Origin of the sequence: Streptomyces sp. NPDC004266 (assembly GCF_042874095.1) — a bacterium.
Lineage (GTDB): Bacteria > Actinomycetota > Actinomycetes > Streptomycetales > Streptomycetaceae > Streptomyces.
Window position 1 is genome coordinate 1 of record NZ_JBIAMM010000004.1, and the last position, 113,097, is coordinate 113,097.

At 71.8% G+C, this 113,097-nt stretch carries 103 protein-coding genes, 1 tRNA gene and 2 pseudogenes (1 of these 106 only partly in view); 36 read left to right on the top strand and 70 right to left on the bottom strand.

Translation table 11 applies throughout. The annotated features are described in order from the left end of the window. Positions 1-167: 167 nt before the first annotated feature. Together ACFYUZ_RS11170 and ACFYUZ_RS11175 are read left to right on the top strand one after the other, a co-directional pair. Positions 168-395, top strand: a pseudogene (locus ACFYUZ_RS11170) (response regulator transcription factor); the annotation flags it as partial. A gap of 209 nt (positions 396-604) precedes the next feature. Continuing rightward, entirely contained in the window at positions 605-2,365 is a 1,761-nt protein-coding gene (locus ACFYUZ_RS11175) for a glycosyl hydrolase family 18 protein (RefSeq protein WP_389308539.1), read from the top strand. 53 nt (positions 2,366-2,418) lie between these two features. Here ACFYUZ_RS11175 and ACFYUZ_RS11180 read toward each other — a convergent pair whose 3' ends face one another. The 25 genes from ACFYUZ_RS11180 to ACFYUZ_RS11300 all read right to left on the bottom strand — a co-directional run bounded on the left by ACFYUZ_RS11180 (position 2,419) and on the right by ACFYUZ_RS11300 (position 28,409). Beyond that, complete coding sequence (locus tag ACFYUZ_RS11180; protein WP_030688906.1) at positions 2,419-2,865, bottom strand: DUF2550 domain-containing protein; 447 nt, start codon at positions 2,863-2,865, stop codon at positions 2,419-2,421. Between the two features lie 146 nt (positions 2,866-3,011). Beyond that, the gene (locus ACFYUZ_RS11185; protein ID WP_123455419.1) at positions 3,012-3,386 is read right to left on the bottom strand and encodes a F0F1 ATP synthase subunit epsilon; all 375 of its coding nucleotides are present in this window, start codon (positions 3,384-3,386) and stop codon (positions 3,012-3,014) included. Between the two features lie 112 nt (positions 3,387-3,498). Beyond that, the gene (gene atpD / locus ACFYUZ_RS11190) at positions 3,499-4,941 is read right to left on the bottom strand and encodes a F0F1 ATP synthase subunit beta (protein ID WP_389307778.1); all 1,443 of its coding nucleotides are present in this window, start codon (positions 4,939-4,941) and stop codon (positions 3,499-3,501) included. Further along, complete coding sequence (locus tag ACFYUZ_RS11195; protein ID WP_389307780.1) at positions 4,941-5,858, bottom strand: F0F1 ATP synthase subunit gamma; 918 nt, start codon at positions 5,856-5,858, stop codon at positions 4,941-4,943. Before ACFYUZ_RS11195 ends, atpD begins: the two co-directional genes overlap by 1 nt. A 20-nt stretch (positions 5,859-5,878) precedes the next feature. Then, positions 5,879-7,474: a F0F1 ATP synthase subunit alpha gene (gene atpA / locus ACFYUZ_RS11200; RefSeq protein WP_389307782.1), complete on the bottom strand. Its 1,596-nt coding sequence runs from the start codon at positions 7,472-7,474 to the stop codon at positions 5,879-5,881. Between the two features lie 152 nt (positions 7,475-7,626). After that, positions 7,627-8,442: a F0F1 ATP synthase subunit delta gene (locus ACFYUZ_RS11205; protein ID WP_389307783.1), complete on the bottom strand. Its 816-nt coding sequence runs from the start codon at positions 8,440-8,442 to the stop codon at positions 7,627-7,629. Next, entirely contained in the window at positions 8,439-8,984 is a 546-nt protein-coding gene (locus ACFYUZ_RS11210) for a F0F1 ATP synthase subunit B (protein WP_389307785.1), read from the bottom strand. The genes ACFYUZ_RS11205 and ACFYUZ_RS11210 overlap by 4 nt, the downstream gene beginning before the upstream one ends. 41 nt (positions 8,985-9,025) lie before the next feature. Then, positions 9,026-9,283, bottom strand: coding sequence for an ATP synthase F0 subunit C (atpE, locus tag ACFYUZ_RS11215; RefSeq protein WP_093874070.1), 258 nt, complete (start codon positions 9,281-9,283; stop codon positions 9,026-9,028). Positions 9,284-9,374: 91 nt separating this feature from the next. After that, the gene (gene atpB / locus ACFYUZ_RS11220) at positions 9,375-10,184 is read right to left on the bottom strand and encodes a F0F1 ATP synthase subunit A (RefSeq protein ID WP_123455413.1); all 810 of its coding nucleotides are present in this window, start codon (positions 10,182-10,184) and stop codon (positions 9,375-9,377) included. A 225-nt stretch (positions 10,185-10,409) separates the two neighbouring features. Then, positions 10,410-10,823 (bottom strand): hypothetical protein, encoded by a 414-nt coding sequence (locus tag ACFYUZ_RS11225; RefSeq protein WP_389307787.1) that lies wholly within the window; start codon positions 10,821-10,823, stop codon positions 10,410-10,412. Between the two features lie 264 nt (positions 10,824-11,087). Next, entirely contained in the window at positions 11,088-12,413 is a 1,326-nt protein-coding gene (locus tag ACFYUZ_RS11230; RefSeq protein ID WP_389307789.1) for an MraY family glycosyltransferase, read from the bottom strand. Between the two features lie 107 nt (positions 12,414-12,520). Then, the gene (gene glyA, locus ACFYUZ_RS11235) at positions 12,521-13,768 is read right to left on the bottom strand and encodes a serine hydroxymethyltransferase (protein WP_389307791.1); all 1,248 of its coding nucleotides are present in this window, start codon (positions 13,766-13,768) and stop codon (positions 12,521-12,523) included. Between the two features lie 325 nt (positions 13,769-14,093). Next, positions 14,094-14,741, bottom strand: coding sequence for a protein-tyrosine-phosphatase (locus ACFYUZ_RS11240; RefSeq protein WP_389307793.1), 648 nt, complete (start codon positions 14,739-14,741; stop codon positions 14,094-14,096). Continuing rightward, the gene (locus ACFYUZ_RS11245; RefSeq protein WP_389307794.1) at positions 14,738-15,385 is read right to left on the bottom strand and encodes an L-threonylcarbamoyladenylate synthase; all 648 of its coding nucleotides are present in this window, start codon (positions 15,383-15,385) and stop codon (positions 14,738-14,740) included. Before ACFYUZ_RS11245 ends, ACFYUZ_RS11240 begins: the two co-directional genes overlap by 4 nt. A gap of 34 nt (positions 15,386-15,419) precedes the next feature. Beyond that, positions 15,420-16,265 (bottom strand): peptide chain release factor N(5)-glutamine methyltransferase, encoded by an 846-nt coding sequence (gene prmC, locus ACFYUZ_RS11250; protein WP_389307796.1) that lies wholly within the window; start codon positions 16,263-16,265, stop codon positions 15,420-15,422. Positions 16,266-16,310: 45 nt separating this feature from the next. Beyond that, positions 16,311-17,387, bottom strand: coding sequence for a peptide chain release factor 1 (gene prfA / locus ACFYUZ_RS11255; RefSeq protein WP_225804677.1), 1,077 nt, complete (start codon positions 17,385-17,387; stop codon positions 16,311-16,313). A gap of 96 nt (positions 17,388-17,483) precedes the next feature. Beyond that, positions 17,484-17,702: a 50S ribosomal protein L31 gene (gene rpmE, locus ACFYUZ_RS11260; protein WP_030321069.1), complete on the bottom strand. Its 219-nt coding sequence runs from the start codon at positions 17,700-17,702 to the stop codon at positions 17,484-17,486. A gap of 156 nt (positions 17,703-17,858) precedes the next feature. Continuing rightward, positions 17,859-18,953 (bottom strand): LCP family protein, encoded by a 1,095-nt coding sequence (locus tag ACFYUZ_RS11265; protein WP_389307798.1) that lies wholly within the window; start codon positions 18,951-18,953, stop codon positions 17,859-17,861. A 205-nt stretch (positions 18,954-19,158) separates the two neighbouring features. Then, positions 19,159-21,180, bottom strand: coding sequence for a transcription termination factor Rho (rho, locus tag ACFYUZ_RS11270; RefSeq protein WP_389307800.1), 2,022 nt, complete (start codon positions 21,178-21,180; stop codon positions 19,159-19,161). 415 nt (positions 21,181-21,595) lie between these two features. Then, positions 21,596-22,513, bottom strand: a complete 918-nt coding sequence (thrB, locus tag ACFYUZ_RS11275; RefSeq protein ID WP_389307802.1) for a homoserine kinase — start codon at positions 22,511-22,513, stop codon at positions 21,596-21,598. Between the two features lie 282 nt (positions 22,514-22,795). Continuing rightward, entirely contained in the window at positions 22,796-23,866 is a 1,071-nt protein-coding gene (gene thrC / locus ACFYUZ_RS11280; RefSeq protein WP_389307803.1) for a threonine synthase, read from the bottom strand. Between the two features lie 6 nt (positions 23,867-23,872). Then, positions 23,873-25,165: a homoserine dehydrogenase gene (locus ACFYUZ_RS11285; RefSeq protein WP_389307805.1), complete on the bottom strand. Its 1,293-nt coding sequence runs from the start codon at positions 25,163-25,165 to the stop codon at positions 23,873-23,875. A gap of 126 nt (positions 25,166-25,291) precedes the next feature. Then, positions 25,292-26,683: a diaminopimelate decarboxylase gene (gene lysA / locus ACFYUZ_RS11290; protein ID WP_389307807.1), complete on the bottom strand. Its 1,392-nt coding sequence runs from the start codon at positions 26,681-26,683 to the stop codon at positions 25,292-25,294. A gap of 14 nt (positions 26,684-26,697) precedes the next feature. After that, positions 26,698-27,660, bottom strand: a complete 963-nt coding sequence (nrtL, locus tag ACFYUZ_RS11295; protein ID WP_389307809.1) for an ArgS-related anticodon-binding protein NrtL — start codon at positions 27,658-27,660, stop codon at positions 26,698-26,700. A gap of 263 nt (positions 27,661-27,923) precedes the next feature. Then, on the bottom strand, positions 27,924-28,409 hold the full coding sequence (locus tag ACFYUZ_RS11300) for a response regulator (protein WP_389307811.1): 486 nt from the start codon (positions 28,407-28,409) through the stop codon (positions 27,924-27,926). A 160-nt stretch (positions 28,410-28,569) separates the two neighbouring features. Between ACFYUZ_RS11300 and ACFYUZ_RS11305 the strand changes: the two genes are divergently transcribed. Beyond that, positions 28,570-28,641: transfer RNA gene (locus tag ACFYUZ_RS11305), tRNA-Arg, on the top strand. 217 nt (positions 28,642-28,858) lie between these two features. On the opposite strand, the gene ACFYUZ_RS11310 is transcribed toward ACFYUZ_RS11305, so the two are convergent. The 12 genes from ACFYUZ_RS11310 to ACFYUZ_RS11365 all read right to left on the bottom strand — a co-directional run bounded on the left by ACFYUZ_RS11310 (position 28,859) and on the right by ACFYUZ_RS11365 (position 36,312). After that, a complete protein-coding gene (locus ACFYUZ_RS11310; protein ID WP_389307812.1) occupies positions 28,859-29,233 on the bottom strand; it encodes a hypothetical protein in 375 nt (124 codons plus the stop codon). Between the two features lie 125 nt (positions 29,234-29,358). Further along, a complete protein-coding gene (locus ACFYUZ_RS11315) occupies positions 29,359-30,732 on the bottom strand; it encodes a tyrosine-type recombinase/integrase (protein WP_389307814.1) in 1,374 nt (457 codons plus the stop codon). Then, positions 30,729-30,902 (bottom strand): helix-turn-helix transcriptional regulator, encoded by a 174-nt coding sequence (locus tag ACFYUZ_RS11320; protein WP_389307815.1) that lies wholly within the window; start codon positions 30,900-30,902, stop codon positions 30,729-30,731. Before ACFYUZ_RS11320 ends, ACFYUZ_RS11315 begins: the two co-directional genes overlap by 4 nt. Positions 30,903-30,913: 11 nt before the next feature. Next, on the bottom strand, positions 30,914-32,317 hold the full coding sequence (repSA, locus tag ACFYUZ_RS11325; protein WP_389307817.1) for a replication initiator protein RepSA: 1,404 nt from the start codon (positions 32,315-32,317) through the stop codon (positions 30,914-30,916). A 4-nt stretch (positions 32,318-32,321) separates the two neighbouring features. Further along, positions 32,322-32,504, bottom strand: coding sequence for a hypothetical protein (locus ACFYUZ_RS11330; RefSeq protein ID WP_389307818.1), 183 nt, complete (start codon positions 32,502-32,504; stop codon positions 32,322-32,324). Positions 32,505-32,599: 95 nt separating this feature from the next. After that, positions 32,600-33,145, bottom strand: a complete 546-nt coding sequence (locus ACFYUZ_RS11335) for a GGDEF domain-containing protein (protein WP_389308541.1) — start codon at positions 33,143-33,145, stop codon at positions 32,600-32,602. 5 nt (positions 33,146-33,150) lie between these two features. Continuing rightward, positions 33,151-33,468, bottom strand: coding sequence for a SpdD-like protein (locus ACFYUZ_RS11340; protein WP_389307819.1), 318 nt, complete (start codon positions 33,466-33,468; stop codon positions 33,151-33,153). 12 nt (positions 33,469-33,480) lie between these two features. Beyond that, positions 33,481-33,636, bottom strand: coding sequence for a hypothetical protein (locus tag ACFYUZ_RS11345; RefSeq protein WP_389307820.1), 156 nt, complete (start codon positions 33,634-33,636; stop codon positions 33,481-33,483). Positions 33,637-33,655: 19 nt separating this feature from the next. Beyond that, on the bottom strand, positions 33,656-33,844 hold the full coding sequence (locus ACFYUZ_RS11350; protein ID WP_389307822.1) for a mobile element transfer protein: 189 nt from the start codon (positions 33,842-33,844) through the stop codon (positions 33,656-33,658). 20 nt (positions 33,845-33,864) lie between these two features. Then, positions 33,865-34,548, bottom strand: coding sequence for a DUF2637 domain-containing protein (locus ACFYUZ_RS11355; protein WP_389307824.1), 684 nt, complete (start codon positions 34,546-34,548; stop codon positions 33,865-33,867). 79 nt (positions 34,549-34,627) lie between these two features. Then, a complete protein-coding gene (locus tag ACFYUZ_RS11360; protein ID WP_389307826.1) occupies positions 34,628-35,977 on the bottom strand; it encodes an FtsK/SpoIIIE domain-containing protein in 1,350 nt (449 codons plus the stop codon). Between the two features lie 2 nt (positions 35,978-35,979). Further along, positions 35,980-36,312 (bottom strand): hypothetical protein, encoded by a 333-nt coding sequence (locus tag ACFYUZ_RS11365; protein WP_389307828.1) that lies wholly within the window; start codon positions 36,310-36,312, stop codon positions 35,980-35,982. A gap of 152 nt (positions 36,313-36,464) precedes the next feature. Here ACFYUZ_RS11365 and ACFYUZ_RS11370 point away from each other — a divergent pair, with 152 nt between their 5' ends. From ACFYUZ_RS11370 to ACFYUZ_RS11380, 3 genes are all read left to right on the top strand, one after another. Beyond that, positions 36,465-37,331, top strand: coding sequence for a winged helix-turn-helix domain-containing protein (locus tag ACFYUZ_RS11370; protein WP_359588250.1), 867 nt, complete (start codon positions 36,465-36,467; stop codon positions 37,329-37,331). Continuing rightward, a complete protein-coding gene (locus ACFYUZ_RS11375) occupies positions 37,318-38,010 on the top strand; it encodes an HAD family hydrolase (RefSeq protein WP_389307831.1) in 693 nt (230 codons plus the stop codon). The genes ACFYUZ_RS11370 and ACFYUZ_RS11375 overlap by 14 nt, the downstream gene beginning before the upstream one ends. 628 nt (positions 38,011-38,638) lie before the next feature. Beyond that, positions 38,639-39,868 carry an SLATT domain-containing protein gene (locus ACFYUZ_RS11380; protein ID WP_389307833.1) on the top strand — a complete coding sequence of 410 codons (1,230 nt, stop codon included), beginning with the start codon at positions 38,639-38,641 and terminating at the stop codon, positions 39,866-39,868. A 500-nt stretch (positions 39,869-40,368) separates the two neighbouring features. On the opposite strand, the gene ACFYUZ_RS11385 is transcribed toward ACFYUZ_RS11380, so the two are convergent. Then, complete coding sequence (locus ACFYUZ_RS11385) at positions 40,369-41,073, bottom strand: SAVMC3_10250 family protein (protein WP_389307835.1); 705 nt, start codon at positions 41,071-41,073, stop codon at positions 40,369-40,371. A gap of 541 nt (positions 41,074-41,614) precedes the next feature. Between ACFYUZ_RS11385 and ACFYUZ_RS11390 the strand changes: the two genes are divergently transcribed. Both ACFYUZ_RS11390 and ACFYUZ_RS11395 read left to right on the top strand, forming a co-directional pair. Next, positions 41,615-42,034: a hypothetical protein gene (locus ACFYUZ_RS11390; protein ID WP_389307837.1), complete on the top strand. Its 420-nt coding sequence runs from the start codon at positions 41,615-41,617 to the stop codon at positions 42,032-42,034. Positions 42,035-42,150: 116 nt separating this feature from the next. Next, positions 42,151-43,023, top strand: coding sequence for a 3'-5' exonuclease (locus tag ACFYUZ_RS11395; RefSeq protein WP_389307839.1), 873 nt, complete (start codon positions 42,151-42,153; stop codon positions 43,021-43,023). A gap of 53 nt (positions 43,024-43,076) precedes the next feature. Here the strand turns inward: ACFYUZ_RS11395 and ACFYUZ_RS11400 are convergent, their stop codons facing one another. Continuing rightward, positions 43,077-44,744, bottom strand: a complete 1,668-nt coding sequence (locus ACFYUZ_RS11400; RefSeq protein ID WP_389307841.1) for an SWIM zinc finger domain-containing protein — start codon at positions 44,742-44,744, stop codon at positions 43,077-43,079. Between the two features lie 220 nt (positions 44,745-44,964). Here ACFYUZ_RS11400 and ACFYUZ_RS11405 point away from each other — a divergent pair, with 220 nt between their 5' ends. Then, positions 44,965-45,636: a hypothetical protein gene (locus ACFYUZ_RS11405; RefSeq protein WP_389307843.1), complete on the top strand. Its 672-nt coding sequence runs from the start codon at positions 44,965-44,967 to the stop codon at positions 45,634-45,636. A gap of 124 nt (positions 45,637-45,760) precedes the next feature. Here the strand turns inward: ACFYUZ_RS11405 and ACFYUZ_RS11410 are convergent, their stop codons facing one another. Next, complete coding sequence (locus tag ACFYUZ_RS11410; RefSeq protein ID WP_389307844.1) at positions 45,761-47,371, bottom strand: M4 family metallopeptidase; 1,611 nt, start codon at positions 47,369-47,371, stop codon at positions 45,761-45,763. A gap of 1,249 nt (positions 47,372-48,620) precedes the next feature. Here ACFYUZ_RS11410 and ACFYUZ_RS11415 point away from each other — a divergent pair. From ACFYUZ_RS11415 to ACFYUZ_RS11435, 5 genes are all read left to right on the top strand, one after another. After that, positions 48,621-50,795, top strand: coding sequence for a PBS lyase (locus ACFYUZ_RS11415; RefSeq protein WP_389307846.1), 2,175 nt, complete (start codon positions 48,621-48,623; stop codon positions 50,793-50,795). Positions 50,796-51,071: 276 nt separating this feature from the next. Continuing rightward, entirely contained in the window at positions 51,072-51,818 is a 747-nt protein-coding gene (locus tag ACFYUZ_RS11420) for a hypothetical protein (protein WP_389308543.1), read from the top strand. Continuing rightward, positions 51,815-53,212, top strand: coding sequence for an ATP-binding protein (locus ACFYUZ_RS11425; protein ID WP_389307848.1), 1,398 nt, complete (start codon positions 51,815-51,817; stop codon positions 53,210-53,212). The genes ACFYUZ_RS11420 and ACFYUZ_RS11425 overlap by 4 nt, the downstream gene beginning before the upstream one ends. Before the next feature lie 180 nt (positions 53,213-53,392). Further along, a complete protein-coding gene (locus tag ACFYUZ_RS11430; protein ID WP_389307850.1) occupies positions 53,393-54,757 on the top strand; it encodes an FtsW/RodA/SpoVE family cell cycle protein in 1,365 nt (454 codons plus the stop codon). Positions 54,758-54,816: 59 nt separating this feature from the next. Beyond that, entirely contained in the window at positions 54,817-56,295 is a 1,479-nt protein-coding gene (locus ACFYUZ_RS11435) for a penicillin-binding transpeptidase domain-containing protein (RefSeq protein ID WP_389307852.1), read from the top strand. Between the two features lie 40 nt (positions 56,296-56,335). Here ACFYUZ_RS11435 and ACFYUZ_RS11440 read toward each other — a convergent pair whose 3' ends face one another. Both ACFYUZ_RS11440 and ACFYUZ_RS11445 read right to left on the bottom strand, forming a co-directional pair. Continuing rightward, positions 56,336-57,223 carry a hypothetical protein gene (locus ACFYUZ_RS11440; protein ID WP_389307854.1) on the bottom strand — a complete coding sequence of 296 codons (888 nt, stop codon included), beginning with the start codon at positions 57,221-57,223 and terminating at the stop codon, positions 56,336-56,338. Between the two features lie 21 nt (positions 57,224-57,244). Then, the gene (locus ACFYUZ_RS11445; RefSeq protein ID WP_389307855.1) at positions 57,245-58,357 is read right to left on the bottom strand and encodes a ferritin-like domain-containing protein; all 1,113 of its coding nucleotides are present in this window, start codon (positions 58,355-58,357) and stop codon (positions 57,245-57,247) included. 170 nt (positions 58,358-58,527) lie between these two features. On the opposite strand from ACFYUZ_RS11445, the gene ACFYUZ_RS11450 reads away from it, so the two are divergent. The 4 genes and pseudogenes from ACFYUZ_RS11450 to ACFYUZ_RS11465 form a co-directional block, all read left to right on the top strand. Then, positions 58,528-59,250 (top strand): TetR/AcrR family transcriptional regulator, encoded by a 723-nt coding sequence (locus ACFYUZ_RS11450; protein ID WP_389307857.1) that lies wholly within the window; start codon positions 58,528-58,530, stop codon positions 59,248-59,250. Between the two features lie 26 nt (positions 59,251-59,276). Continuing rightward, the gene (locus ACFYUZ_RS11455) at positions 59,277-59,570 is read left to right on the top strand and encodes a hypothetical protein (RefSeq protein ID WP_389307859.1); all 294 of its coding nucleotides are present in this window, start codon (positions 59,277-59,279) and stop codon (positions 59,568-59,570) included. Positions 59,571-59,645: 75 nt separating this feature from the next. Then, positions 59,646-61,070, top strand: coding sequence for a C40 family peptidase (locus tag ACFYUZ_RS11460; RefSeq protein ID WP_389307861.1), 1,425 nt, complete (start codon positions 59,646-59,648; stop codon positions 61,068-61,070). 103 nt (positions 61,071-61,173) lie between these two features. After that, positions 61,174-62,082 (top strand): annotated as a pseudogene (locus tag ACFYUZ_RS11465) (MFS transporter); the annotation flags it as partial. Between the two features lie 275 nt (positions 62,083-62,357). Here ACFYUZ_RS11465 and ACFYUZ_RS11470 read toward each other — a convergent pair. The 7 genes from ACFYUZ_RS11470 to ACFYUZ_RS11500 all read right to left on the bottom strand — a co-directional run bounded on the left by ACFYUZ_RS11470 (position 62,358) and on the right by ACFYUZ_RS11500 (position 69,728). Next, positions 62,358-62,888, bottom strand: coding sequence for a DUF6584 family protein (locus ACFYUZ_RS11470; protein ID WP_389307863.1), 531 nt, complete (start codon positions 62,886-62,888; stop codon positions 62,358-62,360). 125 nt (positions 62,889-63,013) lie between these two features. Beyond that, entirely contained in the window at positions 63,014-63,601 is a 588-nt protein-coding gene (locus ACFYUZ_RS11475; RefSeq protein ID WP_389308545.1) for a GNAT family N-acetyltransferase, read from the bottom strand. 299 nt (positions 63,602-63,900) lie between these two features. Beyond that, positions 63,901-65,136 (bottom strand): styrene monooxygenase/indole monooxygenase family protein, encoded by a 1,236-nt coding sequence (locus ACFYUZ_RS11480; RefSeq protein ID WP_389307865.1) that lies wholly within the window; start codon positions 65,134-65,136, stop codon positions 63,901-63,903. 45 nt (positions 65,137-65,181) lie between these two features. Beyond that, a complete protein-coding gene (locus ACFYUZ_RS11485; RefSeq protein WP_389307867.1) occupies positions 65,182-65,883 on the bottom strand; it encodes an ATP/GTP-binding protein in 702 nt (233 codons plus the stop codon). Beyond that, on the bottom strand, positions 65,864-66,277 hold the full coding sequence (locus tag ACFYUZ_RS11490; protein ID WP_041134250.1) for a DUF742 domain-containing protein: 414 nt from the start codon (positions 66,275-66,277) through the stop codon (positions 65,864-65,866). Before ACFYUZ_RS11490 ends, ACFYUZ_RS11485 begins: the two co-directional genes overlap by 20 nt. 5 nt (positions 66,278-66,282) lie before the next feature. Then, complete coding sequence (locus tag ACFYUZ_RS11495; protein ID WP_389307869.1) at positions 66,283-66,774, bottom strand: roadblock/LC7 domain-containing protein; 492 nt, start codon at positions 66,772-66,774, stop codon at positions 66,283-66,285. Continuing rightward, positions 66,771-69,728: a nitrate- and nitrite sensing domain-containing protein gene (locus ACFYUZ_RS11500; protein WP_389307871.1), complete on the bottom strand. Its 2,958-nt coding sequence runs from the start codon at positions 69,726-69,728 to the stop codon at positions 66,771-66,773. The genes ACFYUZ_RS11495 and ACFYUZ_RS11500 overlap by 4 nt, the downstream gene beginning before the upstream one ends. A 371-nt stretch (positions 69,729-70,099) precedes the next feature. On the opposite strand from ACFYUZ_RS11500, the gene ACFYUZ_RS11505 reads away from it, so the two are divergent. Beyond that, positions 70,100-70,891, top strand: a complete 792-nt coding sequence (locus ACFYUZ_RS11505) for a hypothetical protein (RefSeq protein WP_389307872.1) — start codon at positions 70,100-70,102, stop codon at positions 70,889-70,891. A 16-nt stretch (positions 70,892-70,907) separates the two neighbouring features. Here the strand turns inward: ACFYUZ_RS11505 and ACFYUZ_RS11510 are convergent, their stop codons facing one another. Next, entirely contained in the window at positions 70,908-71,390 is a 483-nt protein-coding gene (locus ACFYUZ_RS11510; RefSeq protein WP_389307874.1) for a MarR family winged helix-turn-helix transcriptional regulator, read from the bottom strand. A 235-nt stretch (positions 71,391-71,625) separates the two neighbouring features. Here ACFYUZ_RS11510 and ACFYUZ_RS11515 point away from each other — a divergent pair, with 235 nt between their 5' ends. Both ACFYUZ_RS11515 and ACFYUZ_RS11520 read left to right on the top strand, forming a co-directional pair. Further along, a complete protein-coding gene (locus ACFYUZ_RS11515) occupies positions 71,626-72,465 on the top strand; it encodes a lysozyme (protein ID WP_389307876.1) in 840 nt (279 codons plus the stop codon). Positions 72,466-72,659: 194 nt separating this feature from the next. Next, a complete protein-coding gene (locus ACFYUZ_RS11520; RefSeq protein WP_389307877.1) occupies positions 72,660-73,532 on the top strand; it encodes a lytic polysaccharide monooxygenase in 873 nt (290 codons plus the stop codon). A gap of 22 nt (positions 73,533-73,554) precedes the next feature. Here the strand turns inward: ACFYUZ_RS11520 and ACFYUZ_RS11525 are convergent, their stop codons facing one another. Beyond that, positions 73,555-74,145 carry a DUF4240 domain-containing protein gene (locus tag ACFYUZ_RS11525; RefSeq protein ID WP_389307879.1) on the bottom strand — a complete coding sequence of 197 codons (591 nt, stop codon included), beginning with the start codon at positions 74,143-74,145 and terminating at the stop codon, positions 73,555-73,557. A 99-nt stretch (positions 74,146-74,244) separates the two neighbouring features. After that, positions 74,245-76,656, bottom strand: coding sequence for an endopeptidase La (lon, locus tag ACFYUZ_RS11530; RefSeq protein ID WP_389307881.1), 2,412 nt, complete (start codon positions 76,654-76,656; stop codon positions 74,245-74,247). A 131-nt stretch (positions 76,657-76,787) separates the two neighbouring features. On the opposite strand from lon, the gene ACFYUZ_RS11535 reads away from it, so the two are divergent. The 6 genes from ACFYUZ_RS11535 (at position 76,788) to ACFYUZ_RS11560 (ending at position 84,891) form a co-directional block, all read left to right on the top strand. Next, entirely contained in the window at positions 76,788-77,426 is a 639-nt protein-coding gene (locus ACFYUZ_RS11535) for a GNAT family N-acetyltransferase (RefSeq protein WP_389307883.1), read from the top strand. Positions 77,427-77,579: 153 nt separating this feature from the next. Then, the gene (locus ACFYUZ_RS11540) at positions 77,580-78,110 is read left to right on the top strand and encodes a hypothetical protein (RefSeq protein ID WP_389307885.1); all 531 of its coding nucleotides are present in this window, start codon (positions 77,580-77,582) and stop codon (positions 78,108-78,110) included. 112 nt (positions 78,111-78,222) lie between these two features. Further along, on the top strand, positions 78,223-78,894 hold the full coding sequence (locus ACFYUZ_RS11545; protein WP_389307887.1) for a spermidine synthase: 672 nt from the start codon (positions 78,223-78,225) through the stop codon (positions 78,892-78,894). Between the two features lie 71 nt (positions 78,895-78,965). Continuing rightward, positions 78,966-79,703: a response regulator transcription factor gene (locus tag ACFYUZ_RS11550; protein WP_389307889.1), complete on the top strand. Its 738-nt coding sequence runs from the start codon at positions 78,966-78,968 to the stop codon at positions 79,701-79,703. Further along, entirely contained in the window at positions 79,700-80,812 is a 1,113-nt protein-coding gene (locus ACFYUZ_RS11555; protein WP_389307891.1) for an ATP-binding protein, read from the top strand. Before ACFYUZ_RS11550 ends, ACFYUZ_RS11555 begins: the two co-directional genes overlap by 4 nt. A 290-nt stretch (positions 80,813-81,102) precedes the next feature. After that, positions 81,103-84,891: a multifunctional oxoglutarate decarboxylase/oxoglutarate dehydrogenase thiamine pyrophosphate-binding subunit/dihydrolipoyllysine-residue succinyltransferase subunit gene (locus tag ACFYUZ_RS11560; protein WP_389307893.1), complete on the top strand. Its 3,789-nt coding sequence runs from the start codon at positions 81,103-81,105 to the stop codon at positions 84,889-84,891. Positions 84,892-84,969: 78 nt separating this feature from the next. Here the strand turns inward: ACFYUZ_RS11560 and fxsT are convergent, their stop codons facing one another. From fxsT to ACFYUZ_RS11595, 7 genes are all read right to left on the bottom strand, one after another. Continuing rightward, positions 84,970-87,987 (bottom strand): FxSxx-COOH system tetratricopeptide repeat protein, encoded by a 3,018-nt coding sequence (fxsT, locus tag ACFYUZ_RS11565; protein ID WP_389307895.1) that lies wholly within the window; start codon positions 87,985-87,987, stop codon positions 84,970-84,972. Positions 87,988-88,046: 59 nt separating this feature from the next. After that, positions 88,047-89,324 (bottom strand): aKG-HExxH-type peptide beta-hydroxylase, encoded by a 1,278-nt coding sequence (locus ACFYUZ_RS11570; protein WP_389307897.1) that lies wholly within the window; start codon positions 89,322-89,324, stop codon positions 88,047-88,049. A gap of 177 nt (positions 89,325-89,501) precedes the next feature. Further along, positions 89,502-89,708, bottom strand: coding sequence for a hypothetical protein (locus tag ACFYUZ_RS11575; RefSeq protein ID WP_389307899.1), 207 nt, complete (start codon positions 89,706-89,708; stop codon positions 89,502-89,504). Between the two features lie 90 nt (positions 89,709-89,798). Next, positions 89,799-92,966, bottom strand: a complete 3,168-nt coding sequence (locus ACFYUZ_RS11580) for an SAV_2336 N-terminal domain-related protein (RefSeq protein ID WP_389307900.1) — start codon at positions 92,964-92,966, stop codon at positions 89,799-89,801. A gap of 7 nt (positions 92,967-92,973) precedes the next feature. After that, positions 92,974-93,990 (bottom strand): AAA family ATPase, encoded by a 1,017-nt coding sequence (locus ACFYUZ_RS11585; RefSeq protein ID WP_389307902.1) that lies wholly within the window; start codon positions 93,988-93,990, stop codon positions 92,974-92,976. 396 nt (positions 93,991-94,386) lie between these two features. Then, complete coding sequence (locus ACFYUZ_RS11590) at positions 94,387-96,420, bottom strand: trypsin-like peptidase domain-containing protein (protein WP_389307904.1); 2,034 nt, start codon at positions 96,418-96,420, stop codon at positions 94,387-94,389. Continuing rightward, positions 96,417-96,857, bottom strand: coding sequence for a CU044_2847 family protein (locus ACFYUZ_RS11595; RefSeq protein WP_389307906.1), 441 nt, complete (start codon positions 96,855-96,857; stop codon positions 96,417-96,419). Before ACFYUZ_RS11595 ends, ACFYUZ_RS11590 begins: the two co-directional genes overlap by 4 nt. A 99-nt stretch (positions 96,858-96,956) precedes the next feature. Here ACFYUZ_RS11595 and ACFYUZ_RS11600 point away from each other — a divergent pair, with 99 nt between their 5' ends. Continuing rightward, entirely contained in the window at positions 96,957-97,139 is a 183-nt protein-coding gene (locus tag ACFYUZ_RS11600) for a DUF6104 family protein (RefSeq protein ID WP_019075209.1), read from the top strand. A 33-nt stretch (positions 97,140-97,172) separates the two neighbouring features. On the opposite strand, the gene ACFYUZ_RS11605 is transcribed toward ACFYUZ_RS11600, so the two are convergent. Then, the gene (locus tag ACFYUZ_RS11605; RefSeq protein WP_389307908.1) at positions 97,173-97,988 is read right to left on the bottom strand and encodes a hypothetical protein; all 816 of its coding nucleotides are present in this window, start codon (positions 97,986-97,988) and stop codon (positions 97,173-97,175) included. A 160-nt stretch (positions 97,989-98,148) separates the two neighbouring features. On the opposite strand from ACFYUZ_RS11605, the gene ACFYUZ_RS11610 reads away from it, so the two are divergent. Together ACFYUZ_RS11610 and ACFYUZ_RS11615 are read left to right on the top strand one after the other, a co-directional pair. After that, positions 98,149-99,024, top strand: a complete 876-nt coding sequence (locus ACFYUZ_RS11610) for a DUF4097 domain-containing protein (RefSeq protein ID WP_389307910.1) — start codon at positions 98,149-98,151, stop codon at positions 99,022-99,024. 1 nt (position 99,025) lies between these two features. Further along, positions 99,026-99,925, top strand: coding sequence for a helix-turn-helix transcriptional regulator (locus ACFYUZ_RS11615; RefSeq protein WP_389307912.1), 900 nt, complete (start codon positions 99,026-99,028; stop codon positions 99,923-99,925). A 214-nt stretch (positions 99,926-100,139) separates the two neighbouring features. Here ACFYUZ_RS11615 and ACFYUZ_RS11620 read toward each other — a convergent pair whose 3' ends face one another. The 3 genes from ACFYUZ_RS11620 to ACFYUZ_RS11630 all read right to left on the bottom strand — a co-directional run bounded on the left by ACFYUZ_RS11620 (position 100,140) and on the right by ACFYUZ_RS11630 (position 104,014). Beyond that, complete coding sequence (locus ACFYUZ_RS11620; RefSeq protein WP_389308547.1) at positions 100,140-101,528, bottom strand: cellulase family glycosylhydrolase; 1,389 nt, start codon at positions 101,526-101,528, stop codon at positions 100,140-100,142. A 116-nt stretch (positions 101,529-101,644) separates the two neighbouring features. After that, the gene (locus ACFYUZ_RS11625) at positions 101,645-102,610 is read right to left on the bottom strand and encodes a zinc-binding dehydrogenase (RefSeq protein WP_030688786.1); all 966 of its coding nucleotides are present in this window, start codon (positions 102,608-102,610) and stop codon (positions 101,645-101,647) included. A 195-nt stretch (positions 102,611-102,805) separates the two neighbouring features. Further along, positions 102,806-104,014, bottom strand: coding sequence for an NADP-dependent malic enzyme (locus ACFYUZ_RS11630; RefSeq protein WP_389307914.1), 1,209 nt, complete (start codon positions 104,012-104,014; stop codon positions 102,806-102,808). Between the two features lie 536 nt (positions 104,015-104,550). Here ACFYUZ_RS11630 and ACFYUZ_RS11635 point away from each other — a divergent pair. Genes ACFYUZ_RS11635 through ACFYUZ_RS11645 form a run of 3 tightly spaced genes read left to right on the top strand, consistent with a single transcriptional unit; the run spans position 104,551 to position 107,262 of the window. Beyond that, positions 104,551-105,516 carry an ABC transporter substrate-binding protein gene (locus ACFYUZ_RS11635; protein ID WP_389307916.1) on the top strand — a complete coding sequence of 322 codons (966 nt, stop codon included), beginning with the start codon at positions 104,551-104,553 and terminating at the stop codon, positions 105,514-105,516. A gap of 31 nt (positions 105,517-105,547) precedes the next feature. Next, positions 105,548-106,498 (top strand): amino acid ABC transporter permease, encoded by a 951-nt coding sequence (locus ACFYUZ_RS11640; protein WP_389307918.1) that lies wholly within the window; start codon positions 105,548-105,550, stop codon positions 106,496-106,498. Next, entirely contained in the window at positions 106,495-107,262 is a 768-nt protein-coding gene (locus ACFYUZ_RS11645; RefSeq protein WP_389307920.1) for an amino acid ABC transporter ATP-binding protein, read from the top strand. The genes ACFYUZ_RS11640 and ACFYUZ_RS11645 overlap by 4 nt, the downstream gene beginning before the upstream one ends. 58 nt (positions 107,263-107,320) lie before the next feature. Here ACFYUZ_RS11645 and ACFYUZ_RS11650 read toward each other — a convergent pair whose 3' ends face one another. Continuing rightward, complete coding sequence (locus ACFYUZ_RS11650; RefSeq protein ID WP_389307922.1) at positions 107,321-108,070, bottom strand: class I SAM-dependent methyltransferase; 750 nt, start codon at positions 108,068-108,070, stop codon at positions 107,321-107,323. Positions 108,071-108,164: 94 nt separating this feature from the next. Between ACFYUZ_RS11650 and ACFYUZ_RS11655 the strand changes: the two genes are divergently transcribed. Further along, positions 108,165-108,785 carry a CGNR zinc finger domain-containing protein gene (locus ACFYUZ_RS11655; RefSeq protein ID WP_389307924.1) on the top strand — a complete coding sequence of 207 codons (621 nt, stop codon included), beginning with the start codon at positions 108,165-108,167 and terminating at the stop codon, positions 108,783-108,785. Here ACFYUZ_RS11655 and sodX read toward each other — a convergent pair. Beyond that, positions 108,698-109,123: a nickel-type superoxide dismutase maturation protease gene (gene sodX, locus ACFYUZ_RS11660; RefSeq protein WP_389307926.1), complete on the bottom strand. Its 426-nt coding sequence runs from the start codon at positions 109,121-109,123 to the stop codon at positions 108,698-108,700. The genes ACFYUZ_RS11655 and sodX overlap by 88 nt on opposite strands. Before the next feature lie 162 nt (positions 109,124-109,285). Here sodX and sodN point away from each other — a divergent pair, with 162 nt between their 5' ends. Further along, complete coding sequence (sodN, locus tag ACFYUZ_RS11665; protein ID WP_030688769.1) at positions 109,286-109,681, top strand: superoxide dismutase, Ni; 396 nt, start codon at positions 109,286-109,288, stop codon at positions 109,679-109,681. A 61-nt stretch (positions 109,682-109,742) separates the two neighbouring features. On the opposite strand, the gene ACFYUZ_RS11670 is transcribed toward sodN, so the two are convergent. After that, the gene (locus ACFYUZ_RS11670) at positions 109,743-110,228 is read right to left on the bottom strand and encodes a GNAT family N-acetyltransferase (RefSeq protein ID WP_389307928.1); all 486 of its coding nucleotides are present in this window, start codon (positions 110,226-110,228) and stop codon (positions 109,743-109,745) included. Next, complete coding sequence (locus ACFYUZ_RS11675) at positions 110,225-111,193, bottom strand: LysR substrate-binding domain-containing protein (protein ID WP_389307930.1); 969 nt, start codon at positions 111,191-111,193, stop codon at positions 110,225-110,227. The genes ACFYUZ_RS11670 and ACFYUZ_RS11675 overlap by 4 nt, the downstream gene beginning before the upstream one ends. 185 nt (positions 111,194-111,378) lie before the next feature. Between ACFYUZ_RS11675 and snpA the strand changes: the two genes are divergently transcribed. Next, positions 111,379-112,041, top strand: a complete 663-nt coding sequence (gene snpA, locus ACFYUZ_RS11680; protein ID WP_389307932.1) for a snapalysin — start codon at positions 111,379-111,381, stop codon at positions 112,039-112,041. Between the two features lie 58 nt (positions 112,042-112,099). Here snpA and ACFYUZ_RS11685 read toward each other — a convergent pair whose 3' ends face one another. The 3 genes in view from ACFYUZ_RS11685 to ACFYUZ_RS11695 are tightly spaced (at most 42 nt apart) and all read right to left on the bottom strand, a layout consistent with a single transcriptional unit that may run on beyond the window. Next, complete coding sequence (locus ACFYUZ_RS11685; protein WP_389307934.1) at positions 112,100-112,519, bottom strand: DUF6304 family protein; 420 nt, start codon at positions 112,517-112,519, stop codon at positions 112,100-112,102. A gap of 42 nt (positions 112,520-112,561) precedes the next feature. Beyond that, on the bottom strand, positions 112,562-112,801 hold the full coding sequence (locus tag ACFYUZ_RS11690; RefSeq protein WP_389307936.1) for a hypothetical protein: 240 nt from the start codon (positions 112,799-112,801) through the stop codon (positions 112,562-112,564). Between the two features lie 42 nt (positions 112,802-112,843). Further along, positions 112,844-113,097, bottom strand: partial view of a dihydrofolate reductase family protein gene (locus ACFYUZ_RS11695; protein WP_389307938.1) — the 3' end only. 328 nt of this gene lie beyond the right edge of the window; the window shows 254 of its 582 coding nt (coding positions 329-582); the start codon falls outside the window, past its right edge; the stop codon is at positions 112,844-112,846.

The following is a 113,097-nucleotide window of genomic DNA, read 5'->3' on the forward strand; positions in this document are numbered from 1 at the left end:
TTAAGGGCCGGGGGGGGGGTGTGGTCCTGGGGGGGGGGGGGGTTTTGTTGGGGGGGGGGGGGGGGGGGGGTTTTTGGGGGGGGGGGGGGGGGGGGGGGGGGGGGGGGTGCGCGGCGCGGGGGGGGGCCCGGGGGGGGGGGGGGGGGGGGCCCCCCCCCCCCCCCCCCCCGGCGCGGGGGACGGGCACGGCGGACCCGACGAAACTGGGTGCGCTGACCCCCCGGGAGCGGGAGGTGCTCTCCGCGCTGGGGCTCGGCCTGTCGAACGCGGAGATCGCGGTACGCCTCGACATGGCGGAGGCGACGGTGAAGACGCACGTCAGCAAGGTGCTGGGGAAGCTGGAGCTGCGGAGCAGGGTGCAAGCGGCGGTGCTGGCTCAGGAGTTGGGGGTTTAGCAGTTCTTTGCCGACGTTGGTCTGGACCTCTTGACGATTGGTCCAGACCTTCCTACGCTCGCGGGGCGCGCGCACCTTTCGGACCACCCCCACCTTGTCCGTCCGCAACTTGAGGAGCACCGTTGAGCACTCAAGCACCGACGCGCAGAGCAGGGTTCAGACACCGGACCGCCGCCGGACTGACCGCCCTGATCCTGCCCCTGGCCGCCATGGTCGGCCTCGCCTCCCCCGCCGAGGCCGCCACCTCGGCCACCGCGACCTACACCAAGACCCAGGACTGGGGCACCGGCTTCGGCGCCAACTGGACCATCAAGAACACCGGCACCACCACCATCAGCTCCTGGACCGTCGAGTGGGACTACCCCTCCGGCACCGCCGTCACCTCGGCCTGGGACGCCACCGTCACCAGCTCCGGCACCCACTGGACCGCCAAGAACGTCGGCTGGAACGGCACCCTCGCCCCCGGCGCCTCCGTCTCCTTCGGCTACAACGGCGCCGGCCCCGGCGCGCCCAGCGGCTGCAAGATCAACGGCGCTCCCTGCGACGGCACCACCCAGCCGGGCGACAACCCGCCCTCGGCCCCCGGCACCCCGGTCGCCTCCAACATCACCGACACCTCGGCGAAGCTCACCTGGACCGCGGCCACCGACGACAAGGGCGTCAAGAACTACGACGTCCTGCGCGACGGCACCAAGGTGACCACCACCACCGGCCTCACGTTCACCGACAGCGGCCTCACCGCCGGCACCGACTACTCGTACACCGTCGTCGCCCGCGACACGGCCGACCAGACCGGCCCCGCCGCCGGCCCGGTCGCCGTCCGCACCACCGGCGGAGGCGGCGGCCAGCCCCTCCCGAACGCCGTGAAGATGGGCTACTTCGCCAACTGGGGCGTCTACGGGCGCAACTACCACGTGAAGAACATCGTGACCTCCGGCTCCGCGTCGAAGATCACGCACATCAACTACGCCTTCGGCAACGTCCAGAACGGCAAGTGCACCATCGGCGACGCCTACGCCGACTACGACAAGGCCTACACCGCCGACCAGTCCGTCGACGGCGTCGCCGACACCTGGGACCAGCCGCTGCGCGGCAACTTCAACCAGCTCCGCAAGCTGAAGAAGGCCTACCCGAACATCAAGGTCCTGTGGTCCTTCGGCGGCTGGACCTGGTCCGGCGGCTTCGGCCAGGCCGTGCAGAACCCGACCGCCTTCGCCCAGTCCTGCTACGACCTGGTCGAGGACCCGCGCTGGGCCGACGTCTTCGACGGCATCGACCTGGACTGGGAGTACCCCAACGCCTGCGGCCTGTCCTGCGACACCAGCGGCGCGGCCGCCTTCAAGAACATGATGCAGGCCATGCGCGCCAAGTTCGGTGCCAACAACCTGGTCACCGCGGCCGTCACCGCCGACGCCTCCACGGGCGGCAAGATCGACGCCGCCGACTACGCGGGCGCCGCGCAGTACATGAACTGGTTCAACGTCATGACGTACGACTTCTTCGGCGCCTGGGAGGCGAAGGGTCCGACGGCCCCGCACTCCCCGCTCACCTCGTACGCCGGCATCCCGCAGGCGGGCTTCAACTCCGCCGAGGCGATCGCCAAGTTCAAGGCCAAGGGCGTCCCCGCCAACAAGCTCCTCCTCGGCATCGGCTTCTACGGCCGCGGCTGGACCGGCGTCACCCAGTCCGCCCCCGGCGGCACGGCGACCGGCCCGGCGCAGGGCACGTACGAGCAGGGCATCGAGGACTACAAGGTCCTCAAGAACTCCTGCCCGGCCAACGGCACCGTCGCGGGCACGGCGTACGCCCACTGCGGGACCAACTGGTGGAGCTACGACACCCCCGCCACCGTGAACTCGAAGATGAGCTGGGCCAAGAACCAGGGCCTCGGCGGAGCGTTCTTCTGGGAGTTCAGCGGCGACACCAGCAACGGCGAGCTGGTCGGCGCCATCAACAGCGGACTGAGCTAGCACGTACGAAGAAGCGGGGACGGCGCAGCACGCCGTCCCCGCTTCTGCACGTCCTACGCGACGTTCACCCGTTGCCCGGGGGGCGCCGCCTCCAGCCAGGCCATGAAGCCCGTCCGGGCGTCCTCGCTCATCGCGAGCTCCAGACGGACGCCCTCGTACATGCAGGGCTGGATCACGGCGTCGGAGAGCAGCGCGAGCTCCTCCTCGCCCTCCGGCATCCGGCGCTCCAGGGCCACGATGGAGGAGCGCTCCAGGACCCGGCGCGGACGGGGCGCGTACGAGAAGACACGGAACCAGGAGATCTCGTCACCGCTGTAGCGGGCGACGCCGTACACCCAGCCCTTGCCGGTCGGATCCGGCTCGTCGGGGACGTCCCAGCGCAGCGAACAGTCGAAGGTGCCGCCGGCGCGCTGGATGAGTCTGCGGCGCAAGCCGAAGACGAAGAGCCCGATCACCACCAGTGCGACGACCAGGCCGCACACGAGCAGAGCGAGGAACATCTTCACCGACCTCCTCGCTGCGTCCCGTAGCCGGCACCGCCGGCAGAACCGAATACGACCTGCATCTGCATCGCCTCAGCCGCGACACGCTCCGGAGTATTCCGGACCGTGCCGCGGCTGAGGGCACTCCTACTCGGCGCGGACCGTCAGCGGACCGCTACCGCGCGCAGCCGGACCTCGGCGCGCCGCTCGGCGGCGGCGTCGGAGTCCGTCTTCGCACGCTCCAGCGCGCGCTCGGCGCGCTGGGCGTCGATCTCGTCCGCCAGCTCGCAGATCTCCGCGAGCAGAGACAGCTTGTCGTCGGCGAACGAGATGAATCCGCCGTGGACGGCGGCGATGATCGTGCCGCCCTCGCTCGTACGGATGGTCACCGGGCCCGACTCCAGCACACCGAGCAGCGGCTGGTGGCCGGGCATGACGCCGATGTCGCCGGAGGTGGTACGCGCGATGACCAGGGTGGCCTCGCCGGACCAGACACTCCGGTCCGCGGCGACCAGCTCGACGTGCAGCTCAGCAGCCAAGGGTGGCTCCTCGGGTCACCACCCGGCGGTCGTGCCGGGTGTTGGGGTCAATTCTAGGGGGCGTGGAGAGGGGGACGGGACGGATCCCGCCCCCCTCGGGCGAGCACGGGGCTCAGGAGACGCCGAGCTCCTTGGCGTTGTTCTTGAGGTCCTCAAGGCCACCGCACATGAAGAACGCCTGCTCCGGGAAGTGGTCGAACTCACCGTCGCAGATCGCGTTGAACGCGGCGATCGACTCGTCGAGCGGAACGTCCGAACCGTCCACACCGGTGAACTGCTTCGCCGCGTGGGTGTTCTGGGACAGGAAGCGCTCGACACGGCGCGCGCGGTGGACGACGAGCTTGTCCTCCTCGCTCAGCTCGTCGATACCGAGGATCGCGATGATGTCCTGGAGGTCCTTGTACTTCTGCAGGATTCCCTTGACCCGCGAGGCGGTGTCGTAGTGGTCCTGCGCGATGTAACGCGGGTCCAGGATCCGGGACGTGGAGTCCAGCGGGTCCACGGCCGGGTAGATGCCCTTCTCGGAGATCGGACGGGAGAGAACCGTCGTCGCGTCGAGGTGGGCGAAGGTGGTCGCCGGCGCCGGGTCGGTGAGGTCGTCGGCGGGGACGTAGATCGCCTGCATCGAGGTGATCGAGTGACCACGGGTCGAGGTGATGCGCTCCTGGAGGAGACCCATCTCGTCGGCCAGGTTCGGCTGGTAACCCACCGCGGAGGGCATGCGGCCGAGCAGGGTCGACACCTCGGAACCGGCCTGGGTGAAGCGGAAGATGTTGTCGATGAAGAACAGCACGTCCTGCTTCTGCACATCGCGGAAGTACTCCGCCATGGTCAGACCGGCGAGGGCCACACGGAGACGGGTGCCCGGGGGCTCGTCCATCTGGCCGAAGACGAGGGCGGTCTTGTCGAGGACGCCCGAGTCCTCCATCTCCGCGATGAGGTCGTTGCCCTCACGCGTGCGCTCACCGACACCGGCGAACACGGAAACACCCTCGTGCAGCTTCGCCACACGCATGATCATTTCCTGGATCAGAACGGTCTTGCCGACACCGGCACCACCGAACAGACCGATCTTTCCACCCTTGACGTACGGGGTGAGAAGGTCGACGACCTTCAGGCCGGTCTCGAACATCTCGGTCTTCGACTCGAGCTGGTCGAACGCCGGGGCCTTGCGGTGGATGGACCAGCGCTCGCCGACCTCCGACTCCGCCTCGGGCTCGTTCAGGATCTGGCCCAGCGTGTTGAACACGCGACCCTTGGTGACGTCGCCGACGGGCACCGTGATGCCGTCGCCGGTGTCGACCACGGGGGCCTGGCGGACCAGACCGTCGGTGGGCTGCATCGAGATGGTGCGGACGATGCCGTCACCGAGGTGCTGCGCGACCTCGAGGGTCAGCGTCTTCTTGGCGCCGTCCTCGGCCGGGTCGGCGACCTCGACGTGCAGGGCGTTGTAGATCTCCGGCATCGCGTCGACGGGGAACTCCACGTCGACGACCGGGCCGATGACCCGGGCGACGCGGCCCGTGGCGGCGGCCGTCTCAACAGTGGTCGTCATTACTTGTCACTCCCCGCGGTCGCGTCGGCCAGGGCTGCGGTGCCACCGACGATCTCGCTGATTTCCTGGGTGATTTCGGCCTGGCGGGCCGCGTTGGCAAGTCGGGAGAGGTTGTTGATCAAGTCTCCCGCGTTGTCGGTGGCCGACTTCATCGCGCGGCGCGTGGCGGCGTGCTTGGAGGCAGCCGACTGGAGCAGCGCGTTGTAGATCCGGCTCTCGACGTAGCGCGGCAGAAGGGCGTCGAGGACGTCCTCCGCCGACGGCTCGAAGTCGTACAGCGGACGGAGGGTGTCCGGCTCGCCGGCCTCCTTCGCCACCTCGTCGAGGCTGAGGGGCAGCAGCCGGGCCTCGATCGCCGTCTGGGTCATCATCGAGACGAACTCGGTGTAGATGATGTGGAGCTCGTCCACACCGCCCTCGGCCGTGTCCTTCTCGATCGCCTCGATCAGCGGTGCCGCGATCTTCTTGGCGTCCGCGTACGTGGGCTCGTCCGTGAAGCCGGTCCACGTGTCGGTCAGCTTCCGCTCACGGAAGTTGAAGTGCGCGACACCACGGCGACCGACGACGTAGACGTCGACCGTCCGGCCCTCGCTCTCCAGCTTCGCGATGAGCTTCTCCGCCGCCTTGATGGCGTTGGAGTTGAAGGCACCGGCCAGACCGCGGTCGCTCGAGAGGAGCAGGACCGCGGCACGGCTCGGGTTCTCCGCCTCGGTGGTCAGCGGGTGCTTGTCGTTCGCACCCGTGGCCACCGCCGTGACCGCGCGCGTGAGCTCGGTCGCGTACGGAGTCGACGCCTGCACCTTGCGCTGCGCCTTGACGACACGCGAGGCGGCGATCATCTCCATCGCCTTGGTGATCTTCTTCGTCGCGGTGACGGATTTGATGCGACGCTTGTAGACCCGGAGCTGCGCTCCCATGAGTCAGGTCCCTTCCGTCGTCACTTCGAGACGTTGACGGCGGGAGCGTCCGCGCCGAGCAGCTTGCCGTCAGAGGTCTCGAACTGCTTCTTGAACTCCGCGATGGCGTCGGCGACGGACTGCAGCGTGTCGTCCGACATCTTGCCGCCCTCACGGATGGAGGTCATGAGGCCCGAGTGGTTCTGGCGCAGGTACGCCAGCATCTCGGCCTCGAAGCGACGGATGTCGGCGACCGGGACGTCGTCCATCTTGCCGGTGGTGCCGGCCCAGACGGAGACGACCTGGTTCTCGGTCGGCATCGGCTGGTACTGAGCCTGCTTGAGCAGCTCGACCATGCGCTGACCGCGCTCCAGCGACGCCTTCGACGCGGCGTCCAGGTCGGAACCGAAGGCGGCGAACGCCTCGAGCTCACGGAACTGGGCCAGGTCGACACGGAGGCGACCGGAGATCTGCTTCATCGCCTTGTGCTGGGCGGAGCCACCGACTCGGGAGACCGAGATACCGACGTTCAGGGCCGGGCGCTGGCCGGCGTTGAACAGGTCGGACTCCAGGAAGCACTGGCCGTCGGTGATGGAGATGACGTTGGTCGGGATGAACGCGGAGACGTCGTTGGCCTTCGTCTCGACGATCGGCAGACCGGTCATCGAACCGGCACCCAGCTCGTCCGAGAGCTTCGCGCAGCGCTCGAGGAGACGGGAGTGCAGGTAGAAGACGTCACCCGGGTAGGCCTCACGGCCCGGCGGGCGGCGCAGCAGCAGCGACACGGCGCGGTAGGCGTCGGCCTGCTTCGACAGGTCGTCGAAGACGATCAGGACGTGCTTGCCCTGGTACATCCAGTGCTGACCGATGGCGGAGCCGGTGTACGGCGCCAGGTACTTGAAGCCGGCCGGGTCGGACGCCGGGGCGGCGACGATCGTCGTGTACTCGAGCGCGCCGGCCTCTTCCAGGGCGCCGCGAACGGACGCGATGGTCGAGCCCTTCTGGCCGACGGCGACGTAGATGCAGCGGACCTGCTTGTTCACGTCGCCCGAGCGCCAGTTGTCGCGCTGGTTGATGATGGTGTCGACACAGAGCGCGGTCTTGCCGGTCTGACGGTCACCGATGATCAGCTGACGCTGACCACGGCCGACCGGCGTCATGGCGTCGACGGCCTTGTAGCCGGTCTCCATCGGCTCGTGCACCGACTTACGGGCCATAACGCCCGGGGCCTGCAGCTCGAGGGCGCGGCGGCCCTCGGTCGCGATCTCGCCGAGACCGTCGATCGGGTTACCGAGCGGGTCGACGACGCGACCCAGGTAGCCCTCACCGACACCTACGGAGAGGACCTCGCCGGTGCGCTGCACCGACTGACCCTCCTCGATGCCGCTGAACTCGCCGAGGACGATGGCACCGATCTCGCGCTCCTCGAGGTTGAGGGCGAGGCCGAGGGTGCCGTCCTCGAACTTCAGCAGCTCGTTCGCCATGGCCGAGGGAAGACCCTCGACCTTCGCGATACCGTCACCGGCCAGGCTGACCGTGCCGACCTCCTCGCGCGAGGCCGCGTCCGGCTGGTACGACTGGACGAAGTTCTCCAGTGCGTCCCGGATCTCCTCCGGCCGGATCGTGAGCTCCGCCATCTGGGTTCCCTGCTCTCCTTGTTGGGCCCGAAGTTTCTTAAGGGGTCTGGGGGCCGACCCCCAGGAATCTTCTGCAATCTCTGCACGGCCCAACCGGGCCGCTGGTGATGCTGTGTTGCTGTACTGCCTGTGTGCTGCTGTGGTCGCTGTCGTCAGCCGGCCAGTCGACGGGTCGCCTCGCCGAGGCGCTCCGCGATGGAACCGTCGATGACCTCGTCGCCGACGCGCACGGTGATCCCGCCGAGGACCGCCGGGTCCACGTCCAGGTTCAGGTGCATCTCGCGGCCGTACAGCTTCGCCAGTACGGCACCGAGGCGCTGCTTCTGCCGGTCCGACAGCGGCACCGCCGAGGTGACGACGGCGACCATCCGGTCCCGGCGCGCCGCGGCGAGCTTGGACAGGGACTCGAGTCCCGCTTCCAGGCTACGTCCCCGGGGCTGGGTCACCAGACGGACGACCAGACGCTCGGTGGTCGCGTGGGCCTTGCCGCCGAGCAGGCTGCGCAGCAGCGTGCCCTTCGCGGTGGCCGTGGCGGCCTTGTCCGTCAGCGCCGAGCGGAGCTCGTTGCTGGAGGACACGATCCGGCCGAACCGGAACAGCTCGTCCTCGACGTCGTCCAGGGCGCCCGCCTTCTGCGCCGCGGTGAGGTCTGCGGTGTTCGCCAGCTCCTCGGTCGCGTCGACCAGGTCACGCGAGCGCGACCAGCGGGAACGGACCATGCCCGAGACCAGGTCGACGGTCTCGCCGCCCACCTGTCCGCGCAGGAGTCGCTGCGCGAGCTCGGCCTTGGCCTCGCCCGACTGGGCGGGGTCGGTCAGGACCCGGCGCAGCGACACCTCGCGGTCGAGCAGCACGGTGACGGCGGCCAGCTCGTCCGCGAGCTTCTTCGCGTCGACCGGGGTGTTGTCGGTCAGCGCGTCGAGGGACTCACGGGCGGCGGACAGTGCCTCGCGGCTCGCTCCGTTCATCGGACAGCCTCGGCCTTCTCCTCGAGCTCGTCGAGGAAGCGGTCGATGGTGCGGCTCTGGCGGGCGGTGTCCTCGAGGGACTCGCCGACCAGCTTGCCGGCCAGGTCGGTGGCGAGCTTGCCCACGTCCTGGCGCAGCGACGCGGACGCGGCCTTGCGGTCGGCCTCGATCTGGGCGTGGCCGGCCGCGATGATCTCCTCGCGCTGGCGCTGGCCTTCCGCCTTCATCTCCTGGATGATCGCGGTGCCCTGCTCCGTCGCCTCCTGGCGAAGACGCGCGGCCTCGTGGCGGGCCTCGGCGAGCTGGGCCTTGTACTGCTCCAGCACACTCTGAGCCTCGATCTGGGCCGACTCGGCCTTCTCGATGCCACCCTCGATGGCCTCGCGGCGCTCTTCCAGAACCTTGTTGATGTTCGGGAGGAGCTTCTTGGCGAGGAAGCCGAAGACGATGACGAAGGCGATCAGGCCGATGACGAGCTCGTCGAGATGCGGGATCAGAGGAGGCTGAGGCTCCTCCGCTGCCGCAAGAAGCAGAGCGTTCACATCAGTGCCTTCCGTAAAAAGAATCGGGCAGTCGGTCCGGCTTACTGGTAGACGAAGCCCATGACGATGCCGATGAGGGCGAGCGCCTCACAGAAGGCGAAGCCCATGATCTGGTTGGTACGGATGAGACCGGCGGCCTCGGGCTGGCGGGCGAGCGCCTGCGTACCGTTACCGAAGATGATGCCGACGCCGACGCCGGGGCCGATCGCGGCGAGGCCGTAACCGATCGACGCGACGTTGCCGACGACGTTCTCCTTGGCGCCGGCGGCGAGGTTGACCATGTCGAGAGCAGCGGACATGCCGTTACTTCCTTCTCTTTCAATGACCCGGTGGGGGTTGGCCACCGGACGACTGATGGTTTCGGGGGTGGGGCTACGGAACGGGTGCGGCTCAGTGGTGCTCGGAGAGCGCGCCCTGGACGTAGCTGCAGGCCAGGAGGACGAAGACGTACGCCTGGACGGCCTGGATGAAGAGCTCGAAGGCGGTCATCACGAGGACCATCACGAACGAGGCGCCGGCGTAGACGAAGCCCAGGCCGTTCATGAGGTACCAGGTGGCCAGCGAGAACATCACGATCAGCAGGTGACCGGCGAACATGTTCGCGAACAGTCGCACCGCGTGCGTGAAGGGCCGGATCAGCAGGTTCGAGAAGAACTCGAGGACGACGACCATCGGGAGGATGGCACCGAGGGACTTGTCGTAACCGACGATGTTCTTCCAGCCACCCACGAAGCCGTGCTTCTTGAAGGTGAGCGAGATCCACATGAAGTACACGATCAGCGCGAGACCGGCCGGGAAGGCGATCAGCGAGGTGACCGGGAACTGGGCGAGCGGAATGATCGACCAGAGGTTCATGATCCAGACGAAGAAGAACAGCGACACCATGAAGGGGACGTACTTCTCGCCGTCCTTCTTGCCGATGATCTCGTAGACGATGCCGCGGCGCACGAAGTCGTAACCGGCCTCGCCGACCATCTGCATCTTGCCGGGGATCAGCTTGGGCTTGTTGAAGGCGGCCCAGAAGAACCCGACGACCACGATGGAGCCCAGCAGAGCGAGCAGCATCGGCTTGGTGATCTCGATGCCGGCCACCGTGGCGATGGGCTCGTACATGAACGTGTGCAGGCCCGGCGCCGGGAAGCCACATCCACTGAAGATGTGGCAATCCGGGTCGAAGGCAAGCGTCTGGTCAGCACTCACCGCGGGCTCCTTCAGCGTGGCGCATAGGTACGGCAACCTCGTTGTGTCGGCGCGGCACGCAGCCGCGGGTCGGCACTGGACTGGTCTTACGGATAAGGGGGCGGCGGTTCGGCGTCGAGCCTCTCGCTGGGGCAGGCGCCGTTTCGGATGCCCGCGACCGCAGTGCCGCAGTTGGCACCGGACGATAGCAGGAAGCCGAACTCGGCTTTATCCCGGCCCTACCCTTCACGACTTGGACCCCTTGTTTCCGGGGTCGATGTACGTGATCTTGGCCTTCATGTAGGCCCGGGCCTGTGCGGCGACCCACACCACGGTCGTCGCGAGCAGCGTGAAGGCGAAGGCCTTGAAGTCGAACAGGGTCGTGTTCTTCAGCAAGGCCAGGAAGATGAAGAGCACCAGCAGCTGGGCCGTGTAGAGCATGAGCCCCATGGCCTGGAAGAGGTGCGGAAGCGACTTCGCCGTCCGCTGGAGAACCAGCTGCCCGATCCCCATGAAGAGGATGACCACCAGGGTGCCGACGACGGCACCGATCGCACCCTTGCCACCGGCGACCACCCCGCTGACGACCGTGGCGACGGCGCCGACGGCTGCGGAGGGTACGGCGGTGTGCAGAAGGATGCGTGCGTCGTTCGACGGCATGGCGGTGTCTCCGCTTGCTCTGGAGGGGGCGATGGTGTCGTCATGGACGAGCGTAAGCCCGGTCCGAGGTGGGTCTCGGGGCCAACAGACCGTCGCACTACGGTCTTTCGGCACTGTCGCCGGGTCTCGTGAACCGTATCACAAACTATTTGAATAGGTCTTTACCCATAAGGTGTGCCAACGGTCACACATGAGAGTTACCCCGCGCGTGTGTGCGCGACAGCGGGGCACCTTGTCTGCTATTGACCCCGGATGGGGCTTTCGTCAACCGCGCGCCCCGGCCTTACTCCTGTCGGTGAAGCGCGAACGGTGACCGATGGCGGTCGCTCCGTTGACCCCGGCGGGCACGGGCTCCCGTTCCTCCTCGGCGGACTCGGCGGACCCTGCGGAGTCGAGGGGCGCCGTCGACACGGCGGCCGGCTTGCGGCGGCGGTAGCGGGGCGGCACCACGGACTGGGCCCAGCGCGGGGCGCGCGGCGTGAAGCGCGGCAGCAGGAGCAGCACCAGACCGATCGCGCTGAGCGCGACGACCCCCAGGACGATCCACATCGAGGTCGAGTGGACCGAGTAGGCCAGCGTGCCGAAGGCGATGAGCGCCGACCAGAAGTACATGATCAGCACCGCGCGGCTGTGCGAGTGCCCGATCTCCAGGAGCCGGTGGTGCAGGTGGCCGCGGTCGGCCGCGAACGGCGACTGCCCCTTCCAGGTGCGGCGGACGATCGCGAGGACCAGGTCCGCCATCGGGATCGCGATGATGGTCAGCGGCAGCACGAGCGGGATGAAGACCGGCAGGGCGGCGTGGGTGGCCTCACGGGTCGAGCCCTCGAAGAGCCGCAGCACGTCGGGGTCGACCTGACCCGTGATCGAGATCGCGGAGGCCGCCAGGATCAGGCCGATCAGCATCGAGCCCGAGTCGCCCATGAAGATGCGCGCCGAGTGCATGTTGTGCGGCAGGAAGCCCAGGCACATGCCCATGAGGATGGCGGCGAAGAGGGTCGCGGGGGCGGCCGCCTCGATCGTGTAGCCGTACCAGAGGCGGTAGGCGTACAGGAAGAAGGCCGCGGCGGCGATGCAGACCATGCCGGCGGCGAGACCGTCGAGGCCGTCGACGAAGTTCACGGCGTTGATGGTGAGGACCACCAGGGCGACCGTGAGGAGCGTCCCCTGCCAGGGGGTGAGGGCGACCGTGCCGACGCCGGGGATCGGCAGCCACAGGATCGTCAGACCCTGCGCCACCATCACGCCCGCCGAGATCATCTGCGCGCCCAGCTTGATGAGCGCGTCCAGCTCGAACTTGTCGTCGAGGACGCCGATCAGCCAGATCAGGGCGGCGCCGGAGAGCAGCGCGCGGGGCTCGTTGGACTGCTCGAAGACGCTGTTCAGGTTCTGCAGGTGGTCGGCGACGAGCAGTCCCGCGCACAGCCCGAAGAACATGGCGATGCCACCGAGCCGCGGAGTCGGTTCTCGGTGCACGTCGCGGGCGCGGATCTCCGGCATCGCCCCGGTCGCGATGGCGAACTTCCGCACCGGACCGGTGAGCAGATAGGTCACCGCGGCCGTGACACAGAGCGTCAGCAGGTAATCACGCACGGGCTGCCCCACAGGAATCGCTGGCCATCTCAGCCCCACACCCTAGCCGTGCCGTCCATGTGGTTTGAGACACCGGGGGCATCCGAACGGTTGCGCTCGGGCTCCCGTCAGCGCCCATACGGGGGAAATCGGGAGGTCAGCTCCCGTACCTCCGCGCGTACCCGGGCCGTTTCCCCGGCGTCATCCCGCAGCGCCACGGTGAACAGTGCGGCAATTCTTGCCATCTCCGGGGCGCCCATCCCCTGCGTGGTGACGGCCGCGGTGCCGAGCCGGATCCCCCGGCCCTCCCCGTACGGCAGGGCGCAGGTGTCCAGCACCATGCCGGCGGCGGCGAGCCGGGCGCGGGCGGTGCGGCCCTCGACGCCGAGGGGCGCCGGGTCGGCGGTGATGAGGTGGGTGTCGGTGCCGCCCGTGGTCACCGCGAAGCCCTCGGCGGCGAGCGCGGCCGCGAGGACCCGGGCATGTTCGACCACCTGATGGGCGTACGCCGTGAACGCCGGCGTGGACGCCTCGCCGAAGGCCACCGCCTTGGCCGCGATCGTGTGCATCTGGGCGCCGCCCTGCGTGAACGGGAACACCGCCCGGTCGACCCGGCCCGCGAGCTCCTCGCCGCACAGGATCATTCCGCCGCGCGGCCCGCGCAGCACCTTGTGGGTGGTCGCGCAGACCACGTCGGCGTACGGGACGGGGTTGGGGGCCGCTCCCCCGGCGACCAGGCCGATGGGATGGGCGGCGTCGGCGATCAGGTACGCCCCGACCTCGTCGGCGATCTCGCGGAAGAGCGCGTAGTCGAGGTGGCGGGGGTACGAGATGGAGCCGCAGACGATCGCCTTCGGACGGTGGTGGCGGGCGAGCGCGGCGACCTGCTCGTAGTCGACGAGCCCGGTCTCGGCGTCGACGCCGTACGGCACGAAGTCGAACCAGCGGCCGGAGAAGTTCGCGGGCGAACCGTGCGTGAGGTGCCCGCCGTGGCCGAGCCCCATGGCCAGGACCGTGTCACCGGGCCTGAGAAGGGCCGCGTACGCCGCCAGGACGGCCGAGGAGCCGGAGTGGGACTGCACGTTCGCGTGGTCCGCTCCGAAGAGCGCGGTGGCCCGCTCGACGGCGATCCGCTCGATCGCGTCGGCGTACTCGCAGCCGCCGTGGTGCCGGGCGCCCGGATAGCCCTCGGCGTACTTGTTGGCGAGCGGCGAGCCGAGGGCGGCGAGGACGGCGGCCGAGGTGAAGTTCTCGGCCGCGATCAGCTGCAGGCTGTCGGCCTGCCGCCGCACCTCGCCGAGCAGCACGTCGGCGACCTCGGGGTCCTGCCGGCGCAGGACGTCGAGCTCCTCATCGGGCGGCGCGGTGACGGACATGGCTGACTCCGGACGTGGAGGGATGTCAGCACCAATGTAGGCAGCCCCGCCCCGCCCCGCCTGTCGGCTCCTCCCGACGCGCCCCTCGCACCGCTCGGCCCCGAGGGGCCTCCCGGGCATCGGCACGCTGCGGCGGCCTCCGACCGCCGGGCGGGGCCGCGCCCCTCAGCGCTTGGCCGAGACGCCCGTCAGGGCCGTGACCACCGGGTCCAGCGCCTGGTCGAGCCCCTTCTCCGACGCGCCCCTCGCACCGCTCGGCCCCGAGGGGCCTCCCGGGCATCGGCACGCTGCGGCGGCCTCCGACCGCCGGGCGGGGCCGCGCCCCTCAGCGCTTGGCCGAGACGCCCGTCAGGGCCGTGACCACCGGGTCCAGCGCCTGGTTGATCTCGTCGCCGATCGAGCGGAAGAAGGTGATCGGGGCGCCGTACGGGTCGTTGACCTCGTCGGCGTCCACCGACGGGGCCAGGAGCCACCCGCGTAGAGCCGCGGCCGCTCGGACCAGGGCCCGTGCGCGTTCCACCATGCCCTCGTCGCGCGGGTCCGGGAGCGTGGCCGGGTCGATCGCGCGGACCAGCCGGGTGAACTCCTTCAGGGTGAAGGTGCGCAGACCCGCCGAATGGCCCATCGAGATGACCTGCGCCCGGTGGTCGCGGGTCGCGGTCAGGACCAGGTCGGCCCGGATGACGTGCTCGTCGAGGAGCTCACGGCCCACGAAGCCGCTGTAGTCCGCGCCGAAGTCGGCGAGGACCAGTTCCGCGTTGGCCTCCATGGGGGCGCCCTCGTGGCCCCAGGTGCCCGCGCTCTCCACGATCAGACCGCCGCCGAGGGGGTCGCCGAGGCGGTCGCTCAGGGCATGGCGGGTCAGCCGCTCGGTGATCGGCGAGCGGCAGACGTTGCCGGTGCTGACGTGGAGGATGCGGAAGGTTTCGCTGTCTTCGTACCCCGCTATGCCACGCCCCTCAGGGGCGGTCAACTGGCCACCTCGAGGTCGGGTACGACCTTCCGGAGCTCCTCCGGGGAGAGCGCGCCCTCGCGCAGCAGCACCGGCACCTTGCCCGTGACGTCGACGATGGAAGAAGGAACGATTCCGGGCGTGGGACCGCCGTCGAGGTAGACGGAGACGGAGTCGCCGAGCATCTGCTGGGCCGCGTCGCAGTCCTCCGGCGCCGGGTGGCCGGTGCGGTTGGCCGAGGTGACGGCCATCGGGCCGACCTCGGTGAGCAGTTCGATCGCGACGGGGTGCAACGGCATCCGGATGGCGACGGTCCCCCGGCTGTCGCCCAGGTCCCACTGGAGGGACGGCTGGTGCTTGGCGACGAGGGTGAGCGCGCCGGGCCAGAAGGCGTCGACGAGCTCCCAGGCCTGCTCCGAGAAGTCGGTGACCAGGCCGTGGAGGGTGTTCGGGGAGCCGATGAGCACGGGCGTGGGGATGTTGCGGCTGCTGCCCTTGGCGGACAGCAGGTCCCCGACGGCCTCGCTGCTGAAGGCGTCCGCCCCGATCCCGTACACGGTGTCGGTGGGCAGCACGACGAGTTCGCCCCGGCGGACGGCGGACGCGGCCTCGCGCAGGCCGGTCACGCGGTCGGTCGCCTCGTTGCAGTCGTATCGCCGTGCCATCAGTTCCCGTCCTCCTCGTACACGTCGTGCTTGCTCATGGCATCGCCTTGCGGGCGGTCGCGAACCGCGGCCGGTTGTTGAGGTCCGGGTGGTCGGCGGCGTCGGCCCAGCCCGCCTCCTCGTTGAAGATCCACGGCACCTGCCCGCCCTGGGTGTCCGCGTGCTCGATGACGACGAGGCCGCCGGGGCGCAGGAGCCGGTGGGCGGTGCGCTCGATGCCGCGGATGGTGTCGAGGCCGTCCTCGCCGGAGAAGAGGGCCATCTCCGGGTCGTGGTCGCGGGCCTCGGGCGCCACGTACTCCCATTCGGTGAGCGGGATGTACGGCGGGTTGGAGATGACCAGGTCGACCTGGCCGTCCAGCTCGGGGAGCGCGCTGAGCGCGTCGCCCTGGTGGACGGTGACGCGGGAGCCCTGGGCGTTCTTGCGGGTCCACACGAGGGCGTCGTCGGAGAGCTCGACGGCGTGCACGCGCGAGCGCGGCACCTCCTGGGCCATGGCGAGGGCGATGGCCCCGGAGCCGGTGCACAGGTCGACGATGAGCGGCTCGACGACGTCCATGGCGCGCACGGCGTCTATGGCCCAGCCGACGACCGACTCGGTCTCCGGGCGGGGCACGAAGACGCCGGGCCCCACCTGGAGCTCCAGGTAGCGGAAGAACGCCCGCCCGGTGATGTGCTGGAGCGGCTCGCGCGCCTCGCGGCGGGCGACGGCCTCCCAGTAGCGGGCGTCGAAGTCCGCGTCCTTGACGTTGTGCAGCTCCCCCCGCTTGACGCCGTGCACGAACGCGGCGAGCTCCTCGGCGTCGAAACGCGGTGAGGGAACGCCGGCGTCGGCCAGCCGCTGGGTGGCCTGGGCCACCTCGGCAAGCAGCAGGTTCACGCTGGTCCTCCGTGGTGCGGGGGTGGGGCTGGCTTGAGGGGGGCCTTACGCTGCGGCGAGCTTCGCCGCCGAGTCGGCGTCGACGCAGGCCTGGATCATGGCGTCCAGGTCGCCGTCGAGCACCTGGTCCAGGTTGTACGCCTTGAAGCCGACGCGGTGGTCGGAGATCCGGTTCTCCGGGAAGTTGTACGTGCGGATCTTCTCGGAGCGGTCGACGGTGCGGACCTGGCTGCGGCGGGCGTCGGCGGCCTCGGCCTCGGCCTTCTCCTGGGCGGCGGCGAGGAGCCGGGAGCGCAGGATGCGCATGGCCTGCTCCTTGTTCTGGAGCTGGCTCTTCTCGTTCTGGCAGGAGGCGACGATGCCGGTCGGCAGGTGGGTGATGCGGACCGCGGAGTCGGTGGTGTTGACCGACTGGCCGCCGGGGCCGGACGAGCGGTAGACGTCGATGCGCAGGTCGTTGGCGTGGATCTCGACGTCGACCTCCTCGGCCTCGGGCGTGACGAGCACGCCGGCGGCGGAGGTGTGGATGCGGCCGGCGGACTCGGTGGCGGGCACGCGCTGGACGCGGTGCACCCCGCCCTCGTACTTGAGCCGCGCCCAGACGCCCTGGCCGGGCTCGGTGGCGCCGTTGCCGCCCTTGGTCTTCACGGCGACCTGGACGTCCTTGTAGCCGCCGAGCTCGGACTCGGTGGCGTCGATGATCTCGGTCTTCCAGCCGACGCGCTCGGCGTACCGCAGGTACATCCGGAGGAGGTCGCCGGCGAAGAGCGCGGACTCGTCGCCGCCCGCACCCGCCTTGATCTCCAGGATGACGTCCTTGTCGTCGCTCGGGTCGCGCGGGACGAGGAGCAGGCGGAGCTTGTCGGTGAGCTCCTCCCGGTCCTTCTCCAGCTGCTTGACCTCGGCCGCGAAGTCCGGGTCGTCGTGTGCCAGCTCGCGGGCGGTCTCGATGTCGTCACCGGTCTGCTTCCAGGAGCGGTAGGTGGCGACGATCGGGGTCAGCTCGGCGTAGCGCTTGTTGAGCTTGCGCGCGTTCGCCTGGTCGGCATGGACCGACGGGTCCGCGAGCTTCGTCTCGAGGTCGGCGTGCTCGCCGACCAGTTCCTCGACCGCCTCGAACATCGGGGGCTCCTGGGGTTTTCGTCAGTTGCTACGGGACGGCAAAGCGCCGGTCCCGGCCACCCGCACGGGGCGGCCGAGGACCGGCGCAGGGGCTCGCTACTTGGCGGAGCCGGCCTTGCCGAAGCGGGCCTCGAAGCGGGCCACGCGGCCGCCGGTGTCGAGGATCTTCTGCTTGCCCGTGTAGAACGGGTGGCACTCGGAGCAGACCTCGGCACGGATGGTGCCCTCGGTGAGGGTGCTGCGGGTGGTGAACGACGCGCCGCAGGTGCAGCTGACCTGGGTCTCGACGTACTCGGGGTGGATCTCGCGCTTCAAGGTGTCTCCTAGTTTCGGGAGGGCGCCGGGTCGCCGCCGCGGGTTGCGGACAGCGTGAACCGGGGCCGACGTACCAGTCTGCCAGGACCGGCCGCATCTCCCAAAACGGGGGTCGGTCCACAGGTATTCCCGGGCTCTTCCCGGGCTCGTCCCGGGCTACTTCACGAGGCCGTCGGCCTTGCCGGTGGCGGTGTCCTTCGTGGCCGACGCGGGGATCGGCAGGTCCTTCTCCAGCGCCTTCCAGACCTGCCGGGACTGCGCTTCGAGGGGGACGACGCGGTTGGGGTCCCGGGGGTCGTACTCGACGGGCAGGGTGACCATGTGGACGTTTCCCGCGCCGATGCCGGAGAGTCCCTTGGCGAAGCCCATCAGCTTCTGGACCGAGTCGAGTTCGGAGTCGGGCGTGATGGCCTTGGTGGCGGCGTCGGCGAGGCCGTACAGCTTGGCCGGGTTGGTGAGGACGCCGACGCTCCTGACCCGGCCGATGAAGGCCTTCATGAAGGCCTGCTGGAGCTGGATGCGGCCGAGGTCGCTGCCGTCGCCGACGCTCTTGCGGGTGCGGACGAGGCCGAGGGACTGCTCGCCGTCGAGGGTGTGCGTGCCCGGGGCGAGGTCGAGGTGGCTCTTGGAGTCCTTGATGGCCTGCGTGGTGGTGATCTCGACGCCGCCGAGCTCGTCGATGAGCTTCTTGAAGCCGGTGAAGTCGACCTCGATGTAGTGGTCCATGCGGATGCCGGACATCGACTCGACGGTCTTGACGGCGCAGGCGGGGCCGCCGACCTCGTACGCGGTGTTGAACATGGCCCGCCGCTCGCCGGGGACGGTGGTCCCCTGTCCGTCGGCGCAGGAGGGCCGGGTGACGAGGGTGTCGCGGGGTATGGAGACGACGCTCGCCTTCTTGTGACCCTCGTAGACGTGCACGACCATCGCGGTGTCGGAGCGGGCGCCGCCCTCGTCCTTGCCGTACTCGCCGTTGTCGCCGGAGCGGGAGTCGGAGCCGAGGACGAGGACGTCGAGGGAGCCGTTGTCGACGTCGTGGGGGCGCTCGGTGCCGAGCTGGGCGTTGATGTCGACGCCCTGGAGGTTGCCGTCGAGCTTGAGGTACACGTAGCCGAGTCCGGCGCCGCCGAGGACGAGGACCGCCGCGGCCCCCGATATCAGGATCGGTGCCTTGCGCCGTCGGGCGGGCTGTTTGCGACGCCGGCCGCTGCCCGCGCCCCGCGCGCGCCCGCTCTTGCTCTGCTCGGTCATCGTCTTCCCTCAGCCCTAGGATTCACCTTCTGTGACGGCGAAGCACCCGAAAGGGTTGCACGCGGGCCTGTGAGGTTTGAGCGGGCTCCGGCCGGAAACGGCACTGCGCCCACCGTGCGGACACGGTGGGCGCAGTGGTTCACGCAGGTCACGACGGGGTTACGGGATCGGGGCCCGGCTCTCGTCGTGTGACGCAGCTCTCGCGTCAGTCGTTGTTGCCGCCCGGCGTCGTCTTCTGGATCTGGAGCAGGAACTCGCCGTTCGACTTCGTCTGCTTGAGCTTGTCGAGCAGCAGCTCGATCGCCTGCTGCTGGTCGAGCGCGTGGAGCACGCGACGCAGCTTCCAGGTGATGGCGAGCTCGTCGCTGCCGAGCAGGATCTCCTCCTTGCGCGTGCCCGAGGCGTCGACGTCGACGGCCGGGAAGATGCGCTTGTCGGCGAGCTTCCGGTCGAGCTTGAGCTCCATGTTGCCGGTGCCCTTGAACTCCTCGAAGATCACCTCGTCCATGCGCGAGCCGGTGTCGACCAGCGCGGTGGCCAGGATGGTCAGCGAGCCGCCGTCCTCGATGTTGCGCGCGGCACCGAAGAAGCGCTTCGGCGGGTAGAGCGCGGTCGAGTCGACACCACCGGACAGGATGCGGCCGGAGGCGGGCGCCGCGAGGTTGTACGCGCGGCCCAGGCGGGTGATGGAGTCGAGCAGGACGACCACGTCGTGACCCAGCTCCACGAGGCGCTTGGCGCGCTCGATGGCCAGCTCGGCGACGGTGGTGTGGTCCTCGGCCGGACGGTCGAAGGTCGAGGAGATGACCTCGCCCTTGACCGACCGCTGCATGTCGGTGACCTCTTCCGGACGCTCGTCGACCAGGACGACCATCAGGTGGCACTCGGGGTTGTTGTGCGTGATCGCGTTGGCGATCGCCTGCATGATCATGGTCTTGCCGGTCTTCGGCGGGGCCACGATCAGACCGCGCTGGCCCTTGCCGATCGGCGACACGAGGTCGATGATCCGCGTGGTCAGCACGCCCGGGTCGGTCTCCAGACGGAGCCGGTCCTGCGGGTAGAGCGGGGTCAGCTTGTTGAACTCCGGGCGGCCACGGCCGGAGTCGGCGGCCATGCCGTTCGCGGAGTCCAGGCGGACCAGCGCGTTGAACTTCTCGCGGCGCTCGCCCTCCTTCGGCTGACGCACGGCGCCGGTGACGTGGTCACCCTTGCGCAGGCCGTTCTTGCGGACCTGGGCGAGGGAGACGTACACGTCGTTCGGGCCGGGCAGGTAGCCGGAGGTCCGGATGAACGCGTAGTTGTCGAGGATGTCCAGGATGCCCGCGACGGGGATCAGGACGTCGTCGTCGGCGACCTGCGGCTCGCCGGCCTGGAAGTCGTCACGGCCACGACGGCCACGGCGGTCGCGGTAGCGACCGCGACGCCCGCGACGGCCGCCCGCCTCGTCGTCGTAGTCGTCCTGCGGGCCGGCCTGCTGGCCACCCTGCTGGCCCTGGCCGCCCTGGCCCTGACCACCCTGGCGCTGGCGCTGGCCGCCCTGGCCACCGCCCTGCTGCTCGTCGCCCTTGCGGTCCCGCTGACGGTCACGGCGGTCACGGCGGTCGCCGCGCTCCCCGCGCTCGCCGCGGTCACGACGGCCACGGCCCTCGACGCCGTCGACGACGGCCTCGGCCTTGGCGTCGGCCTGCGGCTCGGCCTTGACCTCGCGGGTCTCGGTGCGGGCCTCGGTCTTGACGACCTGGACGGCCTCGGCCTTGGTCTCGCCCTCCGGGGAACCGGCGGGGGCGGTGGCGCGGCGACGACGGCGCTCACCGGCCGGGGCGTCGTCGGCGGCCGGCTGGCCCGGGATGTCGATCTGCTGCTGGGCGACGGCCTTCTCGGCCTTCTCCGCCTTGGGAGCGGCGGCCTCGGCGGCCTCGCCCGTGCGGGCCTTGGAGGTGGCGCGGCGCTTCGGCTTGGCCTCGGCGGCGTCGGCGGCCTTGGCCGGGGCGGCGGAGCCTCCCGCCTGCGCCTCCTTGATGACCTCGATCAGCTGGCTCTTGCGCATCCGCGCGGTGCCCCTGATGCCGAGGCCGGACGCGACCTGCTGCAGCTCGGCCAGGACCATGCCCTCGAGGCCGGTGCCGGAGCGGCGGCGCCGTGCGGTGCCGGTGGCACCTGCGGCGGGCGCGGCGGTGTCGACACTGTTGTCGGCAGTCACGCCCATCAGATCGGTGGTGTCGCTCACGAAGGGTCCTTCCCTGGAGCGGACGTCGGCCATCTGGCTCGGCGACCGGTTGTGCTGTCCGGCAGGGTCCTGGTTCGTGGACCGTGTCCGGGGCGGTGGTCCCGCCGGGTACGGCGGAGAGAGGAAACGTGCTGTGGGTCCGGCCCGAGCGCCCCCTGCTCGGCCCTCATGCAGAAGAGCGAGGGGTGTCGTGCCGGTTCCGGAGCGTGCTCGAAACTGCTCAGGCAGGCTGCTCAGGCAGTTGGGGAGGCTCCCGGAAGAAGGGTGGTCCCTGATGGGGACACTCCGCACCGCTCCACAAAGAGGTCGGGTGCAGACTTGAGGTTAACACTACCGGCTCCAACAAACATTCCCCCTCTCCCTCACCGGCAATCTCCTGTCCGAGGCGCTGCCCGGCGCCCCGGCCGCCTCGCGCCTAGGGCGCCAGCGGCAGGACACTCGCTCCGGACGCGTCGAGGTCGAGCCGGTTCGCGGCCCAGCCCTCGCCCGCGAGGCGGGCGACCTTGTCGGCCGTCCCGTGTTCGGCCAGCGCGAGGACCGTGGGGCCCGCGCCGGAGATGACCGCGGGGACGCCGTCCGCGCGCAGCCGGTTCACGAGGGCGATGCTCTCCGGCATCGCGGGAGCCCGGTACTCCTGGTGCAGCCGGTCCTCGGTGGCCGCGAGCAGCAGCTCGGGGCGGCGGGTCAGGGCCTCGACGAGGAGGGCGGCGCGCCCGGCGTTCGCGGCGGCGTCCACGTGCGGGACGGTGCGCGGCAGGAGTCCGCGGGCGGTCTCGGTCAGTACGGGCTTTCCGGGGACGAAAACCACCGGAACGATGGAATCCGAAGGATCCATCCTGATCGCCCGCGCGGCACCGGCCTCGGTCCAGGCGAGCGTGAATCCGCCGAGCAGACAGGCGGCGACGTTGTCGGGGTGGCCCTCGATCTCGGTGGCCAGCTCCAGGAGGGCGGCCTCGTCGAGCCTGGCGTCCCCGCCTATGGTCACGGCGCGGGCGGCGACGATGCCGGCGCAGATGGCGGCGGAGGAGGAGCCGAGGCCGCGGCCGTGCGGGATGCGGTTGGCGCAGACGACCTCGAGGCCGCGCGGCTGTCCGCCGAGCAGGTCGAAGGCCGTGCGCAGGGAGCGTACGAGCAGGTGGCTCTCGTCGCGCGGGAGCGTCTCGGCGCCCTCGCCGGCGATGTCGACGTGCAGCCCGGAGTCGGCGACCCGGACGACGACGTCGTCGTAGAGCCCCAGCGACAGGCCGAAGGCGTCGAAGCCCGGGCCGAGGTTGGCGCTGGTGGCGGGGACGCGCACCCGTACGGCGGCGGCGCGGAACGCTGGACCGGCCATCGCTCGTTGACTCTCCTTGATCGCGAAAACGGTGTTTCAGACAACGGGTATTCAAGAGAAGTACTCGGGGACCCGGGGGCCGTTTCGGCCGCGGGGGCGACAACGGCAACGACACCGCGCATATGCGTCGGGGCGGGTTCGGTACAGCCTATCGAAGGAAGGTTCTGTGGCGACATAGGGCGCACAGGAGGCGCACGATGCGTGTCGCGAGCCATCCTGTGCCTCTATGTAGGTTCCTGATCGGGTTTCACCCGATCAGGAACCGGTGGGCCCTGGCCGTTTTCAGGCCAGGCCGAGGCGCTCGGCGGCGGCGGCGGCGTCGACCGGGACGGTGACCGGCTGCGGCGCGCCGGCGACGGCCCAGTCGGGGTCCTTGAGGCCGTTGCCGGTGACCGTGCAGACGATCCTCTGGCCGGGGTCGACCTTGCCCTGCGCGGCGGCCTTCAGCAGACCGGCGACCGAGGCGGCCGAGGCGGGCTCGACGAAGACGCCCTCCTGGGCGGCCAACAGGCGGTAGGCCTGCAGGATCTCACGGTCCGTCACCTCGTCGATGAAGCCGCCCGACTCGTCGCGCGCGGCGATCGCGTAGTCCCACGAGGCCGGGTTGCCGATGCGGATCGCGGTGGCGATCGTCGACGGGTCCTTGACGACCTCGCCGCGCACCAGCGGGGCGGAGCCGGAGGCCTGGAAGCCCCACATGCGCGGGCGGTGGGTGGCGAGACCGTCCTCGGCGTACTCGCGGTACCCCTTCCAGTACGCCGTGATGTTGCCCGCGTTGCCGACCGGCAGGACGTGGATGTCGGGGGCGTCGCCCAGCATGTCCACGATCTCGAACGCGGCGGTCTTCTGACCCTCGATGCGGACCGGGTTGACCGAATTGACCAGCGCCACCGGGTAGTTCTCGGAGAGGCTGCGGGCCAGGGTCAGGCAGTCGTCGAAGTTGCCGTCGACCTGGAGGATCTTCGCGCCGTGCACGAGGGCCTGGCCCATTTTGCCGAGCGCGATCTTGCCCTGCGGCACGAGGACGGCCGAGACCATGCCGGCGCGGACCGCGTAGGCCGCCGCCGAGGCGGAGGTGTTGCCGGTGGAGGCGCAGATGACCGCCTTGGCGCCCTCCTCCTTGGCCCGGGTGATAGCCATGGTCATGCCCCGGTCCTTGAAGGAGCCGGTGGGGTTGGCGCCCTCCACCTTGAGGTGCACCTCGCAGCCCGTGCGCTCGGAGAGGACCTGAGCGGGGACGAGCGGCGTGCCGCCCTCACGGAGCGTGACGACCGGCGTCGTGTCCGTGACCGGAAGGCGGTCCCGGTACTCCTCGATGATGCCGCGCCACTGGTGGGTGCCCTTGTGGGTCATGGGTCCTTACTCCCCTTCAACACGCATGATGCTGGCGACACCGCGCACGGTGTCGAGCTTGCGCAGCGCCTCGACGGTCCCGGAGAGGGCGGCGTCGGGCGCGCGGTGGGTGACGACGACGAGGGAGGCCTCGCCGTCCTTGCCCTGCTGGCGCACCGTATCGATGGATACGCCGTGCTCGGCGAAGACCGTCGCGACCTGGGCGAGGACGCCCGGCTTGTCGGCCACGTCGAGGCTGATGTGGTACCGCGTGACGACCTCGCCCATGGAGCTCACGGGCAGCTGGGTGTACGCGGACTCGCCGGGGCCCGTCGCCTCGTTGAGACGGTTGCGGCAGACGGCGACGACGTCGCCGAGCACGGCCGAGGCGGTCGGCGAGCCGCCCGCCCCGGGGCCGTAGAACATGAGCTGCCCGGCGGCCTCCGCCTCGACGAAGACCGCGTTGTACGCCTCGCGGACGGAGGCGAGCGGGTGGCTGAGCGGGATCATCGCGGGGTGCACGCGCGCGGTGACGGACCCGCCGTCGGCGGCCCGCTCGCAGATCGCGAGCAGCTTGATGGTGCAGCCCATCTCCTTGGCGGAGGCGAAGTCCGCGGCGGTGACCTCGGTCATGCCCTCGCGGTAGACGTCGTCGAGGCGCACGCGCGTGTGGAAGGCGATCCCGGCGAGGATGGCGGCCTTGGCGGCGGCGTCGAAGCCCTCGACGTCGGCGGTCGGGTCGGCCTCGGCGTACCCGAGGGCGGTGGCCTCGTCGAGCGCCTCGGAGTACCCGGCGCCCGAGGTGTCCATCTTGTCGAGGATGAAGTTGGTGGTGCCGTTGACGATGCCCATCACCCGGTTGATCTTGTCGCCGGCGAGGGACTCGCGCAGCGGCCGGATGAGCGGGATGGCGCCGGCGACGGCGGCCTCGTAGTACAGGTCCTGCCCGTGCTGCTCGGCGGCGGCGTACAGGCTCGCGCCGTCCTGGGCCAGCAGCGCCTTGTTGGCCGAGACGACGGAGGCGCCGTGCTCGAAGGCGGTGGTGATGAGGGTGCGGGCCGGCTCGATCCCGCCGATGACCTCGACGACGACGTCGATGTCCCCGCGTTTGACCAGGGCGGTCGCGTCGGTGGTGATCAGCTCCGCGGGGACTCCCCCGCGGACCTTGTCGGGCCGGCGGACGGCCACACCGGCGAGCTCGACCGGTGCGCCGATGCGCGCGGCGAGGTCGTCGGCGTGCGTCGTCATGATGCGCGCCACCTCTGAGCCGACGACTCCACAGCCCAGCAGCGCCACCTTCAGCGGACGCGTACGCATCATCCGACCTCGTTTCTCGTACTACTTCGTCGTCGTATTTCTACGGTGGAACCAGTCTCACTCACCGGACGGGGGATTCAGCCCCTCGTCCGGATCCTGAGACATCTATTTCGTCACTCGACTATTTCATCAGCCGACGTCGAGACGCAGGAGATCTTCCTCCGTCTCGCGCCTGACGATGACCCGCGCCGCGCCGTCGCGGACGGCGACGACGGGCGGCCGCAGCGCGTGGTTGTAGTTGCTGGCCATGGAGCGGCAGTACGCCCCGGTGGCCGGCACGGCGATGAGGTCGCCGGGCGCCAGGTCCGAGGGCAGGAAGGCGTCCCGTACGACGATGTCGCCGCTCTCGCAGTGCTTGCCGACGACGCGGGAGAGCATCGGCTCGGCCTCACTGGTCCGCGAGACGAGGCTCACGCTGTACTCGGCGTCGTAGAGCGCGGTGCGGATGTTGTCCGACATGCCGCCGTCGACGCTCACGTACGTCCGCAGCCCTTCGAGCGGCTTGACGGTGCCGACCCGGTAGAGCGTGAAGGCGGTGGGGCCGACGATGGCCCGCCCCGGCTCCACGGAGATACGAGGGGTCCGCAGCCCGGCGGCCTCGCACTCCCGCGTCACGATCTCGCTCAGCGCCTTGGCGATCTCGTGCGGCTCGCGCGGGTCGTCCTCGGACGTGTACGCGATGCCGAGACCGCCCCCGAGGTCGATCTCCGGCAGCTCCACGCCGTGCTCGTCCCGCACCTCGGCGAGCAGCTGGACGACGCGCCGAGCGGACACCTCGAAACCGGCCATGTCGAAGATCTGCGACCCGATGTGGGAGTGGATCCCGATGAGCTCGAGACCGTCGAGCTTGAGGGCCCGCCGCACGGCCTCGGCGGCCTGCCCGCCGGCCAGCGCGATGCCGAACTTCTGGTCCTCGTGGGCGGTGGCGATGAACTCGTGCGTGTGCGCCTCGACGCCGACGGTGACGCGGATCTGCACCCGCTGCCGCTTCCCCAGCTCCTGCGCGACGTGGGCGACCCGCACGATCTCCTGGAAGGAGTCGAGCACGATCCGCCCGACCCCGGCCTCGACGGCCCGGCGGATCTCGTCCTCGCTCTTGTTGTTCCCGTGGAAGGCGATCCGCTCGGCGGGCATCCCGGCGGAGAGAGCGGTGGAGAGCTCGCCCCCGGAACACACGTCGAGATTGAGTCCTTCTTCCTTCAGCCACCGCACGACGGCACGGGAGAGGAAGGCCTTGCCGGCGTAGAACACGTCGGCGTCCTTGCCGAAGGCGTCGGCCCAGGCGCGGCAGCGGGCGCGGAAGTCGGCCTCGTCGAGGAAGTAGGCGGGCGTGCCGAACTCCTCGGCGAGGGCGTCGACCGCGATGCCGCCGACGGTGGCGACCCCGCGCTCGTCCCGGCCCACGGTCCGGGCCCAGACCTTGGGATCGAGGTGGTTGAGGTCGGTGGGCGGCGCGGAGTAGTGCCCCTCGGGCAGGACATCGGCGTGACGGGGCCCGGCGGGGTGGGCGGAACGGCTCATGACGACTGGCTCTTTCAGATCTGGTCGGGTGCGCTGATGCCGAGCAGGGACAGGCCACCGGCGAGCACCGTCCCGGCGGCTTCGGCGAGCGCGAGCCGGGAGCGGTGGGCGGCCGAGGGTTTCTCGTCGCCGAGCGGCAGCACGGTGTGCTGGAACGCGAGCAGCGCGTCGGCGGTGGCTTCCAGGTGCCGGGCGACCCGGTCGGGGGCGCGGTGGCGGGCGGCGGCGAGGAGGACGACGGGGTGGTCGCCCAGGACGCCGAGGAGCTCGGGTGCGTGGACGTCGGTGTCGTACGAAGGCGTGAAGCCGAGCTGCAGCGCGTTGACGAGCAGCCGCCGGACCCGGGCGTGGGCGTACCGCACGCGGAAGAGGGGGTTGCGCTCGTGCTGGACGAGGAGGGGGGCCCCGTCGAGGACCCGGTCGTGGTTCGCGGCCCGCAGCAGGGCCCATCGCCCCGCATCGACGCCGAGGAGATCGGGCCGGTACTCCCCGCCCCGCACGGGGATCCGCTCGTCCCCGCCGAAGGAGGCGTCGGCCCCCTGGCTCCGGAGCAGCCGCAGGACGACCTCGGTCACGACCGAGGCGCGCCCCCCGGGCGCCTCGGCGAACCGCACGACGGTCCCGGCGAGGGCGGTGCCGTGCCCGTACGCGAACCCGGCGTCCCGGATCGCCCGTACGAGATCACCGCCGGCATCGGCGCGGAGGGTGAAGTTCAGGAACCCGGGCCCGGTGATGTCGACGGCGAGGATCCCGGGGCTCTCGCGGAGCCGCTCCCGGAGGATTTCCGCGACGTCGAGAGGGGCGCGCCCCGCGGGCCGGGCGAGACTGAGCGCGACGCTGCTGGCGTACTCCCCGGTCCCACCGGGCCGGGCCCGCTCCACCTTCACGCGCGGGGGGACGTCGACCCGCAGCGCACCGTCGTCGACCGCACGGCGCACGGCGTGCTGCACGGTGAGGGAGAGGTCCGCGGGGGTCACGGGACCAGCCTAGGGGAGGAGGGGGGTCGGAACGCGAACCGGTTTCGCCATGCGGGACCACGACCGCACACATCGGGAACCGCCGGACTCGGACGGCCCCGCGCACTCACGGAACCTCTGGTCTCGGATGGCTCCGCGCACTCACGGAACCTCTGGTCTCGGACGGCTCCGCGCACTCACGGAACCTCTGGTCTCGGACGGCCCCGCGCGCTCCCGGAACCGCCGGGCTCGGATCTCTTCACACGCTCCCGGAACCGCCGGGCTCAGATCGCTCCGCGCGTGCTCCCGGCACGCCAGGCGTCCTGCTCCTGCAGTCCCTCGACTGCGGCAGGTTCCTCTCCCCCGTCGGGGCCGGCCGCCTCGGGACGCTCCCGCCGCTCGCGGTGCATCAACTGCCGCACCACGCGCACGAGCTCCGAGGGCTCGAAGGGCTTGGCGAGAAAGGCGTCGACCCCGGAGGCGACCCCACCGACCTCGTGCTCGCCGCAGGCGCTGATGATCGCCACCGGCAGATGGCTGGTCCGCGGGTCGGCCCGCAGCCGCTCGGCCGTCTTGATCCCGCCCAGGCGGGGCATGACGACGTCCAGGGTGACGACATCAGGACAGACCTGATGCACGACATCCAGACACTCGGCACCATCGGCCGCGGTCACGACCTCGAACCCCTCGAGTTCGAGATTGACCCTGATCAACTGGCGGATCACCTTGTTGTCATCGACAACGAGCACCCGACCGGACACGCCTGACACACGAACGAGAGTAGGCCGCCCCCCACGGCTGCGTCCGGGTTTTACCCACTTCTGACCCGTGCGGGGGACGGACCCCCCGGTGACGCCCCGGAAATACCTGTTCACAGGCACGCCCGAAGAGCTGGTAGGGTTCTACCCGTCGCCGAGAAACACGGCGGACGCCCCCGTAGCTCAGGGGATAGAGCAACGGCCTCCGGAGCCGTGTGCGCAGGTTCGAATCCTGCCGGGGGCACTTCGCAGGAAGTGCCAAGAGACCCCGTGATCAGCGGAAACGCTGGACGCGGGGTCTTGTTGCGTGTGCAGGCGTGTGCCGGGGTGAGCGGCCGTATGTCGGGGTCCGCGGACTATTCGTGGACAGATTCTCGGGGCATCGGCGCAGGTGGGAGCACGGAAACGACGAAGGCCCCGGGACGGGTCCCAGGGCCTTACATTGAAGCGATGTGGTCCGACTAGTCGGCGGTCACTCCCCAGTAGCCGATCAGGGACGGCCGGCCGTCGCGATAGAGCACCGTGCAGTTCCCCTGGGCACGGTCAGGGAACTCCAACCGCCCTGTGTCGAGAGCCTCGTCCCAGTCCTCATAGGTAGGTCGGCCGTCCGGGGACCAGGCACGCACTTCGCTGTCGGTCAGCGGCCGCATGAACGGCCCATCACTCCGATCCGCGGCATCGATCATGTCGGGGAAGTCCAGCACCGTGCACGTACCACCCGTGAAGATGTACTCGTGCCATGCCGGATCGCGCCACAGCTCCTCGACGGTTCGTCCTTCGAAGCCGTGGTCGTCCTCTGCCAGGCTCTCTTCCTGGGCCTGCCGGAATGCAGCCACCAGATCAGGCTGATACGGGCCCGTCTGCGTCCACGCGTTACCGCCCACCCCTGTCCCCTCCCCATTCGAACTGTCCAAACGGAAGCGCAGCGTAGGCGAACGCACTGACAGTCCCCCTCGCTCGATCACTCGTACTCCCGCAGCAGGTCTTCGATCCTCCGATTCGCCACCTCCTGACGGCCGTCGAGGCACTTCGCGTACCGGCTCAACAACACCTCCACACTGTTGCCGGCGCGCTCGGCGACCTCGGTGGCGTCCACGCCCGCATTGAGCCACGTGGAGAGCGCGGAGTGCCGGAGGTCGTACGGTCGCCGGGCGAGTGGTGAGGCGACCACGGCCGGTGGGAGCGCAAGCTCCCTCGCTTCCTGCCACGCCCGGTAGTACGTCGAGGAGGAGACCACTCCCCCGTTCTCGCTGAAGAACAGGCGCCCGTCCTCGGCCGTCCCGAACGTCTCGATGTGCTCCCGGAAGACAGCCACGAGCTGGGGCGGGATGGGCACCCGGCGGACGTCCTCGGTCGGGCGGTTCTTCAGGCCGCGGTCGTCATGGCTCTCCCCCGTGTCGGTCCACTGCTTCCCGACACTCGGGCGAGTCCGGTGAAGCAGCGCGGATCCCCACCCGGATTCAGGCAGTAAGAGATCCGGCTCTGCCAGGCCCACGGCTTCGGCGGGCCGGAACCCTCCGAAGTACATGCCGGCGAACAGGCCGACCAGGCGCCGCCCCCGGGCGCGTCGGTAGCCGCCGACGTACGAGACGGCGTGGAGGAGGGACCGAGCCTGCTCAGGGTTGGCGACGACCCTCGGGTCCACCTCGCTGGACACCTTGGGCTTTTGCCAGCGAACCGCAGCGAGCGGGTTCTCGGGAAACTCCCCCAGGTCGACGGCGTAGTGCACAGCATTGACGAGGGTCCGGCGCTTTCGGCGTACCGTCTCGGCAGCAGCCGCCGTGCCGTCCAGCTTGAGCTTGAGCGAGTCGAGGACCGCACGCCCGATCACCGGGTCGGCAAGGTCGGAGAGCGGGCGAGAAGCCTTCGCCACCCAGTGCAGCGCATTGCCGATCTCGGTCGGCAGTTCGCGGTCGTCGGGCCCTGGAAGGACGAATGCCCAGTTCCTCAGCGCCCTACGGAGCAGCTCATCGGACGGGCGCCCCGGACGATCATCGAGGAGGGCCGTCGTGACCGAGGTCAGAGATTCGTTGATCCCGTCGCGCGTGTTCGGCGCCGCATGCGGCCACTTCATCGCCAGATATTTCAATGCGAAGGCGTACCAGGTCAGAGCAGACTTCTTCTCCTCCATGGAGCCCGGAAGGCCGGATTCGGTATCGAATTCCTCGCCATCACGAGCCGCCCGCATCAGCTTGGAGCGGTAGTTGTCGGCGAGTGCCTTCGTCCGGAACGAATCGGAGAAGACCCGGCCGGCGACAGCCCAGCGCACGTCATAAGACGGCTTCTTGGTGTTCCGCTTACGAACACCCCAGATCTTGACGTCGAGCGACTTCACGCGGCGGCCCCTTCCAGCTCCCGGAGCCAGGCGGAGAAGTCCGAGCGCCACACCCGGAGCTCACCGTTCGGCAGCTTGAAGGCGTTCGGTCCCTGCCCCAGTTCGCGCCACCGGTAGAAGGTCCGCCGCGACACCCCACCCAGCTCGGCAAGGATCTGCGGCACGGTCATCAACTCGTCCTTCACAGCAGCTCATCCCCCTGAGCTTCGAGTTCGGTTCGGATCTCTCGGGCGTGTTCGCGGTTGTGCTGGAGGTCGCGGCGGATGTTGGCGGCGAGCCAGGACTCGCCGGGCGTGGCGCCGTGGCCGGCGTAGGCCCAGTGGGCGACGACGAGGAGGGTGGACTCCGGGTTTTCGTCGGGGTCGGGCAGGCCGAGGGTGGCGCGTTGCTGGGCGGCGCGGTAGTCGGCGCGGACCTGGCGCAGGGCGCCGAGGGTGGTGGAGTAGGCGCGGGATTTGGTGGAGAAGTGGCCGCGGAAGCCGAGCATGTGGGCCCAGGCCCGAAGGCGTCGGTCGGGGTAGGCCGGGTCGAGGTCCAGGCAGGCTTCGATGAGGCGGCGGGGGTGGTCGGGGACGTCGAGGAGGATCAGGGCCTCCTTGTTGCCGACCGGGCGGTCGACGGTGCCGGTGGTCTCGGCGGCCTTGGTGGCGTACTTGGCGACGTAGGCGGCGACGGCCTGCTCGGTGAGTTCCTCGCCGTGGCCGAAGGCGCCGATGGGCTGGACGTCGAGCTGGGTGCCCCAGGTGAGGGTGAGGTCCTGGCCGACGCCGTGCGCGGGTGCGGCGGGGACGACGACGCGGACGCGGGCGGCGGCGGCGCGGATGGCGTCGGTGAGCAGGTCGAGGGTGGCCCAGGCCGGGGGCGGGGTAGCCGGTCCGCCGGGGCCGTCGAAGCGGATGACGGCGTGGAAGTGGACGGCGCCGCGCTTTTGGTACTCGGCGACCTTGCCGAAGGAGACGCGGGACTGTTCGCGGGCGGCTTTCTGGGTGAGGCCGGCGCGGGCGGCGATCTCGCGGCGCAGGTAGATCGTGAAGTAGCGCCACAGCTCGGAGGCGTGGTTGTTCCACAGCACCGCGCCCGCGTAGTCGTACGCGGACGGGTCGAGCGGGGTGCCCAGCTCCGGGGCGTCCTCGGCGTGCCGGGTGCCGCAGCGGCAGGGCCGATTCCCGGGCCGGTTGTGGACCGGGCCGAAGGACGGGGCGGTCAGGGTGGCGAAGACCCGGGGGTGGTCCCGGATCGTCTCCGGGGTGCCCTTGTCGGGGGCGCCGGTGAGTCCGGCACGGATGAGGTGGTAGGTGTCGCCCGCGTAGGTCCAGGCGCAGGCCGGGCAGCGGGAGGCCCGCCGGTTGCCGCACGCCACCCGCAGGACGCCGCCGGGTTCGGCATCGGTGTTGTAGGCGTGGAGCACGGTCTTGGTGGCGGGGTCGAGGGTTTTGGTTCCGCCGGTGAGGCGGATGGGGGCGGTGCAGCCGCCGGTGCGGCGCAGTTGCTCGGTGAGGCGGTCGAAGCCGGGGGACCCGGCCAGCCGGAGCAGGTCGCTCAGGGTGGCCGGGTCCAGGCCCGCCGCGGTGGCGGTGTCGGTCAACGGGTCACTTCCCCGCGCGGACCAGGGAGGCCGGGGCGATGCGGGTGCCGGTGCCCTGGCAGGCGGGGCAGGCGGCGGCCAGAGTGCGGCGCTGTCCGTCGGGGATGAGGGTGCCGGTGGTGATGTGGACGACGGGGAAGCCGTCGCAGTGGGAGCAGACGCGCGGGGCCGGGGTGGTCTGGGACATGATGAGTACTCCCTTTCGGGTCCGGTGGATCTGGAGGGTGTTGAAGGCGCCCGGGGCGGCGGAAGTTTGGCGACCGAGGCCGCTCCGGGGGCCGCTCAGTGTGTGTTGCGCCTGCCGTGGCCCTTGGCCGCGTACATCGCCACGTCGGCGGCCGACAGAGCGTCGGTGAGCGACGGCACGGGCAGCCGGTCGCGGAGGCAGCAGCCGACCGAGGCGGAGACTGGCAGAACGTGCCCGTTGTGGGTGACCGGGGTGTCCAGGGCGGTCCAGAGGTCGAAGAGGTTGACGGCGCCGAGGTCGGGGACGATGGCGGCGAACTCATCCCCGCCGAGGCGGGCGGCGATCCCGTGCCGTCCGCACCAGGCGGTGAGCCGCTGGGCGGTGGCGGTCAGGACCGCGTCGCCGGCGGCGTGGCCGTGGGTGTCGTTGATGGCCTTGAAGTCGTCCAGGTCGACCAGGAGCACGAGCGCGTTCGGGTGCTTGGCCAGGAGGTGTTCGGCGCGGGTGGTCCATCCGGCGCGGGTGTGCAGGCCGGTCAGCGGGTCGCGGCGGGCGGTGGCCAGACGGCGCGAGAGCAGCCCGCCGTGCAGGGCCCAGCCGAGGGCCGGTAAGCCCGCGGCGGCCATGGTGTACGTGTCCACGAGGCTCACCGGCCCTTCTGCAGGTCGCGGACGAGCAGCCGCAGCACGACGGCGATCAGGGCGACGGAGACGCCAGTGACGGCGACGGCGAGGAGCATGGAGACCAGGACGGCGCCGACGACCAGGACCACCGCACCGCCGCCGGCGGCGAGGGCGAGCGCACTGCCCGGGGTGAGCTGGATGGACGTGCGGACCGGGGCAACCGGCGCCGGGGTCGGGACGGACGCGGTCGGCTCAACGTCGGCGGCCGGAACGGGGGTCGGCTGGAGCGGTGTGACGAGGCCGGTCGGGAGCGGGTTGACCGGGACGTGCGGTCGGAGCATGACGGGGTCTCCCTACTTGATCGTGGTGTCGATGAGCGGGGCGAAGAGGCTGTCGGCGAGGAGGTAGCCGCCGAGGAGGAGCACGGCGACGAGCCACCAGGGCGGGCGGATGAGCTTGATGCCGAGGCCGCCGACGACGATCAGGGCGAGCCAGAGCGGAACGTCCACGAGACGGACTCCTTCGGATTCAGCGGGGCTGGCAGCGGTGGGTGCGGGCGGCGAGTTCGGCGGAGGCGCGGGTGTGGTAGTCGGCGGAGAAGTCGCAGCGCGGGGCGGTGCACACGGCGGTGTGCTTGGTGCGGCCCCGGCCGTCGCGGTGGGTGCCGACCTGCACCGGGCCGATACGGATCACGTCGTAGAAGCGGTTCGGACGCATAGGCGTTGCCTCCTTCCTGGTCAGGCGAGCTGGAGCGCGATGGAGTCCGCGAGGGCCGGGGGCATGCCGTGCCGGGTGCGGAGGGTCTCCGCATCGATCGGGGTACCGGTCCGGGCCCGGTGGGCGTCCGCGATCTTCTGGGCGTGAGCGAGGAGCGCGGGCGGCACCGGCACGGTGGGTGCCGAGGGTGCAGGCTCCGGCCGTTCTTCCTGCGGGACGGGCTCCGGCAGGGGCTCCTGGGCGGCGGGTTCGGCCGGCGGGAGCTCGGGCGCGGGTTCCGGGGTCCGCTCGACGACGAGGTCGACCGGTTCGGGCTCCGGCGCGGGTTCGGGGGCGGGTGTGGGGTGGGAGGCGTGGGCGAGGAGGGTGCCGCCGAGGAAGGCCAGGGCGGGCCATCCGGCGACGAGGATGCGCAGCCAGGCCGGGACGTCGGTCATGTCGAGGAGTCCGGCGGTGGCGACGTTGGCGCCGAGCGAGGCGGTCAGGGCGATGGCGAACCACAGCCACGCGTCGCGGTTGGCGGTGTCGGTGCGCATCCGGCGCCAGGCGGCGACCAAGAGCAGGTCGACGGAGACCGGGTAGGCCCACGCCTTCCAGCCGTCCTGACCGGCCGCGGCCGCCAGGTCGTGCAGGTGGGCGAAGGACAGGGCCCCGGCGATGACGGCCTGGATGAGCACGGCGTCGGGGCGGAGGGTGCGTAACACGAGGGTTCACCTCCTTTCGGGCATGGGGGAGGTAGGGACCTGGCGTGAGACGGTCACGCCGACTGGGAGGAAAGGAGAGCTAGGCGGTGGCCGGACTCGGCTTGACCAGCGGTACCGACTCCGGCTCCCCGACGCTCACCGGGGTGACCGGGCGCCAGGCGGCGACGGCGGCCAGGTCCGGGGTGAGGTGCGCGTGCTCGGCGCAGATCGCGGCCGTTTCGGCAGCGGTGAGGGCGGGGGTGCGGATGCGGGACCAGCCGCCGGAGGTATCCCCGGCCACCGCGACGCCGGGCCGGTCCGGCGGGATGGTCAGGACGGTGACCACCGCGTCCGGGGCGATGTCGCCGACGCCCATCTCGGCGGTCTGCTTGTCGTTGACGCGGTGCACGGTGCGGCCGGTGAGCTGGGCGCGCAGAGCGGTGGCGCCCTTGCCGAGGTCGGAGCCGAAGCGCTGCCCGCAGATCTCCAGGAAGATGCCGGCGGCGCGGGCCATCTGGCCGAGGCGGATCAGCTGGGTGACCATCCGGTCCCGGCGTTCCTCGTCCTTCCTGGTGGCGACGAGGAACAGCTCGGCGACCTCGTCGACCAGGACCACGACCGGCACCGGGCGCAGGTGGTCGGGCAGGGCCCAGATATCGGCGACCCCGTGCTCGCTGAGCAGGTCGAAGCGTTCTTCCATCTCCCCGACCAGCCCGTCGAGCAGGCCGTCCGCCTCCTCGGGGGTGATGGCCAGGGCGGAGAGGCGGGGCGCGTAGCCGCGGTGCTCGACGCCGCGCTTGCAGTCGATGCCGACCAGGGCCACCGGCAGCCGGGCCAGCCCGGCGATCAGGTTGCGCTGGTACATCGACTTGCCGGACTGGTTCGCGCCCAGGGTCAGCGCGTGCGGGACCTTGAGGTAGTCCCGGACGAACGCGGTGCCGTCCTCCCGCAGAGCGACCGGCACCGTCATGGGCCCCGACAGGAGGTGGCGCGGCATACGCACTTTCCGCAGGACGTCGTAGCCGGTCATCCGCAGTTCCACGAACCCCGGCTTGGTCTCCACCACATTCACCGAGTGGACGCCCCAGGCGTGCCGCAGCCGCTCGGAGGCGGCCATCACGTCGGCGGGCTCCAACCCGGCCGGGAGCCGCAGGGTCACCCGCAGCCCGGTCGAGGTGCCCCGAAACCGGCGGACCTTCGGCGGCACGGGCTGGGCGTCGGGGCGGCGGGCGACACTGCGGACGAGGAAGGCGCGAAAGCGGGAGGGCTGCACCGTCAGCCCGCACACGTCCATCGTGGAGCGGTAGGTCAGTGCGAACCGCGTCGTGGCCACCGGCAGACCCGCCAGCGACCAGAAGACACGCGGCGCGCGGACCTTCGCGTAGCCGAGGCCGCCGGCGGTTCCGGCGAGCGGGAGGCCGACCTCCCATAACGTCGCCATGTCCGTCATGGTCAGGCCCCCAGCGGGGTCACGGCGACGGCGCGGAACGAGATGCCGTGCCGGGTCTGGCCGTTGAACGTGTTCTCCCAGTCCCGGGCCTTGAGCCCGATCACCGACACCGGCATGCCCGGGGCGAGCCCGTCGGGAAGGCCGGTCTCCGGCACAGTCACCTGGTAGAGGTTGCCCTCCCCCTCGTCCGAGATCAGCAGTCCGACCGTGGAGAGGCCGGCGCCGGTCTCCCGGTCCATGGCCCGCTCACCGGTCTGCTTGCTCACGAGCTTCGGGACGGGGGCTGTGGCCACGAACACCACGGCGGTAGAGGTGTCCACCTTGAACGACGGCATGGGTTTCTCCTTCGAGATGGCAGGAAGGGGGTAGATGACCAACTTGGCTAACCCGGTTGGTCACATCTCGAAGTTAGGGGAGATGGCTAGCCATGTCAACGACATGACTGCCATGACTGTCCTGACCTAGGCCACTCGCCTACCATCGACTCATGACCTTTGTCCCCGAGCCCCTCGATCCAGACGACGACCGTGCTCCCTACGAGCAGGTGGCCAGTAGCCTCGGCGCTGCCATCCGAACGAGGCGACTGGGTCCCGGCGAGAAGCTCCCGTCCCACAAGGAACTGACGGAGCTTTACGGGTTCGCCCGGGCGACGATCCAGCGCGCGTTGCGCGACCTCGAAGATGAAGGGCTCGTGGTCTCCCGCAAGGGCAGCGGGGTCTACGTACGCAACCGGACAGAAAGGCCGGCGGGGCTGCGGCCGTACGTCGAGCAGGCCTTCGCCAAGGATCACGTCACCATCGACTTCGCCGGATTCTCCAGCGAGACCCTGCACGGCGCGCTTCAGGAGCCGCTCGACAAGATCCGGATCGGCAGGCTCACGCCGTCGAGCATCACCATGCGGATACTCGTTCCGGACATGTCCGTGCCGCAGGCCGCCCCCGTGCGGATGGAGGACGGTGCCGACGACAAGCGGCTCCGCGACCGCATGCACGACATCATGGTCGGCTACACCCGCAGCATCCGAGACGCCATCACCGAACTCGGACACCTCGGGCTGGTCGCAGAGACCAGCATCAACGTCCGCGTTCACAGCGGCACGCAGTTCTTCAAGCTCTACGTGATCAACAACGAAGACGCGTTCTTCGGGTACTACCCGATCCGCCCCAACAAGGTCGTCGCCCAGGGCGAGATGATCGAGATCTACGACCTCGTGGGCAAGGACACCGTCCTGTTCCACCACTCGATCAACGACGGCGAATCCTCGGGCGGAGCCCAGCAGGTCCAGCAGGCCCGGATGTGGTTCGACAGCGTCTGGGAGACCATCGGAAGGGACTTCGACCTTGACGCACGCTGATCCGCTCACCGAGACCCTGGCAAACGCCCGCGTCATCCTTTTCGATTTCGATGGACCCATCTGCGACGTGTTCGCGGGACTGCCGGCGCCAGAGGTCGCACGGGAGCTGACGGCCCTCCTCTCCGCTCAGGATGAGGCCGCGGGCGCGAAGGCCACCCAGACCGACGATCCCATCGAAGTCCTGCGCATCGCGCACGAGGCCGACACCGAACTGGGTCAGAAAATCGAGCAGGCTCTCACGGCCGCCGAGGTCCGAGCCGTCGCAGTGGCCGGCCAGCCGACACAAGGAGCCGCGGAAGCAATCCAGGCAGCGCGTTCGGCCGGTCGAGGTGTGGCAGTGGTGAGCAACAACTCCGCCGAGTGCGTAAGGGCCTTCCTGGAGCTCCACAGCCTGGAGGAGTACGTCACGAAGATCGTGGGGCGCCCCTCCGAGCAGCCGCACCTGATGAAGCCGAACCCGTTCCCGCTCATCACGGCGGCCGAGCAGATGAACATCGATGTCACGAGCTGCACTCTGATCGGCGACTCGCTCACCGACATCCAGGCGGCCCACACAGCCGGGGCAACGGTAGTCGGGTACGCCAACAAGCCCCACAAGACGGACCAGTTCACCGATGCGCAGGCCGACGCCATCACCGAGGACATGCAGGCCATCGCAGACGCGCTCACAACGGCGTAGCCGAGAGGCAGCGAGGGAGCTGTTACAGATTTCTCTACCTCATCAAGGCACCCGCCGCGCACGGCGCGGCGCGCGCGGCCCGTCGCCCGGGCCTGCGCTCCTGTCTCCGCCCCGCTCCAGCCCGGCCGCCGTCCGCACGCCTGCGGCTCGGGTTGATGGGTGACAAACCCACGAAGTGGCCGAGGCAGTACGCGAGTGCTGCTCACGACGATGCCTCCGGCGGGGGGCGCTCCGACTCCGGGATGGGAGGGGGTCCGTGCGCGGGTGCCGGCCGGTCGGTTGTAGCCGTGGGGGACTCCCATCCCGTATGCCGTCGACCCAGGCAGAGCCGAGCAGACACGGCACCGGGCGTCCAGGTCGTTCGTACAGTGGCGCGCTCCACCTGGACGCCCGGCACCGCGCCTGCTCCACGGTGTGTGGGTCGACGGCAGACGGGATGGGAGTTGGGGTAAGCGGTGGGCTCAGCGAGCGTGCCAGCGCGATGCCTGAGGCGCTCCTTTAGGGAGATGGAGGCGACTCCGTTACCAGGTTTACCTGCACGTGGAAGGCAGGCCAGCGGTAGCGTGCCGTCGACGACACACCACGACCCTTGACCGGGAGCCACTCCACGATGTCTCGCCTTACTGACGTGCCGCGCGAACGTGAACCCGAGACCGCCGGCAGTTACAAGCCGTGGGTAGGTGATGTCCTGCGTAACCTCGCACACGAAGACCAGCGGCTATCCGAGGCCGACATACTCACCCCTCTTCCCGAGGACTTCATCTTGACCTGGGAGGGTGTAGACGCGATCCTCTCCGCTGCCTGGAAGACAGGTAGAGAAGAACTGAAATGGACTTTATTTGTTCAAATAGCTCGGCAGGTCAGATACGACAGTGATGGCGCGTACGTCTTCCATCAAAAGTATGGGTCACCTGACCGCTACAAGCGGTACATGCGCCTTGATGGCGTCTTCACCGCTGAATCAAATTCCACCTGGGGAAGCCTTGTTGAAGAGGTCATCGAATCTCTCGATGACCCAAAACAAGAGTACGGGTGGAACATCGAGCCTGCACAACAGTACGAGCACGCGAACAGCGTTATCACCTACCGGCGAAACGTCGCGATAGCGGAGCGTCGTATACGCAGGGCTATTTTGTCGCGGTGGCTCCGGTTGGTACCGCTTGTGGCGATGCCGCTGGTTCTGGCAGCAGTCGGGTGGGGCAACCTGTGGCCAGAAGACGTTCCGGACCTGCGCACGTTCAACATCGTGACCATCGCGATGATGATGGTCCTAGTAGCGGTGTTCCTGGGCGGCTTCATTCTGCGGGTGAAGGACGAGAAACGCGTTGTCCAGTCGGTGTTCCTGCTCCGAAGAGATCTGGAGATGATCCACGACCTGTGGATCCTCAACGCCTCAAGGGCGCGCCCCACGAGGGAGCATAGGGACGGCTATCGGGAGCGCATACCGCGAGTGATAGAGCGCCTAAGGCAGGACACAAAGTTCTACCGGCGGATACACAACTGGTTCCAGTGGGGGGTGTTCTTCGCGTCCGTAGGGACTACGGCAACTACGGCTTTCTGGGAAACCCCGCAGCCTGGTAAGACGATTCTGATCGTGTTGGGGTCGTTCCTGGCATTCGCAACCGCGGTGACAGGCTATTTCAAATTCCGTGAGCGGGCATACAACCTTCAGCAGACTGCGGATCAGGTAGAGCAGCATGCCATGGCCTTCGATCTGGGCATCGCGCCATACTCGGATGCGGACGCGGCAGTCAACCTGGAGAGGTTCGCGGAGAACGTAGAACTGCTACGGGTGGAGCAACGCAAGCGGGAACAACAGTTGGAACAGCCGCATCAGGGGCAGGCCGGCGTCGTCTGACCCGGACAGAGCGACCAACCCCAACGACACGGCCCCTCATATGAGGGGAGGCTCCTTCCTTACAGTCGCCTGAGCAGCCCCCACCAGCTTGGCGAGGTCGACGTCCGGTATGTCCTTTGCCCTCGGCTCGCCCCCGACCCTCTGAACTGCTCGGCGAGAAGTGAGGAATCGCATGACGCCTGAGTGTCTAACTGCGTGACAACCGCGACGTTCACCCGCGAACAACCGTGGACGTCAGCGGACCATCAGCACAGGTGGCAGCCGCCGCAGTCCATGCACAACAGCCGCCCCGAGTTGCTTCGGGATGAAGAGGTTGCTGTGCCATTTCCGTGCCATTCAGGACGAGGAACCACGAATATCAACGGGTACTGAAAATATCCGCACGGCTCGGCTTGGCGCCCGTTTCCGCAGTTCACAGCGCCTATTGGACGTCAAAGGTGGTGATTCCCAAGCTGTGGGCATCATCATTGGCGGAGGCGTCAGAGCTGGCGAATTTGCCTTTAGGGCTGGAGGTACTCGACAATGAGAGGAGAGGCCACAATCAGCCTAGATGGGCAGCTAGAACCCATATCCAGCAAGATCCGATTGGTGCAGTCGAAAGTTGCCACCACCTGAGCGTAGCCGGACAGTCTGGGGAAACTGAGACTCTGCTGCTCCACCCGTTCTGCCATTTTGATGGCACCTTCACGGAAGCCCGTCATGCCAGCCAGAAGAGTTTCGTTATCCTCTGCTGCCACTGCTTGAATCATAGCGATCAGGCTGCTGTGAGCTGAGTCTAGATCTTGCACTTCCACCCCTGCTCGAACTCCGGGGGGAGTGGTTAGGTTGCTCGGATTCCCGTACAGCAGGAGCGCGACCTCGTCGGTGGATTGAGCATGAGGGCCGAAGAAGAGCATTCGAAGATCGTCGACCCAAACCAGGGTTTGAGCCAGCCTCGTGTCAAACTGAATCCAGGAGCCATCAGATGCTTCCGGATTCTCGTATGGCAGTGCGATCTTTTTGAGATGCTTCAGAACCTTTTTCGCATCTTTAAGGGCGGTTTCCGGGGTGCCGTCTGCGGCGTCAACGGACCCTACGGTTGCAGACAGCGTCGCGATGCTCGCCACTGACACCTCGGCGCTCACGCCCTGCAGAGATAGACGAGATTTCTTACCCCAAGGGAACTGCTGCAATTTACTCTTGGAGAGATAAACTACTTGGCGCATGCGTTTTCTCCACCCCTGCATTGCCTACGACAGGGTCATCTTAGTGAGAGGGGCGGTCGGTGTGGCCCACATCTTGAAACATGCCTGCTGAGCTCCCGCCTTTGGACCACGGAGAGGAGTGGGAGGCCGGTGGACTGGCTGAACGGGGAGCCCGCGCAAAGTGCACAAGCAGAGCACAGCGGCGGTACCAAGTGTCATGCGGCCTATTCGTGGACCGGCAGGGCTTGGCCCCTTGTTCGTAAGCCACTGACCTGCACAGACGCCGAAGGTGCACGCGCCCTCCGGAGCCGTGTGCGCAGGTTCGAATCCTGCCGGGGGCACTTCGCAGGAAGTGCCAAGAGACCCCGTGATCAGCGGAAACGCTGAACGCGGGGTCTTGTTGTATGTGCAGGCGTGTGCCGCCCCGAGTCGCCGCATGACAGGGGGCGCGGCCCATTCGCGGCCGGGGTCGTGCGGCGTCGGCGCAGGTCAGGGCCGGGGGTCGGACTGACGAACGAGGGTAAGCAGCGGGTGGGTTCGGGAGCCGGTTCGACCGGTGTGGGTGCTGACTCCGCTGGAGAGCGTTGGTCCGCTGCGCTTCGGCATGTCCGCCGACGAGGTCCGGGCCGCTCTTCCTGAAGCCGTTGAGTTGAGCCGTTTCTCCGCCGAGCCCTGCTACCCGGAGATCTACGGCCTCCGGCTCGGCTTCCATCCAGCGGTGCCCGCCGTCTACGCGTACTTCGAGGGCACCGGCCGGCTCTTTTGCGTGGCTGCCGACGCTGCCCACGGACCACGCGTGACTCTGGACGGGCTGGAGCTGACCGGCCGCATGCCTGCCCTGCTCCAGAAGAGGGTCCTGGATCTCCATTCCTCGGGTACTCACCACGTGTCGTACGGTCCGCGGGGCAATCCGGGGATCAACGGCATCGGCATGGTCCTGCGCTCCTGGACGGACCACCTCCGCGCACGACCTACGCACTGATCGCCGACGAGGCTGCGCGGACCGAGGAGCGCCGCACGGCCAAGGCCGTCGAGCAGGCGCGCTACGAGGAGGAGCACGGCGGCCTGGACCTCACCCACCGTGAGGCCGGCAGCGGCATGTGGCTCAAGCCCCGGTATCGGCACGTCGTGGTGGACGAGGCTCAAGACCTGTCGGCCTCGCACTGGCGGATGCTGCGCGCGATGGTGGCGCCCGGGCCGAACGACATCTTCCTGGCGGGCGACGCCCACCAGCGCATCTACTCGCACCAGCTGGTGCTGGGCAGGCTCGGCATCAGCACCCCTGGACGGGCCTCCCGGCGGCTGACCCTGAACTACCGCACGACGCGAGAGATCCTGGGCAGCGCACACGGCCTGGTGCACGGAGAGAGCTTCGACGATCTCGACGACGGTCCGGACACGCTGGACGGGTACCGGTCCGTGCTGACCGGGTTGGCCCCCCAGTACTGGCGCGCTCCCGACTGGGAGACCGAGATGCGGGCGATCGCCACACTGCTCAAGGAGCGTCACGAGCGCTACGGCACCCCGTACGCCGCCATGGCCGTCAGCGTTCCGGACAAGGACGCCGTCACACAACTCGCCTACACCTTGGCGTGCAAGCCGTTCCTGATCCCCGCGAGTGAGATCGGCCGGGAGGGGCCCCGCGGCACCGACACCGTGCACATCGGCACCATGCACCGGTTCAAGGGACTGGAATTCCAGCGGGTCTTCCTGGCGGGAGTCAGTGAAGGCATGGTGCCGCACCAGCGCATCGAGTCCTTCCGGTTGAGCAACCCCGACAGATATCGCCAGGAGGAGCAGCGAGCCCGTTCGCTGCTCTTCGTGGCGGCCACCCGGGCACGAGACGAATTGGTCGTCACCTGGCACGGCAGGGCGAGCCGTTACCTGCCCCCGCAGGCCGACCGCCGTGCAGGCCGTGCGACGTCCCCGCTGACCGACGACGGTCCTCCGTCGGATTCGAACGCAGCCTGATCCGTGGGCGCACGCAGGGCGTCTGGGTCTCCGGCCCCACGCCGTCCTCTGGCTTACAAGCCCTGCTCGTCCATCAGTCGCATCAGGTTCCGCTTGCGCTTCTGTGCGGCGCGCAGGTCGGTGACGTACATGGTGAAGTCGTCGGGTGTGCCGAGGCGGCGGTGGCAGTCGCGGATGCTCAGGAGCAGGCCGACGAGTTGCTCGTAGGAACGGTTGCCGGTCTCACGGGTGAGCGCAGCGGCCAGGCGGAGGTAGACGGCCAGGGCGTCTGCGGGGCGGGTCGGGCGGGACTGGTCGGCGAGGGTGAGCCACTGGTCGTCGTGGGCGCCGTACTCGCCGGCTGCCTGCCAGGCGGCGTCGACGTCCTCGTCGTCCAGCAGGATGTCGACGAGGGCCCGGCCACCGTGTGCGCCCGTCCGTTCGGCGTCGGCGCGCAGGAGGGCCAGGGCCTTTTCGCGCTCAGCCGACCAGCTGTCGGCGGCCCGGGCGACAGCACGCAGCTGCTGGTAGGCGAGCAGGGTGTGGCGGGCCGCGAAGTGGTCGCGGCGCAGGGTGACGGCGTCGGCGAGCCGGCCGGTTCGGGTGTAGCGGTCGGTGAGGTGGTCGATCAGGGCGGTGTCGGCGGCGGCGAGGTCCTCGGCCTCCCGGATGCCGCGCTCTGCCCATTCCAGGGCTTCGGCGGTACGGCCGGCGGTGTCGAGTTCGCGGGCGATGAGCAGGTGGGTGCGGCCGTTCGGCGCTAGGTCGGCGGCGTGGACGGCGATCACCGTGTCGATGTCCCGCCCCGCCTTCGCGAGGCGCTGCATCAGGTGCTTCTCGGCCCAGCCGGTACGGTTCGCCTGCCACGCCTCGGCCGCGTACCGGCGCAGGGCGGCCATCCCCCGCTCACCGAGCAGGTCCCCGTAGTCCAGCGGGTCGATGTCGGTCAGGTCGGCCGCGTCGTCGAGGGCGTGGGCCACCAGCCAGTGCGCGAGTTCCTCCGGGTCGGGGCCGGCCGCGCAACAGGCGTCGTGGTGGGCGTCGGCAAGGTCGGCGCCGATCTGGCTGAGACGGCCGTCGGAGTCGTCGATGCTCTCGACCACTCCCGCCAGCAGGCCGATCGTCTCCCGCGCCAGCTCCATCGCGTCGGATGCCCGGCCGGAGCCGGTCAGCGCCTTGATCGCGGACACCGCCTGCCCGGCCTGGTCGGCGTAGGCGCGGGCATCGGCGTACTCGACGTAGCCGTACTGGGCGAACGGGCCGATGTCGAGCAGCTCACGGATGCGGGAGCGGACACCGGCCAGGTCTCCGCGAGCGCTCGCCGCCTTCAGTTCCAGGCGGCGGCGCAGCTGCCGGTCCTCGGCCATCTCCTCCCGTACGAGAGTGAGCAGTTCCTCCCTCGACAGGTCCGTCAGCCAGGCATCGAGCCCGCGCGCCCGGGTTCGGGCCGATTCACGCCGACGGGGGAGGTCCACCTCCTGGGCGATCACGGTCAGACCGAGCGCGACCAGGTGCTTGCAGAAGTTGCCCTCCTGGCCGTACGGGCAGTCGCAGGTGCCCGCCGGCGACTTGCGGCCGTCCTGGAACAGCTCCACCTCGTACCGCTCCGTGCCGCGTACCGACGCCCTGATCCAGCCGTCGCCGACCTCGACCCGTGACACCGCGTCGACGTAATCGAGCCCACGCTCGAACGAACGCTCCCCGGCCAGCGCCCTCAGCTCGGCTTCCGTAAGACCGCTCACGACTCTCCGCGTTCCGATCCGCCTCGGGCTCCGCCCGACAGTCCTCACCCTAACGGCCACCAGGTCGAACGACTCCGGCAATCAGGAAGGTGCCTACCCCACGAGACGATGCCTCCACCCGTTCGCGCACCCTCCTCGTCGGGCCGACGCCGCCGTCCCCCTGCGGCATCTTGCCCTCGTCGGTGATGTCGTCGACCGCCCCTCCTCGGAAAGGTGCCGCATGGCCGAGCCCGCCACCGTGAACCTGACGAAGGCCGCCCCCACGGTCTCCCTGGACAAGCACGGCGTAACGACCGGGCTGATCAAGGTCAACCTCAACTGGACCTCGCCGCAGGCCGCCACGCAACGGACGGCCGGCGAGGCACGTGGTCTGTTCGGCCGGATCCGGGCGTCGCTGCGGTCGGCCACGGCCAGGAAGGTGGATCTCGACCTCGGCTGCATGATTCGCTGCACCGACGGTTCCAAGACCGTGGTGCAGGCGCTGGGCAACGCGTTCGGCGCGGTGGACCGCTTTCCGTACGTCGCCCTCGACGCGGACGACCGGACCGGGGCCCGGGAGGCGGGAGAGAACCTCGTCATCAACCTGGACCACCAGGCCGAGTTCCAGAAACTCCTGCTCTTCGTCTACATCTACGAAGGATCCGGTGACTTCCGCGGCCTCGACGCGGTGGTGACACTGACCTCGGAACGCGGCGACCGCTTCCGGGTCGTTCTCGACGAATGCCCGCCGCAGGCGCACGCCTGCGCCATCGCCCTCATCAAGCGCCAGAAGGGCGAACTCGTCATCGGACGCGAGGTCCGGTGGTTCACCCCGGCGGACGGCCCCGGCATCCAGGACGTGATCTCCCGCGCGTACCGGCTCGGCATGAAATGGACTCCCGGCCGGAAGTAGCGCCTCACCACCGTGTACGCCCTCAGTGCCGCATGCCGGCCGTGGCCGGTGCCATCGGGGGCCGTCGGGAACGGCGAACCCGCGCGGCACGTGGTGTGCCGCGCGGGTCCGGTGCCCGGTGGGGTTACTTGACGTTGATCGCCGTCCAGGCCGCGGCGACCGCGTTGTACTGGGTGCTGCCGGTGCCGTAGAGGTCCGCGGCGGCCGAGAGGGTGGCCGTGCGGGCGCCCGCGTAGCCGGTGGTGGAGGTCATGTAGGTGGAGAGGGCCTTGTACCAGATCTTGTACGCGGCCTGGCGGCCGATGCCCGTGACCGTGGAGCCGTTGTAGGTCGGCGAGTCGTAGGTGACGCCGTTGATGGTCTTCGTTCCGCTGCCCTCGGAGAGCAGGTAGAAGAAGTGGTTGGCCGGGCCCGAGGAGTAGTGGACGTTGAGGCGGCCGACCGACTTCGACCAGTAGTCGGCGGAGCTGCCGTCCTTGCTGGGCTTGTCCATGTAACGGAGCGGCGTGCCGTTGCCGTTGATGTCGATCTTCTCGCCGATGAGGTAGTCACCGGCGTCGGAGGGGTTGTTGGCGTACCACTCGACCGAGGTGCCGAGGATGTCGGAGGTCGCCTCGTTCAGGCCGCCGGACTCGCCGCTGTAGCGGAGGTTGGCGGTGGAGGAGGTCAGGCCGTGGGACATCTCGTGGCCGGCCACGTCGAGGGACGTGAGCGGGTGGGTGTTGCCGATGCCGTCGCCGTACGTCATGCAGAAGCAGGAGTCGTCCCAGAAGGCGTTGACGTACGCGCTGCCGTAGTGGACGCGGGAGTACGCCGCGACGCCGTCGCCGCGGATGCCGAGGCGGCCCAGCTCGTTCTTGTAGAAGTCCCACGTGACGGCCGCGCCGTAGTGGGCGTCGGCGGCCGCGGTCTCGCGGTTGGAGGCGAGGCCGTTGCCCCACGTGTCCGTGGAGTTGGTGAAGAGGGTGCCCTGGCCGGACGTGCCGCCCTTCAGGTCGTACGTCTTGTGGCCGCCGCGCGTGGCGTCGGTCAGGGTGTACGAGCCCGAGGTGCCGAGGGTGACCTGGCCGGCGTACATGGTGTTGCCGACGCCGGTCTCGATCGTCTCGGCGGAGAACAGCTCCTTGCCCGTGGTGGCGTCGGTGACGACCTGGCGGCGGCTCGGCGTGCCGTCCTTCTGGACGCCGGTGACGAAGCTCTCCCAGGCGAGGACCGGCTTGCCGGTGGCCGCCCAGATCACCTTGCGGGCGGAGGCGACGGCCTCGTTCGTGTTGGCGGCGGAGGCGAGGGCGGCCTTGCCGGCGGCGGCGCGCTCGACGGCGGGCGTCGTGCTCGCCACGGATATGCGGGCCGAGGTCGCCTTGGTGGTGGAGCGGGCGCCCGACTTCTTCTGGTGGACGACCAGGTCGCCGCCGAGGACCGGGAGGCCCTCGTAGGTGCGCTCGTAGCGCGTGTGCACGGTGCCGTCCGCGTCCTTGACGACGTCCCGGACGACCAGCTTCTCCTGGGCCTGCAGGCCGATGGACCGGGCGGTGGCCGCGGCCTCGCCCTGCGCCTCGTGGATGGCGGCGGCGCGCTGGGTGCCGGTCAGCTGGACCGCCGTGGCACCGGCCTCGCGCTGGGCGTCCGCGTTGGCGGATCCGGTCTGGACGCCGACGACGACCATGGCGGCCGATGCGATCAGCGCGGCGGCTCGGGCGGTGGTGCGGCGGGACGAAGACTGCTGGCGGGTCACGCGGGCTCCTTCGCTGAAAAGCGTGGGGATTGTGGGGGTGGTGTTGCGGCTGTGAGCGTGCCAGCGAAGTCGTCTGTTTGACAGGTCTGCAACAAGAATTTGACCATGTGTTGCCCGAAGGGCGGTGAACTCTGTTCGCTATGCGGGGAGTTCGGGGCGCGTCACGACCCTCTCTGCCCAGATTCGGGCAGCACGGAGCTCCTGGAGAGGCCGTCGGGGGGCTTGGGGTCCTCTGGGGTTTTTGAGTGGTGTGCGGACTTCCGGGGCAGTTGAGCGACGGGCCCGCGGGGCCGCGCCTGATCGGCCGGGAACCGCCGAGTCCTTGGACCACCGCCGTCCCTTCCGGAAGCCCTGCCGATCCCGCTCCGCCCGCCGTTCTCATGGGCGACATCGCGCCACGTCTGGAGCGGTACGGGGGCCTCGTGGCGCCGTCACTCCGCTCCCGGGCGGGCCGGCGGTCGTGCCGGCCGGTCGCACCGGGGCCGCCCGGGATCGCCCTGGACGGGGAGCCCGGGCGAACCGGGCACGGCGGTCGCCCGAGCTCCACCGACCGGGTGCGGGCCGGGGCCGTCCCGCACGTCGCCTTCGGTCCGCCGGCCCCGCCGCGGCTCGACCCGCCCCACCGGGCGGGTTCCGCCCGGATCCGGCGCGAGGTTCGGCACGCGGGCACGAACGACGCCCCGCCGCCCGCTCCCGTCGACCCTCCCGCACGGCCCCGAGCGCCGGGCGCCGGGCGTGCGGCTCCCCGACGGCCGCGCCCCGACCACCTCATCCCGGCCGACCCCGGCCTACCCCGGCCTACCCCGACGCGGTCCACGGCGGCGGGGAGTCGACTGGCGCTCGCGCGGGTCTCTCGCGACGGAGACGGAGACGGAGTCGGAGCACGGGCCGGTGCGGTGGACCGCCCCGCCGCTCCCGGTCGCATCGCGTCGGGTCGGGAGCGGCACGGGACGGCCGCGCTCGTCCGTGTCCGCGCCGAGGAGCGGGGAGGAGGGAGCGGCGGGCGGGGGAGGGAGGGGCGGGCGAGGGGCCCCGACGGTGCGCGGCGGCCCCGGCCCCCCTCGTACGGCATCGGCGTGTCACCCGTACGGACACCGACAGCAACTGCCTTGCTCCGCACCGTACATGGCGCAAAGAGACCGCAACAGACGCCCCGGGCGGGGCGGGTGTCGCCGGTTCGGCCTTGTCGTCCCTCCTGTGGTGCACACTTGCTGCCTGGCACAGCGCTCACGGGGAAGGCGGCCTGGCAATGCTGACGGGGATCGAGGAGGTCGACTGGGCCTCGCTGGGGCACGCGTACGGCCCCGCGGACGACGTGCCGGAGCTGCTCCGCGGACTCGCCTCCGCCGACCCCGCGGAGCGGGAGACCGCCCTCGACGGCATGTACGGCGCGGTGCACCACCAGGGCGACGTGTACGACTCGACGCTCGCCTGCATCCCCTTCCTCCTCGAACTCGTCGCCGACCCCGGCGTCCAGGACCGGGGCTGCATCGTCGAGCTGCTCACCAGCATCGGCGGCATCGAGCTCGACGACGACGAGGAACTGGACGAACTCGGCTCCGACGAGGAGGAGTTCATCCCCGCCGCCAACTACGCGATGGCCGCCGCCGCCATCGCCGCCGGGGCCGACGTCTTCCTCGGTCTCGTCTCGGACCCCGACCCCGAGGTGCGGCTCGCCGCGCCGTGCGCGCTCGCCTCCCTGCACCCCGAGCCCGTCCGGGTGCTGTCCCTGCTGCGGGAGCGGCTCACCGTCGAGCGCGACACCGAGGTGCGGCTCGCGCTGGTGGCCGCCGTCGGGCGGATCGCCCTGCGGCACGCCTCGCTGCGCGCCGAGACCGTCGACTGGCTCGACTGGCTCGCCCGCGCCGCCCAGGACCCCGGGCTCCGGCTCGCGGCCCTCGCGCAGCGGGCGCGCTGCGCACCCGGCGACATCCCGGAGGACGTGGTGCCGTGGGTGACGGGGCTCCTGGAGGAGATCCGGACCTCGGCGAGCCGCCCGGCCGTCCCCGGCACGGAGCGGACCGCGACGCCGACCCTCATCGGGCAGGTCCGCGAGCTCCTGGAGGAGCACGCCGCGGGACGGCCCGCCCCGTGGACCGAGGAGCTGCTGCGGACCCTGCACGCGGCCCTCGACGACCGGGTCGACGACCGGATCGCGCTGATCCTCGCCCAGCTGCGCAGCCCCGACTGGGGGCAGCGCTCGGACGCGATCTGGCTGTGCGGCGGTTTGATACGGGTCTGGCGCGGGCGGTACGAGGAGGTCGTCCGGCTCATCGGCGCCCAGCTCCAGGACCCTGAGCCCCGGCTCCGTGAGGCGGCCACGTCCTTCCTTGAGCGGCTCTTCGAGCTGGGCGCCCCCGCCGCCGACGCGCTCGCGACCCGCCTCGCCGCGGGGCCGGGCGGGGCCGCAAGGCCGACCGGAGCCGCGGGGGCGGGCGGAACCGCAAGGCCGGGCAAGGCCGCAGGGCCGGGCGGGGCCGCGCAGGACACCGGCCAGAGCCCCTTCGTCGGGCGGTCCGGGCGGGACGGGGCGCTGCTCGCGCTGGCCCGCGCCGGGGACACCCGTGCGGTCCCGCTGCTCGCCCGCGCCCTGGAGGAGGCCGAGGTGCGGCGCGAGCTGCTGTACGCCATGGACGGGCTCGGGCCCTCCGCAGCGATGCTCGCCCCGCTGCTCCGGCGCCGGCTCGCCGAGGTCGAGTTCGACGAGCGGCTGTACGACCGGGCGGCGCCGCTGCTGTACGCCCTGGCGGCCGTGCGGGGCGCCCAGGCCCTGCCGGAGGTGCTCCGGATGCTGCGCGAGGCGCCGGCGAACCGGCGCGACTGGGTGCGGGAGGCCACCCTGCGGACCCTGGCCGCCTTCGGGCCCGCCGCCCGGGAGGCCGTACCGGACATGCGAAGACTCCTGGCCGCCGATTCGGCCGCGGTGGCCACGGCGGCCGCGCGGGCGCTGTGGGCGGCCGAGGGGGATCGAGGGGACGTGCTGCCGGCGCTGGAGCGGTGGCTGCGGCCGGGCACGTCGGGCGCGGACTGGTGCGCCGCCGCGCAGGCCCTCGGCGAGATCGGCCCGGCGGCGGCCTCGGCGGCCCCGGCCCTGCGGCCCGGTCTGGTCTCGCGGGACCTGTGGGTGCGGGTCCGCAGCGCGGCGGCGCTGTGGCGGGTGTCCGGCGAGGCGTCGGCGTCGCTCCCGGTGCTGCTCGCGGCCTGGGAGGAGAACCGGCACGCGCGCGTGGACATCGCGGAGTGTCTGGCGGAGATGGGTCCGGCGGCCTCGGGGGCGCAGCTGGCCGTCCTCACCGAGCTGACCCGCAGGCGCCGCCACAACGCCCGCGAGGGCGCCTCCGGCAGCCATGACATCCACCTCGACGAGAAGCTGCTGACCCTCTGCCGGGCGGCGCTGGCCCGGATGGAGCGGGGGGCGTTCTAGAGCCACCCGGATCGAGACGATCCGACGATGAGACAAAAAGGACTTCACTCCGCATAAGGTCTACGGGGAGCCTCATCCCCATCGACCCGACCGAGGAGCAGCGTGAGACCGCGCGGAGTGCGCCGTGGGAGACCTGGCGGACGGCAGCGGGTGAGACCGCGCGGCGTCCGAAACGCGGCGGGAGTCCGGAGCGCCCCCGACGCCCCGGGCACGGCCGGTGTCCGGAGCACCCCCGACGCCCCGGGCACGGCCGGCGTCCGGAGCGTCGTCGGCGTCCTGTGCGCCCTCGGTCTCGGCCTCGCGCTCACCGGCTGCGGTGGTGGCGAGGGCGGGCTCCAGAGTGCCGGGCCCACGCCCACGGCCGTGGGGCCCGTCCGGCTCTGGCCCGATCTGCCGCCCGCCACCAATCCGCCGATCGACTACGGCGAGTCCGACGTCCAGCGCGTCCCCGGCGTCGAGGTCGCCGACAACGACGTCCACTCCGTCGACCCGGTGGCGGTCGTCCGCGCCGAGGTGCGCGCCCATCCCGACACGCACACCGGCCCGGACGGCCTCTACGAGCAGACCGCCCGGGCGATCGAGGCCTGCGACACGGCGCCGGGCGCCTGTCCGGTCCTGCGGCCGTACTACCGCGACCTCACCGGCAACGGCCGGGACGAGCTGATCGTCGGGATCCGGATGCCGGACCAGCAGGTCGGGGTACGGGTCTACCTCGCCGAGAACGGCGGCCTGACCCGGATCATGTCCACCGTCGACCAGGTCATCAGCGTGGAGCTCGCGGGCCGGGACCTGATCATGCGGGTCGGCTCGGCCGGCATTCCCGGCTACGAGTACCGGACCGCCTGGTCCTGGGACGAGCAGCAGGGCAGCATGCTGCCCACCCGGGACGAGATCGTCCGGGTGAATCCCTCCGGCACCGGGCCCTCCATGGTGCCCGCGCCCCGTCTGGTGAGCCCGACGCCGAGCCCCGGCCCGTCCTCCGACCGGGCCCCCGCGCCCGTCCCCCCGGAGGCGACGCCGTGAGGGCGCCCCGGCGGCCCGCCTGGACCGCGACCCTCACCTGGAAGGCCGCGGTCTTCATCGCGGTCATGTGCTGCGCCCTCGCCGCCCTGCTCGGCGTCCTCGTCCACGCCTCCGTGGCCGGCCAGACCGTGAACGACTCCCGGGAGAAGGCCCTGGCACGGCTCACCGAGGTCAGCGGGCTCTACGAGGCGGGCGAGCCGCTCCCCCGGTTCGCGGGCGTCGATCCGCCCGGGCTCCCGGCCCCGCTGCGGGCGCTGGCCGCGCGCGGGGAGCGCGGCACGATGGTCGCGGAGCACGAGGGCCGACCGACGATGTGGGCCGCGGGCCCGGCGGACGGCCCCGGAGCGGGCCCCTCGGACGGCCCCGCCCCAAGCCCGACGAACCACCCCGGCACAGACCCCTCGGGCGGTCCCGCCCCAAGCCCGGCAGGCACCTCCGGGGCGCACCCCTCGGGTGGTCACGCCCTCGCCGTGCGCCTCGACTACACCCAGAGCGCCGAGACGATCGACGCGCTCGACCGCTCGATCCTCGGCTCCTCCGTCCTGGCCATCGGGGCGACCCTGCTCGTCGGCGCCTTCGCCGTCACCCGGGTCACCCGCCGCCTGCACCTCACCGCGCAGGTGGCCCGCCGGATCAGCGCCGGCGACCTCGACGCGCGCGTGGACGATCCCCGTACGAAGGACCCGACCCGGCCCCAGGACGAGGTGGCCACGGTCTCCGGGGCGCTCGACACCATGGCCTCCTCGCTCCAGCGCAAGCTGCAGAGCGAGCAGCGGTTCACCGCCGATGTGGCGCACGAGCTGCGGACCCCGCTGACCGGGCTCTCGGCCGCGGCCGAGCTGCTGCCGGAGGGCCGCCCCTCGGAGCTCGTACGGGACCGGGTGCGGGCGATGCGGGGGCTCACCGAGGACCTCCTGGAGATCTCGCGGCTCGACGCCCGCACCGAGACCGTGGACCTGGCGGTGCACGAGCTCGGGCCGCTCGCCGAACGGGTCGTGCGCGCCTCGGGCACGGACACGGAGGTGCGGGTGGTCCGGGACGCCACGGTGGAGACCGACCGGCGGCGGGTGGAGCGGGTGCTCGGCAATCTGGTGGCCAACGCGCACAAGCACGGGGCACCGCCGGTGGTGGTGACGGTGGACGGCCCGGTGGTGTCCGTACGGGACCACGGGCCGGGATATCCCGCGTACCTGCTGGAGTCGGGGCCGCAGCGGTTCCGCACCGAGAGCGGGGGCAAGGGGCACGGCCTCGGGCTGACCATCGCGGTGGGGCAGGCGGAGGTGATCGGCGCCGAGCTGCTCTTCGCCGCCGGCCCGGACGGGGGCGCCGAGGCCCGGCTGCGGCTGCCGGAGTACGTACGGTTCGACGCGCACGGGTCCGCGCCCGAGGAGTGACGGCCGTCCGGGCCCGGGGGTGCGAGCGTGCCCGCACACGAAAGCGTGCCCCCACACGGAGGCGACGCGCCCGCACCCGCAGATGAGACACCCGCACCCGGAGGCGACGCGTCCGCACCCGAACACGGCACACCGTCACACAAAAGGGACATAGGGCATACCGCTTGCTACGTTGCGGCCATGACCGCACCTCCGCCCGGCACCCGCGTCCCGAAGCGGCGCGGTGTGGAGCTGTCGCTCCTGATCGGCGCGGTCCTGATCTCCGTCCTGGGCTACGCCGAGGTCGGCCTCGCCCGCAGCGGCGCCGTGCCGCCCGACGCCGCCCGCTACGGGGCCGGGCTCGGGCTGCTCGCGCTCGTCGCCCATCTCGCGGTCCGCTTCCGCGCCCCGTACGCCGACCCCCTGCTGCTGCCGATCGCGGTCCTGCTCAACGGCCTCGGCCTGGTGCTGATCTACCGCCTCGACCTGGAGACGCCGAAGGACCAGGCGGCGACGACGCAGCTGGTCTGGTCGACGGTCGGGGTGGCGCTGTTCATCGTGGTCGTCCTGCTGCTGCGCGACCATCGGACGCTCCAGGGGTACGCGTACGTGTCGGTGGCCGCCGCGCTCGCCCTGATGATCCTGCCGATCCTCTTCCCCGCGGTGAACGGCGCCAAGATCTGGATCAGGATCGGCGGCCTCTCCTTCCAGCCGGGCGAGTTCGCCAAGATCCTGCTCGCGGTCTTCTTCGCCGCGTACCTCGCCGCCAACCACAACGCGCTCGCGTACACCGGCCGCCGGATCTGGAAGTTCCAGTTCCCGACGGGCCGGGTCCTGGGGCCGATCGTGGCGATCTGGCTGCTCAGCGTCGGCGTCCTCGTCCTGGAACGGGACCTCGGCACCTCGCTGCTCTTCTTCGGCCTCTTCGTGATCATGCTGTACGTGGCGACCGGCCGGACCGGCTGGATCGCGGTCGGCCTCGTCCTGGCCTCCGCCGGCGCCTTCCTCGTCGGCTCGCTCGAACCGCACGTCCACAGCAGGGTGCAGGACTGGCTCGACCCGTACGCCTCGATCCGCGCGGGCCAGGGACCGGGTCAGCTCGCCCAGTCGCTCTTCGCCTTCGCCGCGGGCGGGATGCTCGGCACCGGGCTCGGTCTCGGCCATTCCGTCCTCATCGGCTTCGCCACCAAGTCGGACTTCATCCTGGCGACGGCCGGCGAGGAGCTGGGGCTCGTCGGCCTCACCGCGCTCTTCCTGCTGTACGCGCTGCTCGTCGCCCGCGGCTACCGCGCCGGCCTCTCGCTGCGCGACCCCTTCGGGCGGCTGCTCGCGATCGGCCTCGCCTCGATCGTGGCGCTCCAGGTCTTCGTGATCGCGGGCGGGGTGATGGGGCTGATCCCGCTGACCGGCATGGCGATGCCGTTCCTGGCCCAGGGCGGTTCCTCGGTCGTCACCAACTGGGTGATCGTCGCGCTCCTCATCCGGGTCAGCGACTCGGCCCGCGCGCCCCGGCCGGACGCCGCCGACACCGGGGAGCTCGCCAAGGTCGGGGAGGTCGCGCGGTGAAGGACTCCGACGCCCGGGGAGGCCGCGCGGTGACCGGCTCCGGCCCCCGGGGAGGTCCGATGGTCCGGTACATCCGGCGCGCGGCGGCGCTCTGTCTCGTCCTCCTGGTGGCGCTGCTCGTCAACGCCGCCCGGGTCATGGTCTTCGAGGCCGACTCCCTCGACGACAACCCGGCCAACCGGCGGATCGCGATCGACCGGTACGCGAAGCCGCGCGGCGAGATCGTCGTCGACGGGAAGCCGGTGACCGGCTCCCGGGACAGCGGGCAGCAGCTGCGCTGGGAGCGGACCTACAAGCAGGGGCCGTTGTACGCGCCGCTGACCGGCTACGCCTCCCAGACGTACGGCACGACGCTCGTCGAGCACGCCGAGGACGGGATCCTCGCGGGCACCGATCCGATGCTGGCGCCGCTGCCCCTCTGGGACGACCTCACCCGCGGCCGGCAGCCCGGCGGCGACGTGGTGACGACGATCCGCGCGTCCATGCAGGAGGCCGCCTTCCGGGGGCTCGACGGGAAACGGGGCGCGGTCGTGGCGGTCGAGCCGTCCAGCGGCCGGATCCTGGCGCTCGTCAGCTCGCCCTCGTACGACCCGGGGGTGCTCTCCGGGACCGGACAGGACGTCAAGGACGCCTGGCGGCGGCTGAACGCCTCGCCGAGTCAGCCGATGCTGAACCGGGCGCTGCGGCAGACGTACCCGCCGGGCTCCACCTTCAAGATCGTGACGGCCGCGGCGGCCCTGGACGCGGGGGTGGTGCGGGACGTGGAGGCGCCGACGGACACCCCGGACCCGTTCGTGCTGCCCGGCACCCGGCAGGTGCTGCCGAACGAGGCGACGGGCTGCGGCGACGCGTCCCTCGCGTCCGCGATCCAGTGGTCCTGCAACACGGTGATGGCCGGACTGGGGGTGAAGGTGGGGCTGACGGGGATGGTCGACGCGGCGGAGCGGTTCGGCTTCAACGACACGGGGCTCCGGGTGCCGTCCTGGGTGGCGAAGTCCGACTTCGACCGGGAGATGAGCCCGGACCAGCTGGCGCTGTCGTCGATCGGGCAGTTCGACACGACGGCGACCCCGCTGCAGATGGCGCTGGTGGCGGCGGCGGTCGCCAACAACGGGGAGATCGCGCAGCCGTACCTCGTCGACCGCACGACGACCTCCGGCGGCACGACCGTGAACCGCACGGGCCGCCGCAGCTACCGGCAGGCGATGGACCCCTCGACGGCGATGCAGCTCCAGCGGCTGATGGTGCGGGCCGTGGAGGAGGGCACGGGCACGAAGGCGGCGATCCCCGGGGCCCGGGTCGGCGGCAAGACGGGGACCGCCCAGCACGGCTTCGGCAACACGGGCACCCCGTACGCCTGGTTCATCGCCTGGGCTCAGGCGGACGACATGGCCCAGCCGGCGGTGGCGGTGGCGGTCGTCGTCGAGGACGCGGAGGCCTCCCGCACGGACATCAGCGGGGGCGGCAGCGCGGCGCCGATCGCGAAGGCGGTGATGGAGGAGGCGCTGAGGCTGGAGGCGGAGGCGCGGAATCCGTAGCCCGGTCCTCCGTGCTCCCCGCCCCGGCCCCTCCCCCGGGTCAGCCGATCGGCTTGCGGATCTCGGCGCGGATCCTGACCGTCTTCTCCGCGAGTCCGGCGAGGTCGATGTCCTTCGGGTCGGCGGTGGCCTTCCCGGCGCCGACGAGGGCGATGGCGGCGGCGGTGTTCTCGTCGCCCCAGGCGCACATGGGCAGCGTCGTCGTGCTCAGTCCGTCCTTCGAGGTGGTGACCTGGCAGCTGACGGTCACGTCGTAGCCGGCGGGGGTGAAGTTCCTGGGCTTGACGACGAGCGTGGAGCCCTTGTCCGTGGCGGCCCCCTTGAGGATGGACGAGCGGGTGGTGCCGGGGTTCTTGATCTGCCCGTACATCCCGGAGAGCACGAGGACGGACCCGTCCTTGCCGCTGTACTGCCCGACCGCCGCCTTCGCGTCCTTCACGGTGAAGTCGGGGGTGTCCTCGATCTCCTTGCCCTGGGTGTCGGAGAGGTCGGAGAGGAGGGTGAACTCGCCGTCGAGGACGGTCTGCGAGACGACCAGCCTGTGCTTCGCCTCGGGGAAGGGACCGGTGACGCCGTCGAGCCCGGCCTTGACCCCGTAGCCGATGCCGCCGACCACGACCAGGGAGCCGATGACGATGGCGACGACGGCTCCGGCCGACAGCTTCTTCTTCGGCGGCCCCATGGGCGGCTGCCCCCAGGCCCCCGCGCCCGCCCCGGGGTACGGCGACGGGACGCCCTGCGGGGGGTGGCCCGGCGGAGGGCCCTGCGGGGGGTGGCCCTGCGGGGCCCCGTACGGGTTGGGCTGCTGCGGGGCCCCGTACGGGTTGGGCTGCTGCGGCGCCCCGAAGGCGCCGGGCTGCTGCGGGGGCGGTACGGGTCCGCCGTACGGATGGTGGGGCGGCGGGCTCGACGATGGCGGCATGGTCATGACGAGCACGCTACGGCACCCCTACGACACCTCCGCGGCCCCCTCTTCGATCGCCGCCTCCACCTCCGCGACCCGCTCCGCCTCCTCCGCCGCGAACCGTTCGCGGTCCAGCGCCTCCGCGATCTCCTCGTCCTGGCTCATCAGCAGGTCGAGGTTGGAGTCGCCGAGGTCGAAGACGCCCATGTCCAGGTAGGCCTTCTGGAGGCGTTCGCCCCAGAGGCCGATGTCCTTGACGCAGGGGACGATCCGGCTGAAGAGGAGCTTGCGGAAGAGGTGCAGGAACTCGCTCTGCTCGCTGAGCTCCTCCGCCTCCTTCTTCGGGATGCCGAAGTTCTCCAGGACCTCGACCCCGCGCAGACGGTCGCGCATCAGGTGGCAGCCCTCGATGACGAACTCCTCGCGCTCGCGGAGTTCCGCGTCGCCGAGCTGCTTGTAGTAGTCGCGCAGCGCCATCCGGCCGAAGGCGACGTGCCGGGCCTCGTCCTGCATCACGTACGCGAGGATCTGCTTCGGCAGCGGCTTGTCGGTGGTGTCGCGGATCATGCCGAAGGCGGCGAGGGCGAGGCCCTCGATGAGGACCTGCATGCCGAGGTAGGGCATGTCCCAGCGGGAGTCGCGCAGGGTGTCGTCGAGGAGGCCCTTGAGGTCGTCGTTGATCGGATAGAGCATCCCGATCTTCTCGTGGAGGAAACGGCCGTAGATCTCGGCGTGCCGGGCCTCGTCCATGGTCTGGGTGGCCGAGTAGAACTTGGCGTCCAGGTCGGGGACGGACTCGACGATCCTGGCGGCGCAGATCATGGCGCCCTGCTCGCCGTGGAGGAACTGGCTGAACTGCCAGGAGGCGTAGTGCCGGCGCAGGTCCCCCTTGTCCTTCTCGGTCATCTTCGCCCAGTGGCGGGTGCCGTGGAGGGTCAGGACCTCGTCGGGGGTGCCGAGCGGGTCGTACGGGTCGACCTCGACGCCCCAGTCGATCCGGGTGGCGCCGTCCCACTGCTTGTCCTTGCCCTTCTGGTAGAGGGCGAGGAGGCGTTCGCGGCCGTCGTCGTAGTCCCAGGAGAAGCGGGCGGCGCCGGCGGCGGGAACCTCCCAGACGGGTCCGGCGGGGGCGTTCACGTAGAGGTCGTGCGTCGACACTGGCGACTCCTTCCGTCCGTTCGCAGCAGGCTCACACGTTGGTAGACGGACCGTCAACAAGTCGCGCAGAAGGGATCCGTGGCCCTGCGCGCCCGGTGCGGGGCTCCCGCCCCGGAGGCCCCGGGGCCCGCCGCACCCGCGGGGTCGGCTCCGCGGTTACGCTGCGGTCCATGACGAGCGCCGCCACCCCCGCGTACCGCAGGCTCAGCGTCGAGGAGCGGCGCGGACAGCTCCTCCAGACCGCCCAGGAGCTCTTCGCCCACCGGGCGCCCGAGGACGTCTCGCTCGACGACGTCGCCGAGGCGGCCGGCGTCTCGCGGCCCCTCGTCTACCGCTACTTCCCCGGCGGCAAGCAGCAGCTGTACGAGGCGGCCCTGCGCTCCTCCGCCGACGCCCTGAACCGCTGCTTCAGCGAGCCGCCGGCCGGGCCGCCGACGGCTCGGCTCGGCCGGGTGCTCGACCGCTACCTGGCCTTCGTCGACGGACACGACGCCGGGTTCAGCGCGCTGCTCCGCGGCGGCAGCGTCGCCGAGACCTCCCGGACCTCCGCGATCGTGGACGAGGTGCGGCGGGCCGCCGCCGAGCAGATCCTCGTCCACCTCGGGGCGGAGCGGCCGGGCCCCCGGCTCGGGATGCTCGTCCGGACGTGGATCGCCGCCGTCGAGGCGGCCTCGCTCATCTGGCTCGACGGGGGGAAGCAGCCGCCGGCGGCGGAGCTGCGGGACTGGCTCGTCGACCATCTCGTCGCCCTGCTGGCGGCGACCACGGCGAGCGACGAGGAGACGGCGGGGGTCGTGAAGCGGCTCCTCGCGCAGGAGTCCCCCGAGGGGCCGGTGGCGGCGCTGGCCCGGCGGGTGATCCCGGTGGTGGGCGAGGCGGCGCACCTGCTGTGAGGCCGGGGGCGGGAGAGACTGTGGGGGTGAAGAGCGAGAACACCCCCTTCCGCGGCGGCCCCCTCGACGGCCGGGTCCTGCCGATCCTGCTCGGCCCGACCGGCCACCCGCCGAAGTGGTACGAGGTCCCGGTCCCGGCGCACGACGGGCGGCCGCCGACCTTGTACGCCTACCGGCGCGAGCCCGCCGGCTACACGAAGCGGCTCGGGCTCCAGCGCGGCTGGGTCTATGTGTACGCCCCCGAGGGGCGGGAGCGGCGCGAGCTGAAGTGGCCGTGGTCGAAGCCGACGCCGAAGCCGGGGTCGAAGCCGAACGAGTGACGCGGAGGGGCACGCCCCGATTCGTACGGTAATCGGATGAAGTGACTTGCCATCATCCCCTGTGGAGGTGATGACATGTCACGAAGGCTGCTGCGCACGGTCTGCACGGGGGCGCTCGCCGCGGCGACGGCGCTCACGGGGGCGCTCCCGGCGGGCGCCGCCCCGGAGCCGCCCGTGGACCCCCCGGCGGAGGCCCCGATCGCCTGGGCGGACCCGGCGGCGGAACCGGTCGGCCCGGTCGACCCCGCGGCGCCGGCCGCCACGGGTACGGACGCGGACGCGGGCGCAGGTACGGGTACGGATACGGGCGCGGGTACGGATCCCGTGGCGGACCCGGGTCCGGGTACGGGCCCCGCAGACCCGGCCGCCTCCGCACCCCCCTCCCCCTCCTCCGCCGCATCCCCCTCCCCCTCCTCCACGGCCCCTCCCCCCGTCGAGGACGACGACGCCGCCGCGCTTCCCGCCCCCGGCGGGAGGTCCGTCAGCGGGCTGCTCACCCGGCTGCGGACGCTGTACCAGCAGGCCGAGGCCGCCACCGAGCGGTACAACGCCGCGGAGGAGGCGCTGAAGCGCCAGGCCGCCGACACGAAGAAGGTCACCGCTCGGCTCACCGCCGCCCGGACGGCGCTGGCACAGGGCCGTGCCGCGGCCGGGCGGCTCGCCCGGGACCAGTACCAGGGCAGGTCCGCGCTCTCCTCGCTCCCCTCCTCCCTGTGGCTGCTCTTCGCCGCCGACCCCCGGTCGGCCCTGGACGAGGGGCACCTGATGGCCCGCGCCGCCCGTGACCGGGCCGGCGCCGTCTCCCGGCTCACCAGGGCCGAACGGCGGGCCGGCAGCCTCGCGAGCGCTTCCCGCAAGGCCCTGGACCGGCAGCAGGGGCTCGCCGCCGCGCAGCGCGTCCGGCGCGACGAGGTGCGGGCCAAGCTGCTCGCGGTCGAGAAGCTGCTCGCCGCCCTGTCGCCGGACCAGCTGGCCCGGATCACCGAGCTCGAACGGGTCCAGACCGCCGGCGCGCAGAGCGAGCTGCTCGGCTCCGGGGTCCTGGACGGCCCGCGCACCCCGTCCCGGGCGGGCGCGGAGGCGCTGCGCTTCGCGGTGGAGCAGATCGGCAAGCCGTACGAGTGGGGGGCGGAGGGCCCGGAGGCCTACGACTGCTCGGGGCTGACGCAGCAGGCGTGGGCGGCGGCCGGCCGGGAGCTGCCGAGGACCAGTCAGGAGCAGTGGGAGACCCTGCCCCGGGTGCCGCTGACCGAGCTCCGCCCCGGCGATCTGGTGGTCTACTTCCCGGGCGCGACCCACGTGGCCCTCTATCTGGGCGAGGGCCTGGTGGTGCAGGCCCCGCGCCCCGGCGGGAAGGTGAAGGTCTCCCCGCTCGCGGCGAACCCGGTGCTCGGGGCCGTACGGCCCGATCCGGGGGGAACGGCCCTGAAGACGTACGTCCCGCCCGAGCTTCCCGCCGGTGCCAGGGACGGCGGGGACGAGGGCTACGACCGGAACTGAACTTCCGTGCGCCGCAAGGCCCTTGCTCTTGCGAGTAATATGCAACAAGCTTGTCGGGTCCTTACTGATGGCCGATCGCCTCTCCCGGACACGGAGTCCCGTCATGCCCCGACTGCTGCCGGACACCCGGCCGCAACGCGCCCTCTCCGCCTCGAACTTCGTCAACGCCGTCGGCAGCGGCCTCTTCCTGACCGCCGGAGTGCTGTACTTCACCCAGGCCGTGCGCCTCCCGGCCTCCGCCGTGGGGCTCGGGCTCGGCATCGCCGGACTCCTCTCGCTGGCCGTGGGGATCGCCGTCGGCCACCTCGCGGACCGGCGCGGAGCGCGCGGGGTCCTCGTGACCACCCTGGCGGTGCAGGCGCTCGCCACGGCGGCCTTCGTCCTCGTCGACGGCTTCTGGCCGTTCGTCCTCTCCGTCTCCGCGGCCACCGGCGCGAAGGCGGCCGGTCTCGCCGCCCGGGCGCCGCTCATCCGGCATCACGGAGGGGAGAGGCCGCAGGAGTTCCGCGCCTACCTGAGGGCCGTGACCAACGTCGGAATCTCCTTCGGGGCGCTCCTCGCGGGGTGGGCGGTCCAGGTCGGCACCCTCGGGGCCTACCAGGTCCTGGTCGCCGGAAACGCCCTCGCGTTCGCGGCCTCCGCCGCCGTCCTGCTCCTGCTGCCGCCCGTCGCGCCCGCGCCCGTCGCCCGCGGGCCCCGGTGGATCGCGCTGCGGGACCGGCCGTACCTGGCGCTCACCGCGCTCGACGGCGTCATGGCGGTCCAGTTCAAGGTGCTCACCGTCGCGATCCCGCTCTGGCTGGTGGGGTCCACCACCGCACCGCACTGGCTGGTCTCCGGCACCATGCTCGCCAACACCGTCCTCGTCGTCGGCCTCCAGGTGCGGGCGAGCCGTGGCGTCGACTCGCCCCGGGCCGGCGGCCGCGCCTACCGGCGCGCGGGAGCGGCCTTCCTCGTCTCCTGCGCCCTCGTCTCGCTCTCCGCCGGAACGCCCGTCGCGGTGGCGGTGGTCCTGCTCCTGACCGCCGTGGTCGTCCACACGGTCGGCGAACTCTGGCACGCGGCGGGCGGCTTCGAGGTCTCGTACGCCCTCGCACCGCCCCACGCCACCGGTCAGTACCTGGGCGTCTTCGGCCTGGGCGCCGGCCTCTCCGAGGCGCTCGGCCCCGGACTGCTCATCGCGCTCTGCATCGGCTGGGGCCGGCCCGGCTGGTTCGCCGTGGGGGCCCTCTTCGCCCTGACCGGCCTCCTGACCCCGCTCGCCGTCCGACGCGCGGAGGAGGGCCGTCAGTCGCTGAAGAGCGAGATGACCCCGAGCACCCAGACCCCCATGAAGACGACCGTCCCCAGCAGGCAGCCGGCGCCCACGACGAAGCCGCCGAACGACCACCCGCCGGTGTCCGGCACGTACTCCTCGTCCGCGTCCTCCTCGTAGGAGGCGGGATCGTCCCAGTCGACGGGCCGCCCCAGCTCCTCGGCGCGGGCCGTCCGCACGGCCGCCAGCCGGCTCCCGGCGAACGCGGTGGCGGCCAGCGCCTCGGGCCCGCGCCACGCGAGGGCCTTCATCCGCCGCGCGGGAGACCCGTACCGCTCCTCGAAGGCGGCGGTCTCGTCCGGGCACCGGTCCTCTTCGAGGTACATCCAGCGCCCGGCCTCGGCCGCTTCCCCGTACAGCCGGTACACCTCGGCGAGCCGACGGCGGAGGGTCAGGTCGTACGGGAAGGAGGAGACGAGGCCGCGCAGGCGCTGGCGCGCCATCGGCACACGGCCGGCGGCCAGGTCCGCGTCCACGCGGGCGAGGGTGTGCTGCTGGGACATGAACACATGATCGAGCATGGCCGCGGAACGACTCGACCCGTTTTCCGCCGGTCCGTTCCACGCCGACGGCCGGCCCCGTCTCCGGGAGCCGGCCGTCGGCGGCCCACCGGGGCCTGTCCGGTGGATCAGGCCTGGCCGGCGGAGTCACCGCCTGATCGACCGCCGATGTCCGCGGCCAGCGCCGCGTAGATGTACTCGCTGCCCCAGCGATCCCCGTCGAGGTCGTTCTCGACCAGGTGCGCCTCCCGGCGCATCCCGAGGCGCTCACAGACCCGCACGGACCCGGTGTTCTCCACGTCCAGCCGTGCGTAGAGCCGGTGCACGCCCAGCGTGCCGAAGGCGAAACCGGCCAGCGCCGCGGCCGCCTCGGTCGCGTAGCCGTGCCCCTGGTGACGCGGGTCGAGAGTCCAGCCGATCTCGGCCTGGGCGGCGCGGGCATCGGCCAGGGCGAGGCTCACCTCGCCGAGGACGCCGGGCTCATCGCGTCGGCAGACAGCGAGCGCCAGCTTGTCCCCGTCGGCGCGCCAGACCGTCTGCGCCGCGCGCTCGGCGGCCACCTGCTCGCTGCGCTCACGCGTGTGCGCCGGCCGGTACAAGTAGCGCGCCACGCTCGGCAGGCTCTGGTACGCGTACAGGTCGTCGGCGTCGCCGGGAGTGAACAGACGCAGCGACAACCGGGGCGTGGTCATCGGCAGCAGCGGGGCGATGTCCATGCGGGCCTCCGGGACGCGGATGCGGGTCACGATGCGGACGGATTGTCGCATCGTGACCGACGGGCAGCCACGCCTTTTCCACGGCAGCGCCCGACAGCCCCGGCTACCACGAGGCGCGGCGTCCCAGGAGCTGTTCACTGACCCGCGCTCCTAGCGCCGGCGGCTTCCCTCGGGCCCGGAGCCGGGCCGTCTCCGGGCCGTCTCCGGGCCGTCTCCGGGCCGTCTCCGGGCCGTCAGACGGGCCCGAGGGTCACCGACGACCACCCATGACAACTGCTCCCACGCGGGTCAGTGGCCCGTCAGGCCCCGGCGACCGAGGCCAGGTACGCGTTCGTCTTCTCGGGGTCGAAGAAGAAGTTCTCGAAGTCCGCCGGGTCGTTGAAGCCGTTGGCGAAGCGGTCGGCGACGGGCTGGAGCTGGCCGGCCGCGCCGAGCAGGTTCAGGACGTGCTCCGGCGGGGGCGCCAGCATCGCGTTCGTCCACTTGGTGACGGGCTGGGCCGTCTTCCAGTAGCGGTCGAAGGCGCCCTGCATCCACTCCTCGTCGAAGGGCTTGTCGCCCTGCTCGACGATGGCGGCGAGGTACGCGGCGGCGCACTTGGACGCCGAGTTGGAGCCCTGGCCGGTGATCGGGTCGTTGGCGACGACGACGTCGGCGACGCCGAGGACCAGACCGCCGCCGGGGAGCCGGCCGATGGGGTTGCGGACGGTCGGCGCGTACCGGCCGGCGAGGGTGCCGCCCGCGTCGGTCAGCTCGACCTTCGTCGCCCGCGCGTACTCCCAGGGGGTGAACCTCTCCATCAGCTCCAGCGTCAGCGCCAGGTGCTCGGAGGGGTCCTTGACGCCCTTGAAGACGTCGAGCGGGCCGCCGGGGACGCCCTCCCAGAAGAGGATGTCGGCGCGGCCGCCGGTGGTGAGGGTCGGCATGACGAAGAGCTCGCCGACGCCCGGGACGACGTTGCAGCGGACCGCGTCGAAGTCCGGGTGCTCGGGGCGGGGGCCGAGGCCGTGGACGTACGCGACGGCCAGGGCGCGCTGCGGCTCGCTGTACGGCGAACGGGACGCGTCCCGGCCGAACATGGAGACCAGCTCGCCCTTTCCGGCCGCGACGAGCACCAGGTCGTAGCTGCGGGAGAAGTAGTCCAGGTCGCCGACGGCCGCGCCGTGGATCACGAGCTGGCCGCCGCGCTGGGCGAAGCTGTCCATCCAGCCGGCCATCTTCACGCGCTGGTCGACGGACTGGGCGTAGCCGTCGAGCCGGCCGACCCAGTCGATCAGGCGGGCGGAGTCGGGGCCGGCGACGGAGACGCCGAGGCCCTCGATCTTCGGGGCCTGGGACTCCCAGAAGTTGAGGCCGAGGTCCCGCTCGTGCTGGAGGGCGGTGTCGAACATGCACTGCGTGGACATGACCCGACCGGTGCGGATCTCGTCCGCGGTCCGGTTCGACATGAGGGTGACCTCGTACCCCTGCGTCTGGAGTCCGAGGGCGAGCTGCAGGCCGGACTGGCCGGCGCCGACTATGAGTATCTTCCGCATGGGCGGGGCTCCTGGCGTGACGGGTCGAACTGTTCGGGGGGCGGGCTATTCGGGCGTGGCTTCGAGGGCGTGCGCGACCATCGCGAGCAGGGTCTCGACGACGCTGTACCGCTTGCGCGCGTCCATGATCACCACGGGCACGTGCGCGGGCACGGTCAGGGCCTCCCGCACGTCGTCCGCCTCGAACAGCTCGGTGCCCTCGAAGTGGTTGACGGCCACGATGTACGGCAGCCCGCAGCTCTCGAAGTAGTCGAGCGCCGGGAAGCAGTCGGTGAGCCGCCGGGTGTCGGCGAGCACGATCGCCCCGATCGCCCCGCGCACCAGGTCGTCCCACATGAACCAGAAGCGCTGCTGTCCCGGCGTGCCGAAGACGTACAGCACCAGGTCGTTGTCGAGGGTGATCCGGCCGAAGTCCATCGCCACCGTGGTGGTGAGCTTGTCCGGGGTGGCGGTGAGGTCGTCGGTGTCCTCGCTCGCCCGGGTCATCAGCGCCTCGGTCTGGAGCGGGGTGATCTCCGAGACGGCGCGGACGAAGGTGGTCTTGCCCACGCCGAAGCCGCCCGCGACGACGATCTTCGTCGCGATCGGGGCGCGGGAGTGGTCGAGCTGCCAGTCCTGGGCGCCCTCTTCGGTGTCGACCCCGTCGGCGACCGGTTCGCGCGATGCGGACCCCGGCTGGGCGGGGATGCCGACGGCGACCGCCGGCGTTTCGGAGACGGCGGCGGCGTCAGAGACGACGGAGTCCACTCAGCACCCTTTCGAGGAGCGCGCGGTCGGGCTGCCCGGTGCCGTGACCGGTCCCGTACACACGGATCTTTCCCTGGTCGGCCAGGTCGCTGAGCAGCACCCGGACGACCCCCAACGGCATCTTCAGAAGCGCCGAGATCTCCGCGACCGTCCGCATCCGGCGGCAGATCTCGACGATGGCCCGCATCTCCGGCATCAGGCCGCGGGCGGCGGGCCCACCGTCCGTCAGGACCTTGCGGGCGGCGGGCGCTTCGAGCGCCGCCACGAAGGTCTCGACGAGCAGGATGTGACCGAAGCGGGTCCGGCCGCCGGTCAGCGAGTACGGGCGCACGCGCGCGGGGCGCCGCCCCTCTCCCCGTACCGGCAGCTTGAAGGCGTGGTGCGCCGAGGACATGGCCGTCACTGGGTGCTCTCCATCGATTTGCGCAGCTCGCTGCGGACTTCGGGGGTGAGTACGTGACCGGCGCGGCCCACGAAGAGCGCCATGTGGTACGCCACGACGCTCATGTCGCAGTCGGGCGTGGCGTGCACGCCGAGCAGCGAGCCGTCGCTGATCGACATGACGAAGACGCTGCCCTCCTCCATCGCCACCATCGTCTGCTTGACCCCGCCTCCGTCCATCAGCCGGGCCGCCCCGACGGTGAGGCTGCCGATGCCGGAGACGATGGTGGCCAGATCGGCGCTGGAGCCGCGCGGCCCGTCGGGACGGCCGGCGCCCGCGGCGACCGTCGGCGCCTGCTGGGTGGCCGGGTCCGACGAGAGCAGCATCAGGCCGTCGGAGGAGACGACGGCCACCGAGCGGACTCCCGGCACCTCCTCCACCAGATTCCCCAGCAGCCATTGCAGGTTGCGGGCTTCCGTGCTCAGTCCGAACGTTCCCGTCGCGGTCAACTGCGTGCCTCCTCGACTGTGTCCCCCGTCTTCTCCCCTGTACGTGCGGTCTTCGTGGCTTCTGTGCGCGCCGCGCCCAGCTCCGCCTCCACGTCCCGGCGCCCCGCCTTGGCGCCCTGGTGGAAGCCGCCGAGCCGGCGGCGCAGGGCCTCCGCGTCCACGCCGCCCTGGCGGGGCGTGGTGGGGGCGGAGGGCTGGCGGACCACCTGCGGGGTGCGCTTGGGCAGCCCCTTGTCGGTGACCCTCTCCCACTGCGCGGGGCGCGGGCCGGGCAGCGTCCCGTCGGCGGCGGTCGCGTCCGCGGCGGGTGCCTCGGGCCGGGCCGTCTCCTCGCCGTCGGCGGCACGCTCGTGCGTGTCCGGCTCGGGCGGCGGGTCGGGCAGCCGGACCTGGAGCGTGGTCTCGGAGACGGACTCGTACGCCGCTTCCGGCTCGGGGGCGGACGCCGGCTCGGGCGCGGCCTCCGGCTCGGGTGCGTACGCGGGCTCGGGCTGCGGCTCGGGTGCGTACGCGGGCTCGGGCGTCGAGGGCTCGGGCTCGTACGCCGCTTCCGGCTCGGGGGCGTACGACGCCTCGGGCGCGGCCTCCGGCTCCGGGGTGTACGCGGGCTCGGGCTCGGGGGCGTACGTCGCCTCGGGCTCCGGCTCGTGCGCGGTCTCCCGCGTCCGGTCCGTCTCCGCCGCCAGGAACGCGGCCTCCGCCGCCTCCACCAGGGGGTCGCGGTGCCGGGGCGGCAGGGTGTTGGAGTTGGCCTCCGCGACCGAGCCGGGCAGCTGGATCCCGGACGCGGCGCCGGCGCCCCGTACGGGCTCCGGGACGGCCGTCGGCGGAGCGGTCGGCAGCAGGCCCAGCGGCAGGACCACGACGGCCGCCGTGCCGCCCGGCTTCTGGTCGCGCAGCTCGACGCGCACCCCGTGGCGGGCGGCGAGCAGGGCGATGACCCGCATGCCGAGCCCCTCGCCCTCGAAGGCCTCCGGGTCGGCCTCGGCGAGGCGCGCGTTGAGCTCGGCGGACCGGGAGGCGGTCATGCCGATGCCCGAGTCCTGCACGGAGAGCATCACCTCGCCGCTCTCCAGGAGCCAGCCGGAGAGCTGGACCTCGGCGTCGGGCGGCGAGAAGGAGGTGGCGTTCTCCAGGAGTTCCGCGACCAGGTGGCTCAGGTCGTCCGCGGCGAAGCCGGCGACCTGGGCGTGCGGCGGCAGCGACTGGATGGTGACCCGCTCGTACCGCTCGATCTCGCTGACGGCCGCGCGCAGCACGTCGACGAGCGGGACGGGCCCGGCGTGGCCGTGGACGTGCTCGTGGCCGGCGAGGACGAGGAGGTTCTCGCTGTGGCGGCGCATGACGGTCGCCATGTGGTCGAGCTTGAAGAGGGTCGCGAGGCGGTCCGGGTCCTGCTCGCGCTCCTCCAGCTTCTCGATGACGCCGAGCTGCCGCTCGACGAGCCCGAGGCTGCGCAGCGAGAGGTTGACGAAGGTGTGGTGGACGGTGCCCCTGAGCCGTTCGAGGTCGGCGGTGAGGAGGGCGACCCGGCCCTGGAGGTCGGCGCGCTGGGCGGCGAGCTCGGCACCGACGGCGTCCTTGGCGGCGGCCAGGTCGGCGCGCTCGTCGGTGAGCCGCTCGGTCTGCGAGGCGAGGCCGGCGAGCTTGCCGTGCAGGGCGTTGAGGGAGCGGACGACCTGGGCGAACTCGTCGTTGCGGCCGGTGAAGCGGATCGCTTCCTCGGTGTGCGGCTCGGGGGCCGCGGCGAGCCGGGCGGCGCCGAGGCGGAGCACGGCGAGCGGCCGGGTGAGGGTGCGGGCGACGTAGGTGGAGATGCCGATCGCGACGAGGAGGCAGCCGCCGAGGAAGGCGATGCGCGCTTCGAGGGCGGTGACGTCGTCGTCGCGGAGCGCGGCGAGGCGGTCGACCCGCTGGGTGGCGAGGGCGGACTCGACGCCGCGCATCTGCTCGATGCGGGCGGAGAGGGCGCCCTCCAGGGCGACCGGATCCGTGCCGCGCTCGGCCTCGGTCAGCTTGGGCTGGTCGGTGAGGCTGGCGAGGGCGAGCTCGGCGGTCTTGACGTCGGGGCCGGCGACGGTGGCCGCGAGGGAGTCGCGGGCGCCGGAGCCGGCGGCCTGGTCGAAGTCGCCGAGGGCGGCGAGCTCGCGGACGCGGGCCTGCTGGGCGGCCGCGGTGAGGCCGTCGCGGGCCCGGTCGGCCTCGGCGGCGCCCTCAGGTTCGTCGGCGACGTAGGTGCCGGTCCCGGGGTCGTAGTGGACGTCCCCGGTGGGCTCGGGCTGCGGCACGGAGAGTGCGCCGAGGAGCAGGCCGCGGGTGGCGGAGGCCTGGTCGACGGCGCGGCCGAGGGCGGCGGGGGCGCGGGTGGCCTCGGTCAGCGCGGCGTCGGAGGCGCGGGCCGGGGTCTTGTCGGCGAGCTCGTCGGCGAGGGCCTGGAGCTTGCCGATGACGTCGGAGTACGCCTTGTGGGCCTCCAGGGCCGTGCCCTTGCCGGTGAGGGCGGTGCGGCGGACGGAGGGGACGCCGGCGAGGTCGCGGCGGAGGTCGGCGGGGGCGGCGGCCCGGATCTCGTCGATCTGGCGGTCGACGCGGGTGGAGCGCGCGTCGGTGACCTTCCGCCGGTGCTCGGCGTCGCCGCTCTGGGCCTCGCGTCCGGCGGCGATGTACGCCACGACCTCGTCGCGCTCGTCGGCGAGGGAGTGCGCGAGGGTGACGGCCTGCCGGTCGAGTTCGGCGAGGGTGACGAGGCGCTGGGACTCGGTGAGCTCGGCGGAGGCGGCGAGGATCGCGGGGGCTCCGGCGGCGAGAACGGTGACGCCGACGAGGGCGACGCCGGCGACCAGCCGGTTGCGGACGCGCTTGGGCCGGCCGGCGGGGGCCTGCGGCTCACCAGGGGTCTGGCTCTGCGTGCCGTTGTTGCTCCGAGGCCGCTTCTTCTGCACCGGTGCTCGCATTCTTGATTCGTCCGCCGATGAAGCAGAGGTGACGGCCGGTCACATGGAGCGCCCCCACCCCTGGTACGGCTTCCGACCATTCCAGCGCTTACGGCAAGGGGACGGGCATCGGCCGCTCCGCCACCCGAACGAGTGAACAACACTCAGTAGTTGGCGAACAACTTCCGGAGGTGGATTCCGGGGGCTCGCGCGGGGCGCCGGTTGGATCTTCCGGGCGGCCTTTGGCAGGATGCCCGCCCGCAGTTTCCCGGAGGCGTTTCTTCCGCCTCTCGGGTCGCGTCCGCGAGGTTGGTACAGGCCTTTTCCGGCCTTTTGCAGGTCCCGTGAAGGAGTTCGGGGGGGAATGCGCGGGAGCGGGCAGACTGGACGCCATGCGCAGTGAAGTCGCCTCCCTTCCCGGCAGCCCCGAACGCCCCAACGAGGACTGGGTGGCCGCCCTTCCGTCCACTTCGGACGGCGGAGGGGCGGTCGTCCTGCTCGACGGCGTCACGCCTCCCGCGGGTGATGACGGTTGTGTGCACACGGTCCCGTGGTTCACCGCGCGACTGGGCGGAGCTTTGACCGAACTGTCCGGTTCCCGCCGGGACATGCCCCTGTCCGAGATCCTGTCACTGGCGATCCGGCGCACCGCGGACGCCCATCGCGACACCTGTGACCTTTCTCACGTGCGAACGCCCCAGGCGACCGTGGTGCTCGCCCGCTGGGACGAGGCCCGGGTCGAGCACCTCGTCCTCTCCGACTCCGCCCTCCTCCTGGAGGCCCCCGACGGGACGGTGCGGGCGGTGCTCGACGACCGGCTCGACCGGGTGCCGGACGAGGTGCGGCGCTCGCTGGAGGCGACGGATCGGCTGCGGAACCGCGTGGGCGGCTTCTTCACGGCGGCGGCGGACCCGGCGGTCGCGGCGCGGGCGGTCGTCGGGACGACCCCGCGTGCGGAGGTGCGGGCCCTGGCGGCGCTCACGGACGGGGCGAGCCGCTGGGTGGAGCTGTTCGGCGAGGGCGACTGGACGGACTGCTTCGGCGTGCTGCGCCAGGAGGGTCCGACCGGTCTGCTCCACCGGGTGCGGGCCCTGGAGACGGCCGACGCTCGGGTGGGCGGGCCGCGCCGCTGGAAGCTCCACGACGACGCGACGGCGGTATACGCGGAGCTATGGGACCGCTGAGCGGCGGCCCCGGGCGTCAGCCCTCCGAGCGGACGTTGAAGTGGTTCAGGAGGCGGGCCAGTTCGGCGACCTCGGCGCGGTCCCAGTCGGCGAGTTTGCGGACGTAGCGTTCGCGCCGGGCGTCGCGGACGCTGCGGAAGCGGCTGCGGCCCTCCTCGGTGAGGCGGACCAGCGAGGCGCGGCCGTCGGCGGGATCGGGGTCGCGGGCGACGAGCCCGAGGTCCTCCAGGGCGCGGAGCTGGCGGCTCATGGTGGCCTTGCCGACGCCGAAGTAGCCGGCGAGTTCGGTGGCCCGCTGGGGTCCGGCGTCGTCGAGGCGCACGAAGAGGCCGTAGGCGGCCGGCTCCAGTTCGGGGTGGACCTCGCGGGCCATCTCGCCGGACTGGGCACGGGCGCGGCGCAGGAAGACCGCCAGCTCCCGCTCGAGGGCGAGGAATTCCTGGTCCACACCGCCTCCGGCGGTGACCCGGCCTTCGTTTCCCGTACCGCTTCCGTGCACGTCAGCACCTCCCGCGCGCTTTCCGGTCGCTGAAAGTTTCTTGCCGGGGCGTCCATCGCCGCAGCTCCTTCAGTATTTCGCAGGCGTAGACCAACGGCGGCAACCGGACCCCCTTCCGTGGGCGGGTCTACGTGCGTAGCGTCTTTCCCGGCAGCCCAGGGTGACATGTCCATTCCATGTCACGCCGTCCGGCCTGCCCCCACCGCTCCCCCACCGAGCCTTTCGGAGGCACGCAATGCGTGTGCACAGATCCGGAACGACCCTCGCCGGCGCCGCCCTCGCGGCCCTGACCCTCCTCCTCCCCCTCGGCCTCTCCGGCACCGCCACCGCCGCCCAGGACCCGGGCGCCGAGCGGGCGGTCCCCGCCCGCGGCTCCGCCTACATGGGCATGGGCGTGATCGCGCACGACGGCCAGGGCGCCAAGCCCGGCGGCGTCCCGACCCTGGCCGCGCAGACGGAAGGCGTGGACGTCTCCAGCCACAACGGCAACGTGGCCTGGTCGACCCTGTGGAACAGCGGCGTGAAGTGGGCCTACGTCAAGGCGACGGAGGGCACGTACTACAAGAACACCTACTTCACCCAGCAGTACAACGGCTCCTACAACGTCGGCATGATCCGCGGCACGTACCACTTCGCCACCCCGGACACGACGACCGGAGCCGCCCAGGCCGACTACTTCGTCAACAACGGCGGCGGCTGGTCGAGGGACGGCAGGACCCTGCCGGGCGTGCTGGACATCGAGTGGAACCCGTACGGCGCGACCTGCTACGGCAAGACGGCCTCCGGGATGGTCGCCTGGATCCAGGACTTCGTGAACCGGTACAAGTACCGGACGGGCCGCGACCCGGTGATCTACACGGCCACCAGCTGGTGGAAGCAGTGCACCGGCAACTCCGCGGCCTTCTCCTCCACCAACCCGCTGTGGATCGCGCGGTACGCCTCCGACGTCGGCGAACTCCCGGCCGGCTGGCCGTACTACACGATCTGGCAGTACACCTCCTCCGGCCCGACGGTCGGCGACCACAACCACTTCAACGGGGACCTCTCGCGGGTCCAGGCGCTCGCGAACGGCTGAGCCCGCCTCCTCCGCCCGACGGCGGCCTCCCGGGTGTGCGGCACCCCGGGGGGCCGTCTTTTTCCGTTCCTCCTCTTGCTCATTGGTATGGACCAATGCGAGGCTTCCTCCGCCGAGCGTCCGGGCCCAACTCCCGTGCGCCCGAAGCGCGTTGCTCGCCCCGTACTCCCCCACGCACGAGAGAGAGCCCCCGCATGCCGTCCTCCCGCCGTACCGTCACCGGCGCCGCAGCCCTGTCCGCCGCCGCCCTGGTCAGCCTCACCCCCGCCACCGCGAGCGCCCACGGGGCCGTCTTCAACCCCGTGAGCCGGGTGGCGGCCTGCTACGCCGAAGGCCCCGAGACGCCCAGGTCGCAGGTGTGCAAGGACCTCGTCGCCGACTCCGGCACCCAGCCGCTCTACGACTGGAACGAGGTCAACATCGCCAACGCCGCCGGGCAGCACCAGGCCCTCATCCCGGACGGCAGGCTCTGCTCGGCCAACCGCGAGAAGTACCGGGCCCTGGACTGGGCCCGCACCGACTGGCCCTCGACGGCCGTCGCCGCGGGCCCCTTCGACTTCAAGGTCCGGGTGACGGCCGCGCACTCGGGCACGATGACGCTCTACATCACCAAGGCGGGCTTCGACCCGACCAAGCCCCTGAAGTGGTCGGACCTCGACCCGACCCCCGTCGCCGTCTACAGCACCACCCGCACCGCGACCGACGGCTACTACGCCTTCACCGGCAACCTCCCGGCCCGCACCGGACGGCACATCGTCTACAAGGTGTGGCAGCGCAACGACAGCCCCGAGGCCTTCTACAGCTGCTCGGACGTCACCTTCGGCGGCACGGCGACGGCGGCACGGGCCCAGGCCCCGACCGAGGCGAAGATCGCGGCGGGCGCCGGGCTGTCCACCGTGAGCCACGCGGGCCACGGCGGCGACGAGCAGCCCCCGGCCCTGTCCGCCGAGACCGCCGAGGCCCCCTCCTCGCCGCTGCCGACGGCCCTGGCGGGCGCGGGCGCCCTCGCCGTCTTCGCGGCGGGCAGCCTGCTCCTGGGCCGCCGCCGCGACACGTCCGCCTCCTGAGGCGGCGGGGACCCTCGGGCTCCTAGGAGGCCGAGGCGAGAGGGAAGAGGGCGGTGAGCCGGGACAGCGCCGACCCCTCCGGCCGGGACTCCCGGTCCTCCTCGTCCTCTTCCCACTCCCCCGCCGCCTCCGCGGCGTCCTCCGCCTCCTCGACGGCGTCGAGGAACTCCTCGCCGTCGTCGCCCTCCTGGCCCGTCAGCTCGTCCCACGCGTCCTGGGCGACGTAGTCGAGCTCCTCCCACTCGGGCCACTCGTCGTCGTCCCACTCGTCGTGGTGCCGGCCCACGAGCGCGCGCACCCCGGGCACGTCGGCCAGCGCGTCCGGGTCGGCGAGGACCGACTCGTACACCTTCCGGCCCTGGCCCACCAGCCAGAGCGTGAAGTAGTGGAAGCCGTCGTCCGTGCAGGCGCCGCCCTCGATCCGGTCCGCCGCCGTCCACAGCGCGCGGGTGTCCGCGGCCTCGCACGCCCGCTCCAGCCGCACCTGGAAGTCCACGCTCTCCGCCGCCGGACGCCGTATCAGCTCTTCCCGCAGCCACTCGAGGCGCTCGTCCCGGTCACCGGTCCGGCGGCCCAACTCGTCGATGAGAGCCCAGAAGGCGTCGTCGTTCATGCGTACGAGCATGCCAGTCCCGACTGACATCAGGGTAACGGGATCCGGGCGCGCCGGAGCGGGGTGCCCCCGGAGGGACACCCCGCTCGCCGGGGGGAGTTACGCGGCCACCTCCACCGGCACCACCGCCGGCGCGAGGGCGATCTCCAGGACCTGGCGGACGTCCGTCACCGGGTGGACCTCCAGCTTCTCCAGGATCTCGGCCGGGACGTCGTCCAGGTCGGCCTCGTTCCGCTTGGGGATCACGACGGTCGTGATGCCCGCCCGGTGCGCGGCGAGGAGCTTCTGCTTCACGCCGCCGATCGGCAGCACCCGGCCGGTGAGGGAGACCTCGCCGGTCATGGCCACGTCCGTACGGACGAGCCGGCCGCTCAGCAGGGAGGCGAGGGCGGTCGTCATGGTGACGCCCGCGCTCGGTCCGTCCTTGGGCACCGCGCCCGCCGGGAAGTGGATGTGCACGCCCCGGTCCTTCAGGCCGGTGACGGGCAGCTCCAGCTCCGCGCCGTGCGAGCGGAGGAAGGAGAGCGCGATCTGCGCCGACTCCTTCATCACGTCGCCCAGCTGACCGGTGAGGGTCAGGCCGGCGGCGCCCGTCTCCGGGTCGGCCAGGGACGCCTCCACGAAGAGGACGTCACCGCCCGCGCCGGTCACGGCGAGCCCGGTGGCGACACCCGGCACGGCCGTCCGCCGCTCCGCCGGGTCCTGGGCCGACTCCGGCACGTGGTGCGGGCGTCCGATGAACTCCCGCAGGCCGTCGGGACCGACCGTGAACGGCAGCTCGCGGTCGCCCAGCTCGTGCTGGGCCGCGATCTTCCGCAGCAGCCGGGCGATCGAACGCTCCAGGGTGCGGACACCGGCCTCGCGGGTGTACTCGCCGGCCAGCTTCCGCAGCGCGCCCTCCTCCAGGACGACCTCGCCCGGCTCCAGACCGGCCCGCTCCAGCTGGCGCGGGAGCAGGTGGTCGCGGGCGATGACGACCTTCTCGTCCTCCGTGTAGCCGTCCAGGCGCACCAGCTCCATGCGGTCGAGGAGCGCCTCGGGGATGGCTTCGAGGACGTTGGCGGTGGCCAGGAAGACGACGTCGGAGAGGTCGAGCTCGACCTCCAGGTAGTGGTCGCGGAAGGTGTGGTTCTGCGCGGGGTCGAGGACTTCGAGGAGCGCCGCCGCGGGGTCGCCGCGGAAGTCGGAGCCGACCTTGTCGATCTCGTCGAGCAGGACCACCGGGTTCATCGACCCGGCCTCCTTGACGGCGCGGACGATCCGGCCGGGCAGGGCGCCGACGTACGTCCGCCGGTGGCCGCGGATCTCCGCCTCGTCGCGCACGCCGCCGAGGGCGACCCGGACGAACTTCCGGCCCATGGCGTGGGCCACCGATTCCGCGATCGACGTCTTGCCGACGCCGGGCGGGCCGACGAGGGCGAGGACGGCACCGCCGCGGCGGCCGCCGACCACGCCGAGACCGCGGTCGGAGCGCCGCTTGCGCACCGCGAGGTACTCGGTGATCCGCTCCTTCACGTCGTCGAGGCCGGCGTGCTCGGCGTCCAGGACCGCGCGGGCGCCCCGGATGTCGTACTCGTCCTCGGTCCGCTCGTTCCAGGGCAGTTCGAGGACGGTGTCGAGCCAGGTGCGGATCCAGGAGCCCTCCGGGGACTGGTCGCTGGACCGCTCCAGCTTCTCGACCTCCTTGAGGGTGGCCTCGCGGACCTTCTCGGGCAGGTCGGCGGCCTCCACGCGGGCGCGGTAGTCGTCGGACTCGTCGCCCTCGGACTCGCCGTTGAGCTCGCGCAGCTCCTTGCGGACGGCTTCGAGCTGGCGGCGGAGCAGGAACTCGCGCTGCTGCTTGTCGACGCCCTCCTGGACGTCCTTGGCGATGGTCTCGGCGACGTCCTGCTCGGCGAGGTGCTCGCGCAGCTGGGAGGTGGCGAGCTTGAGGCGGGCGACCGGGTCGGCGGTCTCCAGGAGTTCGACCTTCTGCTCGACGCTGAGGAAGGGCGAGTAGCCGGAGTTGTCGGCGAGGGCGCCGACGCCGTCGATCTGCTGGACGCGGTCGACGACCTGCCAGGCGCCGCGCTTCTTGAGCCAGCTGGTGGCCAGCGCCTTGTACTCCTTGACCAGTTCGGTCACGGAGCCGGGCAGCGGGTCGGGCAGGGTCTCCTCGACGGTGCTGCCCTCGACCCAGAGGGCGGCGCCGGGACCGGTGGTCCCGGCGCCGATGCGGACGCGGCCGAGGCCGCGGATCAGTGCGCCGGGGTCGCCGTCGGACAGACGGCCGACCTGCTCGACGATGCCCAGGACGCCGGTGCCGGCGTAGGTCCCGTCGACGCGCGGCACCAAGAGGACACGGGGCTTGCCCGTGCCGCCGCGGGCCGCGACCTGGGCGGCCTCGACGGCGGCCCGTACGTCGGCGTCGGACAGGTCCAGCGGCACCACCATTCCGGGCAGCACGACCTCGTCGTCGAGCGGCAGCACAGGCAGAGTGAGCGGCACGGACGCCATGGACTCAGAAGCCATGATCTCCCCTTCGGCAGTCAAGTTGAGCTATGTGCACTCAATGCTTGTGAGCCCCGGGATGTTCCCGGACGGCCGTTCGCTCTGAGCGATCACCCCCGCACGCATCCGCACGGAGAAGATGTAATGCCTGCATGGATATAGCAGCCATTACTTCTGCCTGGGTGGCGGGCTGGACCGTCTCCCGGGGCACCCCCTCCGCCGTCGCCGAGCCCTGGGGCTACCGGATCGACGTCGGACTGCCCCGGCACGTCGTACGGCACGTCCTGCCCGCCCCCGACGCGGCCTCCGTCGGCGCGCTCTGCGCCCGGCTGACCACGCCGTACAGCTGGCTCAAGGTGATGGCGGCCCCCGAGGAGGCGGCGTCCTGGATCACCGACGGGTGGACGGTCCCCGACGACCCCGGCTTCATGATGGTCAAGCGACTGGATCCCGGCGTCCGCCCCGCGCCGCCCGAGGGATACGCGCGCACCACCGAGGTCGACAACGGCGTCATCCGGGTCCGCGTCCTCGCCCCGGACGGCACCCTCGCCGCCCGCGGCCAGATCGCCCCGACCGGGTCCACCGCCGTCGCCGACCAGATCGAGACCGACCCCGCACACCGGCGCCGGGGCCTGGGCGCGAACGTCATGCGCACCCTGGAGGCCGCAGCCGCCCAGGCCGGCGCCGGGACCGGCGTGCTCGCCACGACCACGGACGGCCTCGCCCTCTACGACTCGCTGGACTGGCGCTACCGGGGGCCGCTCACCGGAATCGTCCGCACGGACCCCTGACGCTCCCCGACGGCCCCGACGGCCCCGACACCCCCCGACTCCGCCGACACCCCCACACCCCGCCCTCCGGCGGCCCCCGACTTCCCCGGCGTTCTCCGACGCTCCCGCCGCGTCCGGCTGCGCGCGGGGCCCCGGAGCGGGCATGCTCGTCCCATGGTGCGAGGCGTACGGGGTACGGGAACGTGGTGCGGGGCCCTGCTGCTGGCGGGGGCCCTGGCCGGCGGCGTGAGCGGCTGCGGCCCCGGGACGCCGCCCGCGCCCGGCGGGTCGTCGAGCGTGAGCGCGCCGGCCCCGCCGAGCCCCACGACGGACCCCGGCACGCCGGCGGCGGACCCCCAGCCGGGCGAGGTCCTCGTCGAGGTGGTCGTCAACGGCGGCCTGGCGGGCGTCCGCAACAAGCTCGTCGTCCACTACGACGGCAGCTGGACCAGCCGCTCCGGCACCAAGCCGCCCCGGACCGGCAGACAGACCCCCGCGGAGGCCGCCGAGCTCCGGGCGGCCCTGGAGGACCCGGCGTTCGCCCTGGTCCCGGAGCGTCCGACGGGCAGCCCGATCCCGGACGGCTTCCAGTACTACGTGACGTACCGCCACCGTCTGGTCGTCGCGGACGACGGCGAGCACTCGCCCGCCCTCCAGCGGGTCTTCGCCGCCCTCCCGGAGGGCGGCCCGCCGACGAGCCCCTGAGCGGGCCCGCGGCCGCACCGGCCGCGAGGGCTCGTTATGCGTTTGTCCCGGCCCTCGGCGCCCCGCCAGGATGGCGGGACGAACCGGACGCACACGAGACCACGGAGTGATCATGACCAGCCCCGTCACCCTCGACCGACGTGAAGGGCCGTACGGAGAAGTGGTGCTCCGCCGCCGCGCCGAGCACTACGAGATCATCGCCAACGGCACCTTCCTGATGGACACCTCCGACGGGCGTTCCGAGCGGCTCCTGATCGACGCGGCCCTCGCCGCCCTTCCCGAGGAGTCCCGTCCCGGCGCCTCCGTCCTCGTCGGCGGCCTCGGCGTCGGCTTCTCCCTGGCCCACGCCGCCGCCGACGCCCGCTGGGGCCGGATCACGGTCGCCGAGCGCGAGGAGGCGATCATCGACTGGCACCGCCAGGGACCGCTCGCGGCGATCTCGGGGGCCGCGCTCGCCGATCCGCGGACCGTGATCCTGCACACGGACCTCGTGGCCCACCTCCGCACCACCACCGACACCTACGACGCCCTCTGCCTCGACATCGACAACGGCCCCGGCTGGACGGTCACCGAGGACAACGAATCCCTGTACACGGCCGAGGGATTGGCGACCTGCGCGGCCCGCCTGAACCCCGGCGGGATCCTCGCCGTGTGGTCCGCGCGGCCGTCCGCCGATTTCGAAGAGTCGTTGCGGAATGCCGGATTCAGCGGGGTACGGACGGAAGAGATCCCCGTTGCCCGGGGCGTCCCCGACGTGGTCCACCTCGCGGTCCGTCCCGGGTAGCTCCTGGATAGCCGGGACGCCGCCGGTACCTCTAGGCTGCTGCACCGACATCGGCGACGCGAGGCGGGGCAATGGAGCAGACACACACCACTCACCACGGTGCGGCGGCCACTCCGGGGGCCCAGCGGCGCGTCCTGGTGGTCGAGGACGACGCCACGATCGTGGAGGCGATCTCCGCGCGGCTGCGCGCCGAGGGCTTCCTCGTGCAGACCGCGACCGACGGCCCCGCGGCCGTCGACGCGGCCGAGGCCTGGCAGCCCGACCTGATGGTCCTGGACGTGATGCTGCCCGGCTTCGACGGCCTGGAGGTGTGCCGCAGGGTCCAGGCCCAGCGCCCCGTCCCGGTCCTCATGCTGACCGCCCGCGACGACGAGACCGACATGCTGGTCGGCCTCGGCGTCGGCGCGGACGACTACATGACCAAGCCGTTCTCGATGCGCGAGCTGGCCGCCCGGGTGCACGTGCTGCTGCGCCGCGTGGAGCGCGCCGCGCTCGCGGCGGTCACCCCGCGCAGCGGGACCCTGCGCCTGGGCGAGCTGGAGATCGACCACGCGCAGCGCCGGGTCCGGGTCCGCGCCGAGGACGTGCACCTGACGCCGACCGAGTTCGACCTGCTGGTCTGCCTGGCGAGCACCCCCCGGGCGGTCCTCTCCCGCGAGCAGCTGCTCGCCGAGGTGTGGGACTGGGCGGACGCCTCGGGCACCCGGACCGTGGACAGCCACATCAAGGCGCTGCGCCGGAAGATCGGGGCCGAGCGGATCCGCACGGTCCACGGCGTCGGTTACGCGCTGGAGACCCCGGCGCCGTGAGCCGGCCGGGCCCCGGGAGGCCGCACACGGGACAGGGGCCGCGCCTGCCCCGCCGGATCGTGATCTCGATCAAGACCAAGCTGGGCGCCCTGGTCGTCGGGGCGGTCCTGCTGACCTCCTGCCTGGCCCTGGTGGCGATCCGCACCTCCACCGAGTTCCGGTACATCACGATCTTCGCGATGATCGCGACCCTGCTGATCACCCAGTTCGTGGCGCAGTCCCTGACGGCGCCGCTGGACGAGATGAACACGGTGGCGGGGTCGATCTCGCGCGGGGACTTCAGCCGCCGGGTGCGGGGCGCGGACCGGCGGGACGAGCTGGGCGACCTCGCCTCGACGATCAACCGCATGGCGGACGACCTGGAGGCCGTCGACCGGCACCGCAAGGAGCTGGTGGCCAATGTCTCGCACGAGCTGCGCACGCCGATCGCCGCGCTGCGGGCCGTCCTGGAGAACGTCGTGGACGGGGTGTCCGAGGCCGATCCGGAGACCATGCGGTCGGCCCTGAAGCAGACGGAGCGGCTCGGGCGGCTGGTGGAGACCCTGCTCGACCTGTCACGTCTTGACAACGGTGTCGTCACGCTCCGGGCGAGCCGCTTCGAGGTCTGGCCGTACCTGTCGGGCGTCCTGCGGGAGGCGAACCTGGCCGCGTCCCAGCGCGGCCTGTCGTCCACCTCGGGGCTGCACCGCCGTACGGACGTGCACCTGCACCTGGACGTGTCGCCGCCCGAGCTGGTCGCGCACGCGGACGCGGAGCGGCTGCACCAGGTGATGGCGAACCTGATCGACAACGCGGTGAAGCACTCCCCGCCGCACGGCCGGGTCACGGTCCGGGCCCGGCGCGGCCCGTATCCGGACTCGCTGGAGCTGGAGGTCGAGGACGAGGGTCCCGGCATCCCGGAGTCGGAGCGGCACAAGGTCTTCGAGCGGTTCAACCGGGGCTCGGCCAAGGACCGGCAGGGGCCGGGCAGCGACGGCGGCACGGGCCTCGGGCTCGCGATCGCCCGCTGGGCGGTGGATCTGCACGGCGGCGGGATCGGAGTGGCCGAATCGTCACGTGGATGCCGCATCAGAGTCACCCTTCCGGGCAGCCTTCCCCCCAGAGATTGACGTAGGGTTCGAACCGGAAGCGCACGTTCTGCGTGTACGTGAGCGGGACCTGCGTCTACGTGAGCGGGACCTGATCAGGGGTGCGGCCGAACCTGGCCGTGCTCGCGCTTTTCCGTACCCTCACACATGCGGAACCACGCTTGTTTCCCGCCATTCACGGCATCGAAACGCGCTGTCAAGTGTGACTTGCGCAACGTTGGAGTGCCTGGCCTGCACCTCTCGGCCGGACAGGCGTAGCCTTTATTTCCGCTGTCCATCACCTTGCGAAGCGGAAGAGGGCGGTTGCCGCCGTGTCGTCTCAGTCCCCCAGTACCCCGAGCTCCCCGGCCCACCAAGACGGGCAGGGCGTGAGCCCCGCCGCCGCCTTCGGTGCCAATGAGTGGCTCGTCGACGAGATCTACCAGCAGTACCTCCAGGACCCGAATTCGGTCGATCGTGCCTGGTGGGACTTCTTCGCCGACTACAAGCCCGGAGCGTCGGAGACCCCGGCCGCCCCGGCCGTCACCACCACTCAGAGCGCGCCCGCCGCGCCGCAGGCGGGCCCCGCACAGGCCGCGCCTGCGGTTCCGGCGGCCGTCCCGGCCCCCGCGCCCGCCCCGGCCGCGGCCCCGGCCCCGGCTCCCGTGAAGCCGGCCGCGGCTCCCGCGCCCGTCGCCGCGAAGCCCGCCGCCGCCGCCGCTCCGGCCGCGGCCAAGGCCACCGAGGCCCCCGCCGGCCCGGAGCTGATCACGCTGCGCGGCCCCGCCGCCGCGGTCGCGAAGAACATGAACGCCTCCCTGGAGATGCCGACGGCCACGTCCGTCCGCGCCGTCCCGGTGAAGCTGCTCTTCGACAACCGGATCGTGATCAACAACCACCTGAAGCGCGCCCGGGGCGGGAAGATCTCCTTCACGCACCTCATCGGCTACGCGATGGTGCAGGCGATCAAGGCCATGCCGTCGATGAACCACTCCTTCGCGGAGAAGGACGGCAAGCCGACCCTGGTCAAGCCGGAGCACGTGAACTTCGGCCTCGCCATCGACCTGGTGAAGCCCAACGGCGACCGCCAGCTCGTCGTCGCGGGCATCAAGAAGGCCGAGACGCTCAACTTCTTCGAGTTCTGGCAGGCGTACGAGGACATCGTCAAGCGCGCCCGCGTGGGCAAGCTGACGATGGAGGACTTCTCCGGCGTCACGGTCTCCCTGACCAACCCCGGCGGCCTCGGCACCGTCCACTCCGTGCCGCGTCTGATGCCCGGTCAGTCCGTCATCATGGGCGTCGGCTCGATGGACTACCCGGCCGAGTTCCAGGGCACCTCCCAGGACACCCTGAACAAGCTGGGCATCTCGAAGGTCATGACCCTGACCTCGACGTACGACCACCGCGTCATCCAGGGCGCCGCCTCCGGCGAGTTCCTGCGGATCGTGTCGAACCTCCTCCTCGGCGAGGACGGCTTCTACGACGAGATCTTCAAGGCCCTGCGCATCCCCTACGAGCCGGTCCGCTGGCTCAAGGACATCGACGCCTCGCACGACGACGACGTCACCAAGGCCGCGCGCGTCTTCGAGCTCATCCACTCCTACCGGGTCCGCGGCCACGTCATGGCCGACACCGACCCGCTGGAGTACAAGCAGCGCAAGCACCCCGACCTGGACATCACCGAGCACGGCCTCACCCTGTGGGACCTGGAGCGGGAGTTCGCGGTCGGCGGCTTCGCCGGCAAGTCGATGATGAAGCTCCGCGACATCCTCGGCGTGCTCCGCGACTCGTACTGCCGCACCACCGGCGTCGAGTTCATGCACATCCAGGACCCGAAGCAGCGCAAGTGGATCCAGGACCGCGTCGAGCGCCCGCACTCCCGCGTGGAGCGCGAGGAGCAGCTGCGGATCCTGCGCCGGCTGAACGCCGCCGAGGCCTTCGAGACCTTCCTGCAGACGAAGTACGTCGGCCAGAAGCGCTTCTCCCTGGAGGGCGGCGAGTCCGTCATCCCGCTGCTCGACGCGGTCATCGACTCGGCCGCCGAGTCGCGCCTCGACGAGGTCGTCATCGGCATGGCCCACCGCGGCCGCCTGAACGTCCTGGCGAACATCGTCGGCAAGTCGTACGCGCAGATCTTCCGCGAGTTCGAGGGCAACCTCGACCCGAAGTCGATGCACGGCTCGGGCGACGTCAAGTACCACCTGGGCGCCGAGGGCACCTTCACCGGCCTGGACGGCGAGCAGATCAAGGTCTCGCTCACCGCCAACCCCTCGCACCTGGAGGCGGTCGACCCGGTCCTGGAGGGAGTCGTCCGCGCCAAGCAGGACGTCATCAACAAGGGCGGCACGGACTTCACCGTCCTGCCCGTCGCCCTCCACGGCGACGCGGCCTTCGCCGGCCAGGGCGTCGTCGCCGAGACGCTGAACATGTCGCAGCTGCGGGGCTACCGCACCGGCGGCACGGTCCACATCGTCATCAACAACCAGGTCGGCTTCACCGCCGCCCCGGAGTCCTCGCGTTCCTCGATGTACGCGACCGACGTGGCCCGCATGATCGAGGCGCCGATCTTCCACGTGAACGGCGACGACCCGGAGGCCGTGGTCCGCGTCGCGCGGCTCGCCTTCGAGTTCCGCCAGACGTTCAACAAGGACGTCGTGATCGACCTCATCTGCTACCGCCGCCGCGGTCACAACGAGGGCGACAACCCGCAGTTCACCAACCCGCAGATGTACAACCTGATCGACAAGAAGCGTTCGGTGCGCAAGCTGTACACCGAGTCGCTCATCGGTCGCGGCGACATCACCCTCGAAGAGGCGGAGCAGGCGCTCCAGGACTTCCAGGGCCAGCTGGAGAAGGTGTTCGCGGAGGTCCGCGAGGCCACCGCCGCCCCGGCGTCGGCCACCGTGCCGGACGCGCAGGCCGAGTTCCCGGTCGCCGTCACCACCGCGGTCTCCCAGGAGGTCGTGAAGCGGATCGCCGAGTCGCAGGTCAACATCCCGGAGCGGATCACGGTCCACCCGCGTCTGCTCCCGCAGATGCAGCGCCGCGCCGCCTCCATCGACGACGGCACCATCGACTGGGGCTTCGGCGAGACCCTCGCCATCGGCTCCCTGCTGATGGAGGGCACCCCGGTCCGCCTGTCGGGCCAGGACTCCCGCCGCGGCACCTTCGGCCAGCGCCACGCGGTCCTGGTCGACCAGGAGACCGGCGAGGACTACACCCCGCTGCTCTACCTGGCCGAGGACCAGGCCCACTACAACGTCTACGACTCGCTGCTCAGCGAGTACGCGGCGATGGGCTTCGAGTACGGCTACTCGCTGGCCCGCCCGGACTCCCTGGTCATCTGGGAGGCCCAGTTCGGTGACTTCGTCAACGGCGCGCAGACCGTCGTCGACGAGTTCATCTCCTCGGCCGAGCAGAAGTGGGGCCAGACCTCCGGCGTCACGCTGCTCCTGCCGCACGGCTACGAGGGCCAGGGCCCGGACCACTCGTCCGCCCGCCCGGAGCGCTTCCTCCAGATGTGCGCCCAGGACAACATGACGGTCGCCATGCCGACGCTGCCGTCGAACTACTTCCACCTCCTGCGCTGGCAGGTGCACAACCCGCACCACAAGCCGCTCATCGTCTTCACCCCGAAGTCGATGCTGCGTCTGAAGGCCGCGGCGTCCAAGGTGGAGGAGTTCACCACCGGCGGCTTCCGCCCGGTGATCGGCGACACCACGGTCGACCCGGCGAACGTCCGCAAGGTCGTCTTCTGCGCCGGCAAGGTCTACTACGACCTGGAGGCCGAGCGCCAGAAGCGCGGCGACACGGAGACCGCGATCATCCGTCTGGAGCGCCTGTACCCGCTGCCGGGTGCCGAGCTGCAGGCCGAGATCGCCAAGTACCCGAACGCGGCGAAGTACATCTGGGCGCAGGAGGAGCCGGCGAACCAGGGTGCCTGGCCGTTCATCGCGCTCAACCTGATCGACCACCTCGACCTGGCGGTCGGCGCGGACATCCCGGCGGGCGAGCGCCTGCGCCGGATCTCGCGTCCGCACTCCTCCTCCCCGGCGGTCGGCTCGGCCAAGCGCCACCAGGCGGAGCAGCAGCAGCTGGTCAACGAGGTCTTCGACGCCTGATCGACCTCGGTACGTACGGAGGCCCGGCACCCCACTCGGGGTGCCGGGCCTCCGGCGTCTGCGCCGGGCGTACGGGGCTCAGCCCAGGTTGGCCTCGAAGTCCCAGTAGGGCCGGTTGCGCTGCCGTGCCGACAGGGTGTGCGGGTGCTGGGCGCCCAGCGTGCGGGTGAGGGTGAGCAGCGCGTCCTCCTCCAGCTTCCCGGCCTCCTCGGTCTCCCTGAGCCCGCGCAGATCGGTGGCGAGGGCCACCTGGCACGACAGGGTGAGCGGGTGTTCGTTGCCGAGGGTGTGCCGGGCCCGGCGCAGGGTGTCCCGGCTGAGCTCGGCGGCGTCGGCCACCCGGCCGTTGAAGTTGCGGGCGGCTCCGGCGTTGAGCGCGCAGCCGAGCACCCAGGGGTGGTCGGAGCCGAGCGAGGAGGTCAGTCCGGCGAGCGCGGCCTCCAGGATGGCGAGGGCGTCCGCGCGTTCGCCGGACGCCTGGAGGACGAGGGCGGTGTTGGCGAGGACACCGGTGGCGACCGGGTGGGCGGGGCCGAGGAGGGCGCGGTAGCCGGCCTCGGCCTCGTGGCTGAGCTCGCGGGCCTGGTCGAGGTCGCCGTGCTCGCGGAGGTAGTTGGCGTAGTTGTTGAGGGAGGAGAGGGTCACGTAGTGGGTGCGGCCGTGCACCTGCTCCAGCTGGTCGAGCAGGCTGGCCATGGTGGCTCCGAGGTCCTGCTGGAAGCCGCCCTCGCGGCGCCGGCACAGGGCCAGCTGGGTGCGGGCGTACAGGGTCTGCAGGTGCTGCGGGCCGAGCACCTGCACATGGCGCAGGACGTTGGCCTCCTGCCGGGCGAGGGCTTCGCGGTACTGGCCGAGGAGCCGGAGGTCGTGCGCGAGGGCGTTGCTGGAGTTGAGGGTGTGGGAGTGGCGTTTGCCGAGCACCCGCTCGCTGTGGGCGAGGGTCTCGGCGTCGGAGTCGTACGCCTCCCGGAAGCGGCCGAGCTGCCGCAGGGTGACGCCGAGGTTGTGCCGGGCGACGAGGGTGGAGAACTCGCTGTCGCCGAGGAGGCGTTCGGCGTCGGCGAGGACCTGGCGCTGGAGTCGTTCCGACTCCTTGTACTGGCCGAGGAAGCGCAGGTCGCTGGAGATGGCGCTGCTGGAGAGCAGGGTGCCGAGCTCGTTGGGGGGCTGGGCTTCGGCGAGGCGTTCCCGCTGGGCGAGGTCGAGGTCGTAGGCCTCGCGGAAGCGGCCGAAGGAGCGCAGGATGTTGCCCTGCTGGGTGGTCAGGTCCAGCATGGGCTGGTCCAGCGGGTCCATGAAGGTGGACCAGTTGTCCCGGATCTTGTCGGCGAGCTGGATGCCGGCCTTGAACTCGCCGCTGCGGAAGCAGTAGCGCAGGCAGTTGAGGACGGCGGTCTGGGTGCGCGGGTTGTGGCTGAGGAGCGCGCCGGAGGGTTCCAGGTGGGGCAGGAGCTCGGCGTAGCGGGGCCAGTGCCGGCTGTCCATGGGGTTGCCGGGGTCGGCCTCGGCGAGCAGGGTGCGGACGGCCTGGCGGTGGGCGGCGCGGTGGTCGCCCTCGGTGAGCCGGGCGACGATGTCGTGGACGAGCCGGTGCATGTGCACGGACTCCTGGTGCGGCCCGACCTCGGCGTTGTTGACGGGGCCGCGGGTCTCGCGGGTGAGCACCGAGTAGTTGACCAGGGTGTCCAGGGCGCGGGACCAGGCGGCGAGGTCGGTGACCATCCAGCGCAGGTCCTCGGGGAGGTCCGCCTGCGGGTAGGCGCGGATGAGTCCGAGCGGGATGCGGCCGGGGGCGAAGGAGGCGCAGAGGCTGAGTACGTCGATGGCCTGCGGCTGGGCGCGTCGGAGCCGGTTGATCAGTATCGACCAGGAGGTCAGGGACGCCTGGGGGAAGCCGTCGCCGGCGGGTTCGACGGCGGAGATCCGTCCTTCGCGGACCATGTGGAGGTACTCGGAGACCTCCATGCGGGACTCGCCGAGCCAGGCCGCGGCCTGGACCAGCGGCAGCGGTACGTCCCCGAACTCGGCGGCGACCTCTTCGGCCTCGGGTGCCGTGACGTGCGGGGCGCGGCGCATCAGGTAGGCGGTGGACTCGGCGCGGTCGAAGCCGGGGACTTCGAGGATGTCGGTGTAGTCGCCCCAGCCGCGGTTGCGGGAGGTGACGAGGACGTGGCCGGGGCCGTGCGGCAGCATGACGTTCGCGCCGTCCGTGTCGTCCCAGCCGTCGAAGACGATGAGCCAGCGGGAGTGCGGATCGCCCCGGCGCAGCGCCTCGCGGACGGCGCGGATGCGTTCGCCGGGTTCGTTGCCGGTGGCGAGGCCGAGTTCGGTGGCGAGTTCGCCGAAGCGGTCGCGCTGCACGTTGCGGTCGTCGGAGCTGACCCACCAGACGACGTCGTAGTCGGAGCTGAAGCGGTGGGCGTACTCGGCGGCGATCTGGGTCTTGCCGATGCCGGACATGCCGAGCAGGGTGCACGCGGCGTTGCCCCGCTCGGCGTCCATGAGCCGTTCCTGGAGCTCGGTGAGGAGGTCGTCCCGGCCGGTGAAGCGCGGGTTGCGGCGCGGGATCTCGCCCCAGATCTCGGGAGGGGTGTCCGGGAAGCGGACGAGTGATCCGGCGGGCAGTCGGCGGCCGGTGGCGCGGCGGGGTTCGATGCCGAGCCGGCTGAGCAGCCGGGCCTCGGCCTCCTCCTCGCCGACGCCCCACAGGCTGACGGGTTCGAGGACGGCGGTGGCCGGCAGGAGGGTCCGGTTGGTGAGGTTGACCGCGGCGAACCGTCCGGCGTGGGCGGCGACGAAGCCGCGCAGGACGTCGTTCCACTCGCCGGCCGCCCGCGGGCCGAGCTGGAAGAACCAGTCGTCGAGGACGAGCAGCACCTGGCCGCGGGCGAGCAGCAGGTCGCCGAGCGAGTCCTCCAGGGGCACCTCGCGCGGCGGGTCCCAGCGCTGCAGGCTCGCGCGCACCCCGTACGCGTCGAGCCGTTGGTTGATCCAGGTCGCCCACGGGCGGTGATAGCCGGGGAAGACCACGAGGACGTGTTCCGGTGCGCTCCTGGCTCCGTGGTCCGTCGCACCGCCCGATCGCTGTTCCGCCATCTGTCGTGTCTCCCGTCCCGCTCCCGCGCAACGCGGTGTCATGTGCCGTGGGCACAGTGTTACCCAGCGGCCAGGGGGGTCGCGCCGAGGCTCGCGTGGTGGAGCCTCATGTGTCGCACGAACTCCCTTCCCTCCCGGGTCAGTTCATCGGATTCAAGCAGGATCCGCAGCGCCACGCCCACCTGATCGTGGATGTCGTCGAACTGTTGCCCGGCGGTGTGCCGCCAGGCCGTCGGCACCCCGTCGGCGGTGACCGCGCGCCGCCACAGATCGGTCAGGGCCAGATGGGCGTAGGCGCCGTGCAGCACGCCGGCGATGGGCCGGGGGTCCGAGCGCCAGCCGACCCGGTGCACGGCGTCCCGCCCGGGGCCGTACAGGGGTACGAGTTCATGGAGCGTCGCCAGCTTGCTGTGGTGCAGCTCGTGCACGAGCGTCTCGGCCATCCCCTGCCCCTCGGCGGGCAGCGAGGTCAGTACGGCTCCGGGGGCGGCGCTCAGCGTGGCCCCCAGGTGCCGGGGCCCGCGCGGAAGGAGCGGGACGACCGCGCGGACGCCGTGGGCCACCTCGGCCGCCCGGCCGGGGTCCGTACGGACGAGGAGGGCCTGGGCGGCGCGCCAGACGGCGGACCAGGCGGCGTGGTCGGTGTCGGCGGGGTCGGCCGCGGTGACCGCCGTGCCGCCGCCCGCGCCGGGCGGCACCCGGTAGGGGTCGAGGTCGTCCAGGCGTGCAGCGGCGCGGGGCAGGGGGCGGACCGCGCGCCAGCCGGACCCGCGGCCGGTGAGGACGCCGTGGCGCCGGCCGGTCAGGGTCAGGACGGCCGGCACGGCGTGGCGGGCGCCGTCCGGGTGGAACCGTACGGTCCGCTCGCCGACGCTGACCCGGACGCGGTCCGCCGCCACCCTCAGCCGGCCCACGCCGGGCAGCGGGAGCAGGCCGTCCGGGGTCTCCACGGTCAGGTCGAGCGGGTCGCCGCCGCGCAGGGCGGCGGTGACCGCGAGGTGGTCGAGGTGCCCGAGCAGCCGGTCGAAGACCGGCCCGGCGGGCTCGGCGAGCGCGCCGGCCAGCCAGGCGCCGGTCGTCGGGTAGTCGAGGACGTCCCGGACCACGGCGGGACGGCTCCGCTCGACCCGTTCGAGCAGTTCCCAGGAGCGCTCGAACCGGCCGAGCGCGCCGGGCCCGACGGACGCCCGCTCCCGGTGGACGCGCACCAGGAGCGCCTTGAGCAGCAGCAACCGCCGGGCGTGCAGGGCGGACCGCAGCAGCGTGTGCCCGTCCGGGGCGGGACTGAGCCGGGCGAGCCGGGCGAGGACGTGCCGGGGCAGGGGCGCGGTGCTCACTCCCGCCTCCAGAGGCTGGTGACGGGAGAGGGGTCCCGCCGCCACGGGCCTGCGGCGAGCGGTGCGCCCTGACCCACCGGGCCTTCGGCGAGCCGTGCGTCCCGCCCTCCCGGACCGTCGGCGGGCGGGGCGCATCTGACCGAAAACAGCCGGTCGGCGCGGCCACTCCACCGGAGGTCAGCCGTGGACCCTGTCCCCTGCGGTCTCCGCCCAGGAGTCGGCCAGCTCCTGCGGATGCCAGAGCACCCGCTCGACGGCGGCCGCCAGCTCGGGATCGTCCATGAAGCGCAAGGTCCGCAGGTCCACACCGGTGAGGTCGGGGAGGCGTCCCGGCCGTTCGCCGCCCCGGTCGACGCCTGCGACCCGCTTCGTGTGCTCCAACACCCTCGGCTCCTCCTCACCGACCCTTGTCCCCCACGGTCGTAGCGGCGGAGCGGTTCTTCCCGACGTCCGAAAGGCAGAAACCCGTTCGACTCAACTGCGCCCATGCGCGCCCCCGTTATCAAGCCGCTCCGCCTCCCCGTCGCGCCAGGCCCACCAGGGCGGTGCGATCCGGCGCCGTTCCTCGCGGGAGAGGCGGTCCGGCCGGGGGCGGGGGTCGGCGCCGACCTCGGCGAGCAGGGCCCTGGTCCGCCGCACGTCCGCCCAGTCCACCGCCACCAGCATGCCGTCGAGCCGTCGCCACTGCTCGGCGGCCTCCTCCAGGGCGGTCGCGGCGTGGCCGAGGCGGCCCATCAGGTACAGCACCGCCCCCTGGGCGTGGAGCGCCCGCGCCAGGGTGACCGTGCCGGGGGTGTCGCCGTGGGCGGCGCGGCTGTCGTCGGCGGCGCGCCGGAAGGCGACGAGGGCGTCCATGAGCTGGCCGTCCCTCGCCGCCTCGCTCAGCTGCAGTTGCACCCAGCCCAGTTGCAGCCGGACCTCGGCCCGGGTCGCCTGGTCGCGGGTGGTGCGAAGGGCCTCGTCGAGCAGGTGGCGGCTCTCGTACAGGTCCGGCAGGAAGCCCGCGCGGTCGAAGCGCAGGGCGAGCACGTTGCCGATGAGGATCCGGACCCGCTCGCGGGCGGCGGCGTCGGCGGGGAGGCGGGTGAGGGCCTCGCGCAGCACGGCCTCGGCGCGTTCGACCGGCCCGAGCCCCGTGTCGGAGGCGGCGCGGCGCAGCAGGGACTCGCCCCAGGTGAGCAGGATCGGGCCGCGCTGCTCGCCGTCGTCGAGGGCGAGCAGCGTGGCCCGCTCGTACGCGGCGTCGGCGGCCGGCCAGTCGCCGGTGGCCTCGTGCAGGCGGGCGAGCGCCAGGGCGTGACGCAGCCTCAGGGCGCGTCCGTCGCCGAGGAGGGCTTCCGCGCGGTCGAGGACGGGGGCGATGCGGTCCGGTCCGGCCTGGGCGAGGTACAGGGCGTCGGCGAGGTCGAGCAGGGCGGCGGCGCTCTCCCCGTGGGCGAGGGCCGCGGTGAGCTCCTCGACCGACGCGGCGCCGTCGCCGCGCGCCAGGAGCAGCCGTCCCCGGCGCAGGCGCAGGGCGGCCCGGGCGGCCGCGGGCCACTGGTCCACGTCCCCGGCGAGCGCCAGCAGGGCGGCGGTGAGCTGCCCGGGCTCCTCGGTCTCCTGCCACAGGGCGTGGTGGACGACGGCCCGTTCGAGGCGGGCCTCGGCCCAGTGGTCGTCTCCGGGCCGGGCCAGCTGCTCGGCCCTGACGAGCGTGTCTGCGGCCCGGGTGAGGAGCTCGCGCCGGCTGCCCGCCCGCCGGGCGGCGCCGGTGCCCGCCTCCGCGGTCAGGATGCGGCCGAGGACGACCAGGGCTTCGACGGGCGCGGTCGCGAGCGCCTCTTCGGCGCGCTCGCGGGCGGCGGAGAGGAGGGCGGGGTCGGACTGGGCGCGTCCCTGGTCGAGGAGGCGGCGGGCCTCGACGAGCGGGTCGGGGGTGACGAGGTCGGGGTGGTAGAAGCGGAGCACGCGCGCGGGGATTCGGGCGAACAGCTCCGCCTCGGTGCCCTCGGGCCCGGGGGGTTCGCCGGTCTCGTCGGGCCGGGTGAGGAGACCGGGCCCGCCCTCGCCGTCGGCGGCGGAGCCGTGTCGGTGGCCGTTTCCGGCGAGTCGGGCGGCGGCGAGCGCCGGGAAGTTGCGCGTGCCCTGGCCGAAGTTGCGCTCCACGTACTCGGAGCAGTGCTTGAGGACGAGGGCGGCGGCGCCGGGGTCGAGCGAGCCGAGGAGGAGCTGCTGGATGCCGGGCGGATAGCTGAAGCAGGGGTACGGGGCGGGGCTCGGCACCCGGCGCAGGAGCCCGCTGAGGAGGACCTCGGCCAGCTCCATGGGCCCGGTGTCGGGCAGCATGGCGCGCTGGACGAGCTGCATGACGGGCAGGGTCAGCGGGGCCGCCGCGAGGTGGACGGCGAGCCGGAGCGCCCCCGGGGAGGCGCCGGCCCGGAAGGCGCGCAGGAGTTCCTCGTCGCCGCGCGGGACGCGGGGTGCCCCGGGCGGGCGGGGCCCGGCCGGCTCGGAGTGGAGCCAGGCGGCCCAGCCGCGCACGGTGTTGCCGCCGTGGCCGGTGTGGAGGCGGGTCCAGGAGGCGAAGGCCTCGGGGGTGGGGGTGAGCACGGGGACGGCCCGCCGTGCCGGGTCGGGCACCGCCCAGGGCTCGTCGTCGGAGCGGAAGGCCGCGGGGCCTCCGGGGCTGCCCGAGCGCTGGAAGGTGCCCGGTTCGGCGGGGAGCGCGGTGCGCGGCCACAGGCGGGGCGGCAGCGGCTGGACGAGGGCGAGCGGGGAGTGGTGGGGCCACTGGCGGAGGAAGCGCTGGGCGGCTCCGCGCTGCCAGAGGGGCCCGACGCAGTCGCTGACGACGAGGGTGAAGCGGCGCCCGGTGGGGTCGTGGAGCTGGTCGACGGGGCGGAGCCGGGGACGGCCGTCGGCGCCGGAGGTGGTGGTGACGAGCGGGGGACCCTCGCCGGTGTCGTACAGGCGGTGCACCTGGACGTCGCGGAAGGCGCCGGACTGCTGGCAGGCCTGGCGGAGCTCCTCGACCATGCGGTCCCAGACGACCATGGCGGGTCCGGTGTCCATGAGGAGCTGGATGTCGGGGCGGCGGCCGGAGGCGGGGCGCAGCACGGGCGTCAGGATGCCCGCGGCGGCGCTGCGTTCGGCCGTGGCCTCCTCGTCGAGGGCGCCTTCGCCGGGGCGCGGCGGGGCGGGCGCGTACCCCCGCAGCGGGCGCAGGGCCTTCTGGAGGCCGAGGAGTCCGGGCAGGGCGTTGGCGCCGGGCGCGCGGACGGGCAGGGTCGCGCCCCGACCCGCGCCCCCGCCCGCGCTCCCGCCGCCGGGGGCTCCGCCGCCCGCTCCGCCGGGCGCTCCGTCCGCCGGGGCGGCTCCGGCGCGCATGTGGAGGGCGACGGACTCCTGGCCCCCGGTGCGCCGGGGCGCTCCCGGGGGCCCCTCGTGAGTGGCCGGATCTCGCCCCTCGTCGGCGGGCCGGGCGGTCCCGGTGGTCCCGCCGTCCGCGCGGGACGGCCGGTCCGGATCAGGAGTCTCCGGTTCCGGCAGCCACTGGGACAGCCAGAGCGCGTCCGCGACCGCTTCGGCGGACGGGTCCACCCCGCCCGCCCGCAGTCTGCGGGTCAGCTCCTCCAGAGGCATCCGGTGCGTCCGGTGCATCCGGTCATCACCTCGGCTGATCGAGCGGCTGCATGAGCATGTCCGCGATGCGTTCCCTGGTCACCCGCTCGGCGCGGGAGGCGTGCTGGGTGAGGTAGAGCGCGTTGAGCAGCTGGTCGGTGGCGATGACCTCGCCCGGCTCGCGGTTCAGGAACCGCTGCACGAGGCCCTGTTCGCCGTCGCCCGCGGCGGCCTCGGGACCGAGGTGGGCCTCGATCATCGCGCCGAGCTGCTCCTCGCCGGGCGGTTCGAGCTCCAGGCGGATGCAGCGGCGCAACAGGGCGGCGGGGAAGTCCCGTTCGCCGTTGGAGGTGAGCACGATGAAGGGGAAGGTGGTGCAGCGGATCCGGCCGCCGTACACCGGCACCTTGCGGCCGTCGTCGCTGAGCACCTCGACGACGGGCTCCCGGTCGGCGAGCCGCTCCAGCTCGGGGATGGCGAACTCGCCCTCCTCCAGGGCGTTCAGGAGGTCGTTGGGCAGGTCCAGGTCGCTCTTGTCGAGCTCGTCGATGAGCAGCACGCGGGGCTGCTCGGAGGGGAGCAGCGCGGTGCCGAGCGGTCCGAGCCGGATGTACGAGCCGATGCCGGCCGGGGCCGCGGCGGGGGACCCGGTCACGCCGGCCTGGGCGCGCTCCAGCTGGACGTCCTGGAGGCGGCCGATGGCGTCGTACCGGTAGAGGCCGTCCTGGAGGGTGGAGCGGCTGACGATGGGCCAGCGCAGCACGCGGCCGAGGCGCAGCTCGTGGGCGACGGCGTGCGCGAGGGTGGACTTGCCGGTCCCGGGGTTGCCGGTGACGAGGAGCGGGCGCCGCAGGTACAGGGCGGCGTTGACCGCGTCGGTCTCGGCGGGCCGGGGGTGGTGGTTCTGGACGAGCCTGCGCTTGACGCCGAGCCGCCGGTCGGAGCCGGCGAGGGTGTCGTCGGCACCGCCCGTCGAGAAGTCGCGCCAGGGCGGCGGGGCGGGCAGGCGCCGTATCTCGTCGTGCGGATGGCCGGCCCCACGGTAGATCCGCCAATCGTTCACGATGAACTCCTCCTGGCTGTGGTGTGCCGGCCGGGCCTTCCGAACGTACTGCCCGAGGACGCTCCTGCCGACCCCCAATCCGGTCGTCCCGGACGCACTCGGCAACTGCCGGAGGCACGGCGGCACAGGGGGCCGGGGACGCGGAGGCGCGGGCGGCCGGACGCGTGGGGGTGAGGAGGCCTGGACGGGTGGGGACGCGGGGCCTGGACGGGTGGGGACGCGGTGGCCTGGACGCGTGGGGAGGCGGGGGGCCGGCGCGTGGGGAGGCGGGGGCCGGGCGCGTCCCGTGGCCCACGCGGGCGCGGGGTGCGGCCCGCCGGGGTCACGGAGCCCGTCCCGGTCGGGCGCGGGGGTCCCGCGCCGTCGGCGCGGGACCCGAGGCACGCTCCCGCGCCGTCACGCGTCCCCCTCGCCGAGCAGCGGCGGGGCCTCCAGGCGGCCGCCGTGGGGCGGGCGGTCGGGCGGGTCGTACAGGACGGCGATGGTGTCCGCCCAGGCGAGGTCGGGCCGCTCCGACGCCAGGGTGCGCAGGGAGCGGACGGGCTTGCCGAGGCCGTGGGCCGTGAGCGCGTCCGCGAGCAGCCGGTCGGCCTGCTCGTGGAAGTCCGCGCAGTCGGTGTGGTCGTGGGCCCCGGTCCGCCAGAGGGCCAGCGGATGGCCGGCGGTCAGGGCCGCGTTCATCGCCATGAGCCCGTCGCCGCTGCCCACCGGGCCGCAGAAGACGGGTACGGTGCCGCCCTCGGCCTCCCGGAGCCGGTCGTACGTCTCCGCCCAGGTCTCCCGGCGCACGCGCGCGGTGTGGGCGTCCGCACCCGCGCCGGGCACCTCGGCGCGCAGCGGGGCCGCGCGCAGCGGTCCCCGCTCCCCGGCCTCCCAGCGCTCCCGCCACTCGGGCGACGGCTCCTTGCCGTGCCGCCGGGCGTCCCGGACGACCACGATCCGGCGCTGCCCGAGGGTGATGGCCCCCCACGTCTCGTCGGTGCCCTGCGGGGGTTCGAGCCGCCAGGTGTCGAGCGGCTCGTCGAAGAGCTCGCGGGGCAGCACCGCCTCGACGGAGGCCAGGTGCGGCCCGTTGTCACCGAGCCGGAGGGCCTCGGCGAGCGGTCCGCGCAGGGTCTGCTTGAGCTGGGCCCGCTCGACGCCCCGGTCGTCGCCCTTGAGCGGGGTGACCGTGTGCCCGTCGCGGAGCAGCTTCACGCGCCACGGGTAACGCCGGTCCCAGCGGGGCGTGTCGATCTCCAGGAGCACGTCCGCGCGTGCCCGGCGCTCGCGGACGGCGACGGGGGCCGCCGCACGGCCCGAGCCGATCAGGTCGTCGATCTCACGGCGGAGGAACGGGCCCGCGTCGGCGGCCCGGTCGATGATCCAGCCCCGGAAGGCGGCCGCGTCGCCGAGACCGCCGGGGCGCCCGGAGACGCGCCGGACGACATGGGCCGCGTACAGGAGCACGGCGTCGAGGCCGGGATCGCCCGGGTCGCTGCGGTCGGGCGCGCGCAGCCCGTAGAGCAGGGCAGCGCCCTCGCTCCATGTCCGCGGGTCGTCCTCGAACGCGTCCGGGGTGGTGGAGTTCCTGATCCAGGCCTTGACCCGGTCGACCAGGTCCATGATCTCGCCGGGGTTGATCGGCGGGGGCAGCGCGGCGAGCTGTCCGCGCAGCCGCGTGCGCAGCTTCGGGCTCAGCGGGTGCGGGCCGCCGAGCCGCTCCTGCGCGCGCGTCCAGTCGGATCCGTCGTCCAGCGACCGGCGGTAGTGGTCGAGGTGATGACGGTCGTGGGCGCGCAGGGCCTCGGCCCAGAGCTCGCCCCCGGGCGCGTCGTGCAGGCGGCGCAGGACGGCGAGGGGGACGAGGGCTCCCTGGTCGGACCAGCGTCCCTTGTTGAAGCCGATCACGGCTCCCTGGAGGTCGTCGACGACGGGGCCGCCGGAGCAGCCCTCGACGGGCAGCACCCCCTCCGTCACGAGGGCCCGGGCGTCGACGCCGCTGAGCCGGCCGTGGACCTGACGGATGCCCAGCTCCCCGGTCTCCCGTGACCAGCCGTGCAGGCCGACCTCGGTGGTCCGGGCCGGAGGCCGCTCGGAGAGCAGGACGCAGGAGGCCTTGCCGGCGTCGGGCACGCGCACGAGAGCGACGTCGGGGAAGCCCCAGGGCTCGGGGCGCGCGCCGGGGTCCTCGGGCCGGGGCAGGGCGAGCACCACCGTGCCGGTGGACCGGCGCGTGGTCCTGCCGTCCTGCCAGGTGATGCCGACGGCCGGCTCTTTCCTCCACACCTCGCCACCCCCCTCGGCCACGACATGGGCGCACGTCAGCACCCAGCCGGGGGCGATGAAGAACCCGGTGCCCCAGAACTGGTCGCCGTGCGGGTCATACCCGCCGTCGGGAGCGCCGATGCGTACGAGTGCGGGGCGCACGAGAGCGTCGAAGGCGCTCATGCGGCGCCATCGGCCGCCGGACGCCGCTGCGTGACGATGCCCGGCCGTGGTTCCGCGGCCTCCGGCTCGGCGGAACCGGGCGCGGTCGCCGCCGCGCTCCCGGTCGTCGGGCCCGGTTCGGTCCAGGTGAGGGAGACGTTCACGGAGGCCTTGCCCGCGCCGTCCGCGAGGACGCCGATCACCTTGCCGGACTGCGCCGACAGTTCGATGCCGAAGCTGACGGCGACCTCCACCGGCCCCTGGGGGTCGAGGCCGGCGCGCAGGGAGCCGACGACCCCGCGCACCACGTCCGTGAGCCCGCCGGCCATCGAGACGACCCGGTCCCTGACCCCGGTGTCCTGGAAGCCGCCGCCCCGGCCGAGCTCCTCCGCGTCGCTGACCCGCGCCCACACGGGCGTGCCGTCGTCCAGTCGAATCCGAGCGATCCCGTGTGCCACAGCGGCCCCCGCTCCCCGAAGCGATGTTGGATCCAGAAGGCTAATCGGTGGGGCTGACGTGCGACAGGGGATGGGAGGGGTACGGCCTATCCTGATCGCATGTACTTCACCGACCGTGGCATCGAGGAACTGGAGAAGCGGCGCGGCGAGGAGGAGGTCACCTTCGAGTGGCTCGCCGAGCAGCTGCGGACGTTCGTCGACCTCAACCCCGACTTCGAGGTGCCGGTCGAGCGCCTCGCGACCTGGCTGGCCCGTCTGGACGACGAGGACGACGACGAGTAGAAGAGGTGCCCGGCCGCGGGACCGGCGACCCGGTCACCGCTCCCGCAGCCGGTCGTGGGCGAGCCCGAGCGCGCCGTGCGCGACGAGCAGCGCGCCGGCCGTCGCCCAGCCGCCGCTGCGCCGGGCCGCGCCCCAGAGCAGCAGCGGCACCCCCGCGAGGAGCTGCGCCCCGCCCAGTACGCGCGCCTCGTGACCGCGCGGGTGCGGGCCCGCGGGACTGCCCTCCACCGCCTCCGGCTCCGCCCGCACGGCGTCGCGCCGGCCGTGCCCTTCGAGCTGCTCCGCGCCCTGGTCGAGGGCGGCGGAGCGGAGCCGGTCGGCGCTCTCGCCGGGGACGAGTCCGGCGGGCAGGGCGAGCCCGGTGCGGGCGAGGACGGCGACGATCCCGACGAGACGGGTGCGGGCGTCGGCCTCCGGGTCGGGCTCGGTGAGCGGTTCGAGGGCCTGCACGTCCAGGACGGGATCGAGGGCGAGCCGGGCGGCGAAGGTGCGCATGGCCTCGTCCTCGCCGACGGGGGTGCCGTCCGCGAGCCAGGTGTAGCCGACCGTGCGGCGGAAGCCGGCGGCGAGCGTGAGGCCGGCGCGGTCGCGGTCCCACCAGAGCGCGACGACGGGCCGGCCTCCGGCCGGGACGGCGAGGGCGGTGGCCCAGCCGGTGACGACCCGCTCGACGGCCTCCCCGCCGTGCAGCCAGGGCTTCCCCTCCGGTACGAGCACGGTCCACTCGGCGCCCGCGGGGGCGAGGAGCAGCCGTTCCCGGAGGAGCCGGGCCGGCGGCCGGACCTCCGGCGGCTCGCCGCGGCAGAGCAGCAGGGCTCCGGCGGAGTGGGGTCCGGGTGTCGCGTTCATGGCCCCACGCTAGGACAATTCGTCCGCATATGACGGCAATCGTCCCGCCCCTGTCAGGGGCGAGTGGGGGATGAGTCAGGGTTGACTTCGCAAGGCCGCGATATATCGTGTTTTTCGAGAGACGCGATATGTTGCGTTGCCGATACGGGAGGTCAGCACCATGACAGAGTGGTCCGTCACCGAGCCGACGAAGCTGGCTCCGGCCGACCCCGTGACGCTGCTGCAGGTCCGCGTCGTCAACGGCACGGTGAACGTGGTGGGGACGGACGAGAGTTCCGCCCGCGTGGAGATCTCCGAGATCGAGGGCCCGCCCCTGATCGTGACGCAGGACGGTTCCACGCTGACCGTGACCTACGAGGACCTGCAGTGGAAGAGCGTCCTCAAGTGGTTCGAGCGCAAGGAGTACCGGCGCCGGGCCGTCGTCTCCGTCGCCGTCCCCGCGGGCGTCGACGTCGAGGTGGGCGTGGTCGGCGCCGAGGCGGTCGTGACGGGGATCAGAGGGCGTACGGAGGTGCGCGGCGTCACGGGCGACACCACCCTCCTCGGGCTCTCGGGCCCGGTCCGGGCCGAGACCGTCTCGGGGAACCTGGAGGCCCAGTCGGTCACCGGCGCGCTGCGCGTCAACTCCGTGACCGGGGACGTGACGGTGATCGAGGGCTCGGGCTCCTCCGTGAAGGCCGACACCGTCAGCGGCGACATGGTCATCGACCTCGACCCGGCCCGGCTCGACGGACCGCCCGCCGACATCCGGCTCACCAGCGTCTCCGGCGAGGTCGCCATCCGGCTCCCGCACCCGGCCGACGCCCGGGTCGAGGCGAGCACCACGAGCGGCGCCGTGTCGAACGCCTTCGAGGACCTGCGGGTGGGAGGCCAGTGGGGCGCCAAGTCCATCACCGGCACCCTCGGTTCGGGCCGGGGGAAGCTCAAGGCGACCACCGTCTCCGGCTCCATCGCCCTGCTCCGCCGCCCCGAGTCCGAGGAGGACGGCGACGCCGCCCCCTCGTCCGCCCCCTCCACGAACGGAAAGGTGCTCTGACATGCCGCCCGTCTTCGCCCACGGACGCCTCCGCCTCTACCTCCTCAAGCTGCTCGACGAGGCCCCGCGCCACGGGTACGAGGTGATCCGGCTCCTGGAGGAGCGCTTCCAGGGGCTGTACGCCCCCTCGGCGGGCACGGTCTATCCGCGCCTCGCCAAGCTGGAGGCCGAGGGCCTCGTGACCCACGCCAGCGAGGGGGGCCGCAAGGTCTACTCGATCACCGACGCCGGCCGCGCCGAGCTGGCCGGGCGCGGGGCCGAACTGGACGACCTGGAGCGGGAGATCCGCGAGTCGGTCTCGGAGCTGGCGGCGGAGATCCGGGACGACGTGCGGGGCGCGGCCGGCCGGGTGCGCAGCGAGATGCGGGCGGCCGCGGGGCGGACCCGCGCGGCGGACCCCTCCTCGTTCGCCGAGGCCAAGGAGGAGCTGCGCCGGGTCGGGCAGGAGTGGAAGCAGCAGGCCCGCGAGGCCCGCGAGGAGGCCCGCTCGGCGCGCCGCCAGGCGAAGGAGTTCCAGCGGATCGCCCAGCAGGTGCAGGAGGAGGTGCAGGACCGGTTCTCGCGGGGCGACTGGCCCAAGGGAGTCTGGGAGGGGATCTCGGGCATCACGGCCCAGCTCGGCGACCTGGTGACGGGCACGACCCACCCCAAGGCAGCGTCACCGGAGCCGTCGTTCGCGAAGGCCCCGGCCGACGGGACAGCGGAGTGGGCGCGGGACACGGCGAGCTCGGGCGACCCGGCCCGCGACCTCGACCGCCTCCTCGACCGCTTCCGCGACGAGATCCGCGACGCGGCCCGCGACCACGGCGTGACCGAGTCCCAACTCACGGAAGCCCGAGGCCACTTGTCCGCAGCGGCGACCCGCATCACGGCCTTGCTCCGCCCGGAGAGAAAGGCCTGAGGGGGCGCGCACGGGGGGGCGGGCCCGAGGGGTGCACGCCGGGGCCGGGGCCCGCACCTCCGGCCCTGTCTCCGCCCCCCGGACCCGGCGCCAGGGGTCAGGGCCCCGGCCCCCGACCCCGGCCCCTCGCCCCCGAGCGCCCGTTCCCGTCAGCCCCGGTGATCGTGCCCGTCGGCCGCGGTGATCGTGCCCGTCACCCCGGGGGCCGTGCCCCTCAGCCCCGGGTGACCGTGACCGTCACCCGGGCGCCGGGGGCCGCGAGGATCGAAGCCCTGCCGCGGTCCTCGCGGAGCACCAGCGCGGCGCCGCGAGCGGTGACCCGCCAGTCACCGGGCGGGAGGGAGAGCTCGGTGGTGCGGGGACCGCGCCGGCCGGCCGCGTCGTAGGACAGGCGGTAGACCCCGGCGTCCGGGTCGTACGAGGCGGAGCGGACCGTGCCGGCGACGGCCTCGGCGTACGGCTCGGCGGTCAGCTCCTTGTTCGTGCGGAAGGCCCCGGAGCCGTCCACCGCGCAGTAGCCGCCGCCGTAGCACCACTCCCAGCCGGTCCAGCCGGAGCCGTAGCGGCCGAGGGAGGCCATGGCCTCCCGGTAGAAGCGGTTCATGTTCGGCAGGGAGTTGTTGAGGGGCCCCCACTCCCCCACGATCACGGGCACCTTGTACTTCTTGGGGTACTCGGTGACCGCGGCCTCGTAGTTCTCGATCCAGCGGGCCGACGGATCGTAGTCGCCGCCCGCCTCCATCACGCCGTTGTAGAAGTGCGGGGCGTAGACCACCTTCGGGTCGTCGATCCTGCCGAGACCGGTGGGCACCCCCTCGCCCACGATCGGGGTCGGCTCGACGAAGATCCAGCCGTCCTTGTCGACCGAGCGGATCTGGTCCGCGATCCGGTTGTACATCGGGGTGATCTGGTCCCGCTCGATGCGCCGGGCGGCCGTCGCGAGGTCCTCGCCCTCGCGCAGCTCGCCCATCGGCTCGTTGATCGGGTCGTAGCCGAGCACGGCCGGGTGGTCCTCGAAGCGGTCGGCGAGCACCCGCCACATCCGGGCCTGGGCACGCTGGAGGTCCTCGTCCTCGTACAGATGGGTGAAGGCGCGCTGGACGGCGGGTTCGAAGTACTCGGAGAACCAGTCGTCGGGGTGCGGGGTGAAGGGCAGCCCGTCGGTCCTGGTCGCCCAGGCGGGCACGCCCCGCGAGCCGAACGCGGGCCCGAAGACGTCCTGATGGGCGTCGAGGACGACCTTGACGTCGTACTTCGTGGCCCAGTCCAGGACCCGTTCGATCTTGCGGAGGTAGGCCTGGCTGTACCGGCCGGGGCGGGGCTCCAGGTCGTCCCAGAAGACCAGGAGCCGGGCCGTGTTGTAGCCCTTGGCCCGCATGTCGCGGAAGTGCTTCTCGGTGATCGCGGAGAGGGCGGCGTCGCCGCTGTGCGACTTGTCCGCGAGGTTCCAGCCGCGCAGGGTGAGGACCCGGCCGCGGGAGTCGGTGAGGGCGGGGATCCCGTCACCACCGGTCGCCTCCCCGGTGGCGGGCTCCGCCCCGACGGCGGCGGTCGGGGCGAGCAGCGAAGCGACGACGACGGTCGCCGCGAAGGTGGTTCGCAACAAGGAGGCCTCCGGCACACGAGGTGGCACGACAGAGCGACACGGCAAGATGAGCTTTGTTCATGTTTCGCGTGCCGGAGATCCCATCAGGTCGGGCGACCTGTATCAAGAGGTCGTCACGAGGTCTTCAGGACGATCTTTCCGAAGAGCTCGCCGGAGGCCATCTTCTCGAAGCCCTCCCGCGCCCGGTCCAGCGGCAGCACCTCGTCGATCACCGGACGGAGGCCCGTCGCCGCGCAGAACGACAGGAGGTCCTCCAGCTCGTCCTTGGAGCCCATCGTCGAGCCGACGACCTTCAGCTCCAGGAAGAAGATCCGGGTCAGCTCGGCGTGCGAGGGGCGGTCACCGCTCGTGGCGCCCGAGATGACGAGCGTGCCGCCGGGCCGGAGCGACTTGACCGAGTGCGACCAGGTGGCGGCGCCGACGGTCTCGATGACGGCGTCCACGCGCTGCGGGAGCCGCGCGCCCGGCTCGTACGCCTCGACGGCGCCGAGCTCGACGGCCCGCTTCCGCTTGGCCTCGTCGCGGCTGGTGGCGAAGACCCGCAGGCCGGCCGCCTTGCCGAGGGCGATCGCGGCGGTGGCGACGCCGCCGCCCGCTCCCTGCACGAGCACGGAGTCGCCGGGGCGCACGCCGGCGTTGGTGAAGAGCATGCGGTAGGCGGTCAGCCAGGCGGTGGGGAGGCAGGCGGCCTCCTCGAAGGACAGCTCCTTCGGCTTGCGCAGCACGTTCCAGCTGGGGACGGTCACCCGCTCGGCGAAGGTGCCCTGGTAACGCTCGGTGAGGATGGACCGGGGCTCGTCGGGACCGACGCCGTGGCCCGTCTGGCCGATGACGGAGTGCAGGACGACCTCGTTGCCGTCCTCGTCGATGCCGGCGGCGTCGCAGCCGAGGATCATCGGCAGCTTCTCCTCGGGCAGTCCGACCCCGCGCAGCGACCACAGGTCGTGGTGGTTGAGCGAGGCGGCCTTGACGGTGACGGTGGTCCACCCCGGCCGCGCCTCGGGTTCGGGGCGTTCCCCCAATTCGAGGCCGTTCAGGGGCTGGTCGCGGTCGATTCGGGCAGCGTAGGCAGCGAACATGGCCCCGACCCTAGGCCGCCGCCGGTGGGCGGCGGAACCACGCACCCGTGTGACCCGTGTCGCCTGGACAGCACGCGCCGGCACCCCCTCCTCCCGTACGCCCCGTACGCCGAAGGGCCCCGTCCCGGCGTGCGGAACGGGGCCCTTCGGCATGGCGGGGCGCGTCAGAGGTGACCGCGCGGCCGGGTGGGCGCGTCAGCGGCGGGCGACGCCCTCGGCGCGGGCGGCGGCGGCGACCGCGGCCGCGACGGCCGGGGCGACCCGCTCGTCGAACGGCGACGGGATCACGCAGTCGGCGGCGAGCTGGTCGCCGACCACGTCCGCGATGGCGTTGGCCGCGGCGATCTTCATGCCCTCGGTGATCCGGGAGGCCCGGACCTGGAGCGCGCCGGCGAAGATGCCGGGGAACGCGAGGACGTTGTTGATCTGGTTCGGGTAGTCCGAACGGCCGGTCGCCACGACGGCCGCGTACTTGTGCGCGACGTCGGGGTGGACCTCGGGGTTCGGGTTGGCCATGGCGAACACGAAGGCGTTCGGCGCCATGGCGGCGACCGCCTCCTCGGGGACCGTGCCGCCGGAGACGCCGATGAAGACGTCCGCGCCGGCCAGGGCGCTCTCCAGGGAGCCGGTGAGGCCCGCCTTGTTCGTGAGCTCGGCGATCTCGCGCTTGACGTCCGTGAGGTCGTCGCGGTCGCGGCTGACGATGCCCTTGCGGTCGGCGACGCAGACGTCGCCGAGGCCGGCCTCCAGGAGGAACTTCGCGATGGCCACACCGGCCGCACCGGCGCCGGAGATGACACCGCGCAGGTCGCCGAGGGTCCGGCCGGTCAGCTTCGCCGCGTTGCGCAGGGCGGCGAGGGTGACGATGGCGGTGCCGTGCTGGTCGTCGTGGAAGACGGGGATGTCGAGGCGCTCCTGGAGCTTGCGCTCGATCTCGAAGCACCGCGGGGCCGAGATGTCCTCCAGGTTCACGCCGCCGAAGGACGGGGCGAGCCGGACGACGGTCTCGACGATCTCGTCGGTGTCGGTGGTGGCCAGGGCGATCGGGACCGCGTCCACGCCGCCGAACTGCTTGAAGAGGATGGCCTTCCCCTCCATGACCGGGAGGGAGGCCTCCGGGCCGATGTCGCCGAGGCCGAGCACGGCCGTGCCGTCGGTCACGACCGCGACGACCTGGGACTTCCAGGTGTAGTCGTTGACCAGCTCGGGCTGCTCGGCGATGGCGGTGCACACCTTGGCGACGCCGGGCGTGTACGCGAGGGACAGGTCGTCCTTGTCCCGGAGGGGGACGGTGGCCGCCACGGCCATCTTGCCGCCCCGGTGAAGGGCGAAGACGGGATCGAAGGGCTCCTCGGGAGCTTCCGTGCCGCTGTCGTTGTGAGGATTGACGATTTCCGCTGCCATTGGGTTGACCCCTTGAGTCTGCTGCATTTGAGGGTTGGCCGCTCCTGGTGTGGAGCGGTGGGCGGGTCCCGCGGCCGCCGTGTCTGGCAGCCGCGCGGGCGCGCCGCACAACGCGCCCTGAGCCCCGGATGAGGGGTGTAAGGATCCTTCTTACCGGACGGACGGCACCGCAGACGAGTTCATATCCGTTCGGTGACGCGACTCATACCGAGTGCATCCGGACGGGGACGGAGATCGACACGTCACCCGATGTCCCGATAGATGGTTTCCGCACCCGATTGGCGGCCTTCCACTCGTCCGAATGGCGAGATGAACCGCAGATTTTCCGGTGAGGGGGAAAGGATTCCGCAGAAGATGCGGCCCTGATGTACCGGCCTGTCGGGATTTCGGGGTCACCCGTTACCCGATTTTGACATCCGAGGCCGTCGGTTTGTGGCAGTCCGAATGGCAAGATGCCGTAATCACACGAGGTCGCGACACTCGAAGGTGTGTACGCGACCACCTGGCAGCACTTCACACGCCGGAGGAACCCGACCATGACCGCACGCTCCACGCGCTGTACGACCGCCAAGACCCGCACGTCCCGTCTTGCCGCGGTCGCCGCCATCGCGGTCGCCGGCTCGATGGTGCTGACCGCCTGCGGCGACCAGACCGAGAGCGGCTCGACCAAGGAAGGCGGCTCGTCCTCCGCCGCCGCCAGCAAGGCCCCTCTCTTCTCGAAGCTCCCCGCCGACATCCAGAAGGCGGGCGTCATCAAGGTCGGCACGGACGCCTCGTACGCCCCGATGGAGTTCACCGAGGGCGGCAAGATCGTCGGTGTCGACCCGGACCTGGGGCAGGCCCTCAGCAAGCAGCTCGGCGTCAAGCTCGAGTTCGTCTCGGGCACCTTCGACGGTCTGATCACCTCGATCTACACCGGCCGTCAGCAGCTGATCATGTCCTCGATGACGGACAACAAGAAGCGCCAGGAGGGCCTGGACGACAACGGGAAGAAGATCGGCAAGGGCATCGACTTCGTCGACTACTTCAGCTCCGGCGTCTCCCTGCTGGTCAAGAAGGGCAACCCGCAGGGCGTCAACTCCCTCGACGACCTCTGCGGCAAGACCGTCGCCGTCCAGCGCGGCACGATCTACGAGGACACCTTCAAGGCGCAGGCCACCAAGTGCGGCGACAAGAAGCTGACCATCCAGGCCTTCGACACCGACGCCGAGGCCCAGACCCGTGTGAAGGCGGGCGGCGCGGTCGCGGACCTGAACGACTACCCGGTCGCCTCGTACATCGCGAAGACCTCGGGCGGCGGCAACGACTTCGAGGTCGTCGGCAACCAGAGCGACGTCGGCCTCTTCGGCATCGGCGTCTCGAAGGACAACACCCAGCTGCGCGATGCCGTCAAGGAAGCGCTCGACGCGATCATCAAGGACGGCTCCTACGCCGAGGTCCTGAAGAAGTGGGACGTCGAGGGCAGCGCGGTCAAGTCGGCCACGATCAACGCCGGCAAGTGACCTCTCCTCGTACCACTGAAGGGCAGTCGTCATGACTGACAAGATCAGCAAGGACCCGGCCGCCGCTCCGGCCGGGCCCACCCCCTCGGGCGTCCCCTACGAGGCGATCAAGGCCATCCCCGTGCGGCACTACGGCCGCTGGGTCAGTGCCGTGGTGGTCGTCGTCCTCCTCGGGTGGCTCGTCTACGCCTTCTCCCAGGGCGACGTCGTCTGGGCCACGGTGTGGGACAAGGTGTTCGACCCCTCCGTCATCGACGGCATGTGGAACACCATCATCATCAGCATCGCGTCCATGGCGCTGGGCCTCGTCCTCGGCATCGTCTTCGCCGTGATGCGGCTCTCCAAGAACCCGGTGACCGGCGCGGTCGCCTGGCTCTACATCTGGTTCTTCCGCGGCACCCCGGTCTACGTCCAGCTGCTCGTCTGGTTCAACCTGTCGCTGATCTTCCACTACATCAACCTCGGGCCGATCTACAAGAACGAGACCGTGGACGTCATGACGCCGTTCATGGTCGCCCTGCTGGGCCTCGGCCTGAACGAGGGCGCCTACATGGCGGAGATCGTCCGCGCCGGCATCCAGTCGGTCGACGAGGGCCAGACCGAGGCGGCGCACGCGCTGGGCATGTCCTCGACGAAGACCATGGGCCGCATCGTGCTCCCGCAGGCCATGCGGGTGATCGTGCCGCCGACGGGCAACGAGTTCATCAACATGCTGAAGACCTCGTCCCTGGTCTCGGCCGTGCAGTACACCGAGCTCCTGCGCGCCTCGTCGAACATCGGCAACACGGCCGGCGCCGTCATGGAGATGCTCTTCGTCGCCTCCATCTGGTACCTGGCGCTGACCAGCGTGTTCAGCGTCGGCCAGTACTACCTGGAGCGCCGCTTCGCCCGCGGTTCGACGCGCAACCTGCCGCCCACCCCGTGGCAGCGCGTCAAGAAGAATGTGATCACGTTCAAGCGTTCCCCGGAGGCAACGGCATGACCGGTCAGCCCATGGTCAAGGCCGAAGGCGTCCACAAGTCCTACGGCCCGGCCCACATCCTCCGCGGCATCGACCTGGAGGTGCAGAACGGCGAGGTCTTCTGCCTCGTCGGCCCCTCCGGGTCCGGGAAGTCGACCTTCCTGCGCTGCATCAACCACCTGGAGCGCATCGACGGCGGCCGGCTGTCCGTCGACGGCGAGCTGGTGGGCTACAAGCAGAAGGGCGACAAGCTCTACGAGCTGAAGGACAGCGAGGTCGCGGTCCAGCGCCGTGACATCGGCATGGTCTTCCAGCGCTTCAACCTCTTCCCGCACATGACGGCCCTGGCCAACGTCATGGAGGCGCCCGTCCAGGTGAAGGGCGAGTCCAAGGCGGTGGCGCGCGAGCGGGCCGAGCGCCTGCTCGACCGGGTCGGCCTGCGGGACAAGATGGGGAACTACCCGTCCCAGCTCTCCGGCGGCCAGCAGCAGCGCGTGGCCATCGCCCGCGCGCTGGCGATGGAGCCGAAGCTGATGCTCTTCGACGAGCCGACCTCGGCGCTCGACCCGGAGCTCGTGGGTGACGTCCTCGACGTCATGCGGGACCTGGCCGAGTCGGGCATGACGATGATCGTCGTCACGCACGAGATGGGCTTCGCCCGGGAGGTCGGCGACTCGCTGGTCTTCATGGACGGCGGCGTGGTGGTCGAGGCCGGCAACCCGCGGGACGTCCTGACGAACCCGCAGCAGGACCGGACCAAGGCGTTCCTGTCCAAGGTGCTGTAGGACGCGGGAAAGGGGCGGTACGGGCAGGAGCCCGCACCGCCCCTTTCGCACACCGCGGCTACTTCACGGCGAGGACGAGGCTGTCGGAGGGCGACGCCCAGACCGTCCGGGCCTCGCCGAAGCCGGCGGCGCGGAGGGCCTCGGCGTGCCAGCCGGCCGAGGGGGCGTCGCCGTCGGCGTGCTCGCCGTAGATCTCGAAGCGGCGGGCGGTGGGCCCGGCGAGGACCGGGTCCGCCGCGGCGACGGCCCACCAGTCGGCCCAGTCGAGGACTCCGGCGGCCTTCTCCCGGTCCATGCGGGCGTGCCGCAGGGTGCGCTCGGCGGCGTTGATGCGGGGCGTGGACTCGTCGATCATGTGGTCGGCGTTCATGAAGACCCCGCCGTCGCGGACGAGACCGGCGAGCTGCCCGTAGAGGGCCGTCAGGGGCTCGCTGTGGAGCCAGTGGAGGGCGGTGGCGGTGAGGACGGCGTCGTACGAGTCGTACGGCAGGCTCGCGGCCCACGAGGGGTCCTTGAGGTCGGCGGTGACGAAGGCGACGCGCTCGTCGCCGGCGAAGGAGCCTTCGGCGATGGCGAGGAGGGCCGGGTCGAGGTCGACGCCGACGGCGGTCGCGTCGGGGAACCTCCGGAGCAGCCTGCTCGTGATACTCCCCGTACCGCACGCGAGGTCGAGGACGCGGGGCTTCGGCCCCACCAGCGCCTCGACCATGTCGAGCATCACGCCGAACCGCTCCTCCCGGTCCGGCATGTACCACTCCTGCTGTCGGTCCCAGCTCTGCTGCCAGGCCGCCCAGTCGGTTCCGGTCATGGTGGTTCCTCCCCGCCTTCGTAATACCCTCGAAGGGGAAACAGGCGTTACCCCTTCCGACCGAGACACTAGCCCGCCGAAGTAAGGACTACAAGTGGAATTGGCCCATTACTCGGACTTCGCCGTACGTCTGGTCAACACCGAGGAGCCGGCCCGCAACAAGGACGCGCTGACCTCCGTCGAGGTGCTCCGGGACCTCTTCGGCCCCGCCACCCAGATGGCCCGGCGGGTCACGGAGGCGGACCTACCGCGCTTCCGCACGGTGCGGGCCCGGCTGCGGGCGGTCTTCGCCGCGGCCGACGAGGGCGACCACACGGGGGCGGTGGACCTGCTGAACTCGCTCCTCCTGGAGTTCCCCGTCAGCCCGCAGATCTCCGGCCACGACACCCTCGACGAGGAGGGCCGGCCCCGGTGGCACATGCACCTCGCCGACCACTCCTCGAACGCGACCACGGGCTACGCCGCGATCTCCGCGATGGGCCTCGCCTTCCACCTGACGGAGTTCGGCGCGGACCGGCTCGGCCTCTGCCAGGCGCCGCCCTGCCGCAACGCCTACCTGGACACCTCCACCAACCGCTCCCGCCGCTACTGCTCGGACCGCTGCGCCACCCGCGCCAACGTCGCCGCCTACCGGGCCCGCAAACGCCTGGAGGCCGAGCGCACGGGCCTCACCGAGGACACCAGCCAGGAAAGCGTCACCCCCGGCGAACGCTGACGCCCCGGCGTCAGCGGCCGGTACCGCGCCCACACCCGCCCGAGAACCAGTTCGGGCGGTACGGCTCCGAAGACCCGGCTGTCCCCCTCGGCGTCCGGGTTGTCACCCAGCACCCACCAGCCGCCGTCGCGTCGCTCGATCAGCCGCTTCACGATGAGCAGATCCTGCTGGAGCGGATGCCGCAGCACGGCCACGCACCCGGCCCGCAGGCGCGCCCCGTACCGCACGAGCAGCTGGTCGCCGTGCAGCAGCGTGGGCACCATCGACACCCCCGTCACCTCGGCGATCCCGAACGGCGCACCGGCCTCGGCCACCCTCTCCCGCCCCGATTCCCTCATCCGGCACCTCCCGGCCCACGCCTGCCTCGCCTCGTCCACTCGTACACGAGTCCCATGGTGACCCTGGACTTTTGACCTAAGCCCCAGGGGGCGCCCGCGAAAACGCCCTTCTCACCGAGTAATGTCCCACCTGAGAAGACGATCACGAGGAAGGACGGCTCAATGCTCTCCCGCCTGTTTGCCCCCAAGGTGAAGGTCAGCGCCCACTGCGACCTCCCGTGCGGCGTGTACGACCCGGCCCAGGCCCGCATCGAGGCCGAGTCCGTCAAGGCTGTCCAGGAGAAGTACCTGGCCAACGACGACCCGCACTTCCGCGCGCGCGCCACGGTCATCAAGGAGCAGCGCGCCGAGCTCGCCAAGCACCACGTCTCGGTGCTCTGGAGCGACTACTTCAAGGCCCCGCACTTCGAGAAGTACCCCGAGCTCAACCAGCTGGTCAACGACACCCTGAAGGCCCTCTCGGCCGCCAAGGCGTCGACGGACCCGAAGACGGGCGAGAAGGCGCTGGAGCTCATCGCCGAGATCGACCGCATCTTCTGGGAGACGAAGAAGGCCTGACCTTCTGAATTCCCACTCGGAGGGGTGCGACCGCCCGGCGGTCGTACCCCTCCGGGCGTTTCTACGCCTCCGTCGGCAGGGTGTAGCGGCGCTTCTCCTTGGAGGTCGCCCCCAGGCGGTCGTAGAAGCGGATCGCGTCCTCGTTCCAGACGGGGGTCTGCCACTGGAGTTCCGGGAGGCCGAGGGCGCGGGCCTCGGTGCGGAGCGCCGCCATCAGGAGGGGGCCCAGGCCGTGGCCGCGGGAGGTCTCCGTGAGGTAGAGGCAGTCCATGTGGAGGTACTCCGTGCCGTCCCAGGTGGAGAGCTCCGGGGCGCAGGTGGCGTAGCCCGCGAGGGTGCCGTCGGGGAGGGCGGCGACGAAGCAGCGGAGGCGGGGGCGCCCGGGGCCGAAGAGGAGGCCGGCGAGGCGGTCCGCGAGGCCGGGGGCCGGGGGCGCGGCCTTCTCGTACGCGGCGTGCTCGGCGATCAGTTCGACGACCCGCGGCAGGTCCTCCGGGCGCGCCCGGCGGATCCCTGCCGCGCCCGGGGCTTCTTCGCGTTCGCTCATACGGCCATCATGCACGGTCCCACCGACAGCGTGGCCGTCGTGCCCTGGCGGCGGAGCCACTCGCGGTACGGGGCCGCCCGCAGGGCCACCTCCCGGTAGGCCGCCGCGAGTTCGGCGTACAGCACGTCCAGGGGCGCGTCGGGGCGCGCGTACAGCAGGAGCCGGACGCCCAGCGGGTCGCCGCGCAGGGGGCGGACGGCCATGTCCTCGCGCGGGGCCGAGGTGGGCTGGCAGGGGGCGACGGCCTCGCCGAGGACGATGAGCGAGGCGGCCGTGTGGTAGTCGCCGTGCAGCAGGGGCGGGTCGATGCCGGCGGCGTCGAGGACCCGTCGGAGGCCGTCCCACTCACCGTCGACGGTCGGGTCGACCATCCAGTGGTCGGCGGCGAGGTCGGCGAGGTCCACGACGGACCGGGCGGCCGCCGGGTGGTCGTGGGCCATGGAGATGAACTGCGGCTCGCGGGCGAGCAGGACCCGGCCGGTGAGGCCCTCGGGGACCCGCAGCGGGCAGCCCTCCACCTCGTGCACGAAGGCCACGTCGAGCTGTCCGGCGGCGACCGTGCGCAGCAGCGCGTTGGCGGAGACGTCCACCCGGAGGCCGACGTCCGTGCCGGGCAGCCGCTGCCGGAGCCGGCGCAGCCAGCCCGGGAGCGCCCGGCTGGCGGTGGAGCCGACGCGGAGCCCGGGCCCGTCGGCGCGGGCGGCCGCGGCCCGGGTCTCGGTGACGAGCGCGGCCATGTCGGCGACCAGGGGGCGGGCCCTGCTGAGCAGGGAGCGGCCGAGGGGGGTGGGGCGGCAGCCGGTGCGGCCCCGGGAGAAGAGTTCGGCGCCGAGGGAGTTCTCGATCCGTCGCAGCTGGGTGGTCAACGAGGGCTGGCTCATGCCCAGTTGCCGGGCCGCCTTGTGCAGGCTGCCCGTGTCCGCGATGGCGCAGAGCGCGCGCAGATGTCTCACCTCCAGCTCCATGCCCCCGAGGGTAGGACGGCTCCTTCGGTCGCACCAGACGCCCGAGAGGCTTCAATTCCCTTTCATTCCAAGGGAGTTGCCGCAGCTCGCCCCCGTGATGCGGTGGAGCTATCGGTGGTTGGCATCATCCCCGGACGGGCCGGCTCCCCCGAGACTCTCCCCGACACCAACAGGAGGAGCCCCCCATGCGTCACCCCAAGGTCCTCACCTCCGTGCTGACCGCCGCCCTCGGCATCGGCCTCGCCGCCTCCCTCGGCACGGCGCCGGCGGCAGCGGTCGGCACGGGCACCACCGGCACCTTCGGCACCACCGGCAACGCCGCTGTGGCGTACGCCGGTTCGGCCGAGGAGGCCAAGGCCAACAAGGCCTTCTTCGACGCCGTCGTGAAGTCGGTGGCGAAGAAGCGGGCCGCCACCCCCGGCGCGACCGCCGTCACCGTCGTCTACAGCGCCGCCAACGCGCCGAGCTTCCGCACCCAGATCGCCCGCTCCGCCCAGATATGGAACAGCTCGGTGGTGAACGTCCGGCTCGTCGAGGGCAGCAACCCGGACTTCGCCTACTACGAGGGCAACGACTCCCGTGGCTCGTACGCCAGCACCGACGGCCACGGCAGCGGCTACATCTTCCTCGACTACCGGCAGAACCAGCAGTACAACTCGACCCGGGTCACCGCCCACGAGACCGGGCACGTGCTCGGGCTGCCGGACCACTACAGCGGCCCGTGCAGCGAGTTGATGTCGGGCGGCGGCCCCGGCACGTCCTGCCAGAACGCCCAGCCGAACGCGCAGGAGCGCTCCCGCGTCGACCAGCTGTGGCGTTACGGTCTCGCCTCCGCGTTCAAGGGCTGACCGGATCCGCGCGCGTACGGCGGCGGCGCCCCCTCCCCGGGGCGCCGCCGTCCCGGTCTCAGGCCGCCTGGAGGAGCCTGCGGCCGAAGTCCGCGCCGGGCGGCAGCTGGCGCCGCACCCGCTCGAGGGCTTCCTCGAAGTCGCCCCCCGCGACGCACGCCTCGAAGGCGGCGCCGCCGTAGTGCAGCGTCAGGCTGAGGTCGGCACGCTCGCCGAGCGTCAGCAGGCAGGCCAGCGTGGCCTGCTGGGCGGCGCCGTCCACGACGACGGGGAGCGGCAGGTCCCACTCCAGGACGCAGCCCGTGAGGGTCCGTCCGCCCCCGTCGGCGGCGCTGAGCGCGGCGAAGCCCTCGCCCGTGTACTCGACACCCCTGATCCGGGTGGCGACGCGCCGCCCGTCGGCCGTGATGACGATCGCTTCCGCGCCGTTGCGGTCCCGGTACCAGCCGGTCCAGACTTCTGTCGACTCCGATGACATGCGCGGACTGTAGCCGCATCGCGGGCTTCGCCGCGCGTCCGGTCACCCAGGGGCCGGACTTCTCCCGATCTCGCCGTTCTTGCCGGTCACGTGCGTGGTAGCGGCTTCCGCCCCCTCGTGGAGCGGGCAGTCGGGATTGCGGCAGGGCTGCACCTCCCACTCCGGCACCCAGGCCCCGAGGACCTTGTGCCGGGTGGCCACCGTGCCGAGCGGTCCGCCGCAGGCCGGGCAGTGGTGCTCGGCCAGGGGGTCCCGCGTCGTGCGAGGCGTCTCCTCACCCATGCATCCAGGGTAGGACGCCCCGCGCGACGCCGCCCGCCATCGCTACCGCTTCCTGGTGTACGTGCGGACGAGCACGCCGTTCCCGAAGGCGCGGACGTCGCCCAGCTCGAAGTCCCGGGGCTCGAAGCCGGCGCCGAACATCGGCATGCCGGTGCCGTAGACCTGCGGGTACGTCTTGATGACCAGCTCGTCGATCTCCTCGATGAGCTCGCCGGCGATGGTGGAGCCGCCGCAGAGGTAGATGCCCAGGGGGCTGTCCTCGGCCTTGAGCTCGCGGACCCGGCCCACCAGGTCGT

Bases quoted from the DNA above. Each gene is read 5' to 3' on its own strand.
- ACFYUZ_RS11205 (WP_389307783.1), bottom strand. From the start codon at position 8,442: ATGAACGGAGCGAGCCGCGAGGCACTGTCCGCCGCCCGTGAGTCCCTC.
- ACFYUZ_RS11670 (WP_389307928.1), bottom strand. From the start codon at position 110,228: ATGAGCGAACGCGAAGAAGCCCCGGGCGCGGCAGGGATCCGCCGGGCG.
- ACFYUZ_RS11395 (WP_389307839.1), top strand. From the start codon at position 42,151: ATGTGGCTCAAGCCCCGGTATCGGCACGTCGTGGTGGACGAGGCTCAA.
- ACFYUZ_RS11600 (WP_019075209.1), top strand. From the start codon at position 96,957: ATGTACTTCACCGACCGTGGCATCGAGGAACTGGAGAAGCGGCGCGGC.
- fxsT (WP_389307895.1), bottom strand. From the start codon at position 87,987: ATGGCGGAACAGCGATCGGGCGGTGCGACGGACCACGGAGCCAGGAGC.
- ACFYUZ_RS11285 (WP_389307805.1), bottom strand. From the start codon at position 25,165: ATGATGCGTACGCGTCCGCTGAAGGTGGCGCTGCTGGGCTGTGGAGTC.
- ACFYUZ_RS11610 (WP_389307910.1), top strand. From the start codon at position 98,149: ATGACAGAGTGGTCCGTCACCGAGCCGACGAAGCTGGCTCCGGCCGAC.
- prfA (WP_225804677.1), bottom strand. From the start codon at position 17,387: ATGTTCGAGGCGGTCGAGGAACTGGTCGGCGAGCACGCCGACCTCGAG.
- ACFYUZ_RS11245 (WP_389307794.1), bottom strand. From the start codon at position 15,385: ATGGCACGGCGATACGACTGCAACGAGGCGACCGACCGCGTGACCGGC.
- ACFYUZ_RS11435 (WP_389307852.1), top strand. From the start codon at position 54,817: ATGGTCCGGTACATCCGGCGCGCGGCGGCGCTCTGTCTCGTCCTCCTG.
- glyA (WP_389307791.1), bottom strand. From the start codon at position 13,768: ATGTCCGTCACCGCGCCGCCCGATGAGGAGCTCGACGTCCTGCGCCGG.
- ACFYUZ_RS11675 (WP_389307930.1), bottom strand. From the start codon at position 111,193: ATGGAGCTGGAGGTGAGACATCTGCGCGCGCTCTGCGCCATCGCGGAC.
- ACFYUZ_RS11690 (WP_389307936.1), bottom strand. From the start codon at position 112,801: ATGGGTGAGGAGACGCCTCGCACGACGCGGGACCCCCTGGCCGAGCAC.
- ACFYUZ_RS11225 (WP_389307787.1), bottom strand. From the start codon at position 10,823: ATGCCGTCGAACGACGCACGCATCCTTCTGCACACCGCCGTACCCTCC.
- ACFYUZ_RS11625 (WP_030688786.1), bottom strand. From the start codon at position 102,610: ATGTTCGCTGCCTACGCTGCCCGAATCGACCGCGACCAGCCCCTGAAC.
- ACFYUZ_RS11590 (WP_389307904.1), bottom strand. From the start codon at position 96,420: ATGAGCGCCTTCGACGCTCTCGTGCGCCCCGCACTCGTACGCATCGGC.
- ACFYUZ_RS11545 (WP_389307887.1), top strand. From the start codon at position 78,223: ATGACCAGCCCCGTCACCCTCGACCGACGTGAAGGGCCGTACGGAGAA.
- ACFYUZ_RS11635 (WP_389307916.1), top strand. From the start codon at position 104,551: ATGACCGCACGCTCCACGCGCTGTACGACCGCCAAGACCCGCACGTCC.
- ACFYUZ_RS11320 (WP_389307815.1), bottom strand. From the start codon at position 30,902: ATGACCGTGCCGCAGATCCTTGCCGAGCTGGGTGGGGTGTCGCGGCGG.
- ACFYUZ_RS11475 (WP_389308545.1), bottom strand. From the start codon at position 63,601: ATGGACATCGCCCCGCTGCTGCCGATGACCACGCCCCGGTTGTCGCTG.
- ACFYUZ_RS11490 (WP_041134250.1), bottom strand. From the start codon at position 66,277: ATGTCCTCGGCGCACCACGCCTTCAAGCTGCCGGTACGGGGAGAGGGG.
- ACFYUZ_RS11405 (WP_389307843.1), top strand. From the start codon at position 44,965: ATGGCCGAGCCCGCCACCGTGAACCTGACGAAGGCCGCCCCCACGGTC.
- ACFYUZ_RS11550 (WP_389307889.1), top strand. From the start codon at position 78,966: ATGGAGCAGACACACACCACTCACCACGGTGCGGCGGCCACTCCGGGG.
- atpA (WP_389307782.1), bottom strand. From the start codon at position 7,474: ATGGCGGAGCTCACGATCCGGCCGGAGGAGATCCGGGACGCACTGGAG.
- ACFYUZ_RS11640 (WP_389307918.1), top strand. From the start codon at position 105,548: ATGACTGACAAGATCAGCAAGGACCCGGCCGCCGCTCCGGCCGGGCCC.
- ACFYUZ_RS11450 (WP_389307857.1), top strand. From the start codon at position 58,528: ATGACGAGCGCCGCCACCCCCGCGTACCGCAGGCTCAGCGTCGAGGAG.
- ACFYUZ_RS11265 (WP_389307798.1), bottom strand. From the start codon at position 18,953: ATGACCGAGCAGAGCAAGAGCGGGCGCGCGCGGGGCGCGGGCAGCGGC.
- ACFYUZ_RS11615 (WP_389307912.1), top strand. From the start codon at position 99,026: ATGCCGCCCGTCTTCGCCCACGGACGCCTCCGCCTCTACCTCCTCAAG.
- ACFYUZ_RS11180 (WP_030688906.1), bottom strand. From the start codon at position 2,865: ATGTTCCTCGCTCTGCTCGTGTGCGGCCTGGTCGTCGCACTGGTGGTG.
- atpD (WP_389307778.1), bottom strand. From the start codon at position 4,941: ATGACGACCACTGTTGAGACGGCCGCCGCCACGGGCCGCGTCGCCCGG.
- ACFYUZ_RS11430 (WP_389307850.1), top strand. From the start codon at position 53,393: ATGACCGCACCTCCGCCCGGCACCCGCGTCCCGAAGCGGCGCGGTGTG.
- ACFYUZ_RS11440 (WP_389307854.1), bottom strand. From the start codon at position 57,223: ATGACCATGCCGCCATCGTCGAGCCCGCCGCCCCACCATCCGTACGGC.
- ACFYUZ_RS11685 (WP_389307934.1), bottom strand. From the start codon at position 112,519: ATGTCATCGGAGTCGACAGAAGTCTGGACCGGCTGGTACCGGGACCGC.
- ACFYUZ_RS11580 (WP_389307900.1), bottom strand. From the start codon at position 92,966: ATGCACCGGACGCACCGGATGCCTCTGGAGGAGCTGACCCGCAGACTG.
- ACFYUZ_RS11535 (WP_389307883.1), top strand. From the start codon at position 76,788: ATGGATATAGCAGCCATTACTTCTGCCTGGGTGGCGGGCTGGACCGTC.
- lysA (WP_389307807.1), bottom strand. From the start codon at position 26,683: ATGAGCCGTTCCGCCCACCCCGCCGGGCCCCGTCACGCCGATGTCCTG.
- atpE (WP_093874070.1), bottom strand. From the start codon at position 9,283: ATGTCCGCTGCTCTCGACATGGTCAACCTCGCCGCCGGCGCCAAGGAG.
- ACFYUZ_RS11195 (WP_389307780.1), bottom strand. From the start codon at position 5,858: ATGGGAGCGCAGCTCCGGGTCTACAAGCGTCGCATCAAATCCGTCACC.
- ACFYUZ_RS11330 (WP_389307818.1), bottom strand. From the start codon at position 32,504: ATGTCCCAGACCACCCCGGCCCCGCGCGTCTGCTCCCACTGCGACGGC.
- ACFYUZ_RS11460 (WP_389307861.1), top strand. From the start codon at position 59,646: ATGTCACGAAGGCTGCTGCGCACGGTCTGCACGGGGGCGCTCGCCGCG.
- ACFYUZ_RS11505 (WP_389307872.1), top strand. From the start codon at position 70,100: ATGCGCAGTGAAGTCGCCTCCCTTCCCGGCAGCCCCGAACGCCCCAAC.
- sodX (WP_389307926.1), bottom strand. From the start codon at position 109,123: ATGAGGGAATCGGGGCGGGAGAGGGTGGCCGAGGCCGGTGCGCCGTTC.
- ACFYUZ_RS11540 (WP_389307885.1), top strand. From the start codon at position 77,580: ATGGTGCGAGGCGTACGGGGTACGGGAACGTGGTGCGGGGCCCTGCTG.
- ACFYUZ_RS11340 (WP_389307819.1), bottom strand. From the start codon at position 33,468: ATGCTCCGACCGCACGTCCCGGTCAACCCGCTCCCGACCGGCCTCGTC.
- ACFYUZ_RS11515 (WP_389307876.1), top strand. From the start codon at position 71,626: ATGCGTGTGCACAGATCCGGAACGACCCTCGCCGGCGCCGCCCTCGCG.
- ACFYUZ_RS11470 (WP_389307863.1), bottom strand. From the start codon at position 62,888: ATGTCCCAGCAGCACACCCTCGCCCGCGTGGACGCGGACCTGGCCGCC.
- thrC (WP_389307803.1), bottom strand. From the start codon at position 23,866: ATGACCCACAAGGGCACCCACCAGTGGCGCGGCATCATCGAGGAGTAC.
- ACFYUZ_RS11175 (WP_389308539.1), top strand. From the start codon at position 605: ATGGTCGGCCTCGCCTCCCCCGCCGAGGCCGCCACCTCGGCCACCGCG.
- lon (WP_389307881.1), bottom strand. From the start codon at position 76,656: ATGGCTTCTGAGTCCATGGCGTCCGTGCCGCTCACTCTGCCTGTGCTG.
- ACFYUZ_RS11385 (WP_389307835.1), bottom strand. From the start codon at position 41,073: ATGCGCCAAGTAGTTTATCTCTCCAAGAGTAAATTGCAGCAGTTCCCT.
- snpA (WP_389307932.1), top strand. From the start codon at position 111,379: ATGCGTCACCCCAAGGTCCTCACCTCCGTGCTGACCGCCGCCCTCGGC.
- thrB (WP_389307802.1), bottom strand. From the start codon at position 22,513: ATGGCCGGTCCAGCGTTCCGCGCCGCCGCCGTACGGGTGCGCGTCCCC.
- ACFYUZ_RS11480 (WP_389307865.1), bottom strand. From the start codon at position 65,136: ATGCGGAAGATACTCATAGTCGGCGCCGGCCAGTCCGGCCTGCAGCTC.
- ACFYUZ_RS11370 (WP_359588250.1), top strand. From the start codon at position 36,465: ATGACCTTTGTCCCCGAGCCCCTCGATCCAGACGACGACCGTGCTCCC.
- ACFYUZ_RS11500 (WP_389307871.1), bottom strand. From the start codon at position 69,728: ATGCGAGCACCGGTGCAGAAGAAGCGGCCTCGGAGCAACAACGGCACG.
- ACFYUZ_RS11630 (WP_389307914.1), bottom strand. From the start codon at position 104,014: ATGGCAGCGGAAATCGTCAATCCTCACAACGACAGCGGCACGGAAGCT.
- ACFYUZ_RS11645 (WP_389307920.1), top strand. From the start codon at position 106,495: ATGACCGGTCAGCCCATGGTCAAGGCCGAAGGCGTCCACAAGTCCTAC.
- ACFYUZ_RS11650 (WP_389307922.1), bottom strand. From the start codon at position 108,070: ATGACCGGAACCGACTGGGCGGCCTGGCAGCAGAGCTGGGACCGACAG.
- sodN (WP_030688769.1), top strand. From the start codon at position 109,286: ATGCTCTCCCGCCTGTTTGCCCCCAAGGTGAAGGTCAGCGCCCACTGC.
- ACFYUZ_RS11350 (WP_389307822.1), bottom strand. From the start codon at position 33,844: ATGCGTCCGAACCGCTTCTACGACGTGATCCGTATCGGCCCGGTGCAG.
- ACFYUZ_RS11605 (WP_389307908.1), bottom strand. From the start codon at position 97,988: ATGAACGCGACACCCGGACCCCACTCCGCCGGAGCCCTGCTGCTCTGC.
- ACFYUZ_RS11415 (WP_389307846.1), top strand. From the start codon at position 48,621: ATGCTGACGGGGATCGAGGAGGTCGACTGGGCCTCGCTGGGGCACGCG.
- ACFYUZ_RS11365 (WP_389307828.1), bottom strand. From the start codon at position 36,312: ATGCCGTCGTTCAAGGTGGACACCTCTACCGCCGTGGTGTTCGTGGCC.
- ACFYUZ_RS11525 (WP_389307879.1), bottom strand. From the start codon at position 74,145: ATGAACGACGACGCCTTCTGGGCTCTCATCGACGAGTTGGGCCGCCGG.
- ACFYUZ_RS11520 (WP_389307877.1), top strand. From the start codon at position 72,660: ATGCCGTCCTCCCGCCGTACCGTCACCGGCGCCGCAGCCCTGTCCGCC.
- ACFYUZ_RS11360 (WP_389307826.1), bottom strand. From the start codon at position 35,977: ATGACGGACATGGCGACGTTATGGGAGGTCGGCCTCCCGCTCGCCGGA.